This window comes from Brevibacterium sp. NPDC049920 (assembly GCF_040656435.1).
GTDB lineage: Bacteria > Actinomycetota > Actinomycetes > Actinomycetales > Brevibacteriaceae > Brevibacterium > Brevibacterium pityocampae.
Map to the genome: position 1 here is coordinate 114256 of NZ_JBFAMF010000003.1, position 115343 is coordinate 229598.

The 115343-nt window shown below is 70.3% G+C and carries 103 protein-coding genes, 2 tRNA genes and 1 pseudogene (2 of these 106 only partly in view); 83 read left to right on the top strand and 23 right to left on the bottom strand.

Annotated features, from left to right (window positions below):
- On the bottom strand, positions 1-1942 hold the 5' portion of the coding sequence (locus tag AB0I45_RS03755) for an ATP-dependent helicase C-terminal domain-containing protein (protein WP_360316840.1). It extends 740 nt beyond the left edge of the window; the window shows 1942 of its 2682 coding nt (coding positions 1-1942); the start codon lies at positions 1940-1942; its stop codon lies beyond the left edge, outside the window.
- Positions 1943-2014: 72 nt separating this feature from the next.
- Between AB0I45_RS03755 and AB0I45_RS03760 the strand changes: the two genes are divergently transcribed.
- The 4 genes from AB0I45_RS03760 (at position 2015) to AB0I45_RS03775 (ending at position 7262) form a co-directional block, all read left to right on the top strand.
- Positions 2015-2824, top strand: coding sequence for a fumarylacetoacetate hydrolase family protein (locus tag AB0I45_RS03760; RefSeq protein ID WP_137320181.1), 810 nt, complete (start codon positions 2015-2017; stop codon positions 2822-2824).
- 79 nt (positions 2825-2903) lie between these two features.
- A complete protein-coding gene (gene gltX / locus AB0I45_RS03765) occupies positions 2904-4376 on the top strand; it encodes a glutamate--tRNA ligase (RefSeq protein WP_137320180.1) in 1473 nt (490 codons plus the stop codon).
- The gene (locus AB0I45_RS03770; protein WP_247423871.1) at positions 4373-5719 is read left to right on the top strand and encodes an alpha/beta fold hydrolase; all 1347 of its coding nucleotides are present in this window, start codon (positions 4373-4375) and stop codon (positions 5717-5719) included. Before gltX ends, AB0I45_RS03770 begins: the two co-directional genes overlap by 4 nt.
- A 166-nt stretch (positions 5720-5885) precedes the next feature.
- Positions 5886-7262, top strand: coding sequence for an NAD-dependent succinate-semialdehyde dehydrogenase (locus AB0I45_RS03775; RefSeq protein WP_360316845.1), 1377 nt, complete (start codon positions 5886-5888; stop codon positions 7260-7262).
- A 112-nt stretch (positions 7263-7374) separates the two neighbouring features.
- Here the strand turns inward: AB0I45_RS03775 and AB0I45_RS03780 are convergent, their stop codons facing one another.
- Positions 7375-8103 carry an SDR family oxidoreductase gene (locus tag AB0I45_RS03780; RefSeq protein ID WP_345032757.1) on the bottom strand — a complete coding sequence of 243 codons (729 nt, stop codon included), beginning with the start codon at positions 8101-8103 and terminating at the stop codon, positions 7375-7377.
- Positions 8104-8185: 82 nt separating this feature from the next.
- Here AB0I45_RS03780 and AB0I45_RS03785 point away from each other — a divergent pair.
- Together AB0I45_RS03785 and AB0I45_RS03790 are read left to right on the top strand one after the other, a co-directional pair.
- Positions 8186-8257, top strand: a tRNA-Gln gene (locus AB0I45_RS03785).
- A gap of 22 nt (positions 8258-8279) precedes the next feature.
- Positions 8280-8352: transfer RNA gene (locus AB0I45_RS03790), tRNA-Glu, on the top strand.
- Between the two features lie 201 nt (positions 8353-8553).
- Here the strand turns inward: AB0I45_RS03790 and AB0I45_RS03795 are convergent.
- Complete coding sequence (locus AB0I45_RS03795; RefSeq protein WP_345032755.1) at positions 8554-9099, bottom strand: DUF4282 domain-containing protein; 546 nt, start codon at positions 9097-9099, stop codon at positions 8554-8556.
- Positions 9100-9249: 150 nt separating this feature from the next.
- Positions 9250-9969, bottom strand: coding sequence for an IclR family transcriptional regulator (locus tag AB0I45_RS03800; protein ID WP_137320177.1), 720 nt, complete (start codon positions 9967-9969; stop codon positions 9250-9252).
- A 93-nt stretch (positions 9970-10062) separates the two neighbouring features.
- On the opposite strand from AB0I45_RS03800, the gene leuC reads away from it, so the two are divergent.
- The 7 genes from leuC to AB0I45_RS03835 all read left to right on the top strand — a co-directional run bounded on the left by leuC (position 10063) and on the right by AB0I45_RS03835 (position 16990).
- Positions 10063-11466: a 3-isopropylmalate dehydratase large subunit gene (gene leuC, locus AB0I45_RS03805; RefSeq protein ID WP_360316850.1), complete on the top strand. Its 1404-nt coding sequence runs from the start codon at positions 10063-10065 to the stop codon at positions 11464-11466.
- A gap of 27 nt (positions 11467-11493) precedes the next feature.
- Complete coding sequence (gene leuD, locus AB0I45_RS03810) at positions 11494-12093, top strand: 3-isopropylmalate dehydratase small subunit (RefSeq protein WP_137320175.1); 600 nt, start codon at positions 11494-11496, stop codon at positions 12091-12093.
- Positions 12094-12156: 63 nt separating this feature from the next.
- Positions 12157-13476: a UDP-N-acetylglucosamine 1-carboxyvinyltransferase gene (gene murA, locus AB0I45_RS03815; protein ID WP_137320174.1), complete on the top strand. Its 1320-nt coding sequence runs from the start codon at positions 12157-12159 to the stop codon at positions 13474-13476.
- Positions 13473-14282: a lysophospholipid acyltransferase family protein gene (locus AB0I45_RS03820; RefSeq protein WP_137320173.1), complete on the top strand. Its 810-nt coding sequence runs from the start codon at positions 13473-13475 to the stop codon at positions 14280-14282. The genes murA and AB0I45_RS03820 overlap by 4 nt, the downstream gene beginning before the upstream one ends.
- Complete coding sequence (locus AB0I45_RS03825) at positions 14279-15286, top strand: NAD(P)H-dependent glycerol-3-phosphate dehydrogenase (protein ID WP_137320172.1); 1008 nt, start codon at positions 14279-14281, stop codon at positions 15284-15286. Before AB0I45_RS03820 ends, AB0I45_RS03825 begins: the two co-directional genes overlap by 4 nt.
- Before the next feature lie 24 nt (positions 15287-15310).
- A complete protein-coding gene (locus tag AB0I45_RS03830) occupies positions 15311-15850 on the top strand; it encodes a YbhB/YbcL family Raf kinase inhibitor-like protein (protein ID WP_360316856.1) in 540 nt (179 codons plus the stop codon).
- Positions 15851-15859: 9 nt separating this feature from the next.
- Positions 15860-16990 carry a D-alanine--D-alanine ligase family protein gene (locus AB0I45_RS03835; protein ID WP_295689393.1) on the top strand — a complete coding sequence of 377 codons (1131 nt, stop codon included), beginning with the start codon at positions 15860-15862 and terminating at the stop codon, positions 16988-16990.
- 30 nt (positions 16991-17020) lie between these two features.
- On the opposite strand, the gene AB0I45_RS03840 is transcribed toward AB0I45_RS03835, so the two are convergent.
- Entirely contained in the window at positions 17021-17500 is a 480-nt protein-coding gene (locus tag AB0I45_RS03840; protein WP_137320169.1) for a DUF3515 family protein, read from the bottom strand.
- 37 nt (positions 17501-17537) lie between these two features.
- Here AB0I45_RS03840 and thiL point away from each other — a divergent pair, with 37 nt between their 5' ends.
- The 13 genes from thiL to AB0I45_RS03905 all read left to right on the top strand — a co-directional run bounded on the left by thiL (position 17538) and on the right by AB0I45_RS03905 (position 33657).
- Positions 17538-18554 (top strand): thiamine-phosphate kinase, encoded by a 1017-nt coding sequence (gene thiL / locus AB0I45_RS03845; RefSeq protein ID WP_360316861.1) that lies wholly within the window; start codon positions 17538-17540, stop codon positions 18552-18554.
- A complete protein-coding gene (locus tag AB0I45_RS03850) occupies positions 18551-20137 on the top strand; it encodes a DAK2 domain-containing protein (protein WP_360316864.1) in 1587 nt (528 codons plus the stop codon). Before thiL ends, AB0I45_RS03850 begins: the two co-directional genes overlap by 4 nt.
- Before the next feature lie 24 nt (positions 20138-20161).
- A complete protein-coding gene (locus AB0I45_RS03855; protein ID WP_360316867.1) occupies positions 20162-22408 on the top strand; it encodes an ATP-dependent DNA helicase RecG in 2247 nt (748 codons plus the stop codon).
- Positions 22408-22998 carry a 16S rRNA (guanine(966)-N(2))-methyltransferase RsmD gene (rsmD, locus tag AB0I45_RS03860; RefSeq protein WP_295689385.1) on the top strand — a complete coding sequence of 197 codons (591 nt, stop codon included), beginning with the start codon at positions 22408-22410 and terminating at the stop codon, positions 22996-22998. Before AB0I45_RS03855 ends, rsmD begins: the two co-directional genes overlap by 1 nt.
- Before the next feature lie 9 nt (positions 22999-23007).
- Positions 23008-23499, top strand: coding sequence for a pantetheine-phosphate adenylyltransferase (gene coaD, locus AB0I45_RS03865; protein ID WP_137320164.1), 492 nt, complete (start codon positions 23008-23010; stop codon positions 23497-23499).
- Entirely contained in the window at positions 23496-24728 is a 1233-nt protein-coding gene (locus AB0I45_RS03870) for an MFS transporter (protein ID WP_360316872.1), read from the top strand. Before coaD ends, AB0I45_RS03870 begins: the two co-directional genes overlap by 4 nt.
- Positions 24729-24792: 64 nt before the next feature.
- Positions 24793-25326 carry a YceD family protein gene (locus tag AB0I45_RS03875; RefSeq protein WP_360316875.1) on the top strand — a complete coding sequence of 178 codons (534 nt, stop codon included), beginning with the start codon at positions 24793-24795 and terminating at the stop codon, positions 25324-25326.
- Positions 25327-25328: 2 nt separating this feature from the next.
- Positions 25329-25532 (top strand): 50S ribosomal protein L32, encoded by a 204-nt coding sequence (gene rpmF, locus AB0I45_RS03880; protein ID WP_101651830.1) that lies wholly within the window; start codon positions 25329-25331, stop codon positions 25530-25532.
- A 31-nt stretch (positions 25533-25563) separates the two neighbouring features.
- A complete protein-coding gene (rnc, locus tag AB0I45_RS03885) occupies positions 25564-26271 on the top strand; it encodes a ribonuclease III (RefSeq protein WP_345032732.1) in 708 nt (235 codons plus the stop codon).
- A gap of 33 nt (positions 26272-26304) precedes the next feature.
- Entirely contained in the window at positions 26305-27282 is a 978-nt protein-coding gene (gene mutM, locus AB0I45_RS03890) for a bifunctional DNA-formamidopyrimidine glycosylase/DNA-(apurinic or apyrimidinic site) lyase (RefSeq protein ID WP_360316880.1), read from the top strand.
- 467 nt (positions 27283-27749) lie between these two features.
- Entirely contained in the window at positions 27750-30467 is a 2718-nt protein-coding gene (locus tag AB0I45_RS03895; protein ID WP_360317115.1) for a DNA methyltransferase, read from the top strand.
- Entirely contained in the window at positions 30464-32449 is a 1986-nt protein-coding gene (locus AB0I45_RS03900) for a DEAD/DEAH box helicase (RefSeq protein ID WP_360316883.1), read from the top strand. The genes AB0I45_RS03895 and AB0I45_RS03900 overlap by 4 nt, the downstream gene beginning before the upstream one ends.
- Positions 32449-33657: a GIY-YIG nuclease family protein gene (locus AB0I45_RS03905; protein WP_360316886.1), complete on the top strand. Its 1209-nt coding sequence runs from the start codon at positions 32449-32451 to the stop codon at positions 33655-33657. The genes AB0I45_RS03900 and AB0I45_RS03905 overlap by 1 nt, the downstream gene beginning before the upstream one ends.
- A gap of 43 nt (positions 33658-33700) precedes the next feature.
- On the opposite strand, the gene AB0I45_RS03910 is transcribed toward AB0I45_RS03905, so the two are convergent.
- The 4 genes from AB0I45_RS03910 to AB0I45_RS03925 form a co-directional block, all read right to left on the bottom strand.
- Positions 33701-36274: a DEAD/DEAH box helicase gene (locus AB0I45_RS03910; RefSeq protein WP_360316889.1), complete on the bottom strand. Its 2574-nt coding sequence runs from the start codon at positions 36272-36274 to the stop codon at positions 33701-33703.
- The gene (locus tag AB0I45_RS03915) at positions 36271-37209 is read right to left on the bottom strand and encodes a DUF1837 domain-containing protein (protein WP_360316892.1); all 939 of its coding nucleotides are present in this window, start codon (positions 37207-37209) and stop codon (positions 36271-36273) included. Before AB0I45_RS03915 ends, AB0I45_RS03910 begins: the two co-directional genes overlap by 4 nt.
- A gap of 229 nt (positions 37210-37438) precedes the next feature.
- Positions 37439-37663: a helix-turn-helix transcriptional regulator gene (locus tag AB0I45_RS03920; RefSeq protein WP_137320152.1), complete on the bottom strand. Its 225-nt coding sequence runs from the start codon at positions 37661-37663 to the stop codon at positions 37439-37441.
- Positions 37664-37785: 122 nt separating this feature from the next.
- Positions 37786-38067, bottom strand: a complete 282-nt coding sequence (locus AB0I45_RS03925; RefSeq protein ID WP_360316896.1) for a hypothetical protein — start codon at positions 38065-38067, stop codon at positions 37786-37788.
- 186 nt (positions 38068-38253) lie between these two features.
- On the opposite strand from AB0I45_RS03925, the gene AB0I45_RS03930 reads away from it, so the two are divergent.
- The 23 genes and pseudogenes from AB0I45_RS03930 (at position 38254) to AB0I45_RS04040 (ending at position 61078) form a co-directional block, all read left to right on the top strand.
- The gene (locus AB0I45_RS03930; RefSeq protein ID WP_360316899.1) at positions 38254-39729 is read left to right on the top strand and encodes a HEPN domain-containing protein; all 1476 of its coding nucleotides are present in this window, start codon (positions 38254-38256) and stop codon (positions 39727-39729) included.
- Between the two features lie 139 nt (positions 39730-39868).
- Positions 39869-40027, top strand: a pseudogene (locus tag AB0I45_RS03935) (zinc finger domain-containing protein); the annotation flags it as partial.
- Between the two features lie 238 nt (positions 40028-40265).
- Positions 40266-40553: a helix-turn-helix transcriptional regulator gene (locus tag AB0I45_RS03940; protein ID WP_265809928.1), complete on the top strand. Its 288-nt coding sequence runs from the start codon at positions 40266-40268 to the stop codon at positions 40551-40553.
- The gene (locus AB0I45_RS03945) at positions 40550-41791 is read left to right on the top strand and encodes a type II toxin-antitoxin system HipA family toxin (protein ID WP_360316903.1); all 1242 of its coding nucleotides are present in this window, start codon (positions 40550-40552) and stop codon (positions 41789-41791) included. The genes AB0I45_RS03940 and AB0I45_RS03945 overlap by 4 nt, the downstream gene beginning before the upstream one ends.
- Positions 41792-41916: 125 nt before the next feature.
- Positions 41917-45441, top strand: coding sequence for a chromosome segregation protein SMC (smc, locus tag AB0I45_RS03950; protein WP_360316906.1), 3525 nt, complete (start codon positions 41917-41919; stop codon positions 45439-45441).
- Between the two features lie 131 nt (positions 45442-45572).
- Entirely contained in the window at positions 45573-45965 is a 393-nt protein-coding gene (locus tag AB0I45_RS03955; RefSeq protein ID WP_137320146.1) for a hypothetical protein, read from the top strand.
- A gap of 68 nt (positions 45966-46033) precedes the next feature.
- Entirely contained in the window at positions 46034-47236 is a 1203-nt protein-coding gene (gene ftsY / locus AB0I45_RS03960; RefSeq protein WP_360317118.1) for a signal recognition particle-docking protein FtsY, read from the top strand.
- 236 nt (positions 47237-47472) lie between these two features.
- Positions 47473-48783, top strand: coding sequence for an ammonium transporter (locus tag AB0I45_RS03965; protein ID WP_360316910.1), 1311 nt, complete (start codon positions 47473-47475; stop codon positions 48781-48783).
- Positions 48780-49118, top strand: a complete 339-nt coding sequence (locus AB0I45_RS03970) for a P-II family nitrogen regulator (protein WP_137320143.1) — start codon at positions 48780-48782, stop codon at positions 49116-49118. The genes AB0I45_RS03965 and AB0I45_RS03970 overlap by 4 nt, the downstream gene beginning before the upstream one ends.
- A gap of 139 nt (positions 49119-49257) precedes the next feature.
- A complete protein-coding gene (gene ffh / locus AB0I45_RS03975; protein WP_137320142.1) occupies positions 49258-50871 on the top strand; it encodes a signal recognition particle protein in 1614 nt (537 codons plus the stop codon).
- Positions 50872-51024: 153 nt separating this feature from the next.
- Complete coding sequence (gene rpsP / locus AB0I45_RS03980) at positions 51025-51471, top strand: 30S ribosomal protein S16 (protein ID WP_137320141.1); 447 nt, start codon at positions 51025-51027, stop codon at positions 51469-51471.
- A gap of 2 nt (positions 51472-51473) precedes the next feature.
- Complete coding sequence (locus AB0I45_RS03985) at positions 51474-51704, top strand: RNA-binding protein (RefSeq protein WP_137320140.1); 231 nt, start codon at positions 51474-51476, stop codon at positions 51702-51704.
- A gap of 193 nt (positions 51705-51897) precedes the next feature.
- Positions 51898-52392, top strand: a complete 495-nt coding sequence (rimM, locus tag AB0I45_RS03990; protein ID WP_137320139.1) for a ribosome maturation factor RimM — start codon at positions 51898-51900, stop codon at positions 52390-52392.
- Entirely contained in the window at positions 52392-53210 is an 819-nt protein-coding gene (gene trmD / locus AB0I45_RS03995; RefSeq protein WP_360316917.1) for a tRNA (guanosine(37)-N1)-methyltransferase TrmD, read from the top strand. The genes rimM and trmD overlap by 1 nt, the downstream gene beginning before the upstream one ends.
- 224 nt (positions 53211-53434) lie before the next feature.
- On the top strand, positions 53435-53776 hold the full coding sequence (gene rplS / locus AB0I45_RS04000; RefSeq protein ID WP_137320137.1) for a 50S ribosomal protein L19: 342 nt from the start codon (positions 53435-53437) through the stop codon (positions 53774-53776).
- 61 nt (positions 53777-53837) lie between these two features.
- Positions 53838-54485: a signal peptidase I gene (lepB, locus tag AB0I45_RS04005; protein ID WP_295689725.1), complete on the top strand. Its 648-nt coding sequence runs from the start codon at positions 53838-53840 to the stop codon at positions 54483-54485.
- A 100-nt stretch (positions 54486-54585) separates the two neighbouring features.
- The gene (lepB, locus tag AB0I45_RS04010; RefSeq protein WP_360316921.1) at positions 54586-55266 is read left to right on the top strand and encodes a signal peptidase I; all 681 of its coding nucleotides are present in this window, start codon (positions 54586-54588) and stop codon (positions 55264-55266) included.
- The gene (locus AB0I45_RS04015; protein WP_360316924.1) at positions 55263-55985 is read left to right on the top strand and encodes a ribonuclease HII; all 723 of its coding nucleotides are present in this window, start codon (positions 55263-55265) and stop codon (positions 55983-55985) included. The genes lepB (AB0I45_RS04010) and AB0I45_RS04015 overlap by 4 nt, the downstream gene beginning before the upstream one ends.
- Before the next feature lie 25 nt (positions 55986-56010).
- Positions 56011-56328 carry a DUF2469 domain-containing protein gene (locus AB0I45_RS04020; RefSeq protein WP_137320135.1) on the top strand — a complete coding sequence of 106 codons (318 nt, stop codon included), beginning with the start codon at positions 56011-56013 and terminating at the stop codon, positions 56326-56328.
- Positions 56329-56597: 269 nt separating this feature from the next.
- Positions 56598-56948 carry a YraN family protein gene (locus AB0I45_RS04025; protein ID WP_137320134.1) on the top strand — a complete coding sequence of 117 codons (351 nt, stop codon included), beginning with the start codon at positions 56598-56600 and terminating at the stop codon, positions 56946-56948.
- On the top strand, positions 56945-58552 hold the full coding sequence (locus AB0I45_RS04030) for a YifB family Mg chelatase-like AAA ATPase (RefSeq protein WP_360316929.1): 1608 nt from the start codon (positions 56945-56947) through the stop codon (positions 58550-58552). The genes AB0I45_RS04025 and AB0I45_RS04030 overlap by 4 nt, the downstream gene beginning before the upstream one ends.
- Positions 58549-59805, top strand: coding sequence for a DNA-processing protein DprA (locus tag AB0I45_RS04035; RefSeq protein ID WP_137320132.1), 1257 nt, complete (start codon positions 58549-58551; stop codon positions 59803-59805). Before AB0I45_RS04030 ends, AB0I45_RS04035 begins: the two co-directional genes overlap by 4 nt.
- 217 nt (positions 59806-60022) lie before the next feature.
- Entirely contained in the window at positions 60023-61078 is a 1056-nt protein-coding gene (locus tag AB0I45_RS04040; RefSeq protein WP_360316933.1) for a tyrosine recombinase XerC, read from the top strand.
- A 9-nt stretch (positions 61079-61087) separates the two neighbouring features.
- Here the strand turns inward: AB0I45_RS04040 and AB0I45_RS04045 are convergent, their stop codons facing one another.
- Positions 61088-62140, bottom strand: a complete 1053-nt coding sequence (locus AB0I45_RS04045; RefSeq protein ID WP_360316937.1) for a D-alanyl-D-alanine carboxypeptidase family protein — start codon at positions 62138-62140, stop codon at positions 61088-61090.
- A gap of 449 nt (positions 62141-62589) precedes the next feature.
- Between AB0I45_RS04045 and rpsB the strand changes: the two genes are divergently transcribed.
- The 9 genes from rpsB (at position 62590) to AB0I45_RS04090 (ending at position 71434) form a co-directional block, all read left to right on the top strand.
- Positions 62590-63423, top strand: a complete 834-nt coding sequence (rpsB, locus tag AB0I45_RS04050) for a 30S ribosomal protein S2 (protein WP_137320131.1) — start codon at positions 62590-62592, stop codon at positions 63421-63423.
- Positions 63424-63495: 72 nt separating this feature from the next.
- Positions 63496-64323: a translation elongation factor Ts gene (tsf, locus tag AB0I45_RS04055; RefSeq protein WP_137320130.1), complete on the top strand. Its 828-nt coding sequence runs from the start codon at positions 63496-63498 to the stop codon at positions 64321-64323.
- Between the two features lie 234 nt (positions 64324-64557).
- A complete protein-coding gene (pyrH, locus tag AB0I45_RS04060; RefSeq protein ID WP_137320129.1) occupies positions 64558-65316 on the top strand; it encodes a UMP kinase in 759 nt (252 codons plus the stop codon).
- Positions 65317-65458: 142 nt separating this feature from the next.
- On the top strand, positions 65459-66016 hold the full coding sequence (gene frr, locus AB0I45_RS04065; RefSeq protein ID WP_137320128.1) for a ribosome recycling factor: 558 nt from the start codon (positions 65459-65461) through the stop codon (positions 66014-66016).
- A 39-nt stretch (positions 66017-66055) separates the two neighbouring features.
- A complete protein-coding gene (locus AB0I45_RS04070) occupies positions 66056-67489 on the top strand; it encodes a phosphatidate cytidylyltransferase (protein WP_360316943.1) in 1434 nt (477 codons plus the stop codon).
- A 14-nt stretch (positions 67490-67503) separates the two neighbouring features.
- Positions 67504-68889 (top strand): FAD-linked oxidase C-terminal domain-containing protein, encoded by a 1386-nt coding sequence (locus AB0I45_RS04075; protein ID WP_345032690.1) that lies wholly within the window; start codon positions 67504-67506, stop codon positions 68887-68889.
- Between the two features lie 24 nt (positions 68890-68913).
- Positions 68914-70218 (top strand): 23S rRNA (adenine(2503)-C(2))-methyltransferase RlmN, encoded by a 1305-nt coding sequence (gene rlmN / locus AB0I45_RS04080; protein WP_137320127.1) that lies wholly within the window; start codon positions 68914-68916, stop codon positions 70216-70218.
- 24 nt (positions 70219-70242) lie between these two features.
- On the top strand, positions 70243-70800 hold the full coding sequence (locus AB0I45_RS04085) for a DivIVA domain-containing protein (RefSeq protein WP_137320126.1): 558 nt from the start codon (positions 70243-70245) through the stop codon (positions 70798-70800).
- Positions 70790-71434 (top strand): hypothetical protein, encoded by a 645-nt coding sequence (locus AB0I45_RS04090; protein WP_137320125.1) that lies wholly within the window; start codon positions 70790-70792, stop codon positions 71432-71434. Before AB0I45_RS04085 ends, AB0I45_RS04090 begins: the two co-directional genes overlap by 11 nt.
- Here AB0I45_RS04090 and AB0I45_RS04095 read toward each other — a convergent pair.
- The 4 genes from AB0I45_RS04095 to AB0I45_RS04110 form a co-directional block, all read right to left on the bottom strand.
- Entirely contained in the window at positions 71368-72768 is a 1401-nt protein-coding gene (locus AB0I45_RS04095; RefSeq protein ID WP_360316949.1) for an acyl-CoA dehydrogenase family protein, read from the bottom strand. The two genes, AB0I45_RS04090 and AB0I45_RS04095, sit on opposite strands and share 67 nt — an antisense overlap.
- Positions 72769-72916: 148 nt before the next feature.
- Positions 72917-73849, bottom strand: coding sequence for a restriction endonuclease (locus AB0I45_RS04100; protein ID WP_360316952.1), 933 nt, complete (start codon positions 73847-73849; stop codon positions 72917-72919).
- A gap of 43 nt (positions 73850-73892) precedes the next feature.
- A complete protein-coding gene (locus tag AB0I45_RS04105) occupies positions 73893-74408 on the bottom strand; it encodes a DUF664 domain-containing protein (protein WP_247423798.1) in 516 nt (171 codons plus the stop codon).
- Positions 74409-74550: 142 nt separating this feature from the next.
- Entirely contained in the window at positions 74551-75747 is a 1197-nt protein-coding gene (locus AB0I45_RS04110; protein ID WP_360316955.1) for an acyl-CoA dehydrogenase family protein, read from the bottom strand.
- A 108-nt stretch (positions 75748-75855) separates the two neighbouring features.
- Here AB0I45_RS04110 and dxr point away from each other — a divergent pair, with 108 nt between their 5' ends.
- The 4 genes from dxr (at position 75856) to AB0I45_RS04130 (ending at position 80792) form a co-directional block, all read left to right on the top strand.
- Positions 75856-77103: a 1-deoxy-D-xylulose-5-phosphate reductoisomerase gene (gene dxr / locus AB0I45_RS04115; protein ID WP_360316958.1), complete on the top strand. Its 1248-nt coding sequence runs from the start codon at positions 75856-75858 to the stop codon at positions 77101-77103.
- Entirely contained in the window at positions 77100-78602 is a 1503-nt protein-coding gene (locus tag AB0I45_RS04120) for a site-2 protease family protein (protein ID WP_360316961.1), read from the top strand. The genes dxr and AB0I45_RS04120 overlap by 4 nt, the downstream gene beginning before the upstream one ends.
- Positions 78603-78768: 166 nt before the next feature.
- Positions 78769-79917 carry a flavodoxin-dependent (E)-4-hydroxy-3-methylbut-2-enyl-diphosphate synthase gene (gene ispG / locus AB0I45_RS04125; RefSeq protein WP_247423794.1) on the top strand — a complete coding sequence of 383 codons (1149 nt, stop codon included), beginning with the start codon at positions 78769-78771 and terminating at the stop codon, positions 79915-79917.
- Positions 79917-80792, top strand: coding sequence for a GNAT family N-acetyltransferase (locus AB0I45_RS04130; RefSeq protein WP_360316965.1), 876 nt, complete (start codon positions 79917-79919; stop codon positions 80790-80792). The genes ispG and AB0I45_RS04130 overlap by 1 nt, the downstream gene beginning before the upstream one ends.
- 73 nt (positions 80793-80865) lie before the next feature.
- Here the strand turns inward: AB0I45_RS04130 and AB0I45_RS04135 are convergent, their stop codons facing one another.
- Complete coding sequence (locus AB0I45_RS04135) at positions 80866-81303, bottom strand: RNA-binding S4 domain-containing protein (protein WP_360316968.1); 438 nt, start codon at positions 81301-81303, stop codon at positions 80866-80868.
- Between the two features lie 169 nt (positions 81304-81472).
- Between AB0I45_RS04135 and AB0I45_RS04140 the strand changes: the two genes are divergently transcribed.
- Positions 81473-81973, top strand: coding sequence for a DUF1990 family protein (locus tag AB0I45_RS04140; protein ID WP_137320114.1), 501 nt, complete (start codon positions 81473-81475; stop codon positions 81971-81973).
- Positions 81974-82009: 36 nt separating this feature from the next.
- Here AB0I45_RS04140 and AB0I45_RS04145 read toward each other — a convergent pair whose 3' ends face one another.
- Positions 82010-82933, bottom strand: a complete 924-nt coding sequence (locus AB0I45_RS04145) for a carbon-nitrogen hydrolase family protein (RefSeq protein ID WP_137320113.1) — start codon at positions 82931-82933, stop codon at positions 82010-82012.
- A 413-nt stretch (positions 82934-83346) separates the two neighbouring features.
- On the opposite strand from AB0I45_RS04145, the gene AB0I45_RS04150 reads away from it, so the two are divergent.
- Positions 83347-85125 carry an HNH endonuclease signature motif containing protein gene (locus AB0I45_RS04150; RefSeq protein ID WP_360316972.1) on the top strand — a complete coding sequence of 593 codons (1779 nt, stop codon included), beginning with the start codon at positions 83347-83349 and terminating at the stop codon, positions 85123-85125.
- 168 nt (positions 85126-85293) lie between these two features.
- Here AB0I45_RS04150 and AB0I45_RS04155 read toward each other — a convergent pair whose 3' ends face one another.
- Both AB0I45_RS04155 and AB0I45_RS04160 read right to left on the bottom strand, forming a co-directional pair.
- The gene (locus AB0I45_RS04155; protein WP_360316975.1) at positions 85294-86250 is read right to left on the bottom strand and encodes a hydroxymethylglutaryl-CoA lyase; all 957 of its coding nucleotides are present in this window, start codon (positions 86248-86250) and stop codon (positions 85294-85296) included.
- Positions 86247-87557 carry a CoA transferase gene (locus tag AB0I45_RS04160; RefSeq protein ID WP_247423787.1) on the bottom strand — a complete coding sequence of 437 codons (1311 nt, stop codon included), beginning with the start codon at positions 87555-87557 and terminating at the stop codon, positions 86247-86249. Before AB0I45_RS04160 ends, AB0I45_RS04155 begins: the two co-directional genes overlap by 4 nt.
- A gap of 402 nt (positions 87558-87959) precedes the next feature.
- Here AB0I45_RS04160 and AB0I45_RS04165 point away from each other — a divergent pair, with 402 nt between their 5' ends.
- Both AB0I45_RS04165 and AB0I45_RS04170 read left to right on the top strand, forming a co-directional pair.
- A complete protein-coding gene (locus AB0I45_RS04165) occupies positions 87960-89786 on the top strand; it encodes a proline--tRNA ligase (protein ID WP_137320110.1) in 1827 nt (608 codons plus the stop codon).
- Complete coding sequence (locus tag AB0I45_RS04170; RefSeq protein WP_137320109.1) at positions 89783-90574, top strand: TSUP family transporter; 792 nt, start codon at positions 89783-89785, stop codon at positions 90572-90574. Before AB0I45_RS04165 ends, AB0I45_RS04170 begins: the two co-directional genes overlap by 4 nt.
- Before the next feature lie 10 nt (positions 90575-90584).
- On the opposite strand, the gene AB0I45_RS04175 is transcribed toward AB0I45_RS04170, so the two are convergent.
- Positions 90585-91604 (bottom strand): aminoglycoside phosphotransferase family protein, encoded by a 1020-nt coding sequence (locus AB0I45_RS04175; protein ID WP_137320516.1) that lies wholly within the window; start codon positions 91602-91604, stop codon positions 90585-90587.
- Positions 91604-92677, bottom strand: a complete 1074-nt coding sequence (locus AB0I45_RS04180; RefSeq protein ID WP_137320108.1) for a hypothetical protein — start codon at positions 92675-92677, stop codon at positions 91604-91606. Before AB0I45_RS04180 ends, AB0I45_RS04175 begins: the two co-directional genes overlap by 1 nt.
- 66 nt (positions 92678-92743) lie before the next feature.
- Here AB0I45_RS04180 and AB0I45_RS04185 point away from each other — a divergent pair, with 66 nt between their 5' ends.
- The 15 genes from AB0I45_RS04185 (at position 92744) to AB0I45_RS04255 (ending at position 108338) form a co-directional block, all read left to right on the top strand.
- Entirely contained in the window at positions 92744-93208 is a 465-nt protein-coding gene (locus tag AB0I45_RS04185; protein WP_247423779.1) for a ribosome assembly cofactor RimP, read from the top strand.
- A gap of 130 nt (positions 93209-93338) precedes the next feature.
- Positions 93339-94301, top strand: a complete 963-nt coding sequence (gene nusA, locus AB0I45_RS04190; RefSeq protein ID WP_137320106.1) for a transcription termination factor NusA — start codon at positions 93339-93341, stop codon at positions 94299-94301.
- A gap of 91 nt (positions 94302-94392) precedes the next feature.
- Positions 94393-94668: a YlxR family protein gene (locus tag AB0I45_RS04195; RefSeq protein WP_276087799.1), complete on the top strand. Its 276-nt coding sequence runs from the start codon at positions 94393-94395 to the stop codon at positions 94666-94668.
- A gap of 105 nt (positions 94669-94773) precedes the next feature.
- A complete protein-coding gene (infB, locus tag AB0I45_RS04200; protein WP_360316982.1) occupies positions 94774-97572 on the top strand; it encodes a translation initiation factor IF-2 in 2799 nt (932 codons plus the stop codon).
- A gap of 74 nt (positions 97573-97646) precedes the next feature.
- Positions 97647-98102, top strand: coding sequence for a 30S ribosome-binding factor RbfA (gene rbfA, locus AB0I45_RS04205; RefSeq protein ID WP_137320104.1), 456 nt, complete (start codon positions 97647-97649; stop codon positions 98100-98102).
- Positions 98103-98383: 281 nt separating this feature from the next.
- Positions 98384-99280 carry a ligand-binding protein SH3 gene (locus AB0I45_RS04210; protein WP_360316986.1) on the top strand — a complete coding sequence of 299 codons (897 nt, stop codon included), beginning with the start codon at positions 98384-98386 and terminating at the stop codon, positions 99278-99280.
- 119 nt (positions 99281-99399) lie between these two features.
- A complete protein-coding gene (gene truB, locus AB0I45_RS04215; RefSeq protein WP_137320102.1) occupies positions 99400-100332 on the top strand; it encodes a tRNA pseudouridine(55) synthase TruB in 933 nt (310 codons plus the stop codon).
- A 208-nt stretch (positions 100333-100540) separates the two neighbouring features.
- Positions 100541-101479, top strand: a complete 939-nt coding sequence (locus AB0I45_RS04220; protein WP_137320101.1) for a bifunctional riboflavin kinase/FAD synthetase — start codon at positions 100541-100543, stop codon at positions 101477-101479.
- 86 nt (positions 101480-101565) lie between these two features.
- Positions 101566-101835 (top strand): 30S ribosomal protein S15, encoded by a 270-nt coding sequence (rpsO, locus tag AB0I45_RS04225; RefSeq protein ID WP_137320100.1) that lies wholly within the window; start codon positions 101566-101568, stop codon positions 101833-101835.
- A gap of 340 nt (positions 101836-102175) precedes the next feature.
- Positions 102176-104407, top strand: coding sequence for a polyribonucleotide nucleotidyltransferase (locus AB0I45_RS04230; protein ID WP_247423767.1), 2232 nt, complete (start codon positions 102176-102178; stop codon positions 104405-104407).
- 9 nt (positions 104408-104416) lie between these two features.
- Positions 104417-105706: a pitrilysin family protein gene (locus AB0I45_RS04235; RefSeq protein WP_247423766.1), complete on the top strand. Its 1290-nt coding sequence runs from the start codon at positions 104417-104419 to the stop codon at positions 105704-105706.
- A 196-nt stretch (positions 105707-105902) separates the two neighbouring features.
- Positions 105903-106532, top strand: a complete 630-nt coding sequence (locus AB0I45_RS04240; protein WP_137320097.1) for a superoxide dismutase — start codon at positions 105903-105905, stop codon at positions 106530-106532.
- 96 nt (positions 106533-106628) lie between these two features.
- Positions 106629-107120 (top strand): flavodoxin domain-containing protein, encoded by a 492-nt coding sequence (locus AB0I45_RS04245; protein WP_247423765.1) that lies wholly within the window; start codon positions 106629-106631, stop codon positions 107118-107120.
- 25 nt (positions 107121-107145) lie between these two features.
- Entirely contained in the window at positions 107146-107895 is a 750-nt protein-coding gene (gene dapB / locus AB0I45_RS04250) for a 4-hydroxy-tetrahydrodipicolinate reductase (RefSeq protein WP_247423764.1), read from the top strand.
- Complete coding sequence (locus AB0I45_RS04255) at positions 107895-108338, top strand: hypothetical protein (protein ID WP_360316994.1); 444 nt, start codon at positions 107895-107897, stop codon at positions 108336-108338. Before dapB ends, AB0I45_RS04255 begins: the two co-directional genes overlap by 1 nt.
- 7 nt (positions 108339-108345) lie before the next feature.
- Here the strand turns inward: AB0I45_RS04255 and AB0I45_RS04260 are convergent, their stop codons facing one another.
- The 3 genes from AB0I45_RS04260 to AB0I45_RS04270 all read right to left on the bottom strand — a co-directional run bounded on the left by AB0I45_RS04260 (position 108346) and on the right by AB0I45_RS04270 (position 112762).
- Complete coding sequence (locus AB0I45_RS04260) at positions 108346-109899, bottom strand: AMP-binding protein (RefSeq protein ID WP_360316997.1); 1554 nt, start codon at positions 109897-109899, stop codon at positions 108346-108348.
- Between the two features lie 53 nt (positions 109900-109952).
- A complete protein-coding gene (locus AB0I45_RS04265) occupies positions 109953-111188 on the bottom strand; it encodes a heparan-alpha-glucosaminide N-acetyltransferase domain-containing protein (protein ID WP_360317000.1) in 1236 nt (411 codons plus the stop codon).
- A 134-nt stretch (positions 111189-111322) separates the two neighbouring features.
- Positions 111323-112762: an AMP-binding protein gene (locus AB0I45_RS04270; RefSeq protein WP_360317003.1), complete on the bottom strand. Its 1440-nt coding sequence runs from the start codon at positions 112760-112762 to the stop codon at positions 111323-111325.
- Between the two features lie 147 nt (positions 112763-112909).
- Between AB0I45_RS04270 and dapA the strand changes: the two genes are divergently transcribed.
- Together dapA and AB0I45_RS04280 are read left to right on the top strand one after the other, a co-directional pair.
- On the top strand, positions 112910-113830 hold the full coding sequence (gene dapA / locus AB0I45_RS04275; protein ID WP_295688442.1) for a 4-hydroxy-tetrahydrodipicolinate synthase: 921 nt from the start codon (positions 112910-112912) through the stop codon (positions 113828-113830).
- Positions 113827-115343 carry the 5' portion of a ribonuclease J gene (locus AB0I45_RS04280; protein ID WP_295688444.1) on the top strand. 169 nt of this gene lie beyond the right edge of the window, so only the first 1517 of its 1686 coding nucleotides appear in the window; it begins with the start codon at positions 113827-113829; the stop codon falls past the right edge of the window. The genes dapA and AB0I45_RS04280 overlap by 4 nt, the downstream gene beginning before the upstream one ends.

A 115343-nucleotide genomic window follows, 5' to 3' on the forward strand; every position in this document is an offset into this window, starting at 1 on the left:
ACTCGGCGATCTCCCGGGTGATCGGCACCGCGGCCCGGATGAGCGCACGCTCACCGGCGAGTCCGACCTCGGCGACGGCGAGCCACGCGCTGCCGGTGAGCCGCGAGTCGCGGGGGAGCACCGCCCCCGTGCCCGAGGCGAAGAGGTACTCCCCGGGGGCATCGGACCGCTCCCGGGCGATCCGGTCCGGGCGGGCGAGCGCGGCGACGAGGCCGACGGCCGTGTCCGGGGACAGGTTCTCGACGAGCCCGGGCGGAATGTCGACCGCGAACCCGCCGCCGGCCCCCGCAGCCGGGTCTGCACCCGTCGCGTCCTCGGCGCCTCCGGGCGGACCGCACCGCGCCATCCGCTCGAACCGGTCGACCTCGGTGGACCAGGCGCGGTCGCGATCACGGCGCAGCGATCGGAGCAGAGCCGGCAGGTCACCGCCCGGAGCCCGCAGCTCGAGACCGAGGGCGGCGACGACCTCGGCAGCCCGGCGTGCTCCGGCGATCTGCGACCCGGTGAGGAGGCCGCGGGCGAGCCGGGGATCGGCCGGGATCCGAGCGAGCCGGCGCCCCGCCGCGGTCGCCCGCCTGGAGTCGTCGAGCGCACCGAGCCCGATGAGGGTCTCCTCGGCCGCCGCCCGCGCCCGGTCCGGCAGCGGGTCGGGCAGTCGCAGCCCGTCCCCGCCCGGTGCGCCCCAGCAGGCGAGGTCGAGCATGGCGGAGGTGAGATCGGCGGTGCGGACCTCCGGCGGGGTGTCCGCCGGCAGGCCGGCCCACTCGGATTCCGCCATGCACCGGATGACCCGGCCCGGGCCCTCGCGGGCGGCGCGGCCGGCGCGCTGGGTGCCCGCGGCCTTCGACTCCCGCACGGTGACGAGCCCGCTCATCCCGCGCACGGTGTCGAGGCGCGGCTGCCGGGACAGCCCGGCGTCGACGACGGTGCGCACCCCGGGCACGGTGAGGGAGGACTCGGCGACTGCGGTCGCGACGATGACGCGCGGGCCGCGCCCGGTCTCCCCAGACCCGGCCCCACCCGGGGCGCGCTCATTCGAACGGTCCGCTGCGGCGGGGGACAGGATGCGGTCCTGCTCGGCCGGCGGGGTGCCGCCGGACAGCGCGAGCACCTCGGAACCGGCGGGGAGCGCGCTCCGGAGCAGCCCGATGACGCGGTCGATCTCGCGCAGGCCCGGGAGGAACACGAGGACGTCCCCGGAGTCGGGTTCGGCGGCCGCCGCGGCGGTCTGCCGGGCGACGTGGGCGAGGAAGTCCGGATGGACGCCGCGCGCATCGAGGGGCCGCCGGGCCGCTGGGGCCCACCGGACCTCGAGCGGGTGGATGCCGGCAGCAGCGGTGAGCACCGGGGCCGAAGCGGCGGGGGCGCCGGGGGTGCCGTCGTCCTCGCCGAGGAGCTCGGCCCAGCGCCCGGCTTCGAGGGTGGCGGACATGACGACGAGGGAGAGGTCCTCGCGGAGCTCGACGAGCTCGCGGAGCATCCCGAAGGCGAGGTCGGTGTCGAGGTGCCGCTCGTGGATCTCGTCGAGCACCACCGCCGCGGCGCCGGCGAGCTCGGGATCGGCGAGCAGACGGCGCACGAGCACGCCGGAGGTGACGAACTCGACGCGCGTGCGCCGGGAGACCGACCGGTCCCCGCGGACCGTGTAGCCGACCTCCTCGCCGAGGCGCGTGCCGGTGAGCGAGGCGAGGCGCCGGGCGGCGGAGCGCGCGGCCATGCGCCGCGGCTGGGCGACGACGACCCGGCCGGCACCCGCCTCGGCCTCGGCGGCATCTGCGAGCGCGGTGGCGAGGGCCGGCGGCACGAGCGTCGTCTTGCCGGTGCCCGGCGGGGCCTCGATCACCGCGCGCACCGGACCGGCCGCGGCGAGTTCGGCGAGCCGGGGCAGGACGGCGGCCGCCGGGAGGCCGGCGGACAGGGCATCGAGGTCGAAGAGCGGCACGGAACCATCCTCGCACCCACCGCGGACACGGCCGATCCGCCCCGTGTCCGTCCCCCTGCGTAGACTGACCCCATGCGCATCGCACGATTCATCCATGAGGACGCACCCGCCTACGGAGTCGTCGAGGGCGACCTGCCCGAGGTCGACTCCGACGGAACGCTCGACACCTCGGGCCTGCAGATCGCGGTCCTCGACTCGGACCCCTTCTTCAGCCCCGCCCAGTCGACCGGCACCCGGCTGGCCTACGACGACGTCCGGCTGCTCGCCCCGATCATCCCGCGCTCCAAGGTCATCGGCGTGGGCCGCAACTTCGCCGACCACGCCAAGGAGCTCGGCAACGAGGTGCCGGTGTCGCCGCTGACCTTCTTCAAGCCGAACACCGCCGTGGCGGGCCCCGGCGACCCGATCCGGCTGCCGGCGATCAGCGAGCACGTGTCCTACGAGGCCGAGCTCGCCGTGGTGATCTCCCGTGTCGCCAAGCGGGTCCCGGCGGAGAAGGCCTACGACCACGTGCTCGGCTACACCGCCGGCAACGACGTCACCCTGCGTGACATCCAGAAGACGGACAAGCAGTGGTCCAGGGCCAAGGGCTTCGACACCTCCGCGCCGCTCGGTCCGTGGATCGAGACCGACATGGACCCCGAAGGCGTGCGCATCCGCTCCTGGGTCGACGGCGAGCTCAAACAGGACGGGAACACGAACGACTACATCTTCGACATCCCCACCCTCATCGAGCACCTGAGCGAGACGATCACCCTGCTGCCCGGCGACGTCATCCTCACCGGCACACCTGCCGGCGTCGGGGAGATCGTCGCCGGCAACCGCGTCGACATCGCGATCGACGGCCTCGGCCTGCTCTCCAACCCCGTCATGGACGCCTGAACCCGGCGCCCCGCCCGGCACCCGCACCCACCCGGTGCGCGCCGCCCCCACCGCACCTGTCGATCGAAAAGGAACCCCATTGAGCGTCAGAGTCCGCTTCTGCCCATCGCCCACCGGCACCCCGCACGTCGGGATGGTGCGCACCGCCCTGTTCAACTGGGCCTACGCCCGGCACACCGGCGGCACCTTCGTGTTCCGCATCGAGGACACCGACGCCGCCCGCGATTCCGAGGAGAGCTTCGGCCAGGTTCTCGAGGCGATGCGCTGGCTCGGCCTCGACTGGGACGAGGGCATCGACGTCGGCGGGCCGCACGGCCCCTACCGGCAGTCGCAGCGCGGTGACATCTACGCAGACGTCATCGAGAAGCTCACCGCCGGCGGTCACCTCTACGAGTCCTTCTCCACGAACGAGGAGGTCGAGGCGCGCCATCGGGCCGCCGGGCGCGACTCCAAGCTCGGGTACGACGGCTTCGACCGCGACCTCACCGAGGAGCAGAAGGCCGCCTTCCGTGCCGAGGGCCGCGAGCCGGTGCTCCGCGTGCGGATGCCGGACGAGGACATCACCTGGACCGACCTCGTGCGCGGGGAGATCACCTTCAAGGCCGGCACCGTGCCGGACTTCGTCGTCGTGCGCGCCAACGGGCAGCCGCTCTACACCCTCGTCAACCCCGTGGACGACGCCCTCATGGGCATCACCCACGTGCTCCGCGGCGAGGACCTCCTGTCCTCCACCCCGCGCCAGCTCGTCCTGTTCGAGGCGCTCAAGGCGATCGGCATCGCGGAGCAGACGCCTGAGTACGGCCACCTGCCCTACGTCATGGGCCAGGGCAACAAGAAGCTGTCGAAGCGCGACCCGGAGTCGAACCTCTTCCTCCACCGCGACAACGGATTCATCCGCGAGGGGCTCATCAACTACCTCGCGCTGCTCGGCTGGTCGATCGGCCCGGACCGCGACGTGTTCTCCGTCGAGGAGTTCGTCTCCGCCTTCGACATCCACGACGTCAACCCGAACCCCGCGCGCTTCGACGTCAAGAAGGCCACCGCGATCAACGCCGACCACATCCGGCTCCTCGACGAGGCCGACTTCACCGCGCGCCTCATCCCCTACCTGCAGGACGCCGGCGTGCTCTCCGGCGAGCCGGACGCACGCGAACGCGAGATCCTCGCCGCCGCGGCCCCGCTCGTCCAGACCCGCATGAATCTGCTCGGCGAGGCCCCGGACCTGCTGCGGTTCCTCTTCGTGTCCGACGCCGAGCTCGAACTCACCGAGGACGGGCTCAAAACGCTCAAGGACACCGCGCCGCAGGTGCTCGCCGCGTCCCTCGAGGTGCTCGAGCCGCTCGACGACTGGACGACCGCGGCGATCCAGGACGCGCTCACCGCGAAGCTCGTCGACGAGCTCGGGATCAAGCCCCGGCTGGCGTTCGGGCCGCTGCGCGTCGCCGTGTCCGGTCGCCGCGTGTCCCCGCCGCTGTTCGAGTCGATGGAGATCCTCGGCAAGGACTCCTCGCTCACCCGCCTGCGGGCGCTCGCCGCGCACCTCGCGCAGTGACCCAGGCGGCAGGCGGCGGCGCGCCGGACGGGCATCGGATCCGCACCGCGCGGCTGCCGGGCCTCGAGCTCGAGGAGCACACGGTCAGTGTGCCCCACGACCACGCCGGTTCCACCCCGGGCACGCTCGAGGTGTTCGCCCGGGTTGTCGGCCGGCCCGGCTCCGCCGAGCCCGGGGCGCAGAAGCCCTATCTCCTCTACCTCCAGGGCGGTCCCGGGGCCGAGGCGTTCCGTCCCACCCGCACCGACCCGGCCTGGCTGCCGCGTGCACTCGAGGACTACCGCGTCGTCCTCCTCGACCAGCGCGGCACCGGGCGCTCGACCCCGGTCGGGATCGTCGACGGGCGGGTCACCGGCGTGCCCGCGGAGCTCGCCGCGCCGCCGCAGACCGACCGCGCGGCCCAGGCGCTCGCCGACCACCTCGCCCACTACCGGGCCGATGCGATCGTCGAGGATGCGGAGATCCTGCGCCGTGCGCTCGGCGCCCCGCAGTGGAGCGTGCTCGGCCAGTCCTTCGGCGGGTTCTGCACGCTGCGCTACCTGTCCGCCCACCCGGACGGCGTCGCCGAGGCGTTCTTCACCGGCGGACTGCCCGCCGTCGGCGCCCCGGGCGCACCGCAGCCCGCACCGGCGGACGTCTATGCTCGGACCTGGGCGACCATGAGCGCGAGATCCCAGGCCTTCACCCAGCGCTACCCGCACGCCGGCGAACGACTCGCGGCACTCGCCGCCCGCGCCGCAGGCGCCGGCATCAGCCTGCCGGACGGCACGCTCGCCGGGCCTGCCCACGTGCGCTCGCTCGGGCACCTGCTCGGCGCCTCGGGCGGGGTCGAGCGGCTCCTCGCGCTCCTCGACCACGACATCGACACCGCAGCCTTCCGCGCCGACCTGCTCGCCGCGCTCCCGTTCGGCGCTCGCAATCCCCTCTACGCCGTGCTCCACGAGAGCTGCTGGGCCAGCGGCCATCGCACCGACTGGGCAGCGGCCCGGACGATGCCCGCATCAGCCGCCGCGGAGCCCACCCTGCTCTCCGGGGAGCACATCCTGCCGGAGCACTTCACCACCGGGCCGCTGCAGGCGTGGCAGTCCACCGCGCACGCACTCGCCGCCCGGGACTGGCCGGAGCTGTGGGACCCGGCCGCACTCGCCCGCACCTCGGTCCCGGCGGCGGCCGCCGTCTACTTCGACGACGCCTACGTGCCGCGCGAGCTCTCGCTCGCCACCGCAGAGCTCGTGCCCGGGCTGCGCACCTGGGTGACGAACGAGTACGAGCACAACGGGCTGCGCGCCTCGGGCCCGGCGGTGCTCGACCGGCTCATCCGGATGGTCCGCGACGAGGTGTGAGACGCCGTGCGCGGTGGGGATGAGATTGTCACGCCGAGCACATGCGCCGTTCAGTCCCGCGTCGTACGGTGGGAGCAGAACCACTGCACGCGGCGGAGGCTCCGCCGCGGACACCGATCGGGGAGCTCCCGGAGTCGGGAGTCTCCCCAATGAAGGGGAGAATGGAATGAGCACCGGATACCGCGTGGAGAATCCCGCCACCGGCGATGTCGTCGAGACCTTCGACACCGCCACCGACGCCCAGCTCGAGGACGTGCTGAGCACCGCAGACGCCGCACAGCGGGAATGGGCGCAGCGCCCGATCGCCGAGCGCGCCCAGATCGTCAGCAAGGTCGCCGCACTGTTCGACGAGCGCAAGGACGAGCTCGGCCGGATCATCGGCGAGGAGATGGGCAAGCGCCTCACCGAGGGCGTCGAGGAGGCCGAGTACTGCAACGAGATCTTCCAGTACTTCGCCGACAACGGGGAGAAGTTCTCCCAGGAGACCACCCTCGACGTCGACCGCGCCTCCGCGGTGCTCGAGCGGCTGCCCGTGGGCGTCCTGCTCGGTATCATGCCGTGGAACTTCCCGTACTACCAGGTGGCGCGCTTCGCCGCACCGAACCTCATGCTCGGCAACGCCATCCTCCTCAAGCACGCGGAGATCTGCCCGCGGTCGGCGGCTGCGATCCAGCAGATCATGGACGACGCCGGGGTGCCTGCCGGTGTGTACACGAACATCTACGCCAGCCACGACCAGATCGCCGCGCTCATCGGCGACCGGAGGGTGGCCGGAGTGTCGCTCACCGGGTCCGAGCGGGCAGGCGCGGTCGTCGGTGCGCTCGCGGGCCAGCACCTCAAGAAGGCCGTGCTCGAGCTCGGCGGCTCCGACCCGTACATCGTGCTCGACACCGACGACGTCAAGGCCGCCGCGGAGACCGCGTGGGGTCTGCGGATGTACAACACCGGTCAGGCCTGCGACTCCAACAAGCGGCTGATCGTCATGGACGACATCTACGACGAGTTCGTCGCCGAGCTCGAGAAGCTCGCGCAGGCCGCGAGCCCGGGCGATTTCACCGCCGAGGACGCCACGGTCTACCAGCCGCTGTCGTCCCGCGGGGCCGCTGAGCGCCTCGCCGAGCAGCTGTCCCGGGCCAAGGACTCCGGCGCGCAGATCCGCGTGGGCGGCGAGCTGTCGGACTCCGGCGCCTACGTCTCCCCGGCCGTCGTCACCGACATCCCGCGCGGCTCGGACGTGTACTACGAGGAGTTGTTCGGCCCCGTCGCCACGGTCTACAAGGTGACGAGCGACGAGGAGGCGCTCGAGCTCGCGAACGACTCGCAGTTCGGGCTCGGCGGCACCGTGTTCAGCCGTGATCCCGAGCGGGCCAAGAAGGTCGGCGCCGGCCTCGAGGTCGGTATGGCCAAGGTCAACACGACCGCGGCCGAGGGCGCCAACGTGCCCTTCGGCGGGGTCAAGCGCTCCGGGTTCGGCCGTGAGCTCGGGCCCGTGGGCATGGACGAGTTCGTCAACAAGCGCCTCTACTGGGTCGGCGAGGAGTGAGTCGACCGAGCTGAGGAGCTGCGCACGGCGCGGTCGGGGGCGCCCCGGCCGCGCCGTCGGCGTCCACGGGCGCGGTCATCCACCTCCCGTGCCGCTCAGCGGGCCGCGACCGTCACAGGGCTCGGATCATCCCGCCGTCGACGGGGATGACGCTGCCGGTGACATAGGCGGCGGCGGGGGAGAGGAGGAACGCGGCGACCCGGCCGAACTCCTCGGGCGTGCCCAGGCGGCGCAGCGGGATGTGGTCTGTGGGCACCTCGGCGCTGCCCACCCGCGGGGTGCGGATGATTCCGGGGGCCACGCCGACCACCCGGATGTCGCGCGGTCCGAGCTCGTCGGACAGCGTCTTGACCATCATGCCCAGGCCCGGGCGCAGGCCGTTGGAGATCGCGATGTCGGGCACCGGGGTCCACACCGATGACGACAGCACCATGCCGATCGCGGACCCGGGCCCGAGGTGCTCCCCGGCATACCGGGCCAGGCGCAGTGTGCCGAGCAGCACCGAATCGAGAGCAGCGCGCCAGTCGTCCTCCGTGGTCTCGAAGAAGCGGCCCTTCTTCGGGCCGCCGACGGAGATCATGAGTCCGTGCACGGGGGAGCCGGGGAAGGCCTCGGCCGCGGTGCGGAAGAGGGTCGCGGGGGCCTCGGGCGAGGCGTTGTCGAGTGCGATTCCGTGACTTCCGTCACCGAGTTCGGCGACCGCGGCGTCGACCTTCTCCTGGCTGCGGGAGGACACGAGGACGTGCGCACCCTCGGAAATCAAGGCCTGGGCGGTCGCCAGGCCCAGTCCGGAGGTGCCGCCGGTGACGATGTACGCGGAGTTCGCGAGTGAGAGATCCATGCTCTCAGTTTTGCACGGGGGTGCCGAGGTGTGTAGAGTAATCTCTCGTTGCCGATGAGATCGCAAGGCGGTCGAATCGCAGTGGGATATGGTGTAATTGGCAGCACGAGTGATTCTGGTTCACTTAGTCTAGGTTCGAGTCCTGGTATCCCAGCGCTCCGAACTCGGAGTATCAGGCCCCCGTCGTCTAGTGGCCTAGGACGCCGCCCTCTCAAGGCGGAAACGGCAGTTCGAACCTGCTCGGGGGTACACACGGAAGGCCCGGAGGATCATGAGATCCTCCGGGCCTTCGTCATCCCCGAAACATCAGAATGCGAAGGTTCCTGAGAGCCGATCCGCGATTCTTCGCAAGGTCAGCGGGCCCCAGCGGTGGAGCAGATGCGTTCCGGAGCCCCATTCCTGTCCGGCGGGTGTGTCCGGCGAGACGAGCGCGCCCCTCCGCCGGATCCCTCACCTGCGATGCGCGAGCTTCGTCGTGTTCTGCGCGGTCCGGATCGTCGCGGCGAAGAACTCGATGATGATCCTCGACAGGAGGATCTGCACGACCATGGGGATCCAGCCGAGGAAGATCGTGATGAGGACCGGCGCCGGATTGAACGAGCTGCCCCCGGACCAGATGTCGTAGCCCATTGCGAAGCCCATCATGATCGAGGCGATGATCGCCGACACCCAGGTGAGGACCGCGATCACCATTGCGATGACGTAGATCACCGAGGCGAACCGGATGGTGATGAAATGCTCGAACTTGAGGTCGAACAGCGCGCGGAGGAAGCCCGGATCCGAGGTGCCGTCGGACGTGTGCGCCGCAGTGTCGGCATGCGGTGCTCCGCCGGGGTCCCCGTACGGAGCGGCGCCGTTCTGCCCGGAGCCGAGCGACGCGGAGCCGGTGGGCACCGGGCCGGTGTGGAATGCAGGGTCCGAGGGCGCAGGCGGGTAGTACCCGGGGCCGGAGCCCGTCGGCGGCTGATCGTGCGGAGGCGGAGGCGGGTAGGTCATGCCGGGGTCCTTCGTGATGGAGGTCTTCTCCCAACGGAGCTGACTTCCACAGTACGACGTCGACCCGTGCGCCGACAGACCCGGAGCCGCCGGTGAGACTGCAGTATCCGGCGGATCCGCTCTCAGGAACCTTCGGAAATTGCTCTTTCGTCAGGCGCGGTTGAGGGCGTCGGTGAGGGCCTTCGCGGCCTCGAGCACCGCCTGCGCATGGAGCCGGCCGGGCTGGCGGGTGAGGCGATCGACGGGACCGGAGATCGACACCGCGGCGACGACGAGGTTGCTCGGCCCGCGCACGGGTGCGGACACCGAGGCCACGCCCCGCTCGCGCTCGGCGATGCTCTGCGCCCAGCCGCGGCGGCGCACGCCGGACAGGATCGTCGCGGAGAACCGCGCCCCGCGCAGCCCGGTGTGGAGGCGGTCCGGCTCCTCCCATGCGAGGAGCACCTGGGCGGCGGACCCGGCGCGCATGCTCAGCGTCGCCCCGATCGGCACCGAATCGCGCAGACCGACCGGACGCTCGGCAGCGGCGACGCACAGGCGCAGGTCGCCCTGGCGGCGGAACAGCTGAGCGCTCTCCCCGGTGCGGTCGCGGAGTTGGTTGAGCACCGGTCCGGCGGCGGCGAGCAGGCGGTCCTCGCCGGCGGCCGACGACAGCTCCGACAGCCGGGGTCCGAGGGTGAACCGGCCCTGCATGTCACGGCCGACGAAGCGATGGAACTCGAGGGCCACCGCGAGGCGGTGGGCGGTCGGTCGGGCGAGCCCGGTGAGGGTGACGAGCTCGGCCAAGGAGGCCGGTCCCGCCTCGAGCGCGGAGAGGACGAGCGCGGTCTTGTCGATGACACCCACGCCGCTGCCGTTCTGTGTGGTCATGCGCAGTATTCTGCCGTCTCATAGATCGAGATGCAAGTCCGCCATGCAGAACGCGCGTCTAGGATCCATAGGACTCATTCGAAGGAGGCAGTCATGGGCAGGACTCTGGCCGAGAAGGTCTGGGGCGACCACGTGGTCAAGGCCGGCGCGGATGGCGCACCCGATCTCATCTACATCGATCTGCACCTCGTCCACGAGGTCACGAGCCCGCAGGCCTTCGAGGGCCTCCGGCTGGCCGGGCGCCCGGTGCGGCGTCCCGACCTCACGATCGCCACCGAGGACCACAACACCCCGACGGTCGACATCGACAAGCCGATCGCCGACCTCACCTCCCGCACCCAGATCGAGACCCTGCGGAAGAACGCGGAGGAGTTCGGCATCCGGCTCCACTCGCTCGGCGACGCCGAGCAGGGCATCGTCCACGTCGTGGGACCGCAGCTGGGCCTGACCCAGCCGGGCATGACCGTGGTGTGCGGCGACTCCCACACCTCCACCCACGGCGCGTTCGGTGCGATCGCGATGGGCATCGGCACCTCCGAGGTCGAGCACGTGCTCGCCACCCAGACGCTCAGCCTCAAGCCCTTCAGGACGATGTCGATCACCGTGAACGGGGAGCTCCCGCAAGGGTCGACCTCGAAGGACATCATCCTCGCGATCATCGCGAAGATCGGCACCGGCGGCGGCCAGGGCTACGTGCTCGAGTACCGCGGCGAGGCCATCGAGAAGCTCTCGATGGAGGCCCGCATGACGATCTGCAACATGTCGATCGAGGCGGGTGCCCGCGCCGGCCTGATCGCCCCCGACCAGACGACCTTCGACTACCTCCGGGGCCGCCCCCACGCGCCGCAGGGCGCGGACTGGGACGCCGCCGTCGAGTACTGGAAGACGCTGCGCACCGACGACGACGCGCAGTTCGACGCCGAGGTGGTCCTCGAGGCCGCCGACATCGAGCCCTACGTCACCTGGGGCACCAATCCCGGCCAGGGCCTGCCGCTGAGCGGGTCGGTGCCGGACCCGGAGTCGATCGGCGACGAGAACGAGAAGTCGGCGGCGCAGAACGCGCTCGCCTACATGGGGCTCACCCCCGGGACCCCGCTGCGGGACATCGCGGTCGACACCGTGTTCCTCGGCTCGTGCACGAACAGCCGCATCGAAGACCTCCGCGGCGCGGCCGAGGTGATCCGCGGACGAACGAAGAACCCCGAGGTCCGCATGATGGTGGTCCCCGGCTCCGCTCGGGTGCGCCTCCAGGCCGAGGCGGAGGGCCTCGACCAGGTCTTCAAGGACTTCGGCGCCGAGTGGCGGTTCGCCGGCTGCTCGATGTGCCTGGGCATGAACCCCGACCAGCTGTCGGAGGGGGAGCGCTGCGCCTCGACCTCGAACCGCAACTTCGAGGGCCGCCAGGGCAAGGGCGGACGCACGCACCTCGTCAGCCCGCTCGTCGCCGCCGCGACCGCCGTGCGCGGCACCCTGTCCTCGCCCGCCGACCTCGACTGAAGCGCCACGTACCGAAAGGGGCCACCCATGGAGAAATTCACCTCCCACACCGGCGTCGGCGTGCCGTTGCGCCGCTCGAACGTCGACACCGACCAGATCATCCCCGCCGTCTACCTCAAGCGCGTCACCCGCACCGGCTTCGAGGACGCCCTGTTCGCCCGCTGGCGCAAGCAGGACGACTTCGTCCTCAACCACGAGCCCTACCGCAACGGCTCGGTGCTCGTCGCGGGCGCGGACTTCGGCACCGGCTCCTCGCGCGAGCACGCGGTCTGGGCGCTCAAGGACTACGGCTTCGCCGCGGTCCTGTCCTCCCGCTTCGCCGACATCTTCCGCGGCAACTCCGGCAAGGGCGGACTCGTCGCCGCCCAGCTCGAGCAGGAGGACATCGAGCTCATCTGGAAGATCCTCGAGAACCAGCCCGGCGCCGAGGTGACCGTCGACCTCGAGGCCCGCACGGTCACCTGCGACACCCTCACCGTGCCGTTCCAGATCGACGACTACACCCGCTGGCGGCTCCTCGAGGGGCTCGACGACATCGGTCTGACCCTCCAGCACGAGGCCGACATCACCGCCTTCGAGGCCGAGCGCCCCGCCTTCAAGCCCGCCACGCTCCCGGCCCGCACCTGAGCCGTGCGGCCCCGCGCGTCGGCTAGCATGCTTAGGGTCACTGCAGCACGCGCGAGGAGGAACATGCTCGAGGTCCACGGAGGCACGCCGCTGGCGGGTCGCGTCCGCGTCCGCGGGGCGAAGAACCTCGTCTCCAAGGCGATGGTCGCCTCGCTGCTCGGCGACACTCCCTCGGTGCTCCGCGGCGTCCCGCGGATCCGCGATGTCGAGGTCGTCACCGGGCTGCTGGACGTCCACGGGGTGAGCGTGAGCGCCGGCCCGGACTCCGGCCTCCCCGACGGCGAGCTCACCTTCGACCCGGCCGGGGCATCCCAGGGCTCGATCGTCGACATCGACGCCCACGCCGGCGCCTCGCGCATCCCGATCCTGTTCTGCGGCCCGCTGCTCCACCGCCTCGGACAGGCCTTCATCCCCGACCTCGGCGGCTGCCGGATCGGCGACCGGCCGATCGACTTCCACCTCGACGTGCTCCGGCAGTTCGGCGCCACCGTCGACAAGACCCCGGGCGGCATCCGCCTCACCGCCGCCCAGCGGCTCCGCGGCACCAAGGTCGAGCTGCCGTACCCGTCCGTCGGCGCGACCGAGCAGGTGCTCCTCACCGCGGTGCGCGCCGAGGGCATCACCGAGCTCAAGAACGCCGCGATCGAACCCGAGATCATGGACCTCGTCGCGGTCCTGCAGAAGATGGGCGCGATCATCTCGGTCGACACCGACCGGGTGGTCCGGATCGAGGGCGTCGAGTCGATGACCGGCTATACCCACCGCGCCCTGCCCGACCGCATCGAGGCGGCGTCCTGGGCATCGGCGGCCCTCGCCACCGGCGGCGACATCGTCGTCGAGGGTGCGCACCAGCAGGACATGATCACCTTCCTCAACGTGTTCCGCAAGATCGGCGGCGCCTTCGAGGTGCTCGAGGACGGCATCCGATTCAGCCACCCCGGCGGACCGCTCAACTCGATCGTCCTCGAGACCGACGTCCACCCCGGCTTCATGACCGACTGGCAGCAGCCGCTCGTCGTCGCCCTCACCCAGGCCACCGGGCTCTCGATCATCCACGAGACCGTGTACGAGAACCGGTTCGGATTCACCGATGCGCTCGGCCGGATGGGCGCGACGATCCAGCTCTACCGCGAGTGCCTGGGCGGCACCCCGTGCCGGTTCGGCCGCCGCAACTTCCGCCACTCCGCCGTGATCTCCGGGCCCACCCCGCTGCGCGGCGCGGACATCGAGGTGCCCGACCTGCGCGGCGGGTTCTCCCACCTCATCGCCGCCCTCGCCGCCGAGGGCACCTCACGGGTGCGCGGCATCGAGCTCATCAACCGCGGCTACGAGGACTTCCTCGACAAGCTCGACGGACTGGGGGCCCGGGTGAGCGCCGGATGAGCGCCCCGGAGAGGACCGACCCTGCGACCCCGGAGCCCCGCGTGCCCAAGACCGCCAAGAAGTTCCACGCCCCGAAGTACCACGTCGAGTTCGACGACCCGGCGCTGCGGAGCCAGTACCGGTCCGCTCCCTTCATCGCCGGCCCCGTGGGCCTCCTCTACCCGCTGTTCGGGCGGATCGAGGTCCTCGGCCTCGACCGGATCCCCGAGGGTCCGGCGATCATCGTGCCCTACCACGCGAGCTACCTCGACCCGATCGCGATCGGGCTGACCCTGTGGCGCAACGGCTACCTGCCGCACTACCTCGCGAAGTCCGGGCTGTTCACCGGCATCGTGGGGGCGGTGCTCAAGCGGATCGGACAGATCCCGGTGCTCCGCGGCTCCGCCCGGGCCGGCGACTCCCTCCAGTACGCGCGCGCCGCGCTCGAGGCCGGGGAGAAGGTCGTCATCTACCCGCAGGGCACCCTGACCAAGGACCCCGAGCTGTGGCCGGAGCCCTCGAAGACCGGGGCGGCCCGGCTCGCCCTGCAGACCCGCGCCCCGGTGATCCCGCTCGCGCACTGGGGCCTGCAGAAGCCGATGCCGGTGGGTTCGAAGATCCCGAAGCCGAGCCCCGGCTCGGTGTGCACGGTGCTGTTCGGCGATCCGATCGCCTATGAGGATCTCGCCTACGACCACGACGGCATCCGCGCGCTCACCGACCGCATCACCTCCCACATCGCCGCCGGCGTGGCCCGGCTGCGCGGGGAGGAGCTGCCCGAGCGGTTCCGCGCCGCGCTCACCGAGGACCCGGAGGCCGGCCGATGAGCCGCATCGCCGTGCTCGGCGCCGGATCCTGGGGCACGACCTTCGCCGGCGTGATCGCCGACGCCGGGAACGACGTCACCCTGTGGGCGCGCCGGCCCGAGGTCGCCGAGGAGATCACCGCCCACCACACCAACCGCGCCTACCTGGGCGAGCTCGTGCTCAACGAGCGGATCACCGCGACCGCGGACCCGGCGGCAGCGCTCACCGGCGCCGAGGTCGTCGTGCTCGCGGTGCCCGCCCAGTCCCTGCGGGAGAACCTCGCCGCCTGGACCCCGCTGCTCGCACCCGATGCGATCCTCGTCAGCCTGATGAAGGGCATCGAGGTCGACACCGGGAAGCGGATGAGCGAGGTCATCGCCGATGTCTCCGGGATGCCGGGGGAGCGGATCGCGATCGTGTCCGGTCCCAACCTCGCCAAGGAGATCGCCGCCCGGCAGCCCACCGCCACCGTCGTCGCCTCGCACAGCGCGCAGACCGCGGAGCGGATCGCCGCGCTCACCGCGAACCCCTACTTCCGGCCCTACACGAACACCGACGTCACCGGCGTCGAGCTCGGCGGGGCGATCAAGAACGTCATCGCGCTCGCCGTGGGGATGTGCGACGGGCAGGGGCTCGGCGACAACTCCAAGGCCTCGGTGATCACCCGCGGTCTCGCAGAGACCTCGCGGCTGGCCCTCGACATGGGTGCCGAGCTCCACACCCTGTCCGGCCTCGCCGGGCTCGGCGACCTCGTCGCGACCTGCGCCTCGCCGCTGTCGCGCAACCGCTCGTTCGGCCGGCTGCTCGGGGAGGGTCTCACCCTCGAGGAGGCCGCTGCCCGCACCCGGCAGACCGCCGAGGGCGTGAAGTCCGCCGCCGCAGTGCTCGAGCTCGGCCGCTCCCGCGGCGTCGAGCTGCCGATCACCCAGGCCGTCGTCGCGGTGCTCGGCGGGCGCCTGCGTGTTGACGAACTCGCCGGATTGCTATTGGCTCGGAAGAGGAAGACCGAAGGACCGACGCACTAGCCGACCGATACCCGAGGAGTCGCCATGACCGAATTCCACAACTCGCCGTTCGCCAACCTCAACGAGGTCCCGCGCTTCGAGCTCACCAGCGAGGACATCACCGAAGGCGGCGAGCTCGCCGCGGCGCAGCGCTCCGGGATCATGGGCGTGCCCGGCGGCGAGGACGTCTCCCCGCAGCTGTCCTGGTCCGGGTTCCCTGCGGAGACCAAGGCCTTCGCGGTGACCTGCTACGACCCCGAGGCGCCCACCGGCTCCGGCTTCTGGCACTGGGTCGTCGCCGACCTCCCCGCCGACGTCACCGCGCTCCCGACGAACGTCGGCGACCCCGACGCCGGGCTCCTGCCCGAGGCCGCGGTCACCATGCGCAACGACGCCGGGGAGCCCCGCTTCGTCGGCGCCGCCCCGCCGGAGGGCCACGGCCCGCACCGCTACTTCTTCATCGTCCACGCGCTGTCCGAGCCGCTCGGCCTCGACGACTCGGCGTCCCCGGCCTTCGTCGGCTTCAACCTGTTCTTCAAGTCCATCGGGCGCGCCTGGATCGAAACCACTTTCGAGGCGAAGTAATCTGGGGGGATGACTCCCGCAGACACCCGTCCGCTCGTCGCCGTGCTGTTCGGCGGCCGTTCGCCGGAGCACTCCGTCAGCTGCGTCACGGCTGCCGGGGTGCTCGCGGCGATCGACCCCGCGCAGTACCGGGCGCTGGCGATCGGCATCACCCAGGACGGCACGTGGAGGCTCGTCGAGGACTGGCAGGACATGCACTTCGACGCCGCGGCGATGCCGGAGGTCGCCGACGACGGCACCGCGGTGATCCCGCCGATCGCCGCCACCGGGGCCCCGCTGCTCCACCGGGACGCCGGTGGTGCGATCACCGAGCTCGGCGCGGTCGATGTCTACTTCCCCATGCTCCACGGCCCGTTCGGCGAGGACGGCACGATCCAGGGCTTCCTCGAGCTCTCCGGCACCCCCTACGTGGGTTCGGGCGTCTACGCCTCCGCAGCGAGCATGGACAAGCACTTCATGAAGATCGTGCTCCGCGCCGCCGGCCTCGAGGTGTGCCCGTGGGAGCGGGTGACCGACCGTGAATGGCAGGCCGACCCCGCCGCCGTGACGGAGCGCGTCACCGGCCTCGGCTTCCCCGTCTTCGTCAAGCCCGCGCGCGCCGGCTCGAGCGTCGGCGTGTCCAAGGTCGCCGACGCCCCAGGACTCGCCGCGGCGTTCGTCGAGGCCTTCGCCCACGACCACAAGGTCATCGTCGAGCCCATGGTCACCGGCCGGGAGATCGAGTGCGGGGTGCTCGGCTCGATCCACCGCGAGCCCGCCCGGGCGAGCGAGCTCGGGGAGATCACCGTCGTCGGCGATCACGAGTTCTACGACTTCGAGGCGAAGTACCTCGACGGCGATGCCGTCGTCCTCAGCTGCCCCGCGGACCTCGACAGCGAGGTCGCCGACCGGGTGCGAGCCGCCTCGGTCCGGGCCTTCGAAGCCTTCGACTGCACCGGACTGGCCCGCGTCGACACCTTCGTCACCCCCGCCGGCGAGGTCGTCATCAACGAGATCAACACCCTGCCCGGCATGACGCCGAGCTCGATGTTCCCCCGCATGTGGGAGGCGAGCGGCGTCGACTACCCGAGCGTCGTCGCCGAGCTCATCCGCACCGCGCTCGAGGACGTCCCCGCCGCGGCTCCCGGCATCTCCGCCTGAGCAGCAGCCGCCCGGTCGGGCGGACAGCGCTCAGCTCTCGGGCGCCTCGGGCACCTGCTCGGCGTCCTGGGCGCCCACGCACTCACCGGTCTGCTCGAGCACGGTGACCGCGGGTGACACCGTGGACAGCACCGTCGCCCCGGACACCCGGGTCGGGTCGAGGATCACCTCGACGGCGGGCGTGCGCCCGTAGGTGACGAACGTCCACGACTCCTCGGACTCCTCGGTGGAGATCCAGTCCACTCCGTCGACGGTGACGCAGCGGTCCGTCGTGGGCGCCGGCGGCTCCATCCCGCAGCGCGCGATCGCGAGCGCCGGATCCCCCCAGGCCTCGGTGCCCTGCGCCGAGGTGTCGCGGTCCGGGGTCCCGTCGATCTCATCGGGCATCCGCAGCATGACCTCCGCACAGGCCGGGTCGTGCGCCTGCGGGGCCGGCTCGAGGACGAGGGCCGGGGTGCAGGCCGCGAGCACGGGTGCGAGGACGAGGAGCGGGAGGAGGCGACGGAGCATGCCTCCCAGGGTAGTCCGCTTGGCATACTGGGGGACTATGACCCCTTCTGCCGACTCCGTGAACTCCCTTGCGAGCCCCACCCTCGAAGCGCTCGGGGAGGACGGGGTGCTCGCCCGGATCCTCACGCGGCTGCCTGCCCCGGACCCCGCCCGGGTGCCGGTGGGGCCCGGCGACGACGCCGCGGTGTCCCGGATCGAGGGCCGGCTGGTCACCACCGCGGACATGCTCGTCGAGGGGGAGGACTTCCTGCCCGCCTGGTGCGATCCGGTGCGCCTGGGCGTCAAGGCCGCCGCCCAGAATCTCGCCGACGTCCACGCGATGGGCGCCGCCCCGCACGGGCTCGTCATCTCCCTCGGCGCTCCCGGCACCACCCCGGTGGACGTGCTCACTGGGATCATGGACGGGTTCGCGGCCGAGGCGCGGCGCGCCGGGGCGAGCGTGCTCGGCGGCGACCTGTCCGGCGGCCCCTGCCTCATCGTGTCCGTCACCGCGCTCGGCACGCTGACCGGGCCCGCGGTGCTCCGCTCCGGAGCCCGGCCCGGTGATGCGGTCGTGCTCGCCGGCACCCTCGGCCGGGCGGCCGCCGGCCTCGACCTCCTCCTCGCCGGGTGCGCCCCCGAGGGCGCCCCGGCGGACCTCGCCGCTCTCATCGAGGTGCAGCGTGCCCCGCGCCCGGACTACGCCGCGGCCGCAGCGATCGCCGGGTCCGCGCACGCCCTCATCGACGCCTCCGACGGACTCGCCGGCGATCTCGGCCGGGTCGCCCGCGCCTCGGGGGTGGCCGCCGCGCTCGACCGCGACGCTCTCACCGCGCTCGCCGCGCCCCTGGTCCCGGCGGCCCGCGCGCTCGGGGATCCCGACCCCGCGGCCCGCTCCCTCCACTGGGTGCTCACCGGGGGAGAGGACCACGGGTTCATCGCCACCGTGGATCCGGGGCGCATTCCGGTAGGCTGGACGCGCATCGGCACGTGCCGGGCGGGCGATTCCGGCGTCTCCCTCGACGGGGAGCCGGTCGCCGACACCGCATTCAGGCATTTCACGGGGGACAGGTGAGCACGGAGGAGGACCCGGTCCGACTCAACGGTCGGCTGGCCGCCCGCTGGGCCCGCCGCACCGTCGAGCGGCTGCGCCGCGAGCGCAACGACATCAACGCGCTCAACGTGTTCCCCGTCCCCGACGGCGACACCGGGTCGAACCTCTACCACACCGTGCGCAGCGCCTACCGCGCGGTGGAGAGCCTGTCCGGCTCCGTCACCCTCCCCGAGGTCATCGGCGCGATGGCCACCGGCGCGCTGCGCGGGGCGCGGGGCAACTCCGGCCTCATCCTGTCCGTCGCGCTGCGCGGCGTCGCCGACGCCCTCGAAGGCGTCACCGTGCTCGACGCGCCCGCCTTCGCCGCGGCCCTCGAGCTCGCTGCCCTCCGCGCCCGGGAGGCCGTCGCCGACCCCGTCGACGGCACCATGCTCACCGTGCTCGAGGCGATGGCCGCCGAAGCCCGCACGCGTGCCGAGGCCGGGGACACCCTCATCGCACAGATCGAGGCGGTCCGCGCCCGCTCCCGCGCCGCCCTGCGGGAGACCACCGGGCAGCTCGATGTGCTGTTCGAGGCGAACATCGTCGACGCCGGGTCCACCGGCATCGTCGAGCTGTTCGACCTCCTCTACCTCACCGTCACCGGGCGCGCCCCGACCTCCGAGCGCGGAATCGCCCACGACGCATCCGCAGGCGTCGCCCTCCCGGTCCTCACCGGCGGCGGCCACGGCGACGGCGAGGACGCCCTCGAGCTCGTGTTCCACCTCGCGGAGGAGAAGGACCGCACGCGCCCGGTCAAGCGGCTGCTCGCCAAGGCGCGCGGCACCTCCGTCGTCGTGTCGTGGCCGATGGTCCACGTCCACGTCCCCGACGAGGAGCACGCGCTCGCGGTGCTCACCGCCTGCGACGCCTACGGGGTGTCGGACCTGCGCGTCGAGGACCTGTCGGTGACCGGGGGGAGCGACACCCGGACCACGGTGATCGCTTTCGCCGGCGGAGTCGGGCTGCTGTTCGCCTGCGGGCTGCAGGACGCGCTGGTCCTCGACTCCGACCACCCCGCCGTCCACGAGCGCCTCGCCGAGCTCATCGCCGACGCCTCCTCCCCGGTCGTCGTCGTGCCCGACAGCGCCGCCGCGCTCAAGCGCGTGCAGGCCGCCCACGGCGCGGCCGAGGACGTGAGCATCGTGCGCTCCCGCTCGGTCGCCGCGGTGCTCTCCGCGCTCGCCGTCCACGATGCGGCCGAGGACCCGCGCGTCATCCACGCCGACATGTCCGAGGCCGCCGCGGCCACCCGGGTGGGGGCGGTGGTGCAGGCCCGCACCGGTTCCGCCGGCCCCCTGATGTTCGAGACCGGCGACCTCCTCACCGTCATCGACGGCCGGATCCGTGCTGTCGAGACCGACCCCGTCGAGGCCGTCGTCGCGCTCGCCGAACGACTGCTCGGCGCGGGCGGGGAGCTCCTCACCGTCGTCACCGGCGCCCGGCTGCCGGACACGGTGGGTGCTGCGCTGTCCGCGCACCTCGCGCACGCCCATCCGGAGATCTCCGTCGAGACCGTCCACAGCCTGCACCCGCGCGGCTACGCGGTGCTCGGCGTCGAATAGGACCGGGCGGACGGGAGGCACCCCATGAGCACCGACACCCCGCTGGCGAAGCTGATCTCCCGCAAGCGCGACCTCACCGACCTCGCGACCGTCGGCATCACCACCCTCGAGGACGCGCTGCGCCACTTCCCCCGCACCTACGTGGTGCCCGGGGAGGTCACTCCGCTCGATGCGCTCGTGCCCGACACCGTCGCCGTGGTGAGCGCCCGCGTGGTGCGCGTGACCGCCAAGCAGCTCGCGAACCGGAAGTCGCTCACCACCGTCGTGCTCTCCGACGGCCTGTCCGACGTCGAAGCGCCGTTCTTCAACCAGCCGTGGATCGCGAACACGCTCACCACCGGCCGGCACGTGGCGCTCACCGGCAAGGTCACCCTGTACCGCGGGACCGTGCAGATCGCCTCGCCGCGCTGGCTCAACCCGACCGGCACGGAATCGCTCGACGACGAGGACCTGTCCGTGCCGATCCCCGTCTACCGGGCGACGAGCACGATCGCGACGACCCGCATCCAGCGGCTCATCCGCGTCCTCCTCGACACCGCCCCGCCCGAGGCCTTCGCCGACCCGATCGCCGACGAGATCCGCGCCGTCAACGGCCTGCCCGACTACCGCACCGCGCTCGAATGGATGCACCGGCCCGTCGACGAGCACCAGCCGCAGCGCGCCCGACGGCGCTGGAAGTTCGAGGAGGCCTATGCGCTGCAGGCCGAGCTGCTGTCCCGCAAGGCGCTCGCCGCCGACGACCGGGCCATCGCCCTGCCCGGTGCCGATGCCGGCGACGGGGACGTGGACGGGGCACCGCGCTCCGCCGGGCTGCTCGGCACCTTCGACGCGGGCTTGCCCTTCGCCCTCACCGGCTCCCAGCACGCGGTCGGCGACGCGATCGCGACCGACCTCGCCGGGGAGGAGCCGATGAACCGCCTGCTCCACGGCGACGTGGGCTCCGGCAAGACGCTCGTCGCCCTGCGCGCCATGCTCCAGGCCGTCGACTCCGGCGCCCAGGCCGCCCTCCTCGCCCCGACCGAGGTGCTCGCCGCCCAGCACCACCGCTCGCTCCTGCGCTACCTCGGCGGCCTCGCCGAACCCGACGGCCTGTTCGACCCGAGCGGAGCGGCGGGGGACCTCACCACGGTGTGGGCCGGGGCCGGCGGACCGGGCGCGCGCCGGGTGCGCGTCGGGCTGCTCACCGGATCGCTGTCGACCGCCGAGCGCAAGCGGCTCCTCCTCGACCTCGTGTCCGGGAGGATCGACATCCTCGTCGGCACCCATGCCCTGCTGTCGGACACGACGATGTTCTCCCGCCTCGGCCTCGTCGTCGTCGACGAGCAGCACCGGTTCGGTGTGCGGCAGCGGGAGAGCCTGCGGGCCAAGGGCGGCGACCGGATCCCGCACACCCTCGTCATGACCGCGACCCCGATCCCGCGCACCGTCGCGATGACGGTGTTCGGCGACCTCGACGTGTCCGTGCTCTCCGACATGCCCGGCGGGACCCGGGAGATCACCAGCCACGCGGTGTCGCTCGACGCCCACCCCCGCTGGCTCGGCCGGATCCTCGAGATCGTGGGGGAGAGCGGCGCGCGCGGCGAGCAGACCTTCATCGTCGCCTCCCGGATCGAGACCCAGCCGCCGGAGATCGACGCCGAGGGCGAACCCGTGCCCGAGGTGCTCGGCGTCGACGACCTCGTCGCCCGCGTGCAGGATCACCCGGCCGTCGCCGGCCTGCGGGTCGCGAGCCTCCACGGGCGGATGGACGCGGCCCACAAGGACACGGTGATGCGGCGGTTCGCCGCCGGGGAGATCGACGTCCTCGTCGCGACCACCGTCATCGAGGTCGGCATCGACGTGCCCAACGCCCGCACCATGGTCGTCTACGACGCCGATCGGTTCGGCGTCGCCCAGCTCCACCAGCTGCGCGGGCGGGTGGGCCGCGACGGCTCGGCCGCCACCTGCTTCCTCGTCACCCGCCGCGCCGCCGGATCCGAGGCGATGGAGCGGCTCGAGACGGTCGCTGCGACACTCGACGGCTTCGCGCTCGCCGAGTACGACGTCGAGCAGCGCCGCGAGGGCGACGTGCTCGGCCGCGCCCAATCCGGCCGCGGCAGCTCCCTGCGCCACCTGTCGGTGATCCGCGACGTCGAGATCATCGAGCAGGCGCGCGAGGCCGCCCGGCAGATCGTCGCCGCCGACCCGGGCCTGACCGGGCAGCCGGCCCTGCGGGCGGCCATCGACCGGATCCTCGGGGCGGCGGACGAGGACTGGATCGAGGCCGGCTGATGCGGATCATCGCAGGCACCCACCGCGGCCGGCCGCTGAGCGCGCCGCCCGGCGACGGCACCCGGCCGACCTCCGACCGGGTGCGCGAATCGCTGTTCTCCTCCCTCGCCGCGCTGGGCGTGCTCGACGGAGCGCGGGTGCTCGACGTGTTCGCCGGCTCCGGGGCGCTCGGCCTCGAGGCGCTGAGCCGGGGGGCTGCGCGCGCGGTGTTCGTCGAGAAGGCGGCTTCGGTGGCCCGGGTCATCACCGGCAACATCCGCTCCCTCGGGTTCGACGACCGGGCCGAGGTGCTCACCCGGCAGGCGACGACGGCGCTGCGGGAGCGCCCGGCCCGCTCGGCCGATCTCGTGTTCGCCGACCCGCCCTATCCGCTGGGCGAGTCGGACGTCGCCGAGGTGCTCGCGCTCCTCGTGCCCGTCCTCGTCGGGGCGGACTCCCTCGTCGTGCTCGAGCGCTCCTCGCGCTCCCCGGCCCCCGCGCTGCCCGCCGATCTCGAGGTGTACCGCGAGAGGACGATGGGGGAGACCCGACTGTGGCTCCTCCAGCTCACCGAGGACGCCGCCCGGGAGGCCGCAGCGGGTGAGCATTAGGATGGCCGCATGAAGGTAGTCCTGCCCGGGTCCTACGATCCCGTCACCGTCGGCCACATCGACATCGCCGCGCGCGCCTCGGCCCTGTTCGACGAGGTCGTCGTCGCCGTCGTGCACAACCCCTCGAAGACGGGCAACTTCCCGCTGGCCCAGCGCATCGCGCTCATCACCGCCGGGCTCGAGGAGGACGCGCGCACCGCGGCGGCGGAGAACATCGTCATCGACGACGTGCCCGGCGGCCTGCTCGTCGACTACTGCCGGGACATCGGGGCCCGCGCGGTGATCAAGGGCCTGCGCTCGGGCACCGACTTCGCCTACGAACTGCCGATGGCGCTGATGAACCGCCACCTCACCGAGCTCGAGACGATCTTCGTCCCCGGTGACCCGCGCTTCGAGCACGTGTCCTCCTCCCTCATCCGTGAGGTCCATGCACTCGGCGGCGACGTCTCCGGCCTCGTGCCCGCCGCTGTCCTGGAGGCGATGGACGCGAAGCGCGGATGACCGCGAGCGCCGAACGCGCGCACTCCGGGCGGCGCGGACCCGGCTGGTTCACCGCGCTCATCGTCTACACCCTCATCGTCCACGCCGCCTACAACGGGCTGCGCGTGCTCATCTCCTACCGCACCCTCGAGCTCGGCGGTGGGGCGGGGGTGCTCGGCCTCGTCACCGCCACCTACTCGCTCGCCCCGCTGCTCGCCGCGATCCCGATCGGTCGCTGGGTGGACCGCGGCTACGCGATGCCGGTGATGTGGATCGGCACCGTGCTCACGATCCTCCCGGCCGCCGGCGCCGCCTGGTCCCCGGGGGTGGCGGTGCTGCTCGCGGCGAACATGGCGCTCGGCATGGGGCAGGTGCTCACCACCGTGTCCGGGCAGGCACTCATCCCGCAGTCCTTCGCGCAGTCCGACCTCAACCGTCGCTTCGGCACGCTCACCGTCGGGGTCTCCGCCGGGCAGGCGGTCGGCGTGCCGGTGGCCGGCCTCATCGCCGGCACCGGCGGGGCCGACGCCCACGTGCAGCCGGCGATGTGGGCGATGGCCGGGATCGCCGCGCTCGCGGTGCCGGCGATGGTCGGCATCACCCGCCGCCCGGCGGTGCGCCACGTACCCAGGGCGGAGGCGCGCTCGAGCGTCCGCTCGCCGCTCGCCATCCTCGGCACCCGGGGGATGAAGCCGGCGATCTTCGCCTCGATGGCCACGCTCGCCGCCGTCGACATCATGACCGCCTACCTGCCGCTCATCGGCCAGCGCTACGGCCTCGGGGTGCAGGCGGTGGCCGCGCTCCTCACCCTGCGCACGCTCGCCTCGATCGTGTCCCGGCTCTCCATCGGACGGCTCACCCGGCTCGTCCCCTTCACCCGCCTGCTCGCGCTCGCCAGCCTGACCGGCGGGATCGCGCTCCTCCTCATCCCGGTGCAGCCGCGGTTCTGGGTGCTCGCGATCCTCATGGTCGCCGCCGGGTTCGCCTTCGGGCTCACGCAGCCGATGACGATGACCTGGGTGTCGACGCTCGCCGACCCCGCGAACCGGGCCGCGGTGCTCTCGATCCGGCTCGCCGGCAACCGGCTGAGCCAGGTCGTCATCCCCGCCGCGGCGGCCGGCGTCGCGGCGTTCGGACCGACCGGGGCGGTGTTCCTGCTGTCCGGTGCGCTCCTTCTCACCGCCGCCGGATCGACCGCGCTGCGCGGCGATCCGCCGACTGGAAGTTCACCTCGGGAGCGTCTAGACTAGTGTCTCGCGTGTCATCCGCGGGGTCCGATCCCGGCGTGTGCGGCATCGACGATGGAGGTGAGACATGAGGAACCGATCCGAACTCGTGCTCGACCTCCGCAAGCTGGGTCTCATCGACAGACCCGGGGAATGGTCGAGGCTGGACACCACGGTACCGGCTCCCGAGGACCTGCGGATCGAGATGATCGGTGTGCCCGAGGGCTCGCCGATCGAGCTCGCACTGCAGCTCGAGAGCGTCGTCGAGGGGATCTACGTCTCCGGCAGCGTCCGCGCTGCGGCTCAGGGGCAGGATGCCCGGACGCTCGAGGATCTGGAGTTGCCGCTCGATGTGGCGATCACAGAGCTCTTCGTCTACGAGCGCGAGCCCGGGGACGAGGATTCGTACACGGTCGATCGTGACCGGCTCGACCTCGAACCGGCGATTCGGGACGCCGTCGTGATGGCCCTGCCGTTCCGCCCCGTCAAGGACGAGGACGAGGACGAGGACGGCGAGGACTTCCGGTACACGCTGGGCGAGGATCTGCCCGAGAGCGTGCCGGAGACGGACCCCCGCTGGTCGGCACTGAAGAACTTGTTGGACGAGAAGAAAGAGAGCTAGACGTGGCTGTTCCGAAGCGCAAGATGTCGCGCAGCAACACCCGCCACCGTCGTTCGCAGTGGAAGGCCCAGGTTCCGACCCTGGTCAAGACTGTGGAGAACGGTCGCGTTGTGTACTCGCGCCCCCACCAGGCCAAGGTCGTCGAGGACTCCGCCGGCACCCCGCTGTTCCTTGAGTACAAGGGACGCAAGGTCGCCGACATCTGATCACGCCCACCGGCTGATCAGTACGCGATCCGTGGAGTCCCACCCGGACCTGCACCATCTCAACGAGCGTCTCGGAGTCGATATCGACCCCGGGACGCTTCGTCTTGCCCTCACGCATCGGAGCTTCGCGTTCGAGAACGGGGGCATCCCGACGAACGAGCGGCTCGAGTTCCTCGGCGACGCGGTGCTCCAGCTCGTCGCCACCGAATCGCTCTTCCTCGACAACCCCGACCTGCCGGAGGGCCGCCTGGCGAAGATGCGCTCGGCCGTGGTCAACACCCGCGCCCTCGCCGCGATCGGCCGCGGGCTGGGGATCGGGGAGTTCATCTTCCTCGGCAAGGGGGAGGAGCTCACCGGCGGCCGCGACAAGGACTCGATCCTCGCCGACACCGTCGAATCGCTCATCGGGGCGACGTACATCGGCTGTGGGCCCGAGGACGCCTTCGCGCTCGTCCACCGGCTCGTCGACGACATGCTCTGCGACGCAGTGCAGCTCGGCGCCGGCATGGACTACAAGACGACGCTCCAGGAGGCCGCCGCGGACCTCGCGCTCGGGCCGGTGAGCTACGCGCTCGACTCCCGCGGGCCCGACCACGCGCGCGTCTTCACCGCCACCGTGCTGCTCGGCGACACCGAGTGGGGCAGCGGCGAGGGCACCTCGAAGAAGAACGCGGAGGCGCGCGCCGCCGAGGCCGCCGTGCGCACCATCGCGGTGCAGCACCCCGACTACCGCCGCTGATGCGCTCGCCAGCCCCTGCCGCCCGGTCGCCCCGTGCCTGAGCTGCCCGAGGTCGAGAGCGTCGCGAGCGGCCTGCGGACCTGGGCCGCCGGCCGTCGGGTCACCGGGGTGCGGGTCCTCGATCCGCGGATCCTCGGCACCACCTCGAACCGGACCATCGCCGCCGGTGCGGTCGAGGAGTTCACGGAGCTCCTCACCGGGCGGGAGATCGCCGCGGTGGAGCGCCGGGGCAAGTTCCTCTGGCTGCCGTTGGCGCCCGAGCGGGGTCCGTGGCGCCCGGGCCGGGCCGTCGACCCGAGCGGCCCGCCGCTCGCGCTCTCCGTGCACCTCGGGATGAGCGGTCAGTTCCGCGTCCACACGCCGGCCGACCCGCTCCACCGCCACACCCGGGCGGTCCTCGACCTCGCCGGTCCGGGCCCGGCAGAAGCCGACCCCGCAGCTCCTCCCACCGAGCTCCGGTTCCTCGACCAGCGGATCTTCGGACATCTCGGCGTCGAGCCCCTCGTTCCCGACCCGCACCGGCCCGGTGCGCAGCCGGACGGCAGCGCGGGACTCATGCCCGGTTCGGCCGCGCACATCGCGCCCGACCCGCTCGAGCCCGGCTTCGACCTCGAGGCCGTCGCCCGCCGGATCCAGCGGAAGCGGACCGCCCTCAAGGTCGCGCTCCTCGACCAGACGACGGTGAGCGGGATCGGCAACATCTACGCCGACGAGGCGCTGTTCGCCGCCGGCGTCCACCCGCTCGCCCCGGCGGGCTCCACCCGGATCTCGCGTATCCGTGCCGTGCTCGCCGCGGCGGATGCGGTGATGCGGTCCTCGCTCGAGCAGGGCGGTACGAGCTTCGACGCGCTCTACGTCCACGTCAACGGCGAATCCGGTTCTGGACAATATACATTGAACGTCTATGGGCGTTCTGGGCTGCCGTGCAAGCGCTGCGAGACCCCCATCGTGCGGAAGAAATTCACGAACCGCTCGAGCCACTTTTGCCCGTCCTGCCAGCGGAAACGCTGATCGGATGCTCCCTCTGAGCCTGGCGGCTAGCTGGCTCCTCGGCAACGGGGCATAGTCTCGACTCGTCACACATGAATGCACAGTGGGAAGAAACTCTCTTCTTACGTTCAGCCACGCACATACAGCGAGTCGAATCGAGTTATGCTGGCGGCACGTGACCCGATCAAGAGTTCCGGGCGGCGGCTCGCTTGGGAGCGGTCGACCTCGGAAGGAGGGCGCGTGCCGGGCCCAGAGGGTCTGATTGGCCCTCGAGAGCGTGGAGCGAATCGCGCGGACGTCGAAACACCTCAGTAGTGACACGGCGCGCGCACATGGCGGGCCATACGAGCGAGTTGACGCCGTACTGCGTCGGACCCGGGCGATAAGATTGCCGAGCGTGCGGACAGGCTGAGCCACTGCGGATTCGCAGGCAGGACGAGCCCGGGCTCGTACGCGAAGAAATCCAACGTGCAGGACAGGTGAACAACATGGCGAGGCTCAACCTCAAGGTGATCGAGGAACGCGTTTCCCCGCTGGCGGGTCGGGAGTCGTACGACCGTGAGTTCATCTTCAATCTCCTGCTCGCCTATGGGAAGCCGCAGAGCAGCATCACGCGCCTGCGCAACGGCGACCTCAATGTCGCTGCCGATCCGGTGAGTGAGGTCGCGCAGAAGAAGGTCGTCTACTTCAAGGAGACCGACGGCGACGCCCTGGCGGTCCTCGAAGGACTGAAGAAGTCTCCTGACGTGGTCCGCTTCAGCACGCGGTTCGTCATCGTCACGGACTACGTTGAGCTGGTCGCGTACGACACCAAGACCGATGAGACCATCGGGTTCCCCATCCGCGAGATCGACCAGCACTTCACGTTCTTCCTCCCCTGGGCCGGGATGGAGAAGGCGCAGTACGTCGCCGAGGCGCACGCCGATGTGAAGGCCGCTGAGCGCATGGGCAAGCTCTTCGACGAGCTCCTGAACGCGAACCCCGACCTCCTCGAACAGCCGCATGGACGCCACGCCCTGAACCTGTTCTTCACACGCCTGCTGTTCTGCTACTTCGCCGAGGACACCGGCATCTTCGCCGAGAATCAGTTCACGAGCGCGGTCGGGTCCCACACTCTCGACGACGGATCGGACACGGCGGATTTCCTCACCGATCTGTTCACGGCACTCGACACGGCTCAGGCGGAGGACAAGCCCAGCCACCTCGCGGCGTTTCCCTACGTCAACGGCCGGCTCTTCACGATGTCGCCGGACCACGTCGTCCCGAGGTTCACGAAAAAGGCCCGGCAAGAGCTCATCAATGCCGGCAAGCTCATCTGGCGCGAGATCAACCCCGACATCTTCGGCTCGATGTTCCAAGCCATCGTCACCCCCGGCACCCGCAGTGACCTCGGTCAGCACTACACGTCCGTCCCCAACATCCTCAAGACGATCGAGCCGCTGTTCCTCGACGCACTGAAGGATCAGTTCAACGCAGCGCGTGATTCGGTCAAGAAGCTCGAAGCACTCCTCGAACGCATCAGTGCAATCAAGGTCTTCGATCCTGCCTGTGGCTCCGGGAACTTCCTCGTCATCGCGTACAAGGAGCTGCGCAAGCTCGAGCACGCCATCCTCGAACGCCTCGCCGAACTGGATGACAAGCACCGCGTCCTGTTCGCCGAGTCGAAGATCAACATCGAGAACTTCTACGGCATTGAGATCGACGATTTCGCCGTCGAGGTGGCGATCCTGTCCCTGTGGATCGCGAAACACCAGATGAACGCCGAGTTCAAAGACAAATTCGGAGTCTCGATCCCCCTGATTCCGCTCAAGGAGGCGGGGCAGATCAAGCAGGGAAACGCTGCTCGCGTCGACTGGAACGAGGTTTGTCCGAACGATGGCAGCGAGATTTATCTAATCGGCAATCCGCCATACGCGGGGGCGAAGACTCAATCCAAGGAGCAGAAGGAAGACTATACATATGTATTTGGTGGTCGCCCATACTCGAAGAACCTTGACTACATTGCCCTATGGTTCATCAAGGGCTCCGACTACATCGAGGGAAAACGCTCGCAACTCGCGTTCGTAACCACTAATTCTGTCGCTCAGGGCGAACATGTATGGCTAATGTTTCCGACGATCTTCGACAAGGATATCGAGATCGGATTCGCGTACACATCATTTAAATGGGAGAATAACGCGAAACGTAACGCCGGCGTAACGGTTGCTGTGATCGGATTGCGTAATCGGTCGAACGCGCCGAAGTATATTTATACTGACGATATCCAGATCGCGGCCCGGAACATTAATGGCTACCTTGCTGACGGTGCGGACGTCGTTATGGAGCGCCGCAAGCGACCGCTCGGCGCGGTTCGGCCCGATATGGTCTTCGGCTCGATGCCACGAGATGGTGGAGGGCTCATTCTTTCGCCAGACGAGCGCGCACAAATGATTGCTCATGATCCGCGCATTGAACAGTTCATTAAGCGCTACATGGGATCCTCAGAATCAATTAACGACGGCGAGCGCTACTGTCTCTGGATCCGCGACCAGGATGCATCGAAGGCGAAAGAGATTTCTTCCATCGCTGACCGACTATCAAGGGTGTCGGAAGCGCGCGCAATAAGCAAAGCTAGCAGTACAGCTGCATTCGCGACACAGCCTCACCGTTTCGTGCAAATTAGCTATAAGCCGACTGACTCCATCATTATGCCTAGCGTTTCATCAGCGCGTCGAGAGTACATCCCGATTGGCTACTTGGGTCCGGATACGGTGATCTCGAACGCCGCGTTTGCGGTGTACGACGCTGAACCTTGGCTGTTCAGTCTTCTCACTTCGAAAATTCACATGGTCTGGACTGCTGCCGTCGGCGGGCAGCTCAAGACGGATTTCCGCTACTCGAACACGATTGTCTACAACAACTTCCCAGTGCCGCCGCTATCGGACGCGGTGAAGGAGAAGCTCACTGAGGCGGCGCTCCGCGTGCTTGATGTGCGGGAGTACCACTGTGAGAAGACGCTCGCTGAGCTCTACGACCCGGACAAGATGCCTGACGACCTGCGGGAGGCTCACGCTGAGGTCGATGCGCTGGTCGACTCGATTTACTCCAAGAAGCCGTACGAGTCCGACGAGCAGCGTCTCTCTGACCTGTTCGCGATGTACGAGCGTATGACCGCCGAGGAAGCTGCGAAGGCTCGGGCGAAGAAGTCTCGAAAGGCAGCCAAGTGAACGCGCATAAGAAGCCCATCAACATCGTCAACGTCACCTATGCCCAGACGGAGGCGTCCGTGAACACCGATGCCCTGGGCATGCGCGAGATGCAGCAGCGGGTGTTCGCCAAGCGCGACGCCCAGCATCTGCTGGTTAAGGCACCGCCGGCCTCCGGTAAGTCGCGTGCGCTCATGTTCGTGGGCCTGGACAAGCTCTACAACCAGGGCCGCAGGAAGGTCATTGTCGCCGTGCCGGAGCGCTCGATCGGGGCATCGTTCGCCTCGACGAACCTCACGAAGTTCGGCTTCTTCGTGGATTGGGAGATCAAGCCGGAGCACAACCTCTGCGACGCCGGATCCTCGGCGGGCAAGGTCGACGCGTTCATCAAGTTCCTCGAAGGGCCTGACGCGACCCTTGTATGCACCCACGCCACGCTGCGCTTCGCGTTCGAAAAACTCGCTCCCGACGCCTTTGACGGCACGGTCCTCGCGATCGACGAGTTCCATCACGTCTCTGCCGACACGGAGTCCAGCCGCCTCGGGGCGCTCCTGCGCGACGTGATGAACGGATGCGACGTGCACATCGTCGCGATGACGGGCTCGTACTTCCGCGGCGACTCGGTTCCTGTGCTCACTGCCGAGGACGAGGCGAAGTTCACGCCGGTCACCTTCAACTACTACGACCAGCTCAACGGCTACGAGCACCTGCGCTCTCTGGGCATCGGGCACCACTTCTACCAAGGGCGGTACACCGACGCGATTGGCGAGGTCCTCGACCTCGACAGAAAGACCATCGTGCACATCCCGAGTGTGAACTCCGGCGAGTCGACGAAGGACAAGCTGGAGGAGGTCGGGCGCATCATCGACGTCATCGGCCAGGTCGAGTCGACGGATCCGGACACCGGCATCATCAGCGTGCGCCGCCAGGACACCGGGACCATCGTGCGCGTGGCGGACCTCGTCGACGACACGGATCAGAAGAAGCGTGGGGACACCCTCCACTTCCTGTCCCACACGGCGTCGAAGGACCGCGACGCCGTCGACATCATCATTGCTCTGGGCATGGCCAAGGAAGGCTTCGACTGGCCCTTCGCCGAGCACGCATTGACCGTCGGTTACCGGGCCTCGCTTACCGAGGTCATCCAGATCATCGGACGCGTGACCCGCGACAGCCCTGGGAAGTCCCACGCTCAGTTCACGAACCTCATCGCTGAGCCCGACGCGACCCAGGGCGAGGTGAAGGTCTCAGTGAACAACATGCTCAAGGCGATCACAGCCTCCCTGCTCATGGAGCAGGTCCTCGCGCAGAACTTCACGTTCAAGACGAAGAAGTTCGACGCGGACGACTCGAAGACTCCCGGCGAGCTCAAGATCAAGGGGTTCAAGGAGCCGTCGACCGATCGTGTGAAGCAGATCGTCGAGACTGATCTGAACGATCTGAAGGCGACGATCCTGCAGGACGACACGTTCGCCAGAGCTGCTGCTGGCTCCGTGGACGCTGAGACGACGAACCAGGTGCTGATCCCGAAGATCATCCGCGAGAAGTACCCGGACCTCACCGAGGCCCAGGTCGAGGAGGTTCGCCAGCAGGTCGTCGTCGACTCGGTGATCAAGAACGGTGAGGTGCGCGAGGTCGGCGACAAGAGGTTCATCAAGATGGCCGAGAAGTTCGTCAACATCGATGAGCTACACATCAACCTCATCGACTCGGTGAACCCGTTCCAGCGCGCATTCGAGGTCATGTCCAAGTCGGTCACGCCGTCAGTGCTGCGGATCATCCAGGACTCGATCGCTGCGACGCGAATCGAGTTCAGCGAGGAAGAAGCCGTCGCGCTCTTCCCGAAGATCCAGAACTGGGTCAAGGTCAATGGTGGGAGTCGCCCTGACCCCCGTGCAGATGACCCGACCGAGAAGCGTTACGCGGAAGCGCTGCTCTTTTTGCAGCGCCTCAAGCAGCAACGCATCGCACAGATGAAAGCCGCCGACGCAGGGGAGGGCTGATGACTACTAACGACAACTCAACGCCACCATCCTCGGGCAAGTCGGTTGTAGAGGATGCGTTTCTTCGACTCCTCGATTCGGATGTGGACGGATTGCTCGATGCGCCGCAGAAGCCGAAGAAGGTCACTTCTTCGGACCGTCTGGAAAGGGCGTTTCTCGAGATCGTCGAGTTCCGACGCGAGCACGGGCGGGTGCCGAGCTCGACGACGCGCGAGATTGCCGAGCGGAAGCTCGGGGCGCGCCTCGACGGTATCCTCGCGAACGACGAGAAGATCGAAGCACTCAAACACCTCGACGAGTTTGGGCTGCTCGATGCGCCCGAACCTCCGGGTTCGTTGGATGATCTCCTTGACGGCGACGCCATCGACGACCTGCTCGGCGATGACAGCGGCGTCCTCGATGTCTCGGATCTCCCCGCCATGCGCAAGCCCGAGTCCCCTGATTCGGTCGCGAAGCGTGTTAAGGCCGACGACTTCGAACAGTTCGAGCACCTGTTCAAGGCCAAGCACGCTGAGCTCGCCGAGGGCACGCTCCAGCTCGCCACGTTCACCGGGCTCCACATGATCCGCGAAGGTGCGTTCTTTGTCCTCGGCGGCGTGCTGTGCTTCGTCGCTGAGGTCGGTGAGGACGTCGACCTCGTCGTTGGCGGAAAGCCGAAGCAGAAGCAGCGCCTGCGCGTCGTCTTCGAGAACGGCACCGAGTCGAGGATGTACAAGCAGAGTCTGATGACGCGGCTGTACGAGCAGCAGGGACAGGTGCTCGCACGGACTGGCGTTGACGCGAGCGAGGTGCTCGACGCGGACGTCGAGAGCGGGCACATCTACGTGCTTCAGTCGCTGAGCGACGACCCTGCGATTTCAGGCCTTCCCGACCTGCACAAGATCGGCTTCTCAACGACGAGCGTCGAGCAGCGCATCAAGAACGCCGAGTCGTCGCCGACGTACCTGATGGCACCCGTGCGCGTCGTCGCGGACTACCGCCTCTACAACGTGAAGCCGTCAGCACTCGAGCACCTGCTGCATCGTGTCTTCGCGGCCGTGCGTCTCGACCTGACCCAGATCGACCGCAAGGGCCGGGACTACGACCCCTCGGAGTGGTTCGTCGTGCCTCGCGACGCGATCAATCGGGCAGTCGCCATGATCGTCTCCGGAGAGATCGTGGACTACTTCTACGACCCCGTGAGCCAGCAACTGGTTCCGCGCTCATGACAGCGCGTGACAACCACCCGAGGGAATGTACTGACTAGCCCAGTCAGTCTTCGGTCTTCCACGTAGTAGCGGCGCGCCGTGTCGCATCCGAGAGGACGTCTCTGATCTCGCGCTGGAGGAGCACTGGAACGCCGAGACCATCAAGGTTCTGGGCCGATAGCCATTCCAGCGCCTCACTTCGTGACCAGTCGTCGACTCCGATGAATTCAGACAGGGCAACGGTTGCTGTCCTGGATAGGCCGAGCGACATGAGCACGACTTCGCTTGTGCGGGCGACACCGAGTTCGAGCATCATCGCGTAATCAGGTCGAGCAGTGGGTTCCAGCCCGAGATCGGAGGAGTGGGCCTCAAGTAGATCGGCGTAGCAAGCAAGGTACTTGGGAGCATGGAACCGCGCGATCGATTCGATGTCCCGCATGACTTCGCGGATCGCCGTCGCCGGGGTAGTCGCCTTGCTGGAGGCGAGCCGCTGGTCGACCAGTTGTGCCAGCGGTATGCCATTCATCCAGTTGACGATGAGATTGGCGAGTTGCCACTTGCGGAGATCCTCGCCTGTCCGGGGCTTGCCGAAGACGTTCGTCATCGTCGTACCAATCCGTACGAGCGCCTCTTGGAATCGCTCTCGCGCGTCAGGCTCTTCGGGGAGTGGTAGCTCGAGGTCGGTCGGTGTCTTGCCAGACTTGCGGAAACTCTCGAGCAACCTTTCCATCGATACTGGCGCGATTCCGGTGTGCCGAGTCACGATCTCGACGGGGACCCTCAGAGCGGTCGATGCTCGTTCGATTGCGGAACTGATCTCGCTACGTTCTGAGTCGAGCGGGATGCGGGCGAGAAGCGCTTGCAGGGGTTCGCCAGCGAGGTACCGCAAAAACAAGTACGCGAAGAGGCTCTCGGCGGTGCTGTCGTCGTGTACCTGATCGACAGAGCGCACGAAGGCTAGCAGAGCCGACGCATCGTCCAGACCAGTGTTTACCGCTCTGGTGATCGGTGACCGTTTGCGAGCTCGCGGTAGATTGGGCCAGAGTTCTTCATTGTCGGTATCTATGCACACGACGTTGCCCTGGAACTCTTTACCCCAGCGTCCGGCGCGCCCGGCCAAGTTCCAGAAGTCGCTTTCACGGAGCGGTTTGCCGCTGCCCTTCTGGGGATTGCGCATGAAGATCGTCCGGCAGGGGAGGTTCACCCCCTCCAATAGAGTCGACGTGCAGACGAGGTAGTGGATCTTGCCTTCCCCGAACAGGCGCTCGATCTCCGTACGCACCACCAGTGGCATGTTCCCGTAGTGGAAGGCGACACGACGTTCAAGGACATCGGCGAGCAGGTACTTGCTGTGCACTGCAGTCTTGATCAAGTCGCGCAAATCGTTTATCTCTGTGTCAGCTTCGCCAGGGGTCGGGAGCTGCTCAAAGACGGCCTTGGCGACTTTCTCAGCATCGCTCGGGCGGTTGACGTAGATGACGTTTCCCGGGGTGTCACCAGCTAGCGCATGAGCCACTAATGCGACGCGCAACGGTACGCTCGTAGCGCGTTGTGCAAGCACGAGCTCGCCGACTCTGTGGCTATTGCCGTCAGACACCAGGGAAATTGTCCGGCGCTGAGGCTTTCGTTTGATGTTCTCGACCCAGATGAGGTTCTGGTTGACGGTGACCGTCTCGGAGACGAAAGAGTCGGAATGCCGTTCGGGCGGTGCATTTTCAATCAGCAGTTCCGGGTTTGAACTCAGGGGGCTTGCGAACAGCACTCGCGCCCCGGGGCTTCGCCGGATGGTGCGCTCGATTGCGTGCTGGAGGAGGACTCCCCGTGCGTCACCGGCGAGCGATTGTGCTTCATCGACGAAGAGCAGATCTACGCCGAGTGACGGAAAGAGCTCCAGCACCAGGTGGAGCCTCTCCTGCGTGAGAACCAGGACAGTCCGAGATGAATCCGCGAGGTCGGGGTCCCACGGCATGGTGAAGACGCCCACGTCCGGCGGCACTTCGCGCCGCAGATCGCGGGAGACTTCCTCGATGAGAGCTCGCGTCGGCACGAGATAGATGAGCGTGAACGGTCCCGCCTGGCGCGTAACCTCGAGGAAGTGCTCTCTGATGATGCGCGACTTCCCAGCGGAGGTCGGGGCGGACACGCTCAGCCAGTCGTTCGTCTCAACCGCTTCCCAGAACCTCCCTTGGAACGGGTTGACCGGCAGTACTCGGCCGTCCGAGAGACGGACGGAGTGGTCGATTCGGCTCCGGACGACCTCCATCCGGAGCGCACCTGGCAGACGTTGCCACGCATCGTCCGTCAGCCTGTCGCGAGATTCCGCTAGCTCGACGGCCATGTGGTTGCCGGTGCGTTCGAGAAGTGCTGCAGCCGCAGTCTTGTGAGCGGCCTCGGCGTCGGAAGAAAGCATGCAGGCCGTGGCGATTCGGAGCACGGCGGACTGGGCGCGCTCGGATTGCGCCGATGTGATCGCGCTGGCATAGAGCAGGGCGAACCCCCAGTCAATCGATGGAGCGTCGGAATCCCACTCCACCGTTACGAATTCCGAACGGACCATCAGCAGGCGAGCGGCTTCGAGTGAGTCTCTGAACTTGTGGGAGCCGAAGACAATCTCCTCGAGAGTCGTGCCGGGGGTCACTTCGCCCCCATCCGCTTCAGGACCCGAGAGCGCAGTTCTGCGACATCGGGCATCGGGATGCAGAATAGGTCGATGCTAACGCCGACGATCTCGAACTCCTTAAGTCGGTTTCCGATCGTCCGATGCCACCGGCTGACTGCCTTCGAAACCGCCTGTTGTTGGGGCTCGTCGAGGACCGCGACGTTCGGATAGTTGTCGTGGTCGAAACCAACCAGGCAGACGCCGTTCCATCGGACCTTCAGAGTCTTCGGGTTCGTCTCGTCGAAGTACTGAAACAGATGGGCTGCCAGCTCTCTCTGGGTGACGTTCAGATGATCGCGTACAAGCATCAGGTCCTGCTTTCGGCGTGAGTCTCCATCGGATCGCAGGTAGGGGGAAATGCTCTCGAAACAGTCCCGGAACGCCTCTGTGCTCGACTGATAGAGCTTCGATTCGCCCCAGTAGATGTCTAGAACCCCATCATCGGCGAAGCTCGCGTGGATGCCGTCGGAACCATGGACGTGCACCTCGGTGTTTGTCTTGAGAGCCATCTTCGAGATCAACTGTGGTCGTTGCAGGACCCGCTCCATGAGAAGGAACAAGAGGAGTTCGCCACCTTCTCCCGAGCTCTCCGACTTCACGAACAGACTGCGTGCCTGCTCTTCCAAGCTCACGATGGCCGCGGTCGACCGAGAATCCATGTACTCTGCGACCGCTTTTTCAATCTTCGAGCGAGGAATACAGAAGTCCAGGGCTGCATTCGCCATCGCCCCTGCGAGCTGCTCCACAGCAGGAGTTCCGTTGGCATCGTGCGCTAGAAAGTGCGTCCTCACGAGAGTCGACGTCTCCGGGACTGTGACGGCATCTTCGAAGGCCGGCAGGAAGCTGATCAGTGAGTCGCCTGTGCCGCGAGCCAGCTCAATAAACTGCTCGACGACTGCTGCTTCGTCAACCATCACGCACCTCAATCGCGCACCATGTCCGCCCGCGACCCGGGAGGCGCGCCTACAGCATATCGATGGACGAATGCTCGCGGCGCAGTCCGTCCACTCCCGCGCATCGTTTATCGTTGTACAGCCCCGCCGTCGAGCTGTTCTATTCGTTCCCTCGGCTTCGTCGGAGCAGTCGCGTCAGGGAAGTCGGTTCACACGTATTCGCGAGATCGCGCCACTTCGGGGGTGCTAGCTAGTTGACCGTCGCGAGGAGCTCCGCGGGGGAGACATCGAGCCCGTGGGCGAGCTTGACGATGATGTCGAGCGTTGGGTTGCGGCGGCCGCGCTCCAGGCCGCTTATGTAGGTGCGGTCCAGACTGACGTGGTGAGCGAAGGCCTCCTGGGAGGCCCACCCTCGCTCCTGGCGGAGTTCGCGGAGATGCTCGCCGAATGCGATGCGGTGCGCGGACTCCCTCATATCTCAACGCTTTCGCTACGATGACCATGAGTCCACGGACTATGATTCACATCCGATGGTCCGGGGGTGATCGCGTTCGCGTCAGGATCCGGGCAATGCGAAGGAGCGAGTAGGGCATGGGGTCAGAAGACGAGTGGATCGACATCGCTGCGGCGGCAGGGCGCGAGTCGTGCAGCCCGCAGGCCATTCGCCGGCGGATCAAGGCTGGGGTTCTGACGGCGCGCGTAGAAGGGTCCACGGCTCGCGATGGGCGGCACGTGGTTAAGGCTTGGGTCCGGGTCGCTGAGCTCGACGAGGTGTTCGGTCACGCGGCTCGGGAGGAGCATGTTCGAAGGATCCGAGCCACTGCGCAGCCGCTGACACGCGACCAGAAGATCGCTCTGCGTAAGGTGCTTCTCGATCATCTTGCAGAGAAGGAGGCGAAGCGGAGGAGACGTCAGGTCAGAGGGGTGCCTGCAGGGGGATCTCCGTGATGTCTCACCAGGCGGGCTGAGCAGTCGGCACTGCTAGAATCGAAGGCGTACGCCCCGGTGACTATTCGGACCTCCTGGCCCGGACTCCCGGGGCATCAGTCGTGTAGGGGGACGCATATGCCGACCGAGCCGCTGCATCTGGTCGATTCCCACGAGTGGTCTGGGCTGTGGTGGTTGCCCGATGCGCCGGATGAGCGTGTCCCGGGCGTGCTGCGATACGACCGCGACGGCGGTGCGGAGCTGACGTTGATCGGCACCTTCGAGGACCGGATCATGACGTCGCCCCGACCGGACGTCGTGCAGATATATGAGGGCACACGGTCGTGGGACGTCATCCACGGCGTCGCTGAGAAGAGGGAGATCACCCTCCTTGGGTGCATCCCGACGAGCACGAACCGATCCTTCGGCGCGCGGGTGAAGAGCCCCGACAAGCAGGTGGTTTCGGCTCAATCCGCGCTGATCGGCGTCCACGCTGCGAACGCGGAAGCTGCACTGTTCGAAGGACTTCAGGTCTCCGTCGAGGATGTCGGTCGTTGGGCGGCAGACGGGGTCTTCTCGTCGTCGATCGGTGGGCCAGGCGGGACGCGGTTCGATGGCAGCGGCTCTATCTGTGCGAAGCCGCTGGAGTCGACGTCGGTCCTGGTCGATGGCACCGAGTACTCACTCGAGCATCTTCGCAATCCTCCGTACGTCGACGAGCTTCGCGGGAGGACGACCGCGCGGATCCGTGACACGGTCTTCCTGCAGGTTGCTCCGCCGGAGGCATGCTCCTTCGAGGAAGCGCTCGCGTCGGCGAAGTCTCTGCAGGACCTGATCTCGCTCGCGACCCATCGTGCTGCCGGGGTGATCTGGCTGCGGCTGAAGCTGACGGGAGACGGGCTGGGGGCCGAACGGCATCCGATGGAGCGTTATGTCGAGGTGCTCTACTCGCCCGCCGCCGTGGGGGAGCGGGATGCAAAGGCCATCGAGCACCACAGAGTGTTCTTCACCTGCAGCGACATCCCGTTCCAGGAGATCGTCCCGCGATGGTGCGCGGTGCGTGATCGCCTCCGGGCCTCGACGGACCTGATCTTGGCGCTGCGGTACGCGCCAGCGCAGTACGTCGAGAGCCGTCTTCTCATGGCGGTCGGCGCTGCCGAAGCCCTCCATCGGGCGTTCGGAATCGAAGAGCGCCCGATGCCGAATGCTGAGTTCAAGAAGATGCGCGAGGCGATGCTTGAGGTCGCTCCGGAGGATCAGCGGGAGCGGCTCAAGTCCGCGATCCACAACGACATGACTCTCCGCGACCGGCTGGGGGCTCTTGTCAATCGGCCTGACCAGGAGGCGGTGTCCGTGCTCGTTCCTGATGTTGAACGATGGGCCAGCAGGACGGTAAAGGCCCGCAACGACCTGGCTCACGAGGGACGCGCCCCGAGGCACGAGTTCGAGGAGCTCGTCGCCGTCGTCGAGGTCACGACGGGCGTGGTGATCCTGAATCTCCTGCACGAGATCGGGCTGCCCGCGGACCGTCAGCGAGCGATCGTGAGGGAGCATCCACAACTCCGGATGATCGCGCGTTGGGCGAGGGCGGAGCTCGTGACGCCCGAAGTATGAGCTCGTCGAAGGCGAGGAGCAGTACCTTCGATCGCTTCACTGACGGTGTAGCCAGCCCCACGTAAGGGAGTCGAGTCCCCATCGAGTCACCACTGGAATCACGACTCGACTGGCCATTGGTGAGCGTCATAAACGAGTCGAATGGGGGTACTTCGCGCGCAGCCTCCAGGTCTACGGCCGCACCGGGCAGCCCTGCCCGCGCTGCGGCACCCCGATCACCCGGCTCACCGTCGGCGGCCGCTCGTCGCACGTGTGCCCCGCATGCCAGCGGCCGCCGCGTCGGGCCTGGACAGGCTGAGTCCACCGTTCGGGTGCGGCGCACTGACGAGTCCGGTGAGTCGGCCACCAGCAGGGTCGTCCACGCGTCATCCAGCACTCGTCGTGCGCTGGGCGCGCCTCTCACCAGGGATCCGTGCAGTCCCGTCCACCACTGCCGCCGGCGCGGACACCTCGATGCGCGCCATTAGAATGCCGAGGATACTCGTCACAGTGTCATGATGTGCGTGCTATTCTCGTCATTGACAGGAGGTGGCCGAATGCCTGGGTATCGGATCGACCGCGAGCTCGCGGAGTTCGGTGAGCACGTGCGCGGTTGGCGAATGGTGCTGGGGCTCACCGCTCAGCAGGTGGCGGAGCGCGCCGGCATCACCCGGGATACCCTGCGCAGGGTCGAGTCCGGGGACGCAGGTGTGGGCTTCGGCAACGTCGCACAGGTGCTGCGCGCCCTCGGGGTCCTTGAGAAGGCCGTCGATGCGGTCGACCCGCTCGAGAGCGATATCGGCAGGCTTCGCGCCGGCAAGCTCGCGAGGAAGCGTGCGCGATGACCACCGTCGAGATCTTCGTCGATCGGGCCGGGGAGCCCGCACTGGTGGGCCAGGCGCACTTCAGCAGACGGCGCGGCCGGATCTCCACCACGTTCCTCTACGACCCGGGCTATCTGGCGGGGGGCGGCAGCAGCATCGACCCGGCCCTGCCGGTGACGGCGGGCGCGCAGCACCAGTCCGGGCTGGTGCGAGCCTTCGCGGACAGTGCTCCCGACCGCTGGGGCCGGAACCTCATCGAGAAGGCGGAGCGCGTCCGGGCCCGTGAGGCACACCGAGCGCCGCGCCGACTCGATGACCTCGACTTCCTCCTGGGTGTCAGCGACGACACGCGCCAGGGAGCCCTGCGGTATCGGCTCGCAGGCAGCACGGAGTTCCTCGGCGAGCCGTCTCACGTGCCGCAGCTGGTCTCGCTCCCGGAGCTGCTACGCGCCTCCGACGAGCTCACCTCGGACGAGGACCCCGCTGCCGCAGTGAAGCAGCTGCTCGACACGGGGACGACCGGGCTGGGCGGGGCCCGCCCCAAGGCCTCGGTGCGCCTCGAGGACGGCGCACTGGCGATCGCCAAGTTCCCGCACGGCAGCGACCAGTGGGACGTCATGGCCTGGGAGGCGACGGCCTTGGATCTGCTGGACGCCGCGGGGATCAGAACACCCGATCGACGGCTCACCCGAGTAGGAGAGCGCAGCGTGCTCCTCCTGAGACGGTTCGACCGCACGCCCCGTGGGCACCGCGTCGGCTACATCAGTGCGATTACGGCGCTCGCCGCATCCGACGGCGACCACCGCGACTATGGCGAGATCGCCGGATCCATGAGGGATCTCTCGCGTTCCCTCTCGACAGACCACCACGAGCTCTTCGATCGCGCAGTCGCCGGCGTCGCCCTGGGAAACACCGACGATCACCTGCGCAACCACGGGTTCCTCGCCGACCGAGGATTCTGGACGCTCAGCCCCGCGTTCGACGTCAACCCGAGCCCTGACCCATGGCGAACGCGCGCCACCTCGATCATGGGCGCCGATGCGCTTCCCGATGAAGCCGAGGCCCTGCTCGCACTGGCGCAGGAGTGCAGCCTGACGGTCGATCAGGCGCGTGAGCGGATCCGTGCCGTCTCCGCGGCACTGGCGGCATGGAGAGAGGCTGCGCGTTCGAACGGGATCCGGGAACGCGAGATCACAGAGATGGCTGAATCGATCGAGACCCGCTTGGGCGCTGTGGCTGCCGCCGCAGGCACGACATGATGTCAGGAGAGCCGCCGCTGTGCCCGTTGACGAGTGGGAGCGTCCGACCGTCGGCGGCCGGTCGAGCCACATCTGCCCCGCACACCCGCGGCCCCCGCACCGGCGCCGGATAGGCTGAGTCCACCATGTACCTCAAGTCCCTGTCCCTGCGCGGCTTCAAGTCCTTCGCGTCCGCCACGCGCATCGACCTCGAGCCCGGGATCACCTGCGTCGTCGGCCCGAACGGCTCGGGCAAGTCCAACGTCGTCGACGCGCTCGCCTGGGTGATGGGGGAACAGGGGGCGAAGAACCTGCGCGGCGGCAAGATGGACGACGTGATCTTCGCCGGGACCTCGCAGCGTCAGGCACTCGGCCGCGCCGAGGTCAGCCTGACGATCGACAACACCGACGGGGCGATCCCGATCGAGTACACCGAGGTGACGATCTCCCGCACGCTGTTCCGCACCGGCGGCAGCGAGTACGCCGTCAACGGCGCCCCGGCCCGCCTGCTCGACATCCAGGAGCTCCTCAACGACTCCGGGCTCGGCAAGGAGATGCACGTCATCGTCGGGCAGGGCCGCCTCGACCAGATCCTTCACGCCGACCCGCTCGAGCGGCGCGGATTCATCGAGGAGGCCGCCGGCGTCCTCAAGCACCGCCGCCGCAAGGACAAGGCCCTGCGCAAGCTCACCGGCCTGCAGACCAACCTCGACCGGCTCTCCGATCTGCGCACCGAGCTCGCCCGCCAGCTCGGACCGCTCGGGCGGCAGGCGAAGGCCGCCAAGCGCGCCGCCGTCGTCCAGGCGACCCTGCGCGACACCGCCGCCCGCCTGCTCGCCGACGACATCGTCCAGGCCCAGGCGCGGCTCGCCTCCGCCGCCGGACCGGAGAGCGCCCCGGAGCGCACCGCCGCCCTCGAGGCCGAGCTCGCCGGGCTCGACACCCGGATCGCGGAGCTCGAGGCGGAGATCACCGGGCACGAATCCGGCACCGAGGAGATCCGCCGCCGGCTCCGCACCGCAGGCACCCTGGCCGCCCGTGCGGGCGCACTCGCCGAGCGCGCCGGGGACCGCGTCCACTACCTCGAGCAGGCCCCGCCGGAGCGCACCGGTGAGACCCCGGCCGCGCTGCGCGAGCGCGCCGCGCGCTATGCCACCGAGCTCGCGGAGGCGCGCGGCGAGGTCGAAGGCCGTACCCGCACCCTGACCGCGCTCAGCGAGCGCCGCGAGGAGACCCAGGCCCGGCTCACCGAGGCCGAAACCGCCCTCACCGCGCAGCGCGCCCGGATCTCCGCCCAGCTGCGCTCCCGGGCCGACCTGCAGAGCTCCCGCGAGGTCGCCCACAAGACGCTCACCGACGCGCAGACCGGGTTGACCGCCCTCGACACCACGGAGACCGACCTCACCGAGAGGCTCACCACCGCCCGCACCCGGCTCACCGCAGCGCAGGCCGCGGCGGAGGCCTCCGAATCCGGGGAGAGCGAGCTCGATGCCGCCCATGAATCCGCGCTCGCCGAACAGACGGCGCTCGAGGAGCGCACCGCGGCCGTGCGCGCCGAGCTCCGTGAGGTCGACACCGAGCTCGGCCAGGCCGAGGCCCGCGCCGAGGCACTGCGGATCGGCACCCGGCTCGCCGCCGCGACCGCGGACATCCTCGCCGCCGGCATCCCCGGCGTGCGCGCGGCCGTCGGCGAGCTCCTCACCATCGAGGCCGGGTACGAGACCGCGGTCACCGCCGTCCTCGACCACGCGGCCGAGGCGATCCTCGCCGACGACCCGCAGGCCGCCCTCGCCGTGCTCGAACACGTCGGCCCCGACACCCTCGTCGACGTCGTCATCGCCGACCCCGCCCCGGCCCGCTCCGCGCCCGAGGCCTCCCCGGCCGCCGCCTCGGCCGCGGGGTCACGCCCGCTGCGCGGACTCGTCACCACCCCGGACCCCGGCCTCGCCGCCCTCCTCGACACCGCACTCGCCGGTGTCACGACCGCCCCGGACCTCACCGCCGCCGTCGCCGCCCTGCGCGCGGACCCGCAGACCGTGTCCGTGACCCCGGCCGGTGAGGTCGTCAGCGCCCGCGGCATCCGCCGGGCCGGCTCCGCGGAGGCCGCCCGGATCGCCACCCGCGCCGCGCTCGCGGAGACCGAGGAGCTCATGGCCGGGCTGCGGTCCCGCCGGGAGGAGCTCGCCGCCGCGCTCGCCGCCCTCGCCCCGGAGCAGGAACGGGCCCGGGCCGCCGTCGAGGCCGCGCTCGGCGCCCTCCACGAATCCGACGCCCGCATCGTCACCGCCGGCGAGGAGCTGTCCCGTGCCGCCGCCGCCCTCGACGCGCTCGACACCCGGCTGAGCGAGCTCGCCGCCTCCCGCGAGCGCCTCGGCGCGGAGGCCGAAACCGCCCGCACCGCGCTCGATGCCGCCGACGCCGCGCTCGCGGAGAACTCCGAGACCGTCGACGCCGAACCCGACACCGAGGAGCGCGACGCCCTCGCCGCGACCGCCCGCCGGCTCGGCGAGGAGGTCATGGAGGCCCGCATCGCGCTGCGCTCGATCGAGGACCGGGCCGGCTTCCTCACCGACCGGGTCGCCGCGCTGCGCCGCCAGGCCGAGACCGAGGAGGCCGCCCGGGAGCAGGCCGCGCGCGCCGCCGCCCGCCGCCGCGCCCAGGCCGACAGCGTCGCCGAGCTCGCCCGCGTCGCCGCGGCCCTCGCCACCCACCTCAGCGCACTCGAATCCGGGGCCGAGGAGGAGCTCGCCGCCTCCCGCGCCCACCGCGGCGGGCTCGAATCCGCGCTCGCCGAGGCGCGCACCCGCCGCACGGAGCGGGCCGACGACCTCGCCGCGCTCACCCGGGCCGAGCACGAGGCCCAGCTCACCCGGGAGCGTCACGTCATCCACCTCGACGAGCTCACCCGCCGCGCCCAGGCGGAGATCGGCCTGTCCGCCGACCACCTCGTCGAGCAGTTCGGTCCCCACCTGCCGGTGCCCGGACCGGCGGAGGAGGATGCGCCGGAGCCGTTCGTCCGCGCCGCGGTGGAGAAGGCCCACGCCGCCGCGGAGCGGACGCTCAAGTCGATCGGCGCGGTCAACCCGCTCGCGCTCGAGGAGTATGCCGCGCTCACCGAGCGCCACGACTTCCTCGAGAAGCAGATCACCGACATCGAGACGAGCCGCCGCGACCTCATGGGACTCGTGCGCGAGGTCGACGACCACGTCAAAGAGGTGTTCGCCGCCGCCTTCGCGGACACCCAGCGGGAGTTCGCCGACATCTTCACCCGCCTGTTCCCCGGGGGCGAGGGCTCGCTCACCCTCACCGACCCCGAGGACATGCTCGCCACCGGCGTCGAGGTCCACGCCCGCCCGGCCGGCAAGAAGGTCAAGCGGCTCTCCCTGCTGTCCGGCGGGGAGCGCTCGCTCGTCGCGGTCGCGATGCTCGTCGCGATCTTCAAAGCCCGGCCCAGCCCGTTCTACGTCATGGACGAGGTCGAGGCCGCCCTCGACGACGTCAACCTGTCCCGCCTCCTCACCGTGTTCCGCGAGCTGCGCGAGTCCTCGCAGCTCATCGTCATCACCCACCAGAAGCGGACGATGGAGATCGCCGACGCCCTCTACGGCGTGACGATGTCCGGCGACGGCATCTCCCGTGTGATCTCCCAGCGAATTCACCAGACGAGCTGACGCGTGCCCGTCCGGCGGCACCGGCACGGGCGGATACACTGGTCGGAGTCCTCGTGGGAGACCGCCCACGACCCGACCCAGCGAAGGAGCGACCGGCCGATGTCCTCACCTACCGCCACGCGGGGCACCCGATGGATGTAGGCGCCGGGATCGTCATCCTCATCGGGCTCGGTGTCTCGTTCGGCATCGGGCTCGTCATCGTCCTCCTCGTCGCCCTGCCCGGCCTGCGCGCCGAGGGTCGGATCAAGCCCTCGGGCCGTCAGCGCTTCCGCCTGCCCTCGGAATGGACCGGCTTCGACGACGACGTCCACGGCTTCTTCGGCCACGACGGCGACACCTCCCACCTCGCGACCCGCGAGCAGGCGGCCGTCACCGCGATGCAGGAGCACTCCTACGCCCTGCGCCCGCAGCCCCGCCGCCACGCCTCGCCGCCCTGGCTGACGTTCCGACCCCGGACCCGGCACTGGAAGGTGCCGGAGACCGGCACCGGCTTCCGCACCGCCATCGTCCTCCTCTTCGGCTGACCCGCCGGCCGGCTGCCGCAGCCCGCCGGCCCGGACCCGCCACCCCACAGCAACCCACTTAGGAGCTGATCGTGGATCCCATCAGTCTCATCGCCCTCCTCGGCGCCCTCGTCCTCGTGTTCGTCGTCTCCGGCATCGCCCTCTACGGTCCGCCGAAGACCCGCCGCCGTCGCGACCTGCCGCCGACGGCTCCGGACCTCACCACCGACCCGCACCGCGGTCCGGGCACCGACACTCTCGAGGCGCCGCCGGCCACCGCCCCCGAGGTCGAGGGCGAGGTCGTCGTCGAGACCGTGCCCGAGGTCCCCGCCCGGGAGCTCGAGACCCCCACCGAGCCGCGCACCCGGCTGGCGAAGCTCCGCGCGCGGCTGGCGAAGTCGAACTCCTCCCTCGGCCGCGGCCTGCTCTCCCTGCTCTCCCGCGACACCCTCGACGAGTCGACCTGGGAGGAGATCGAGGACACGCTGATCATGGCCGACCTCGGCGTCGACCCGGCCACCGAGCTCGTCGACCGGCTGCGCGAGCGGGTGCGCGTGCTCGGCACGCGCGACCCGCAGACCGTCCGCGACCTCCTGCGCGAGGAGCTCATCGCCGTCGTCGACCCGACGATGGACCGCAGCCTGCAGGTCGAGCGCGCCGACAGCGACCCCGCCGTCGTCCTCGTCGTCGGCGTCAACGGCGCCGGCAAGACGACGACCGTCGGCAAGATCGCCCGCGTGCTCGTCGCCGAGGACCGCTCGGTGCTGCTCGGTGCCGCCGACACCTTCCGCGCCGCCGCCGCCGAACAGCTCACCACCTGGGGTGAGCGCGTGGGCGTCGAGACCGTGCGCGGTCTCGAGGGCGCCGACCCGGCCTCCGTGGCCTACACCGCGGTCGAGCGCGGGATGCAGGAGGGCACCGACGTCGTCCTCATCGACACCGCCGGGCGCCTGCAGAACAAGAAGGGGCTCATGGACGAGCTCCGCAAGGTCAAGCGCGTCGCCGCCCGTCCCCTGTCGCCGGAGCACGATTCCCTCGACGAGGTGCTCCTCGTCCTCGACGCGACCACCGGGCAGAACGGCATGCAGCAGGCGAAGGTGTTCTCCGAGGCCGTGAACATCACCGGCATCGTGCTCACCAAGCTCGACGGCACCGCGAAGGGCGGCATCGTCGTCGCCGTGCAGCGTGCGCTCGGCGTGCCGGTCAAGCTCATCGGGCTCGGCGAGGGCGCCGACGACCTCGCGCCCTTCGACGCCGCCGGCTTCGTCGACGCCCTGCTCGCCGAGCAGTGACCTGAAACCGGTCGCGATCAGGCGGCCGGCCCCTGCCGCCGGGTCGTGGATGGGACCCGAAACACGGTCGTAACGCCGCCGCCGCACCCGTAACGCAGCCGAAACCTGGGACGTTCCGTCTCGAAACACCGGGATTCGAGAATGTTCACCAGCGGAGCCACAGATCTCCGCGGAACGGGCAGCCCGACCTCGAGGTCGGCCACCCGTCCTGAACATCTCACGGCTGGAACGAAACCATGGAAATCACTGCAGTGGACGTATGGGTGATGGTGAGCGCCGCACTCGTGCTGCTCATGACGCCCGGCGTCGCCTTCCTGTACGGCGGCATGACCCGCGCCAAGTCCGTCCTCAACATGCTCATGATGAGCTTCGCATCGATGGCCGTCGTCGGCGTGGTGTGGGTCCTCTGGGGCTTCTCGATGAGCGGATCGACCGGAGTCGCGCAGCTGTTCGGCAACCCGTTCGAGGCCTTCGGCCTCAGCGGTCTCGTCGGCACCACCGACCTCATCGGCGCCGGCTTCGGCGCGACCTTCGCGATCATCACCGTCGCCCTGATCTCCGGCGGCATCGCCGACCGGACGAGATTCTCCGCCTGGATGGTCTTCGTGCCCGTCTGGGTCACGCTCGTCTACTGCCCGATGGCCTTCATGGTGTGGGGCGGCGGCCTGCTGTCCGCCGACGGCCTCATCGGCAGCACCTTCGGAGAGGCGATCGACTACGCCGGCGGCACCGTCGTCCACATCAACGCCGGCATCGCCGCCCTCGTCCTCGCCCTCATCATCGGCAAGCGCAAGGGCTTCGGCACCGATCCCTCCCATCGCCCGCACAACATCCCGTTCGTCATGCTCGGCGCCACCCTCCTGTGGTTCGGCTGGTTCGGCTTCAACGGCGGCGCGGCGACCGATCCCGCCGAGGCCGGCCTGATCTGGGTCAACACCATGGCCGCCCCGGCCGCGGCGTTCATCGCCTGGATCCTCGTCGAGTGGATGCGCGACGGCAAGCCCACCAGCCTCGGCGGCGCCTCGGGCATCGTCGCCGGCCTCGTGGCGATCACCCCGGCCTGTGCGAACGTGTCCCCGCTCGGCGCGATCGCGATCGGCATCATCGCCGGCATCTGCTCCGCGCTGGCCGTCGGACTCAAGTACCGCCTCGGCTACGACGACTCGCTCGACGTCGTCGGCGTCCACCTCGTGTCCGGTCTCGTCGGCACCCTGGCCCTGGGCCTCTTCGCGCTGCCGGTCGAGGGCGAGGGCGGCGGCCTGTTCTACGGCGGCGGCCTCGGTCAGCTCGTCGCGCAGACGGTGGCGGCGGTCTTCGCGATCCTCTTCACCGCGATCGTCACCTTCATCATCGGTATGGTGATCCACAAGACCATCGGCATGCGGGCCGCCGAGGAGGACGAGGTCACCGGCATCGACCTCACCGAGCACGCGGAGACGGCCTACGAGTACGGCGGTCTGGGCACCGGCGGCGCCTTCCGACCGCACCCCTCGTCGCCGGCCGCGCACCGCAGGACGACCACCCTCGACGAAAGTGTGAACGCATGAAGCTCATCACCGCCATCGCCCGACCCGACAAGCTCGCGGACATCCGCGACGGCCTGGAGGAGTTCGGAGTCCAGGGTCTGACCGTCTCCGAGGCCAGCGGCTACGGACGGCAGAAGGGCCACAAGCAGTTCTACCGAGGTGCCGCGTACACGCAGGACCTCGTCCCCAAGCTGCGGATCGAGGTGCTCGCCTCGGCGGAGGACGCGCCGCGGATCTGCGATGTGCTCCTCGCCCGGGCCACGACCGGACAGCCCGGCGACGGCAAGATCTGGATCACCGCGGTCGACCAGATCATCCGGGTCTCCGACCGGAGCGAGGGAGAGGCTGCCCTGTAGTCCCAGCCGGCTGCATGGCAGAGAAGTCCCGGGGCGGGTGCCGATCACGGCTCCCGCCCCGGGATCATTCATGCACCGGGACTTGGTACCCTGGGAGGTCGAACTGCTCGGCCTCCCTCGACGAAAGCTGCGAAACCTCGTGTTCAACTCCCTCTCCGATCGGCTGACGACGACCTTCAAGAACCTGCGCGGCAAGGGCAGGCTCTCCGAAGCCGACGTCGACGCCACGATCCGGGAAATCCGGCGTGCGCTGCTCGACGCCGACGTCGCGCTGCCGGTGGTGCGCACGTTCACCGGGAAGGTCCGCGAGCGGGCGCTGTCCTCGGAGGTGTCGCAGGCGCTCAACCCCGGCCAGCAGGTCGTCAAGATCGTCAACGACGAGCTCGTCGGGATCCTCGGCGGGCAGACCCGTCGCCTGCAGTTCGCCAAGCGCCCGCCGACCGTGATCATGCTCGCCGGACTCCAGGGCGCGGGCAAGACGACGCTCGCCGGCAAGCTCGCCCACTGGCTCAAGTCCGAGGGCCACCGGCCGATGCTCGTCGCCGCCGACCTCCAGCGGCCCAATGCCGTCAACCAGCTCCAGGTCGTCGGCGAGCGCGCCGGCGCCTTCACCTACGCACCCGAGCCCGGCAACGGCGTCGGCGATCCGGTCAAGGTCGCGACGGACGCGATGGACGTCGCCCGCTCGAAGCTCTACGACGTCGTCATCGTCGACACCGCCGGCCGCCTCGGCATCGACGAGGTGCTCATGCAGCAGGCCGCGGACATCCGCGCCGCCGTGAACCCCGACGAGGTGCTCTTCGTCATCGACGCGATGATCGGCCAGGACGCGGTCACCACCGCCGAGGCCTTCCTCGCCGGCGTCGACTTCACCGGCGTCGTGCTCTCCAAGCTCGACGGCGACTCCCGCGGCGGCGCCGCGCTGTCCGTCGCCCAGGTCACCGGCCGGCCGATCATGTTCGCCTCCACCGGTGAAGGGCTGCGGGACTTCGAGCAGTTCCACCCGGACCGGATGGCCGACCGCATCCTCGACATGGGCGACATCCTCACGCTCATCGAGCAGGCGGAGAAGACCTTCGACCAGAAGGAGACGGAGAAGCTCGCCAAGAAGGTCGAGTCCGGCGAGGACTTCGACCTCGACGACTTCCTCACCCAGATGGCCGCCATCAAGAAGATGGGGTCGCTGAAGAAGATGCTCGGCATGATGCCGGGCATGTCCCAGTACAAGGAGCAGCTCGAGGCGTTCGACGAGCGCGAGATCGACCGCGTCGAGGCGATCGTGCGCTCGATGACCCCGTACGAGCGGGCGAACCCGCGGATCCTCAACGGCTCGCGCCGCCAGCGCATCGCCAAGGGCTCCGGCACCACCGTGACCCAGGTCAATCAGCTCATGGAGCGGTTCGTGCAGGCGCAGAAGATGATGCGCCAGATGCGCAAGGGCGGCGGCGGCCGCGGCGGCCAGATGCCGGGCATGCCCCAGATGCCGGGGATGCCGCAGATGCCCGGCGGTGGTGGACCCGGCGGCGGCTCGCGGAACAAGAAGAAGGGCAAGAAGAAGCCCGCCGGCAAGTCGGGCAACCCGGCCAAGCGCGCCGAGCAGGCGCGTCTCGCCGAGCAGCGGAAGCAGGGTCAGGCGCCCGATCCCGCGGGCTCCGCGTTCGGCGGCATCGACCTCGGCGGCGACGAGGAGCTCGACCTCAGCAAGCTGCCCAAGGGCTTCGGCGGCATGTTCGGCTCAGGTGGCAGCAAGTAGCACTTTCTGGCACAATGGTCCCTTGTACTCGACCGGCCGGGGACCCTCTCAACCTCGGGCCGGTTCAGTCCACGCGATCATGCCCGCACCGTCCTGCCCCACGGACCCGCGAGCGGACCGCGACACCTATCTTCCAAAGGAGACACCACTACAGTGGCAGTCAAGATTCGCCTCACCCGCCTGGGCAAGGTCCATGCACCCTTCTACCGCGTCGTCGTCGCCGACTCGCGGACCCGCCGCGATGGCAAGACCATCGAGGACATCGGCAAGTACCACCCGCTCGAGGAGCCCTCGCTCGTCGAGATCGACTCCGAGCGCGCGCTCTACTGGCTGTCCGTCGGCGCCCAGCCGACCGACCAGGTCCGCGCCCTGCTCAAGCTCACCGGCGACTGGCAGAAGTTCACCGGTGAGGGCGAGGCCGTCAGCACCGTGAAGCCGCAGCAGGAGAAGGCGGCCTTCGAGGCCCCGGCCACCGGCTCGGTCATCAAGGAGGCGACGACGCCCAAGGGCGGCGACAAGGCCGAGGAGCCCGCAGCCGAGGCCCCCGCCGAGGAGCCCGCGGCCGCTGAGTCGACCGACGAGGAGAAGGCGGAAGCCTGATCATGCTCGCCAACGCTCTCGAACACCTGGTCCGCGGCATCGTCGACAACCCCGAGGACGTCTCGGTGCGCAGTCGCAGCGGACACCGCGGCACCTCGCTCGAGGTGCGCGTGCACCCCGACGACCTCGGTCGGGTGATCGGCCGGTCCGGTCGCACCGCGAAGGCGCTGCGGACCGTGATCGGAGCACTCGCCGGGCGCGAGAGCGTCCGCGTCGACCTCGTCGAGGCCTGACGCCCGCCGCGCACCCGGCCCCCCGCGACATTGCGATTTCCCAAGGTTTCTGTGAACAGAACCTTGGGATTTCGCATTCTCGGCACAGTTCCGCCGGATCCCGCGCACCGCCCCGGCGGGATCCGGTACCCGCGCACCGCCGCGCGGACCTGCGAGCAGTCCCTCGAACAGCCCCTCGAACCAGGAGTGAAGCGTGAGCACAGTCGTCGCCCGTCTGGGCAAGCCGCACGGCATCCGCGGTGAGTTCACCGTGGAGGTCCGCACCGATGCCCCCGAGGAGCGCTTCGTCCCCGGTGCGGTGTTCTCCACCGAGCCCGATATCGGCGCGCTCACGCTGTCCCGCGCGCGCTGGCACCGCGACCGGCTCCTGCTGACCTTCGAGGAGATCGCCGACCGCACCCGTGCCGAAGAGGTCCGCAACACCCTGATCTCCGTCGCGGAGACCCTCGAGGACGACGACGCCTGGTACATCGACGACCTCGTGGGCGCTCAGGCGTTCGTCGGGGACGTCCGGATCGGCACCGTCTCCGCAGTCACCCCGGGCGCGGCCCAGGACCTCCTCCACATCACGCTGGCCTCCGGCGCCGAGGTGCTCGTCCCCTTCGTCGAACAGATCGTGCCCGAGGTCGACCTCGAGGCCGGTCGCATCGTCCTCGACCCGCCGCCCGGACTCATCGAGGACGCCTGATGCGCCTCGACGTCGTCTCGATCTTCCCCGAGTACCTCGCGCCGCTGCGGCTCTCGCTCATCGGCCGGGCGGTGGAGAAGGGGCTCATCGACCTCGGTGTCCACGACCTGCGCGACTGGACCCACGATCGGCACCGCACCGTCGACGACACCCCGTACGGCGGGGGAGCGGGCATGGTGATGAAGCCCGAGCCCTGGGCCGAGGCGCTCACCGCGCTCCTCGCCGAACCGGCCGCAGCCGGTACCGATGCGACCGGTGCGGAACCGTCCGCACCTGCCGAGCGCCCGGTGCTCATCGTCCCGAGCCCCGCCGGCACCCCCTTCACCCAGTCCGCGGCCGCCGAGCTCGCCGGCCGGGAGCACCTCGTGTTCGCGTGCGGCCGCTACGAGGGCATCGACCAGCGCGTCGTCGACTGGGCCCGTGACCGCGCCGAGGTCCGCCTGTACTCGATCGGCGATTACGTGCTCAACGGCGGCGAGGTCGCAGCTCTCGTCATGACCGAGGCGATCGCCCGCCTCATCCCCGGCATCATCGGGAACCCGGAGTCGCTCACGGAGGAGTCCCACGAGGACGGCCTCCTCGAGTACCCCGTCTACACGAAGCCCGCCGACTGGCGCGGGCACCCGGTGCCGGAGATCCTGCTCAGCGGCAACCACGCCGCGATCGCACGCTGGCGGCGGGACGAGCGCCTGCGCCGCACCGCCGCCGTCCGCCCCGACCTCCTTGCCGGGCTCGACCCGGACACCCTCGACGCCCGCGACCGGGCGGTGCTCGCCGAGGCCACCGACCACGCGGCACCCGCGCACGGCCCCGGGTGACCGCCTCGATCTCCGGATTGGCGCCTCGGCCCCGGTCCGACTAGACTAAACTCTTGCGTTTGCTGGCACCGTCCTGCCTCGGGGGGAGCGATGCCGCCAGGAGCGTCCGCGCCGCCGTGACACGGCAGCCGCGCTCCGGCAGACGACCTCATCTCATCCGGCCACCAGCCGGTCCGAGCAATGTCGTGCCGACCCGGGGCGCGCACACAGGAGAATGACGAATCATGCAGAAGCTTGATGCACTCAACGCCCAGTCGTTGAAGCCCGACGTCCCGGAGTTCCGCGCCGGCGACACCCTCAACGTCCACGTCCGCGTGGTCGAGGGCAACCGCACCCGTACCCAGGTCTTCAAGGGCATCGTCATCCGTCGCCACGGCGGCGGCATCGGCGAGACCTTCACCGTCCGCAAGATCAGCTTCGGCGTCGGCGTGGAGCGCACCTTCCCGGTGCACTCCCCGATCATCGAGAAGATCGAGGTCCTCACCCGCGGCGACGTCCGCCGGGCGAAGCTCTACTACCTCCGCAAGCTCCGCGGCAAGGCCGCTCGCATCCGCGAGAAGCGCTGAGCGCAGCCACGTTCCGGACGCCCGCAGGGCACCGGGCCGCCGAGGTGATCGGCGTGCGGCGATGACCGAACAGTCGAGGACAGGCGCGGCCCCGGAAGGGCCGCGCCTTCTTCGTGCCCGCAGGGCGCTGCGCGCCCTCGGCATCGTCCTCGTGTGCGCGCTGCTCGCCGCCGGACTCATCCGCGCCGTCGGCGTCCAGAGCTTCGGCATCCCCTCGGCGTCGATGGAGCCCACCCTGCCCGTCGGCGGGACCGTGACCGTGTGGCGCCCGGACGCGCTGGCCGACTCCGTCGACCGCGGCGACGTCGTCGTGTTCGACGGTCGCGGGTCCTTCATCGCGAGCGCCCCGCCGAGCGGCGCCGAGCAGCTCGGCTCCTGGTTCGGGGTCGGCCCGCGGGACGTCTACTACGTCAAGCGGATCCTCGCCGTCGGCGGCGACACCCTCGAGTGCTGCGACGCCGAAGGCCGCCTGCTCCTCAACGGGGAGCCGCTCGAGGAGCCGTACGTGCCTCACGGGATGCGCGCCTCGGACACCGACTTCGCCATCGAGGTGCCGGCCGGGCGGGTGTGGATGATGGGGGACAACCGCGCGGACTCGACCGACTCCCGCGCGCTGCTCGGCCGTCCCGGTGGCGGGATGATCCCCGTCGACCGGATCCTCGGCACGGTGATCGGCCACGGTTCCGCGGTCGATTCCGTGATCGGCTGAGGATCGTGTCCGGCCCGGTCCTGCTGTCGGCCCGGAGCCCCGAACGGGTTCAGTGGGCGGCTGGGAATCACGGCCGGGGCCGGGGGATAGACTGCCAGGCGTGACCCAGGACAGTGCACCGCCCCGCCGACCGAGTCGGATCCCGGCCCTCCTCAAGGAGGCCGCGATCATCATCATCGTGGCGCTCGTCATCTCCACCGTCGTGCGCACCTGGGTCATGCGCTCCTTCTACATTCCCTCGGCCTCGATGGAGGACACCCTCCAGGTCGACGACCGGATCCTCGTCAACCAGCTGCCCTGGCCCGGCGCCGACCGCGGCACGATCATCGTCTTCGACGATCCCGGCGGCTGGCTCGACACCTCGGTGACCCAGCAGTACACGCCCAACCCCGTCCTCGAGTTCCTCGGTCTCGTACCGGCCGACGCCGGCACCCAGCTCATCAAGCGGGTCATCGGGGTCGGCGGCGACACCGTGGAGTGCTGCGACGACCAGGGCCGGCTCATGGTCAACGGCGAACCGATCGACGAACCGTACCTCGCCGAGGGCGCCACACCCTCCGACATCCCGTTCGAGGTCACCGTGCCGGACGGCCACTACTGGGTGATGGGCGACAACCGCTCGAACTCACTCGATTCCCGCTTCAACACCGATTCCGCCGGTGGACCGTTCGTGCCCGAGGACGCCGTGGTCGGCACGGTGTTCTTCATCAACTGGCCGGCCGACCGGATCCGCCCGATGGGCACCCCGGACGAGGTGTTCGCCGGGGTCCCCGCCCCGTGACCGCCGGCACCGGGCGCGCCACGGCACCGGCCCGCCGGGCGGCGCGGAAGCCGTTCGCCGGGCTCATCGACCTCAGCCTCGAGCGCGAGCTGTTCGCCTCCGGGGTGCGCACGCTCATCGGGATGGACGAGGTGGGGCGCGGCTGCCTCGCCGGTCCGGTCGGGGTGGGTGCCGTCCACTTCGACCTCGCCGCCCTCACCGCCGCCGAGGTGCCCGCCGGCATCCACGACTCCAAGCAGCTCTCCATCCCCGCCCGGGCGCGGATCGCCGAGGTGGTCGCCGTCTGGCAGCCGCACCGCGCCGTGGCGTACGCGAGCCCGGCGGAGATCGACGCGCTGGGTCTGAGCTCGGCGCTGTGCCTTGCCGGCCGGCGGGCGCTCACCGGGCTGCCGGATGCCGACCTCGTGCTCCTCGACGGGTCCTTCGACTGGCTCTCCCTGCCGCTGACCTTCGACGCGCTCGAGCACTACGGGGATGCGGCCGAGGTCGTCGTGCCGCCGGTGCGCACGGTGGTCAAGGGGGACGGGACGCACGTGACGATCGCGGCGGCGAGCGTGCTCGCGAAGGTCGGCCGCGACGGGCTCATGGCCGAGCTCGCCGAACAGTTCCCCGCCTACGGCTGGGAGCGCAACGCCGGCTACCCCGCTCCGGTGCACAGGGCCGCGATCGCCGAGCACGGAGCGACGGTGCACCACCGACGGTCCTTCCGCCTGGGGTGAGGGCGGTCTGTTCTAGGATGGGCGCATGAGTGCCGAGGACCTGGAAGACTACGAAGCCGAACTGGAACTCCAGCTCTACCGGGAGTACCGGGACGTGGTGGGACTGTTCACCTACGTGGTGGAGACCGAGCGGCGCTTCTATCTGGCGAACTCCGTCGATCTCAAGGCGCACCACGATTCCGGGGATGTGTACTTCGAGCTCACCCTCCGCGACGCCTGGGTGTGGGACACCTACCGCACCGCCCGCTTCGTCAAGCAGGTGCACGTGCTGTCCTTCAAGGACGTCAACATCGAGGAGATCGCCAAGTCCGATCTCGAACCGCCGTCCTCCCTGCCGCGCTGAGCGGAGACGTGTGACCGCTGACCCGTGATCGCCTGCTCGTGACCACTGGCCGGAGGCCCGTGACCGCCGGACGATGATCGCGCGCCCCTGAGTGCAAGCCCCAGATCGCGGGGGCGCGCACTTCGGGTCACAGGCCCACCCCACCTCTGGTCCACAGATGCATCCGCGGACGCCCACGCATGCGGTCGCCGGCTGTGGAGACGTGCGCCGCCGTCCACAGGGGGAACCGAGCCGCTGACCCCGCCGCCCCAGCCTGGTTCGGTGGGCGCATGGACACGATGACATTGGGCCGCCGCGGCGAAGCGTGCGCGAAGGAATACCTCATCGAGCACGGCTGGGAGATCCTCGCGCTCAACTGGCGCTGCCGGCACGGGGAGATCGACATCGTCGCCCGGGAGGCGGACACCGTCGTCTTCGTCGAGGTCAAGACCCGCGCGAACGCCCGCGCCGGGCACCCGCTCGAGGCGATCACCTATCGCAAGCTCTCCACGCTGCGCGGGCTCGCCCTGCGCTGGCTCGCGGCGCAGGAGGAGTGGATCCCCGCGTTCCGCCTCGACGTCATCGGCATCCTGTGGAACAACGGGCTGCCGGACATCACCCACGTCAGGGCCGCACAATGAGCGCCCCGCCCCCGCCCGTCGATCTCGACACCGCACGATCCCGGAAGCGCGGCCGCAGTACCGCATCCGCGTCGCGGAGCTTCGGGCGCACCACGGCCGTCGCGCTCCACGGCATCTCCGGGACCCCGGTGTCGATCGAGGCGAGCGTCAACGACGGCCTGCCGGGGATCGACATCGTCGGACTGCCCGACGCCTCGGTGACGGAATCGCGCAAGCGGATCCGCGCCGCGATCTCCAACCTCGGCATCACCCTGACCTCCCGCCGGGTCACGGTCAACCTCTCGCCCGGCGGGGTGAAGAAGGTCGGCACCGCATTCGACCTCGGCATCGCCGTGGCGATCCTCGAGGCGGAGGGCAAGATCCCCGCCGACCGCGCCCGCGGCATCGTCCACATCGGCGAGCTCGGCCTCGACGGCCGGATCCACCCCGTGCGCGGGGTGCTCCCGAGTGTGCTCGCCGGACTGCGCGCCGGGGCCACCTGGTTCGTCGTCCCGGCGGCGAACGCGGAGGAGGCCGGTCTCGTCGACGGCGCCGAGGTGCGGGGTGCGGCGAACCTCGCCGACGTGGTGACCATGCTCGGCGGGGAGATCGACGACCCCGGGCTCCCGGCGATCGAACTGCCGGAGGCCGCCGCGCTGCCGCCGCCGGACGTCCACGATCTCGCAGAGGTGCAGGGCCAGGACGATGCCCGCTTCGCGCTCGAGGTCGCCGCCGCCGGCGGACACCATCTGCTCATGACCGGGACTCCCGGTGCCGGCAAGACTCTCCTCGCCGGTTGCCTGCCGGGTCTCCTGCCGCCGCTCGACGTCGACGAGGCGTGCGAGGTCGTGGCGCTGCGCTCGCTCGACGGCACTCTCGACCCGGCCGCGGGCCTCGACCGGACCCCGCCCTTCGAAGCACCCCACCACCGGACTAGCGCCTCGGCCATGGTGGGCGGTTCCCGGCCCGGCAGCATCGGTGTGTTCTCCCGCGCCCACCGGGGAGTCCTCTTCATGGACGAGGCGCCGGAGTTCCGCCGCGACGTGCTCGAAGCGCTGCGGCAGCCGCTCGAGAACGGGCGCTGCGACATCCACCGCGCCTGGGGCTCGGTGGTGCTGCCCTCGCGGTTCCAGCTCGTGCTGGCCTCGAACCCCTGCCCGTGCGGGGCCGGGGTCGGCGGCTCCACCCGCTGCCGGTGCACCCCGCTCGACCGGCGCCGCTACCGGGGCCGGCTGTCCGGACCGCTGCTCGACCGGATCGACATCCAGCTCGAGATGCTCCCGCTCGTCGCCGCCGACCTCCACGCCACGTCCCCGCGCGAGGACACCGCGACAGTCGCCGCACGGGTGGCCCGCGCCCGTGAGATCCAGGCGCACCGCTACGCCGGACTGCCGTGGTCGCTCAACGCCCAGGCACCGGGCGCGTGGCTGCGGGAGACTTTCGACTTCCGGCGCACGGAGACCGCGCCGCTCGACACCGCGCTCGAACGCGGCGGGATCACCATGCGCGGCTACGACCGGGTGGTGCGCATCGCGACGACACTGGCCGACCTCGCCGGGCGCACCCGTCCGCAGGGCGACGACCTGCTCTCCGCTCTCGTCCTGCGCATCCGGGAGACCTCGTGAGCATCGAGCCGGCCCCCGTGGAGCACACGGACATCGCGGACCCCGTCGCAGCGGCCGACATCCTGCGGATCTCCGAACCGGGGGACCGTCTGCTCCGCGCGGCCGTGCTCCATACCGGGGCGGAAGCGCTGCGCGGCCTCCTCGACGGCCCCCGGACGGAGCTCCACCGCACGCTGCGCGAGGCCGCGGCCAAGGCCGGGCTCACGGCGCGGGACGACGACATCGGGAAAGCCATCGACCGGTGGATGCTCCGGGTGCCCCACCTCGACGGCGCCCGCGATCTGCGGATCATGCGCACGCTCGACGCCCGCCTCGTCCAGGCCGGCGACCCCGAGTGGCCGTCCGGGCTCCGGGAGCTCGGGCTCGACGAACCGGTGGGCCTGTGGGTGCGCGGGAGCGGTGACCTGGCCGCGCTGTGCGCCGGATCGATCGCACTCGTCGGATCGCGCGCCGCGGATTCCTACGGCCTCCACCTCGCCCGGTCCCTCGCCTACGACCTCGTCGCGGCCGGGCACAGCGTGATCTCCGGCGGCGCCTACGGCATCGACGCCGCCGCGCACGACGGCGCACTCCGCGCGATCGACGGCCCCGGTGCCGCCACCGTCGCATTCATGGCCGGGGGAGTGGATCGCTACTATCCCCGCGGCAACGCCGAACTCCTGGGAGCGGTCGCACGGGCGGGCGCCGTGGTCTCCGAGGCCGCGCCCGGCAGCACCGCGATGCGCCACCGCTTCCTCATGCGCAATCGCCTCATCGCCGCGACCGCGGCTGCCACCGTCGTCGTGCAGGCGGGCTGGCGCTCCGGTGCGCTCAACACCGCGAATCGGGCGGCCGAACTCCTGCGACCTGTGGGGGCGGTGCCGGGTCCGGTCACCGCCCACGACTCCGCCGGCTGCCACCGATTGATCCGAGAGGGAGCCGCAGTGCTCGTCACCTCCTCAGAGGAGGTGCGCGAACTCGTCGAGCCGCTGAGCAGCGCTGCGAATCCGGCCGTTGCTGCGGCAGGGGACGATCGGGGCGGGCGAGGCGAGACCTCCCCGGAGCAGGGACGGCTGCAGATCACCGATGCGCTCAGCGAGGAGCAGGCTCGGGTCTACAGTGCGCTGCCCCAGCGCAGGGGCGCGGAGGCCGCGGCGCTCGCCGCCCGCACCGGCCTCGACACGGCATCGGCGATGGCCGCGCTCGCCGCGCTCGAGCTCGCCGGCCTCGCCGAGCGCCGCGACCACGGGTGGGTGAAGCTGCGGCACCCGTGATCCGCCCCGCCACACCCGTGACCCGGACTTCAACTCGCAGACCCCGGGCGCTCACCCGGACATCAGCGCATCGGACCCGGACCCCGGGGAGTCGTACGGCGACCCCGGGGAGACGCACGGAGCTCCGGAGTGACACGGAGCTTCGGAGTCACATGGCGCTCCGGAGTCGGGTGCTCGGCTCCCGGGAGCTGTGCTCGTGGTGATCTACAGTGAAAGCATGTCGGCTTCCCACCCGCACGCCCCTCCGTTGACAGCGGACCAGCTGTCGCCGGAGTACGCGGATGCGCTCGAGGCGTTCGTCGAGGACCTCCGCATCCAGCGCAACGCCTCCGTGCACACGGTGCGCAACTACTCCGCCGACGTGCGCTCCCTCATGACCTTCCTCACCGAGGCCGACGGTCACGCACTCGCACTCACCGACATCGAGCTCGGGAACCTGCGACAGTGGCTCATGGACCAGTCGCGTCGCGGCGCGGAACCGGGGACCATCGCCCGGCGGATCGCCGCCATCCGCTCGTTCTGCGCCTTCTGCACCCGCACCGGGCGCATGGAGCGCAACCCGGCGGCCCGCCTGGCCAGCCCCCGCAAGGGATCCCGGCTGCCGGCCGTGCTCCAGCAGTCGCAGACCGCCGCCGTCATGGATCGCGCGGCCCGAGCCGGCGCCGACACCGATCCCACCCGCCCCGATCCCGACCCAGCCGACGCCACCGCCCCGCCCTCACTTCGGGACCGCGCAATCGCTCTCCGCGACGCGGCGATCCTCGAGGTCCTCTACGCCACCGGGGTGCGGGTGTCCGAGCTCGCCGCGATGGACGTCTCCGACCTCGACCCGGAGCGCCGCCTCATCACCGTGCTCGGCAAGGGGGGCAAGGAGCGCCGCGTGCCCTACGGCCTGCCGGCGGCGCAGGCTCTCGAGGCCTGGATCGCCAGCGGGCGGCCCGAACTCTCTGCCCCCGCCCCCGCCTCCGCCTCCAAAGGCTCGGCTGATCGCCGCAGCCAGGCCCTTTTCCTCGGGGTCCGTGGCGGGCGGATCAACGTGCGCCAAGTGCGCGAGATCGTCCACCGGGCGACCGCCGCCGTCGACGGGGTCGCCGAGCTCTCCCCGCACGGCCTGCGCCATTCCGCCGCGACGCACATGGTGGAGAACGGTGCCGACCTCCGCCAGGTGCAGGAGTACCTCGGTCACTCGACCCTGAGCTCGACCCAGATCTACACCCACGTCTCCCTCGGCCGGCTCTCCGAGAGCTACTACCGGGCACACCCCCGCGCCTGAGGCGCCCGCTCACCCGGACCGGAACTCCCAGTGCCAGGCCTCGGGCAGCGAACCGCCGCTGCGCGCCCACGCCGGGTGGATCCACCCGAACCGGGGACCGTTCGACCGCATCCACTCGTGCTGCACCGTGCCGAAGGAGTTGATGCCGCCGCCGAGGTCCACGGCGAGCCCCCAGCCGTGGTTCGACCTCCCGGGGGTCGCGGCCATCCGGCCCTTGCGGCGCTTGAGGACGACCTGCGTCTCGTAGTCCCGGTAGGAATCCGTCACCGAGATCCCGCGACCGAACTCCTCACGGTAGGCCGCATCGAGCGCATCGAAGGCCTTCGCCGCATCGCAGCGCAGCCGGTGACCGGGTGCGGAGGCGAGCGGACACGTCGCGACCGCCGGGATCCGGCCGTTCTCGTGACCGCCCCACTGGCCGGCCCCGCTCGCCCCGTCGTCACCGGCCGGCACCGCGGGGAGCTCGGAGGGGGCTTCGGCCTCGGGCAGGAGGACCGTCGAATCCGCGGCGAAGAACGACGCCGGATTGAGGTAGTCCTTCTCCGCATCCGCCCGCCACACGCCCACGTGGACGCATCCGGTCTCGCAGTGCGCAGGCTCCGCCACCGTGCCCACCGGCTGACCGGCGAACACCTCGTCCCCGGCCGAGAGCTCCGAGCCCACGGGCTCGAAGGACACGACGTAGCCCGCGACCTCGAGGCTGAGCACCGGCCGGCCCGCGACCGTCCCGGCGAACCGCACGGTCCCGGCATCCGGCGCTCGGATCGCCTCGCCGGGCAGCGCACCGACATCGATCCCGCGGTGCCCGGACTCCCAGTTCTGCGCCGGCTTGTCGAACGGCCGGGTGACGGTGTAGCCGGGCACCGGGGTGAACCAGTCCGAGGGGTGATCCGCCGCCCGGGCGTCGAGGGGGAGCGCGGTGACGAGCAGCAGCGCGACGAGCGCCGCGCCCAGCGAGCGGAGGGCACGGTTCCGGTGGAGCATGCGAGCCGGGCGCACGATGCCGGCCGGGCGGAGAATGCGAGCGGGGTCGAGGGGAGGGGAGACGAGCGGATCGGCCATGGCCCCACCCTCGGCGCCCACTGCGGCTCCCGCCAGAGCGCCGCCACACCTGTGGACGAGACGGCGTCCGTCCCCAGCGGGCACCCGCACCCGATGGCGCACCGTCCACAGCCGCTTCCCGCAGCACCCGCCCCAGACCCTCCACCCGCGGGTTTGGCACCTTTCGCCGCCCGACGTAGAATGGCGCCAGCGGGAGTGTGACCACTTCCGACTACGCGTATCCAATGAACCGACGAGTGCCACCGGTGCGAATCCACAGCCGCGAGCAGCGCAGAAGCGCTCGCGCGGTGCCGTGCGATTCGTGGGCACTCGGCCGCGGATACCAGGAATCAACCGAATCGTCGCAGCCGGCAGTGCCGCGCGCTGGGAACAGCGTCGGACACCGCCGGGGGACCGCGACCTGAAGCGTGCCGGCCCGATGGCCTGCACCATGAAAGGAGGGCGTCGGCATGGCCGTCGTCACCATTCGCCAGCTGCTCGACAGCGGCGTCCACTTCGGACACCAGACCCGCCGTTGGAACCCGAAGATGAAGCGCTTCATCTTCACCGAGCGCAACGGCATCTACATCATCGACCTCCAGCAGACCCTGGGCTACATCGACTCGGCCTTCGAGTTCGTCAAGGAGACCGTGGCCCACGGCGGCTCGATCCTCTTCGTCGGCACCAAGAAGCAGGCGCAGGAGGCCATCCAGGAGCAGTCCAAGCGCGTCGGACAGCCCTTCGTCAACCAGCGCTGGCTGGGCGGCATGCTCACGAACTTCCAGACGATCTCCGGGCGGCTGCGTCGCCTCAAGGAGCTCGAGGAGATCGACTTCGACGATGTCGCCGGCTCCGGCCACACGAAGAAGGAGCTCCTCATCCTCCGTCGTGAGAAGGACAAGCTCGAGCGCACCCTCGGCGGTATCCGCGACATGTCGCGCACCCCGTCCGCCGTGTGGATCGTCGACACCAAGAAGGAGCACCTCGCCGTCGACGAGGCGAAGAAGCTCGGGATCCCGATCATCGGCATCCTCGACACCAACTGCGACCCCGACGAGGTCGACTTCCCGATCCCGGGCAACGACGACTCGATCCGCTCGGTCGGACTCCTCACCCGCGTCATCGCCGATGCCGTGGCCGAGGGCCTGATCAAGCGCCACTCGTCCGGCGACGAGGGCGGCGAGAAGAACGTCTCCGCCGTCGAGGTCGAGCCGATGCCGGAGTGGGAGCGCGAGCTCCTCGAGGGCAAGGGCACCGACGAGGCCGCAGCCGAGGCACCCGCCGCCTCGACCACCGAGGCCTGATCCGTACCCCTCCCGGCCCGCACCACCGTGCGGGCCGGGACACCACACGTCGCGTGACGTAAAGGAGATCCCATGGCAAACTACACCGCTGCTGACATCAAGGCGCTGCGTGAGAAGACCGGCGCCGGCATGATGGACGTCAAGAAGGCTCTCGAGGAGGCACAGGGCGACCAGGCCAAGGCCATCGAGATCCTGCGCGTCAAGGGCCTCAAGGGCGCCACCAAGCGCGAGGGCCGCTCGACCTCCGACGGACTCGTCGCCACCCGCGTCGAGGACGGCGTCGGCACCATGATCGAGTTCAACTCGGAGACCGACTTCGTCGCCAAGTCCGACAAGTTCGTCCAGCTCGCCGACGAGGTCCTCGACCTCGCGGTGAAGAACGGCGCCGAGTCCGCCGAGGCGCTGCTCGCCGCCGAGGTCGACGGCAAGTCCGTCGAGCAGTTCATCACCGAGGGCGGAGCCGCGCTCGGCGAGAAGGTGGCCCTGCGCCGCGTCGGCCGCATCACCGGCGCGCACGTCGAGTCCTACCTCCACCGCACGAACAAGGACCTGCCCCCGCAGGTCGGCGTGCTCCTCGCCTACGAGGGCGACAACGCCGAGGTCGCGCACGACGTCGCCGTGCACATCGCCGCGATGTCGCCGAAGTACTTCTCCCGCGAGGACGTCCCGGCGGAGCTCGTGGAGAAGGAGCGCGAGATCGCGCTCGAGACCGCGAAGAACGAGGGCAAGCCCGAGCAGGCGCTGCCGAAGATCGTCGAGGGTCGCGTGGGCGGCTTCTTCAAGGAGAACTGCCTCCTCGACCAGGGCTTCGCCAAGGAGCCCAAGAAGTCGGTGGCCTCGGTGCTCGAGGAGGCCGGCGTCGCGGCGACCGGTTTCCTGCGCTTCCGCGTGGGCAGCTGACACACCGCACCACCGAAACACCGCACCACCGCGGACCGTCGCAGCACACGCTGAGCGCCGATCCGCCGCCGCAGGGCGGGGCCTCGTGCCCCGCCCTGCGCGCGTCTGCGGGTGCCCCGGTTGCCGCCCGTTGCGAACCGGTGGGTAGCGCTAGACTGGTCCACGGCTCCCATGCCCACCCGCGCGCCGGCACCCCGGCGGGCGGCAGACGTTCCGCTCAGCAGGAAGGCAGCCATGTCGGACTCCCACGTGCACACCTCGTCCCGCCAGGACAACCCCACCCGGACCCACCGCCGGCGGGTGCTCCTCAAGCTCTCCGGCGAGGTGTTCGGCGGCGGTGAGGTGGGCGTCAACCCCGACGTGGTGTCGGCCGTGGCGCGGGAGATCGCCGGAGCCGTGCCCGAGGTCGAGGTGAGCATCGTCGTCGGCGGCGGCAACTTCTTCCGCGGCGCGGAGCTCTCGCAGCGCGGCATGGACCGCACCCGCGCCGACTACATGGGCATGCTCGGCACCATGATGAACTGCCTGGCGCTCCAGGACTTCCTCGAGCAGGCCGGGGTCGACACGCGCGTGCAGTCGGCGATCCCGATGACCCAGGTCGCGGAGACCTACATCCCGCGCCGCGCGATGCGCCACATGGAGAAGGACCGGGTCGTGATCTTCGGTGCCGGTGCCGGGCTGCCGTTCTTCTCCACCGACACGGTCGCCGCCCAGCGTGCGCTCGAGATCCGCGCCGACGCGGTGCTCATCGCCAAGAACGGCGTCGACGGCGTCTACACCGCCGACCCCAAGGTCGACCCGACGGCGGAGAAGATCGATCGCATCACCTACCAGGACGCGCTCACCCGCGGGCTCAAGGTCGTCGACGCGACCGCGTTCTCCCTGTGCATGGACAACAGGCTCCCGATGGTGGTGTTCGGCATGGAGGGCGACCACAACCTGCGCCGCGCGATCGCCGGTGAGCGGATCGGCACGATCGTCACCGGCGACTGAGCGTCCCCGGCCCCTCGCCGCCCGCACGCGCACCCGACCCGGCCCGCACCTCGGCCCGGCGCTGTGCGCCGTGTCCGTGCGGCGCGCCTAGAATGGCACTACGAGACCAGCACCATCCCCCGACCCACCGAAAGGGCACGCAGTGATCAAGGAAACCCTGACCGAAGCCCGGCAGAAGATGGACAAGGCCATCGAGGTCACCAAGGACGACTTCGGCAATGTGCGCACCGGCCGGGCGAACCCCGCGCTGTTCGCGAGCATCCTCGTCGACTACTACGGTTCCCCGACGCCTCTCCAGCAGCTCGCCTCCTTCCAGGTGCCCGAGGCGCGCACCCTGCTCATCACCCCTTACGACCGCGGGGCGCTCGGTGATATCGAGACCGCGCTGCGCAAGTCGGACATCGGCGCGAACCCGGCCAACGACGGCAACATCATCCGCGTCGTCCTCCCGGAGCTCACCGAGGAGCGCCGGCGCGAGTACGTCAAGGTCGTCAAGGGCGATGCGGAGGACGGCAAGGTGTCCATCCGCAACATCCGCCGCAAGGCGAAGGAGACCCTGGAGAAGATCCAGAAGGACGGCGAGGCGGGCGAGGACGAGGTGCGCAGCGCCATCCAGGAGCTCGAGGACCTGACGAAGAAGAAGGTCGAGGAGATCGACTCGCTCCTCGCCGCCAAGGAGGCCGAGCTCCTCGAGGTCTGATCGTCCGGTGAGACGCACGACCAGGGCGGAGCGCCCGTCATGACCGAGGACCAGCAGGGCACCGGGGGCCAGCAGGGCCGAGCACCGGCAGGGGAGGCATCCCCTGCCGGTTCCGGCACGCCCGCCGCGGGTGCCGCTCCCGCCGCGAGCCCGGACCCGGCGCCGTTCCCACGGCGCCGCGACCTGCGCCTCGGCCGCGCGGCGCCCCCCGCACCGACCGGGCCCACGCCGACCGCCGAGGAGGCGCCCGGAAGCACCGCCCACCCCGTTCCGGGGGTGCAGACCGTTCCCGAGGCGCCCGCCGCCGGGGCCTCGGCTCGCACCGACTCGCCGCGTCGGCAGGCCGCGGAGCGCCGCCGGGTGGAGGCCGAGGCCGAGCGCGTGTCCGGCCCGATCCCGATCGTCACCCCCGCGATGGTCGGGGCAGGCGCCGCCGCGCGCGGGGAGACCGCCTCGGGAGCGGCCGGGGTGCCTGCCGTCCGCACCGGGTCCACGGCCCACCCGCCCGGCGCCGATTCATCGGATGCAGCGTCCACCGGCCCCGGGTCCACCGATCCGGATCCTGGCGCACCGGCCGCCGACCTCCCCGAATCCGCCTACGGGCACGGCTTCGTCACCCCCATCGCCGCGCCCGAGGCACCGCCGGCCGGCAAGGACTACGGCCGGGCCGGGCGCAACCTGCCGGCCGCGATCGGCGTCGGCGTGCTGCTCGGCGGCGGTGTGTTCGCCTCCCTGCTGTTCTACCCGCCCTCCTTCCTCATCATCGCCCTCGCCGGCATCCTCGCCGCGATGTGGGAGCTCGCCAACGCGCTCTCCCGCTCGGGCTCCGTGGTGGCACGGGTGCCCACGATCACCGCTGCCAGCTGCATGCTGCTCGCGACCTACCTCGGAGGCCGGGAGGCGCTCTGGGTGACCTTCACCGTGGGCGCCGGCGCGATCCTCCTCTTCACCCTGTTCGAACGTCGCCCCAACCCGGTCAAGGACGTGTGCCTCAGCCTCTTCGCGCTGACCTACGTCGGGCTCATGGCGGCGTTCGTCGTCCACATGCTCACCTTCGAGCAGGGCAATCTCCTCGTCATCTGCTTCCTCTCCCTCGTCGTCGCCTCCGACGTCGGGGGGTATGCCTTCGGCGTGCTCTGGGGCAAGCACCCGATCGCCCCGCGGATCTCGCCCAAGAAGTCGTGGGAGGGCTATGCGGGCTCGGCGATCATCGCGACGGCCGTCGGCATGTGCATGGCCGGGTTCGTGTTCGATGCCCCGCTGTGGACCGGCGCGGTGCTCGGCTTCGTCATCCCCGCCTTCGCCACCCTCGGCGACTTCTCCGAGTCGATGATCAAGCGCGACCTCGACCTCAAGGACATGGGCACCCTGCTGCCCGGCCACGGCGGCGTCATGGACCGGCTCGACTCGATCCTGCCCACCGCGCCCATCGCGCTCATCCTGTTCAGCTTCCTGCCCGGCTACATCACCTGAAAAGAGCACCGTTCGTGTCCCTCATCGATTCGCTGTCCCGCGCCGTCCCGGACGACATCATCATCACCGACCCCGATGTCATGGACCGGTACCTCCACGACGACGCCGAATGGGCGCCCTACGAGCAGGCGGTCGCCGTGATCCGCCCGCGGGACACCGCACAGGTCGCCGCAGCGGTGAACTGGTGCATCGAGAACCGGGTGGCCGTGGTGCCGCGCGGCTCGGGCACCGGCCTGTCCGGGGGAGCGAACGCGCTCGCCGGCTGCCTGGTGATCTCGCTCGACGCGATGGACCGCGTGCTCGCGGTCGACCCGGTCGAGCGCACCGCGCGGGTGCAGCCCGGCGTCATCAACAACGACCTGCGCGCCCGGGTCGCGGAGGACGGCCTGTGGTATCCGCCGGACCCGGCCTCGGCCCCGTGGTCGTCGATCGGCGGCAACGTCGCGACGAACGCCGGCGGCCTGTGCTGTGTGAAGTACGGGGTGACGAGCGAGTACGTGCTCAGCCTCGAGGTCGTCACCGGCACCGGGAAGATCGTGCGGGTGGGCAAGCGGACCGCCAAGGACGTCGCCGGCTACGACCTGCGCGCGCTCCTCGCCGGCTCCGAGGGCACGCTCGGCATCATCACCGAGGTCACCGTCAGGCTCCTCCCGCTGCCGCCGGCGGCCACTGCGATCGTCGGCTACTTCGACAGCCTCGTCGAAGCCGGGCAGGGCGTCGCCAACGTCACTGCCGCCGGCGTCATCCCGTCGGCCCTCGAACTCGTCGACTCCTACTGTCTCAAGGCCGTCGACGACTGGAAGAACATGGGGCTGTCCGCCGAGGCCGAGGTCATCCTCCTCGCATCGACCGACGTGCCGGGGGCGGCCGGGGAGGCCGAGGCCGCCGCGATCGTCGCCGCCTTCGAATCCGCCGGGGCGACCTTCGCCGCGGTGAGCGAGAACGCTGAGGAGGCCGAGGCGTTCTTCGCCGCCCGCCGTCTGGCCTACCCGGCGCTCGAACGGCTGGGCCCGGTGCTCACCGAGGACATCTGCGTGGCCCGCTCGAAGGTGCCCGAGGTGCTCCGCCGGATCCAGGGGATCGGGGAGGCCCACGACACCGTGCTCGCGCAGATCGCCCACGCCGGGGACGGCAACCTCCACCCGCTCCTCGTCACCCCGGCCGGGGACGAGGATGCCAAGCGGCGCGCGCAGGCGGCGTTCGAGGACATCATCGCGGTTGCCCTCGAGGCCGGCGGCACGGTGAGCGGCGAGCACGGGATCGGGCTTCTCAAGGCCGATGGGCTCGCCTCCCAGCTCTCCGCCGAGGTCATCGACATGCACGTCGCGGTCAAGCGGGCGCTCGACCCGCACGGCATCATGAATCCCGGTAAGGTGTTCGCCGTCCCGGGTGAGGAGTGAGGCTCGTGCGATACTGGAGGGCACATGACTGAGAACCCGCCCCGCAGACAGGTCCGCCCCGTCGTCGAGAACCCAGACGGGACGACCTCGCGCACGCCCACCCGCGACGGCCGGCCGCTGCTGAACTTCCGGTCCCCGCGCGTCACCCAGCCCCCGCAGCACCTCGCGGACATGACGATGGACGAGCGGATCACCGTGGTCAAGGAGATGGGACTGCCCGGCTTCCGCGCCAAGCAGCTCTCCACCCACTACTTCGTCCACCACACCACGGACCCCGAGGCGATGACCGACCTGCCCAAGGACCGCCGGGCCGAGCTCGTCGAACGCTTCTTCCCTCCGCTGCTCACCGAGGTCCACCGGCTGCGGACCAAGAACGGCGACACGATCAAGTTCCTGTGGCGGCTGTTCGACGGTGCGCTCGTCGAGTCCGTGCTCATGCGCTACCGCAACCGGATCACCCTGTGCGTGTCCTCGCAGTGCGGCTGCGGCATGAACTGCCCGTTCTGCGCCACCGGCCAGCAGGGGCTCACCCGCAACATGTCGAGCGCGGAGATCGTCGAACAGGTCATCCGCGCCAATCAGGTCATCGCAGCCGGTGAGCTCGCCGACACCTCCGGCGAGGACTCCGACATGCTCGGCAACCCGGCCGCCGCCGTCGGCTCCGAGGCCGACGAGGAGCAGGGTCGGGAGCCGACGTGCGCCTCGGGCGCGGAGAACGGGCCCGGCAGGGCGGAGCGGGTGACGAACATCGTCTTCATGGGGATGGGCGAGCCGCTCGCCAACTACAAGCGCGTCATGGGTGCGGTGCGCCGGTTCGTCGAGCCCGCCCCGGCCGGCCTGGGGATGGGTGCCAGGCGCATCACGATCTCCACGGTGGGACTCGTGCCGGGCATCAACAAACTCGCCGCGGAGGAGATCCCGGTGACCTTCGCGCTCAGCCTCCACGCTCCGGACGACGGACTGCGCGACGAGATGATCCCGGTGAACACCCGGTGGAAGGCCGACGAGGCGATCGACGCGGCCTACAACTACTACCGCACCACCGGGCGTCGGGTGAGCATCGAGTACGCGCTCATCAAGGACATGAACGACCACGCCTGGCGGGCCGAGCTGCTGGCGAAGAAGCTCAACGCGCGCGGACGGGGCTGGGTGCACGTCAACCCGATCCCGCTCAACCCGACCCCCGGCTCGGTGTGGACGGCCTCCGAGCCGGCCGTCGCCGCCGAGTTCGTACGACGCCTGCAGGACGCCGGCGTGCCGACGACCATCCGGGACACGCGCGGCAAGGACATCGACGGGGCGTGCGGGCAGCTGGCCGCAGCGCAGTGAGCATGGACTGAGGAGAGGACCACGGTGGACACGAACTTCCCCAGGATGTCGGGGTGGAAGAACGGCTACGACCCGGTGCAGGTCGACAGCTTCTTCAAGCGCGCCCGCGAATCCTTCGAACGCGAATCGCCGCAGCCCGGCGATCTCGATGCGCGTGCGGTGCGCACCGTGGGATTCGACCTCACCCGCAAGGGCTACCACGTGGGCGTCGTCGACGCCGCCCTCGACCGGCTCGAGGACGCCTTCGCCAAGCGGGCGCGCGACCGGCTGGTCGAGCGCTCCGGCCAAGACTCCTGGGTGCAGGAGCTCACCCGCGCCGCCGCCTCCCTGCGCGGCCGCCTCACCCGCCCGGCAGGGGAGCGCTTCAATCACCCGGAGAAGGGCATCATCGGCTACGACATCGCCGAGGTCGACGAGCTCTGCGACCGCATCAACGGCTACTTCACGCAGGGGCAGGCGATGAGCGTGGACGAGGTGCGGCGCGTGCTGTTCCGGGTGCGCAAGGGCGAGCGGGCCTACGACGAGGACCAGGTCGACGCGTTCATCGACCGTGTCGTCGAGGTCATGTCCAGTGTCGACTGAGATCCACTGGTTCCGCCGGCCCGGCGCGATCGCGCCCGATCACCCGGGCACCCTCAACCCGGTCTACGAACTGCTCGACCACCCCATCGTGCTCGGCCGCGCCGACGACCCCTTCCTCGCCCCCGAGCACGACGCGGAGGGGTTCTTCACCCATGAGGTGGCCCTCGACCGGGTCGCCAAGCTCGCCGGGATCCTGCGCCTGCTCGGCGTCGGACCGGATGCGCCCGTGCGGATCGCCGCCGAGGTGCCCGAGCCGGCCGCCGTGCTCGCCCGCCTCGCCGTGATCCGGGTGGGTGGGCGACTCACCGAGGACGCCTCCGCACCGGTCGACGTCGAGCTCCGCGCCGGCCGGAGCGCACCGGTGCGCGACGTCCACCGGGCCTTCGACAAGCCGGTCCGCCGGCTGCCGAGCGGCTTCGAGGGAGTCGCCGTCGCCGCTCGCGGTGAGGACGGCGCACTCGCCGCGCCCGTCGACCTCGACCCGGTGATGCGCGATGCCCGGATCGAACCGGCGGCGGCCGCCGAACTCCCGGCCGACCTCGTCGTCATCGCCCGTGAGGACGGGGCTCAGGTGCCGGCGCTTGCCGTCGCGGAGTCCCCGGCCTCTGTGCTCACTGTGCCGATCGCGAACTGATATTCCGGCGCCGTGCCGTTGACGGTGTGGTCCCCGACGAGTCGGGCCTTGTAGACCCACGGGTTGTGGGAGCCGACCGTGCGCGCATTGCGCCAGTGGCGGTCGAGCCCGGCCGCCTCCCGCACCGCGGAGGACCCGAGCGCGTCGAACACCCTGCCGGCCGCCTCCGGCACCAGCCGGGTGAGGGCGACCTGGGCCTGGGAGACGGCGAGTGTCGCCGCGTGGTTCGCCGCGGTGTCCGCGTCGGAGCTCTGCTCGGTGTCGGTTTCCGAGGCTGTCTCGGGGACTCCGGAGAGGGCGGTGTCGTGTGCGCGCTGGACGGCTTCGGCCGCGCTCGCGACCACCGCGCGGGCGGTGAAGGCTGCGGCCTCGGCCTCGCCGATGATCTGGAGGATCTGCGGGTCGTCGCGCACCCGGTCAGCATTCCCGTGGCTGTAGGAGCGCTCGCGCGCGGCGACGGCGCAGGCGGCATCTCGGGCGACCGCCGTCGCGATCCCGGCCTGGGTGGCGAGGAGCACGAGCTGGTAGAGCGCGGACTGGTAGCGGAAGCGGTCGGAGAAGGGGATGACATCGCGCGGATCGAGGCGGGCTGCAGTGAAGCGGGTGGTGCCGGTGCCGGTGAGACGCTGGCCGAACCCGTCCCAGTCGTCGCTCACCTCGACCCCGGGCTGGTCGAGCGGGATGAGCGCGACGTGGCGCACACCGGCGTCATCGGCGACGGTGGTGTCCGCGTAGTCGGCGTAGATCGAGCCAGTGGAGTAGAACTTCTCCCCGGTGACCTCGGCGACCTCATCGCGGGTGCGGATGCGGGTGCGCAGGGTGCCGCGCTCGACGTCCCCGATCTCCGTCCACGCGTTGCCGATCACCGCACCCGCAGTGATCCGGGGGAGCCAGCGGTCGCGGAACCCGGTGTGCGGGGTGACGAGCAGGTCCTCGACGAAGGCGATGTGCCCGCGCCAGATCTGGGCGCAGTTCGAATCCGCGGTGGCGAGGTCGACGAGCAGCGCGGCGAGCTGCGGGATCGAGGCGCCGAAGCCGCCGACATCGTGCGGCAGCCGGAGCCGGCCGAACCCCGCCTCGGCGAGCGCGCGGATCTCCGCGCGCGGCAGCGTGCGCGTCCGCTCGCGCTCGAGCGCACCGGCGGCGATCTGCTCGAACACCGGGGCGAAGCGTGCGCGCAGCTCTGTGGTCGTCGCTGTGGGAGGAACGGCCTGGGGACCGTCGCTCAGCGGGGAACGGTCAGCAGTCGGGGAGCCGGTGGTAGGGATACCAGGGGCATGCGGGGCAGTGGAGCGTGATTCGGGGGAGCGGACTGTGGTGGTCGAGGCGGTCATGATGACGGGATCCTTTCGCAGCGGTTGCCGCCACGTTAGGATCCCGTGCGCCCGGACCGCCGGCCCGCCGTCATCCGCCGACCCGGGCCGACGCGCCCATTCACATCACGTCATCCGCTGACACGCGTCATCGGGGCCAGATGATCCCTTATTCGAAGAAGTCCTCGTCGACCTCGACCACGTGGTAGGTCTGAGTGGTCTGCACTCCCACCCGATACGCGACCATGAGCGAGACCAGCCGTGTCCCATCGATGAGCACGATCCGAGTGGGAATCTGCTCCGCATAATCCAATGCCTGACGTGTGAAAGTGCTCGTGGTGAGGAAGATCCCGCGATTCGCACCCAGACCATGCAGTGCCCCGATGAATGCCTGGATCGCTTCGCGCCCGACCGAGTTGTGCGCCGCATAGCGCTTCGCTTGGACATAGATCCGTTCCAGGCCCAGCGCATCCTGATCGATGACGCCGTCGACCCCGCCGTCGCCTGTTCCGCCGATGCGTTTCCCCCGCTGCTCGGCGCCGCCGTAACCCATCGCGAGGAGCAGCCGGACGACGGCGTCCTCGAAGAAGGAGGGATCACTGTCCCGAAGGCGCGTCAACAGATCGTCGGCGACCTCCTCCGTGATGCGTGCTATCCCCGACTCGATCTGTTCGATCGGCGAGATCTCGGATTCGGTGGCTGCGTCTGCAATGATGCCGGCAGATTCGCCGTGCTGCGGCTGAGTGTGAGGCCAGTACTCCTTGAAGAGCCGGTTCGCATCTCCGAAATCCGGTTCGGCGTCGGGGTTCTCGCGCAACCACTTCAGTCCGTCGGGAGTGATGCGGTACTTCGCCCGTTCCGGGCGTTCGACCCATCCCGCTTTGAAGAGGCTGGTCAGAGCCCAGCCGACACGGTTGTCTGCGCGACCATCACCGACTGCGATGCGTTCTGCCCGAGCACTTTCGGAGAGTTCTGCGGAGTCGAGAACACGTGCGACGAGATCGCGTCGACGAACGATCGACCCGTCGGACAGGACCTGCAAGACGTGCGGGATGAACCTCGGCCAGATCGGGACCTCGGACTGTTCGGGCAGCTCGGTCATTGTTCTCGTGTCGGCCTTCCAGCTCGATCGTGCGGTGACTTCATCACGGCCGCTCGGCGTCCCAGCCGAGGGCACCGCGGATGAAGGCCGCCTGGCCGGTGTGCTGGGCGGCGTCGTCGATGATCGACACGATGCGCACTCCGCGGGTGACCGGTGGGTCGTAGGAGTCGTCGATGACCTCGGCGAGGTCGTCCGCCGTGAGCGTGCGGAGGTAGGCGACGGCCGCCTCGCGCACGGCATCGAGGTAGCCGAGCAGCTCCTCCGGCCCGTCGGCGCGGAACGCCGCCACCTGCTCCGGGGAGTCCCCGAAGCCGAAGTCCTCGGCCCCGCGGTCGAACCGCTTCGCCCAGCCCGCGGCGGTCCACACCTGCTCGCGGCCGGCGAGGTGGGCGATCTGCAGGTCCTGCTCGCGCGCGATGTGCCACACGAGCCATGCGATCGAGTTGCTGTTCTCGGTGAGTCGGGCATGCAGGGTGTCGGTGTCGATCCCCTCGAGGATCCCCCGGCACCCGGTGACGGCGCGGTCGTAGGCGTCGATGAGCAGTGCGCTGATGTCCACAGTGATCTCCTTCGTGGAACGGGTGGTGGGGACCGGACCGGGGCGCCGACCCGGAGGTCGACGCCCCGGTCGGGTGCGGTGCGAGTGCTGGTCCGCAGGTGCGGATCAGCGCTGGGCGGGTGCGCGCGGTGCGAGCCGCGGATCAGTTCGCGAAGGCGTTGATCCCGGTCATCGCGCGACCCAGCGTGAGCTGGTGGACCTCGTGCGTACCCTCGTAGGTGAGGACGGTCTCGAGGTTGATCGCGTGGCGCAGCGGCGGGTACTCGCTCGTGATGCCCGAGCCGCCGAACAGCGCGCGGAGGTCGCGGCAGATGTTCATCGCGGTGTCCACGGTGACCATCTTGCCGAGGCTGATCTGCTCCGGGCGCACGCCGACGGTGTCCTTGAGCTCGCCGATGTGCTTGGCGAGCAGAGTGATCTGCGAGTACTGGCCGAGCGCCTTCGCGAGCTTCTGCTGGGTGATCTGGAACGAGGACAGCGGGCGCTCGAACTGGATGCGGGTGCCGGTGTACTCGATCGCGGACTGGAGGGCGTCGCGGGCGGCGCCGGTGACGCCGAACACGATCCCGAACCGCGCCTCGGACAGGCAGGACAGCGGACCGCGCAGGCCCTTGGCCTTCGGCAGCATCGCGGATTCCGGCAGGCGCACGTTGTCGAGCACGATCTCACCGGTGATCGAGGCGCGCAGCGAGAGCTTGCGCTGGATCTTGGGCACCTCGACGCCGGGGGTGTTCGTCGGGATGACGAACCCGCGGACGATGTTCCTGCCCTTGTCGTCGAGCTCCTCGGTCTTCGCCCACACGACCATGACGTCGGACACCGGGGAGTTGGTGATCCACATCTTGGCGCCGTTGAGCACCCAGTCGCTGCCGTCCTTCTTCGCCGTGGTCTTCATGCCGGCCGGATCGGAGCCGACGTCGGGCTCGGTGAGGCCGAAACAGCCGATCGCCTTGCCGGCGGCCATCTGCGGCAGCCACTCGTTCTTCTGGTCCTCGGAGCCCCAGTGGTGGATGGCGAACATCGCGAGCGAGCCCTGCACGCTCACGAGCGAGCGCAGACCGGAGTCGATCGCCTCGAGCTCGCGGCACGCCAGCCCGTACTGGGTGGCGGTGGTGCCGGCGCAGCCGTAGCCCTCGAGGTGCATGCCGAGCACACCGAGCTCGCCCAGGCCCTCGGCGAGCTCGCGGGCCGGGATGGTCCCCTCGAGGTAGTAGTCGCCGATCTTGTCGCGCACGTTCTCGTCGAGCCACTTGCGGAGGACACCGGCGAACTCGCGATCCTCCTTGGAGAAGACGGAATCGATGCCGAGGATCTGATCGGGGGTCTGCACTGTGCTCATCACGGGGTCCTTCTGTTCGACGATCGGGGCGGAACACGCTCGGCGCACGACATGCATGACGCGGGGACTTCACTGTCCTCTAAGGATTCAGTGACATCATCGGTCAGCGTGAGCGTTCGTACTATCAGTGTAATCGGGACCACAGGGTCCGTGGGCACCCAGGCCATCGACGTCGTCACCGCGAACCCGGACCGGTTCGCGGTGAGCGCGCTGGCCGCCGGGTCGAACCGCGCGCTCCTCGTCGAGCAGGCGGTGCGCCTCGGTGCGCGCCGGATCGGACTCGCCGACCCCGGGGACGCCGGCGAGACGACGATCCGGGACATGCTCGCCCACGAGGCCGCCCGCCAGGGCCTGCCCGACCGGGTCGAAGCGATCGAGCTCGGGCCCGAGGCGAGCGAGCGGATCGCCGCCGCGGACGCCGACGTCGTGCTCAACGCCGTCACCGGTGCCGTGGGGCTGCGCAGCACGCTCGCCGCACTCGAGGCCGGCACGGACGTCGCGCTCGCGAACAAGGAGTCGCTCATCGTCGGCGGCCCGGTCGTGCTCGACGCCGCCGCCCGCTCCGGGGCCCGGCTCATCCCGGTCGACAGCGAGCACTCCGCGATCGCCCAGGCCCTGCGCGCCGGCCGGGCCGGCGAGGTCGAGCGCCTCGTCATCACCGCCTCGGGCGGGCCGTTCCGCGGTATGAGCCCCACCGAGCTCGAATCCGTCACCCCCGCCCAGGCGCTCGTCCACCCGACGTGGAACATGGGCACCGTCATCACCACGAACTCTGCGACGCTCGTCAACAAGGGCCTCGAGGTCATCGAGGCCCACCTGCTGTTCGGCATCGACTACGACCGGATCGACGTCGTCGTCCACCCGCAGTCCCAGATCCACTCGATGGTCGAGTACATCGACGGCTCGACGCTCGCCCAGGTGTCGCCGCCGGACATGCGCCTGCCCATCGCCTACGCGCTCGGCACCGGCACCGACGGCACGACCCGCCGCGTCCCGGGCGCGACCGCGCCCAACGACTGGACGACGCCCACCTCCTGGACCTTCGAACCCGTCGACTCCGCCGCGTTCCCGGCCCTCGACCTCGCCTACCGCGCCGGCCGCCTCGGGCACACCGCCCCGGCGGTGTACAACGCCGCGAACGAGGTGCTCGTCGAGGCCTTCCATGCCGGCCGGGTGACGTTCCCGCAGATCTCGGCCGGGATCGCCGCCGCGCTCGACGCGCTCACCGGGGACGCGCCCGCGGCCGCCGGCGTGCTCACCGTGGACTCCGTGCTCGCCGCCGACTCCCGCGCCCGGGATCACGCCCGGGACTGGATCGCCCAGGCCGGGGCCGAGCAGGAGCGGGCCGTCCGATGACACCGCTGCTCTACGCCCTCGGTGTCGTCCTCTTCATCGTCGGGATCAGCCTCTCGATCGCGCTCCACGAGCTCGGCCACCTCATCCCCGCCAAGCGGTTCGGGGTCAAGGTCACCCACTACATGGTCGGCTTCGGCCCCACCCTGTTCTCGCGCCGGCGCGGGGAGACCGAGTACGGGATCAAGGCGTTCCCGCTCGGCGGCTTCATCGCGATGCCCGGCATGTACCCGCCGCTCGAGGCGACGAGCGCCCGCGCCGAGCAGCTGGGCGCGGCCGACGACGCCGAGGAGATCGTCACCGCCGACGCCCGCCTCAGGGCGAGCGCCGAGGGCTCCGCGGAGACCGGGGCAGGCGCCTCAGCGCATCCCGGCTCCGTGCTCACCGCGGGGGACCCGCCGCGCCGGGAGCGCCGGCGCCGCGGTCGGCTGTTCGAGCGGAGCATGGCCGACGCCCGCGAGTTCTCCAACCAGGAGATCGGACCCGGCGAGGAGCGTCGCACCTTCTACGCGCTGTCCGTCCCCAAGCGCCTCGTCGTGATGTTCGGCGGCCCGGCGGTCAACCTCGTCCTCGGCATCCTCATCATGGCGGTCGTGATGCTGGGGTTCGGCGTCGTCCAGCCGACGACCACGGTGGCGACCGTCGTCGAGTGCGCTGTGCCCGCCTCGGAGGCGGCGAAGCGCCCCGCCGAGGAGCGCAGCACCTGCCGCGAGGGCGATCCGCTCACCCCGGCCTGGGAGGTCGGCATCGAGCCCGGCGACGTGATCGTCGCGATCGACGGGGAGGCCACGCAGTCGTGGGAGGAGCTGTCCGCGGCGGTCCGCGCCTCCGCAGGGGACACCGTGCCGGTCCGCGTCATGCGCGACGGCCACCAGTCCGACATCGAGGTGCCGATCATCGCCACCGAGCGCCCCGTCCTCGACGAATCCGGCGCCCCGGTCGTCGACGAGGCCGGCACCCCGGCCACGGAGACCACCGGCTTCCTCGGCGTGAGCCCGACACAGGAGCGCCGCCCGATGGCGCTCGCCGAGTTCCCCGGTGAGATGGCCGGCATGATCGGCCAGACCTTCACCGCGCTCTTCACCCTGCCGGAGAAGCTCGTCGAGATCGGCGGGGTAGCCTTCAGCGATGCCGAGCGCGACCCGGAGGGGCCGATCGGCATGGTCGGGGTGGGCCGCGTGGCCGGTGAGATCGTGAGCACCGAGCAGCTCGAGGTCGTCGAGAAGGCGCAGGTCGGGCTGTCGCTCCTGGGCTCCCTCAACCTCTTCCTCTTCGCGTTCAACATGGTGCCGCTGCTCCCGCTCGACGGCGGACACATCGCCGTCGCGCTCTACGAAGGGGCCCGGCGCCGGATCAACCTCGCACGCGGACGGGGGATCATCGGCCCCTTCGACACCGCCCGCCTGCTGCCGCTGACCTATGTCGTCGTCGGGGTGCTCCTGTGCATGACCGCGCTGCTCCTCTACGTCGACATCGTCAAACCGGTCATCCTGTTCGGCTAGCTGCTCCTCCGCGGCGTCATCGGGTGCGGTCGGGAGCGGGCGCCGTCTCCTGTTCTGTGATCTGCGCGACCTCCGCCGTTCAGGTTCCCTGCAATCGCGGGGGCTACGATGGAAGCAGTGTCATGCGCCCAGGTTCGGGCGCACTGCAGCCGTCGAAGGGAAACTCGTGACCTCGGTCAACCTCGGAATGCCCGCCGCTCCGCCCCCGGTGCTCGCACCTCGCCGGCAGACCCGCCAGATCAAGGTCGGCTCGGTGGGCGTGGGGTCCGAATCCCCGGTGAGCGTCCAGTCGATGACGACGACGAAGACCACCGACATCAACGCCACCCTCCAGCAGATCGCGGAGCTCACCGCGGCCGGCTGCGACATCGTGCGCGTCGCCTGCCCGAGCGCGGACGACGCCGAGGCCCTGCCGGCGATCGCGGCGAAGAGCCAGATCCCGGTCATCGCCGACATCCACTTCCAGCCCAAGTACGTGTACGCCGCGATCGACGCCGGCTGCGCGGCGGTCCGCGTCAACCCGGGCAACATCCGCAAGTTCGACGATCAGGTCAAGGAGATCTCCCGGGCCGCCGCGGATGCGGGCGTGTCGATCCGGATCGGCGTCAACGCCGGCTCCCTCGACAAGCGGATCATGGAGAAGTATGGCAAGGCCACGCCGGAGGCGCTCGTCGAGTCGGCGGTGTGGGAGGCCTCCCTGTTCGAGGAGCACGACTTCCACGACTTCAAGATCTCCGTGAAGCACAACGACCCGGTCGTCATGGTGCGCGCCTACGAGCTGCTCGCCGAGGCCGGCGACTGGCCGCTGCACCTCGGCGTGACCGAGGCCGGGCCCGCGTTCCAGGGCACGATCAAGTCCGCCACCGCGTTCGGCGCGCTGCTGAGCCAGGGGATCGGCGACACCATCCGCGTCTCCCTGTCCGCGCCGCCCGTCGAGGAGATCAAGGTCGGCAACCAGATCCTCGAATCCCTCAACCTGCGCCCGCGGAAGCTCGAGATCGTGTCGTGCCCCTCGTGCGGCCGCGCCCAGGTCGACGTCTACACGCTCGCCGACAAGGTCACCGCCGGTCTCGAGGGCATGGAGGTGCCGCTCCGGGTGGCAGTCATGGGATGCGTGGTCAACGGGCCCGGTGAGGCGCGCGAAGCCGACCTCGGCGTGGCCAGCGGCAACGGCAAGGGGCAGATCTTCGTCAAGGGCGAGGTCATCAAGACCGTGCCGGAGTCCGAGATCGTCGAGACCCTCATCGAAGAGGCCATGCGCATCGCCGAGGAGATGGAGGCTCCGTCGGGTCCGGCCGAGGTGGTCGTCGGCTGATGCGGCTGGCCCGGCTCGGCCACGAGCACACCGACTGGTTGAGCAGGCTCACCGAGGCCGACCCCGCCCAGCACGTGTTCCTCGCCAGTCTGCTCGAGCTCACCCGCAGCGCGCAGGTGTCGTCCCCGTCCGGGACCCTGTACGGGGTGTTCGACGGGGACGAGCCGGTCGCCGCCTACTGGATCGGCGGCAGCATCATCTCGCTCGGCGCGACCCCGCGCACCAACGCGCTCGTCGCCGACATGCTCAACTCGCGCGGCCGCTTCGCCTGTTCGATCATCGGCGACCACCGGCCGGTCATCGACCTCCACCGGCGCCTGCGCTGGGGCCCGGCCCGCAGCGTGCGCGCCGACCAGCCGTTCATGGTCGCCGACCGGCAGCCCCGCGTGGCACCCGCCGCCGAGGTGCGGGTCGGGGACCTCGAGGACGTCAGCGAGGCCTACGCGGCGGCCGTTGAGATGTTCACCGAGGAGGTCGGGTTCTCCCCGGTGGAGAACGGGTCCGCGGGGTACCTGAGCAAGGTCCGCTCGAACCTCGCCAGCGGCTCCACCCTGCTCTACACCGCCGAGCGCGGGCCGGACGGCGAGCCGCTGCCCCGCTGGCCGGCGCAGAACTCCGCGCGGCAGGTCGTGTTCAAGGCCGATATCGGCATCCGCTCGGACACGGCGGTGCAGATCCAAGGGGTGTGGGTGCACCCGGCGGTCCGCGGCCGCGGGCTCGCCGCGCCCGGCATGGTCGCCGTCACGGACCACGTCCGGCGCACCGTGGCGCCCGTCGTCAGCCTCTACGTCAACGCCTTCAACGCCCCGGCGCTGCGCACCTACGCCGCCGCCGGCTACTCCCAGCGCGGCCGGTTCGCCACGATCATCTACTGACTCCCAGAGTGCAATTCACGAAGGTTCCTGGGAACGATTCCGCGAACCATCGCAATCTCACGCGACAACAGCGTCAGTCCTCCCGCGGGTCGAAGCGGAACTCACCGGGCGCCTCGGCGCCGGACCGGTCCCGTCCGCGCAGGGCCTCGAGCGCGCGCCGGTCCTTCTTCGTCGGCCGCCCGGTGCCCTTGTCGCGTCGCGGCACCCATCCGCGCAGGGTCGGATCCGGCGGGGGCGTGAGGTCCTCGTAGCACTGCTGGGCGATCGGCGCACCGCCGCGCGTGTCGAGGAGGGCGGTGATGCGGAGGATCTTCTCGAATCCGGTTCGACGCACCCGGACCTCCTGACCGATCCGCACCTTCTGCGAGGCCTTGACCCGCTGGCCGTCGAGCTGCACGTGCCCGCCCCGGCACGCCGTGGTCGCCGCCGACCGGGTCCGGAACATCCGCACGGCCCACAGCCAGACGTCGATGCGCTGGGATTCGCTGGAGTCGAAACGGGGTTCGGGCATGGGTCGAGTCTACGGTTCTCCGCAGAGCCGAGGACAGCTCGGAGCGGCATGGGGCGGCCCGGCCGGCCGTCCCCGCGCCGGCAGTGATGCGGATGCCTGGCAGCCCACCGGCTGCCCGCGGCAGACTCGGAAGGGGCGGATGCGTCCGCGGAGTTGAGAGACTGGGTGCATGACTCCACCACCGGTGAGCCTCACCGCACCCGCCCTCATCGACTGGACACCGCCGCGAGGCCTGCGCGCCCACGAGTCCACCTCGGTCATCGGGCGCGGCCAGGCGATGTGGGACCGTGCGAGCACCGAGGTCCTCCGCTGGACCGTGAAGACGCGCAGCGGGTTCCGGGTGGCGCCCGCCGCCGAGGCGGTCGTCGGCGCACGCCCGACGGTCACCGCCGGCCTGCTCGGGATCACGGTCGTCGAACCGGTCGAGGTGGTCGAGGTCGTCCGCGCGGCGGATCGGGTGGGCTTCGCCTACCGCACCCGCCCCGGCCATCCGCTCGACGGCGAGGAGGCGTTCATCGTCCACCGGGCCGGACCCGAGGTGCGGCTGACGATCCGCTCCCTCACCCGGCCCGCCCCGGCCGGGTTCTGGCGGCCGCTGTACCCGGCACTGCTCGTCGCCCAGCAGGTGGTGCGCCGCCGCTACCGCGCCGCCCTGCGCCGGCCGGGCTGACCGGGACGATCCGGCTCGCGGGGGGCGCGGCCCCGCTCAGCCGGTGAACTCGACGCCGGGCCGGGGTCGGGTGTCGACGGTGAGTTCGAAGACGTCGGGCCGGGAGTAGTGCCCGACCGGGTCGAAGTCGTAGGTGGTGCGGGAGCGGGCGGTGACGTCGACCTCGGCGGTGAGGATCGTCTCCTCGTCGTAGACGGGGCCGGCGAGCAGTTCGCCGGTGGGGCCGTAGATCGCCGAGCCGCCGCGGATCAGCCAGCCGGCCTCGTTCGGCTCGAGCACGCTCGCGTAGTCGTCCCCGAAGTCCTCCGCGCGGATCGCCTGGCACGCGGAGAGGACGAAGCAGCGGCCCTCCATCGCGATGTGGGCCATGGTGTGCTGCCAGGTGTCGCGATCGTCGACCGTCGGAGCGCAGTAGATCTCGACGCCCTGGGCGTACATCGCCTGCCGGAGCAGCGGCATGTAGTTCTCCCAGCAGATCACCGCGCCGGTCCTGCCGGCGGGGGAGTCGACGACCGGCAGGGTCGACCCGTCGCCGAATCCCCAGATCAGGCGCTCGGACCCGGTGGGCATGAGCTTGCGGTGGTGGCCGCCGATGCCGTGCTCGGCGTCGATGTGGACGGCGGTGCAGTAGAGCGTCTGGCCGAGGCGCTCGATGATCCCCAGCACCGTGAACACTCCCGTGCGGCGGGCGGCCTCCGCGATCTCCTCGAGCTCCGGGCCGTCGAGGGCGACGGCGTTGTCGAAGTACCGCTGGTACTCGTCCCGGCCGGCATCGGTGCGCCGGCCCACCGGGGCGCCGAAGGTCAGACCCTTCGGATAGGTCCCGAGAGTGGCTTCCGGGAACACCGCGAGCTCCGCCCCGGCCCGTGCTGCATCGTCGATCAGACTGCAGATCTTCGCCGTGGTGGCGGCGCTGTCGAAGGGGATGGAACCGGTCTGGACGACGGCGACTCGGGTCATGGTGACTCCTCGGATGGTGTGGTGTCGAGTGCGGTGGGTGACCGGCGAGTGCCGGTGTCCTCCTGCCATCGTGCCATCACCGGCGCGGTCACCGGCACCGGGCCCGGAGGGGAGGAGGCCGAGGCGCACCCCGGGTTCGTCCACAATCGATGAAGCACAGGAAAGAAAACTCATATTATTTTCGAACAGGCTGTGGATAACGTGACTCTGCGACTCATTTGAGCCGTTCCGTGTCCGTGCCTCCCGATAGCGTGGAATCACAGAAGCACCACCCGCTGGACCCCGATCACGGGGTATCGAGTTCGACCGGACCGGTCGGAGAGGGTGGAGCAGACGGCACCGGTTCGCAGCTGCAGGACCGCTGGGCGAGGACCGGTGCGGCCGAGGCACGGAGAGAGGAGGCGAGCAGCCCGATGACCGCGACGAGAACCGTCCCCGCAGGCGCACGAGCGCCGGACGGAGTCCGGGCGCTGCTGCGTCTGCAGGACTCGCTGCCCGCCTACGATCGGCTCATGCTCGCGCGGATGCGCCTCATCGCGGACACCGTCGTCGAGGAGTGCCTCGACCTCGAGCCCGAACCGGCGCCCGAACTCGCCGCGGAGCCCATGTCCACGTCGAAATGGGTCCTCGCGCGGATGACAGGGGAGCACCTCACCTGCCTCGCCGCCGTGCTCGATTCCACGATCACGCGAGCTTACTCGACGGCCCGTGACGCGCTCATCATCGGCTTCAGCCTCCATCGCACCCGTGCGCTCGTGGAGACCGGGACCATGTGCTTCGACCGGCTGCAGTACGCGGCGCGGCGCGCGCATCGCCTGGGGGATGCCGCGCTCGCCGAGCTCGACGCCGGGATCGCGGAGCTGCGACCCGATCTGTCGTGGAAGTCGTACTGCCGGGCGGTCAACGATCTCATCCGCCTGCTCACCGACGATGACGACCGCGACGAGGACGTGCACACCCGCCGGCGCGTCGAGTTCTGGCGCAGCGATCCCTCCGAGGGGAAGCTCCTGCTGACCGGCCCGCTCGAACCGCTCTACGCCCTGCACCGGCGGCTCGAGGCCACCGCCCGGGCGATCGCGCGGGCGCAGACCGGCACCTTCGGCGAGCAACTCCCGCCGGGAGCGGTGATCGTCGACGACCGCACGGTGCCGCAACTGATGTTCGACCTCATGAGCACGCTCGCGCCCGGCACCGAGGTCGAGGTCCTCAACCCCGTCGACTTCGCTCGTGTGGACCCCGCCACCGACCCCGCCGACGCCTGCGACCTCGTCGATGCACTCATCCGAACCGCAGGCGGTGCGGCTGACGCCTGCGACGCTGCACCACCGGCCGATCCGGATCCGGCCTCGGGACCGGGCAGTCCGCCCGCTGACCCGAGCCGTGTCGTCATCACCTGCCCGACGAACCAGGAATGGCTGCGCCGACAGGCGACCGTCGTCGTCACGGTCCCATTCCTCAGCCTCACCGGACACGCCGAGCTGCCCGGCCACTGGTCGGACGGCGGGCCTGTTCCGGTGGAGATGGCCCAGCGGTTCGCGTCCCGGAGCTCGTCGTTCTACCGGATCCTCACCGACCCTGTCTCCGGCGCCGTCTGCGACGAAGCCGCTCGCTCCTACGTGATCCCCAAGGGCATCCGGATGACGATGAACGAGAAATGGATCTGGTGCACCGCGCCCGGATGCGCCCGGCAGGCCGAGACCTGCGACGCCGACCACGCGATCCCGTTCGATCATGCGGATCCGGCGGCCGGCGGCCGCACCGACCTGGAGAATCTCCACCCTCTGTGCAGGGCGCACCACCTGATGAAGACCGAGGGCACGCTCACGCTCCGCACCGGCCCGGGAGGGATGAGACGGTGGGAGTTCCCCCACGGCATCACCGCCGAGGTCCGCTCGGCCGAGCGCATCATCGACCGGGCTGCGGCCCGCGAGATGCTCCGCGTCCTCGGACTGCCGGACCCGAGCGGCCGCGCCGGACCGGTGAGCCCTGACGACCGCGCGGGACCGATGGATCCCGATGACCGCGCCGGACCGGGTGATCGCCGATTCTGCTCCGAACCTGATCGCTCGCCCGACCCTCCTGCTGATCGCGGCCGTCCGCGGCCCGCTGGGCCGCCCGATCCGTGGACCTGTCGCAGCGGCGCTGACGATGCGCTGTGGACCCATGCGGACGACGACCCGCCGCCGTTCTGAGAGGTGCGATCGGTCGCCGAGCCGCCGATGGGGTCGGATCCCGCGAACTGCGGTCGGCCAGGTGCAGGTGGGGCTATAGCATCACCTGGTCACGCTCGCCCGGTCGCGCGCGGGGTCACGGAATGCCGATCGACAGGTGATCGAGATCAGCCGGTCACACTCGCCTGGTCAGGACCCGCTGATCACCCACGGGAAGGCACGCGCGGTCGAGCGGGCGCCCTGTGCCGCCTTCGAGGCGTTGCGCTCGCCGAGGCGTGCGGTGAGGTCCTCACCGAGCTCGACGATCCGAGCGAACCGCTCCGTGGTGAGCCAGTCGGGCTTCGTCGCGAACAGGATGTCCTCGCTCGAGGTGTTCCCCGAGGCCCCCGGCGCGAACGGGCAGCCGCCCAGACCGCCGAGCGCACCGTCGACCGAGGTCGCGCCCGCCGTGATCGCCGCCAGTGTGTTCGCCACGCCCAGCCCCCAGGTGTCGTGGCCGTGGAAGACGACGCCGGCATGCGGCCGCAGCCGTGCGGCCCCCGCCACGAGAAGCGCCACCTGAGCCGGATCGGCCTGCCCCAGGGTGTCGGCGATGACGGTCTCGCTGCACCGGGCCGCGCGCGGATCAGCCACGAGCGCGAGTGTGCGCCGCGGATCGACCGGCCCGTCGAAGGGGCAGGTGAACGACGTCGCCAGGCACAGCTGGAGCTCCGCACCCGCCTCGGCGGCGATGTCGAGAGCGCGGGGGAGCGCGGCCATCGAGTCCTCGGTCGAGCGTCCGATGTTCGCCCGGTTGTGCGCATCGGACACCGACAGGCAGTACTGCAGGCGGGTCACGCCGGCCGCGACCGCGCGCTCGACGTGGCGCGGTGTCGCCACCCACAGCCAGCAGCTGCGCAGCTCCTCCGGCGTGAGCGCGGCGACGACCTCGAGCGTGTTCGCCATCGGCGGCACGAGGTCCGGCCGGGCGAGCGAGCCGATCTCGAGCTCCGGCACGCCGAGCGCGAGCAGCTCCCGGATGAGGTCGACCTTGACCTCGGTCTCGAGGAGCCCACCGGTAAGCTGCAGGCCGTCGCGCAGCGTGACATCGCGCAGCCGCGCGGTCGGGCGCGCACCGGGACGGGTGCTGGTGGTGTCCTCGGTCATGGTCGTCCTCCCTCTGCTCCTGATGCTCTCCGTGCTCCGTCGACCTCACTGCCGGCCGCGCTGTCGGCCCCACCGCCACCGAGGATCTCCGCGATCGTCCCGGAATCGACCCCGGCGGCCTCGAGCACCTCGCGTGTGTGCTCCCCGAGGTCGGGCCCGAGGTGGTCGATCTCCACCGAGGTCCCGCCGATCACCGGGGTGATCCCGGGGAACGCCACATCGGGCAGCACCCCGTCGCCGATGTCGACGTCGAAGCGCTGGATCATGTTCCGCGCCCGGTACTGCTCGTCAGCGAGGATGTCCTCGGCGGTGTAGATCGGCCCGGCCGGCACGCCGGCGGCATCGAGTGCGGCGAGCGCGTCGTCCACGGTGCGCTCCGCCGTCCAGGCTCCGATCGCAGCGTCGAGCTCGTCCCGGCGCGCCCAGCGCTGCGCGTTCGAGGCCAGCCCCGGGTCGGCGGCGAGGTCGGGCCGGCCGATGACCTCCATGTAGCGGCGGAAGATCCCGTCGCCGTTGCCGGCGATGACGATCGACTTCCCCTCCGCGCACACATAGGCGTTCGACGGCGCGATCCCCTCGGTGCGCCCGCCGGTGCGGGTGCGCAGCCGTCCGAACGCGGAGTAGTCGGGCACGAGCGATTCCATGACGGAGAACATCGCCTCGTTGAGAGCGACGTCGACCGTGCGCGGTGCATCCGGCTCATCGGACTTCGCGTTCGCCTGTGCCCGCCGGCGCTCGCGGTCGAACAGCATCATGCACGCGCCGAACGCCGCCTGCATGCCGGCGATCGAATCCCCGATCGACACCCCGACCCGCGTCGGCGGCCGGTCGGGATCGCCCACGAGCTCGCGGAAGCCGCCGTACGCCTCGGCGACGGCGGCGAACCCGGGCCGGGCGGACAGCGGGCCGGTCTGACCGAACGCGGAGATCCGCACGAGCACGAGCTCGTCGTTGAGCTCGTCGAGCACCTCGGGACCCAGACCCCACTTCTCGAGGGTGCCCGGCCGGAAGTTCTCGAGCAGGATGTCGGATTCCGCGACGAGCGCCTTGACCGCGGCGAGCCCGGCGGGGGAGCGGAGGTCGAGCGCGACCGACTTCTTGTTGCGATTGATCGTGCGATAGAGCAGCGAGGTCGTGCCCTGCTGGAGACGCCAGTTGCGCAGCTCGTCGCCGGTGCCCGGCCGCTCGACCTTGACGACCTCGGCGCCGAAGTCGGCGAGCATCCGCCCGGCTGTGGGAGCGGCGATGTAGTTCCCCAGCTCGAGCACCCGCACTCCGGCGAGCGGCAGACGTGGATGATCGGTCATGGATCCTCCCGGGACCAGCAGTGCCGACGCCTCTTCCTCGAGGAGCGCCGACGATGACGATGAGACGGTACCGGCAGTGTGGCACAGGCGCCGTCGCGGCACCGGGGCGTCTCAATCAGCGAGGCACCCGCACGAGCCCGACCCCGTGCTCCGCAGGCCCCGACCCGGTGCTCCTCAGACCCTGGGCCGGTGCTCCGCAGGCCCCGACCCGGTGCTTCACACGCCCCGACCCGGTGCTCCGCAGGTGCCGCGCGGGCCAAGGTCCCGCGCCCGCGCCGGCCCGGCCCGAGGACTCCGTTGCAGGCCCTGCCGCACGCGCCCGCGGTGGTACAGTCCCAGGAGATCGTCGAAGCCGGTCACCCCTGCCGAACCGGTCGCCCCTGACCTAGAGGAGAGTCCTTCATGCCCCTGCGGATGTCATCGCTGTTCGTGCGCACCCTCAAGGAGGACCCGGTCGACGCCGAGGTCGCCAGCCACAAGCTGCTGCACCGCGCCGGGTACATCCGCCGCGCCGCCCCGGGCATCTACACCTGGCTGCCGCTCGGCCTCACCGTGCTGCGCCGGGTCGAGGAGATCGTCCGCGAGGAGATGAACGCCGCCGGCTCCCAGGAGGTCCACTTCCCCGCGCTGCTGCCTGCCGAGCCCTACAAGACGACCGGGCGCTGGGTGGACTACGGCGACGACATGTTCCGCCTCCAGGACCGGCGCCAGAACGACTACATCCTCGCCCCCACCCACGAAGAGGTCTTCACCCTCCTCGTCAAGGACCTGTACTCCTCGTACAAGGACCTGCCGCTGTCGATCTACCAGATCCAGACGAAGTACCGCGACGAGGCGCGCCCGCGGGCCGGAGTGCTGCGCGGCCGCGAGTTCATCATGAAGGACGCCTACTCCTTCGACATCGACGACGCCGGGCTGGCCGCCTCCTACGAGAACATGCGGCAGGCCTACATCCGGATCTTCGACCGGCTGGGGCTCGAGTACATCACCGTCAAGGCGACCGCCGGGGCGATGGGCGGGTCCGAGACCGAGGAGTTCCTCCACCCGTCCGAGGTCGGTGAGGACACTTTCGTCCGCTCGCCCGGCGGCTACACCGCCAACGTCGAGGCCGTCACCACCCCCACGCCCGAGCCCCTCGACTGCGCGCACGTGCCCGCCGCGCACGTCGAGGACACCCCCGACACCCCGACGATCGCCACCCTCGTCGCCGCCGCGAACGAGCACCACCCGCGCGAGGACCGCGAGTGGACCGCCGCGGACACCCTGAAGAACGTCGTCGTCGCGATCACCCACCCCGACGGCGAGCGCGAGATCGTCGTCATCGGGCTGCCCGGCGACCGCGAGGTCGACCTCGACCGCGCCGCCGGCTCCGGAGCGCTCGGTGCCGGAGAGATCGCCGTCGAGCCCGCCACCGAGGCCGACCTCGCCGCCCACCCGGGCCTCGTGCGCGGGTACATCGGCCCCGGCACCAGCATCGACGCGCCCGTGCTCGGACTCGAGGGGTCGACCGGCATCAAGTACCTGCTCGACCCGCGGGTGGCGCAGGGCTCGCGCTGGATCACCGGCTCCAACGAGCACGGCCGCCACGTCTTCGACCTCGTCCACGGCCGCGACTTCACCGCCGACGGCACCGTCGAGGCCGCCGAGGTGCGCGCCGGCGACCCGGCCCCCGACGGCTCCGGCCCCCTCGAGCTCGCCCGCGGCGTGGAGATCGGGCAGATCTTCCAGCTCGGCCGCCGCTACGCCGAGGCGCTCGACCTCACGGTGCTCGACGAGAACGGCAAGCGCACCGTCGTCACCATGGGCTCCTACGGCATCGGCGTGACCCGGGTGATGGCGTGCATCGCCGAGGGCAACCACGACGAGCGCGGACTCATCTGGCCCCAGCACCTCGCCCCCGCCGACGTCCACATCGTCGCCACCGGCAAGGGCGAGGAGATCCTCGCGAAGGCCGAGGAGATCACCGCCGCACTCGAGGCCGAGGGCGTGCGCGTGCTCATCGACGACCGGCCCAAGACCTCGCCGGGTGTGAAGTTCGGCGACGCCGAGCTGCTCGGCGTGCCCACCGTGCTCGTCGTCGGCCGCGGTCTGGCCGACGGCACCGTCGAGCTGCGCGACCGCCGCACCGGCGACAGCCGGGACCTGGCCGTCGCCGAGGCGGTCACGGAGATCGTGCGCTTCATCGACGAGCAGTACGCGGCCGTGGGCGCGCACCGGACGGGGCGGTGACCGAAGCCGCCGTCTCCCTCCCCGTCATCCTGCTGGCGCTGTTCGCCGCGGGTCTCCTGGCGGGGTGGGTCGACGCGGTGGTCGGCGGCGGCGGGCTGATCCAGCTGCCCGTCCTCCTGCTCGTCCCCGGTGTCTCCCCGCTCGCCGCGGTCGGGACGAACAAGGTCGGCTCGATCGCCGGCACCGCGGTGTCGGCCGCGACCTACATGCGGCGCATCCCGCCGGACCTGTCCGCGGTCGTGCCCGCCGCACTGTGCGCGTTCCTCGGTGCGGTGGGCGGGGCGATGCTCGCCGCCTCGGTCCCGGAGGACCTGTTCACCCCGATCATCCTCGCAGCCCTCGTGCTCGTGGCGATCTTCACCCTCCTCAAGCCGAGCCTCGGTGCGGAGGCCGTGCTCCGGTACTCCGACCGCAGTCGCCGGTACCACGCCTACTCGTGGCTCATCGGCGGCATCGTCGGCGTCTACGACGGGATGCTCGGCCCCGGCACCGGCTCGTTCCTCGTCATCGCCTTCGTCTCGATCATCGGTCTGAGCTTCCTCCGCGCCTCGGCCCAGGCGAAGGTCATCAACTTCGCGACGAACGTCGGCGCGCTCGCCTTCTTCATCCCGCAGGGCCACGTCGTCTGGGAGTACGGACTGGCGCTCGCACTCGGCAACATCATCGGCGGCCGGCTCGGCTCCCGCACCGCGCTCGACCGGGGCAGCGGCTTCGTCCGGATCGTGTTCCTCGTCGTGGTCGGAGCGCTCATCCTCAAGCTCGGGTTCGACTTCCTCACCGGCCCCTGAGCCGGGGTCCTCAGCCGAGGCGCTTGAGGGTGTGGGCGTCGATCCCCTGCACCGGCAGACCGCACAGCGCCCGACACACCCACAGCGAGCGCGCGGCGTCGCCGAACGCCTTCCGGTTCCCACCGTAGGCGGAGCGGAGGTACCAGAACATGTTCTCGACCTCGCGCGCCACCGCCGCACCGATCCCGTACGCCGGGTCGATCTCCGCATGGGTGCACAGCCGGCCGGCGAAGGCGTGGAGCCAGCGCGCCTGATCCTCCGGCGTCGCCCCGGGGAGTTCGAACAGCCGGTTCCACAGCACCGGGGCGACCATGTACGCCGTCGGCCCGCTCAGCGGCTGCGGGTCGATCGCCTTCCACGTTGCCACCCCGTGCTGATCGGGGTTGCCGGCGAGGATGTTGTAGTAGTGGAGGTCGGCGTGGATGAGCCAGGCCTCCTCCGACCGGGCGAGCGTCTCGATCCACGCGCGGGCGGAGTCGAGGACGTAGCGGTCCTGCGGCGTGAACGCGGGGAACTCCGTGACGAGGCCGACGTCGGCGGGGAACTTCTCGAGCCAGCCCGCCGCGATGTCCTGGACGCGCACGAACCCGGGCTGCGCGGGAACCGTGAGGGAGCGGGCGAGCTGCCCCCAGATCGGCGCCACCGACTCCAGCGGCTCCGCGGACAGGTTGACCGTGGTGCGCAGCCGCTCCTGCAGGGTCGCCCGGAAGGAGGAGTCCTCGCTGATCACCCGCACCGCCCCGTGGCCGCCCCAGGCCTGCAGGGCGCGCAGCACCTGCGCGTGCACGAGCGGGTTGTCGGTGTTCGGCCACGCGAAGCGCAGCACCGCCTGGTACCGCTCCTTCGTGAGGACGGGGATGACCAGGCTCTCCGCTCCCGCCCACGGTGCGGTGGGCAGCGGGTCGGGGGTGAGCTTCCAGCGGTCGAGGAGCTCGAACACCATGTGATCGAGCGCGTCGGCCCAGGCCTGGGCCCGCGGCACGCCGATGATCTCCGCGGCGGAGTTGAACAGCACCTCGGGGATCTTCATCACGCGCCCCCGCCTGCCGCCGGCGAGGCCGTGGACGCATCGGTGATCCGGTAGCGCAGGAGCTGCCGCTGCCCGGCCCGGGCACGGGCGTCGGCGGACATCCACAGCTGCGCGGTGCCGAGGTACTCCGCACCCGGGGTCTCGAACAGCCCGAGCGCGGCCGCGGCCACGAGGTCCTCCACGGCGGTGGCCGTGCGCAGCGCCGACTCGGCGTCCACGGGGGCGGGATCGAGCTGCCAGGCGGGCTCGTTGCCGACGGCGGCGAGCCCGGCGGTCTCACGCAGCTCGTTGCCCTGGATCGCGGCATCGTCGAGCCGGGTGATCCGGGCGCGGGCGAACTCCCCGTAGGCGTCCTCGGCATCGTGGAACACCGCGAGGCGCTCGTACCCGTAGGCGGCCTGATAGCAGGCGCGGACGAAGCCCTCGAGCCCGGGCGCCGCCGGCGTGGCGCTCGGATCGCCGTCCGGCTCGGGTCCCCCGTCGTCCGGCTCCGGATCCTCCGCGTCCGCGGAGCCGCTGGGAGCAACGGCCCCGGCTCCGGGGCCGGCGGGGTCGGGGGCGTTCTCCGGCAGTGCGGCCAGGCGCCGGCCGAGCGCCGCGGCACGCTCGGAATCTGCGGGCGCGAGCGCGAGCACGGCTCCGACGGCGATGTCGACGAGGGCGGCGAGGCCGCGCCCGCCGGCGGACTCGGCCTGTCCGGCCGGGCCGCCGATCACCTCGGGCAGGCGGTCGAGGACGAGTTCGGTGACCGAGTTCAGACCGTCGGCGAACCTGTAGGACTCCGGGGTGGGGGAGGAGGTGGGGGTGACGAGCTCGCTCGGCGGGGCCCACTCGGGCCCGGCCGCGGCCCGCAGGGCATCGAGGTCGGCGGGATCCCCGCCGCCGGTGGGCGCCTCGGTCGCGGCGAGCATCCGGGCCACGTCGTTGCGCAGGGCGTCGAGGGCGGCGGGGGTCGGTACGTCCGGCGGCACATCGAGTCGCAGGGAGCAGGCGGTGAGGCCGCCGAGTGCGCCGAGGAACCCCAGACCCAGCACGGCACGACGGCTGCGCGGGAGTCCGGGGAGGAGGTGCATGGGCCCAATCGTAGCGTGAACTACCCTGGGGGTTGACGTGCAGCACTGCAGATGAGGAGGCCGGACATGGCGCAGGACCAGCAGACCGTCATCGATCGCATCACCGCCCCGCTCGCGGCCGCCGGACTCGTCGTCGAGGAGGTCAAGGCGGTCGCCGCCGGCCGGCACCGCACCCTGACCGTGATGATCGACCTGCCCGAGGACACCGCGGACCCGGTGTCGCTCGAGCACATCGCGCTCGCCACCCGGATCGTGTCCGAGGAGATCGACGAGCTGCCCCTCTTCAACGACCATCCCTACGACCTCCAGGTCACCTCCCCGGGCGCCTCCCGCCCGCTCAGCGAGGCCCGCCACTTCCGCCGTGTGCGCGGTCGGACCATCGATGTGCGGACGGCCGCCCGCACCCTGCGCGGCGAGCTCGCCGAGGTCGACGACGCCGCCGTCACCGTGCACGAGGAGAAGACGGGGGAGCCCGTCGTCCTCGGGCTCGACGAGATCGAGCACGCCGAGGTCGTCCTCCGCTTCCGCTGAGAGGCCGTCGAGCCGGCTCGACGGCGGTTCAGCCGCTGCGGCCGTTCGACTATGGTGGGGTCTCACACCTGCATACTCGACAAGTGAACAGCCGGGCAGAACCGATGCTGTCGGATCGGAGGACATCATCATGGACATTGACCTCAGCGCCCTGCGACTGATCGAGCGCGAGAAGGAGATCCCCTTCGACACGCTCGTCGAACTCATCGAGCGGGCCCTGCTCAACGCCTACCTCAAGACCGAGGGCTCCTACCCCGATGCCCGCGCCGAGCTCGACACGAAGACCGGCAAGGTCGTCATCTGGGCCGTCGAGTTCGACAACGACGACACCCCGGTGGGGGAGTTCGACGACACCCCCGACGGCTTCGGCCGGATCGCGGCGATGGCCGCCCGGAACATCATCCACCAGCAGCTGCGCGATGTGGAGGACGAGTCCGTGCTCGGCTCCTTCCGCGACCGCGAGGGAGAGATCGTCTCCGGTGTCATCCAGCAGGGCCGCGACGAGCGGATGATCCAGATCGACCTCGGCGAGGTCGAGGCGGTGCTGCCCCCGCACGAGCAGGTGCCGGGCGAGCAGTACTCCCACGGCAACCGCATCCGGGTCTACGTCACCGACGTCCACAAGGGGCTCAAGGGCCCCTCGATCACCGTGTCCCGCTCGCACCCGAACCTCGTGCGCAAGCTGTTCGCCCACGAATCCCCGGAGATCGCCGACGGCACCGTGGAGATCGTGGCGCTGGCCCGCGAGGCCGGCCACCGCACCAAGATGGCGGTGCGGGCCACGGTGCCCGGCGTCAACGCCAAGGGCTCGTGCATCGGCGAGCTCGGATCCCGGGTGCGCTCGGTGATGGCCGAGCTCGGCCAGGAGAAGATCGACATCGTCGACCACAGCGAGGACCCGGCGAAGTTCGTCGCCAACGCGCTGTCGCCGGCCCGGGCCTCCTCGGTCGAGGTGCTCGACCGCGCGCTCAAGGTGGCGCGCGCCACCGTTCCAGCCGACCAGCTCTCGCTCGCGATCGGCAAGGAGGGGCAGAACGCCCGTCTCGCCGCCAAGCTCACCGGCTGGAAGATCGACATCGTCGCCGCCGAGTGACCCGGGAGCGGCTGCAACCGGGCGTCGTGCGGCCCGGCACCGGCGGTGATGTAGACTGGTCGGCGTGCCTCACGCAGTCGATCCCACCCGGATGTGCATTGCGTGCAGACGACGCGGACCGCAGTCCGCCCTCCTGCGCCTCACCGTGCAGCGGGGCGATCCGCCGCAGGCCGTCGTCGACGTCCGTCGCAGGCTCCCCGGACGGGGAGCCTGGATCCACCCCACGGTGAAGTGCTGGCAGGCGGCACGGAAGAAGAATGCATTCGCGCGGGCCTTCCGTGTGGCTCGCATCGAGCCCCCGGAGATCCCGCGCTGGATCCACCATTCGACAGAAGAGCGGGTACACCAGATGGAAACCAACCAGTGAGTGCTCAGAAATGACACCCCACACTGACGGTCGTGAGCAGTGAGATGACTGCTACCCGGTAATGAGGTTCCTCCCTGTCCGGGAAGGAACCCGGACAGGAGAAAAGTGGCAAAGCCCCGTGTCCATGAGCTCGCCAAGGAGCTCGGCACAACAAGCAAGGACGTCCTGGAGAAGCTGCAGAACATGGGCGAATTCGTCCGTTCCGCATCCTCCACCGTCGAAGCACCGGTCGTCCGCAAGCTCAAGGAGACCTACGGCGACCAGGCCGGCCGCGCCTCTGCGGAGAAGAAGACCGCAGAGCAGAAGCCGGCCGGCCAGAAGTCCGCGGCGCAGAAGCCCGGCGCCCAGAAGCCGGGAGCGAAGTCCGGCCCGAAGCCCGGAGCCCCGGGCGCCAAGCCCGCACCCGCCGCTCCCGCGGCCGAGGCGAAGCCGGCCGAGTCGAAGCCTGCACCGGCGGCGACCCCCGGCCCCGCCGCCCCGGCCCCGAGCCCGGCGGCGCAGGCCGCGCCGAAGCCCGGCGCACCCGCTCCGAAGCCGGCGGCCAAGGAGACCCCGAAGCCCGGTGGTCCGGCCCCCAAGCCCCGCGGCGGCGCCCGTCCCGGCAACAATCCCTTCGCGCCCTCGCAGGGGATGCCCAAACCCGGCGGCAAGCGCGGCGGCGCCCGCCCCGGCAACAATCCCTTCGCGCCCTCGCAGGGGATGCCCAAGCCTGGTGCCAAGCCCGGCCCCAAGCCCTCGGTCGAGGGTGCGCCCCGTCCGGGCGGCCCGAAGCCCGGTGCCAAGCCCGGCCCGCGTCCGGGTGCTCCGCGCCCCAACCCGGGCCTGCTGAAGAACTCCGCCCTCGCCAAGCCCGCCCCGTCGCGCGGCGGCGGTCGGGGCGGACCCGGCGGACCCGGCGGCGGACCCGGTGGTCCTCCGCGCGCCGGCGGCCGTCCCGGCGGCCCGCGCGGCTCCGGCCGGGGTCGCGGCGGCACGCAGGGTGCGTTCGGCCGCGGCGGCGGTCGCGCTCGCGGACGGAAGTCCAAGCGCGCCAAGCGCCAGGAGCTCGAGCAGATGCAGGCTCCGTCGGTCGGCGGCGTCTCGGTCCCGCGCGGCGACGGCACCACCCCGCTGCGCCTGCGTCGCGGCTCCTCGCTCGCCGATTTCGCGGAGAAGATCAACACCGATCCCACGAATCTCGTGACGGTGCTGTTCCACCTCGGTGAGATGGCGACGATCACCCAGTCCCTCGACGAGGACACCTTCCAGGTGCTCGGCGAGGAGCTCGGCTACAAGGTGCAGATCGTGTCCCCGGAGGACGAGGACCGCGAGCTGCTCGAGAGCTTCGACATCGACCTCGAGGCCGAGGAGGAGGCCGAGGACGCCGAGGACAAGCAGCCGCGTCCGCCGGTCGTCACCGTCATGGGTCACGTCGACCACGGCAAGACCAAGCTGCTCGACGCGATCCGGTCGGCCAACGTCGCCTCGAAGGAGGCCGGTGGCATCACCCAGCACATCGGCGCCTACCAGGTGGCCGTGGAGCACGACGACGAGGAGCGTCGCATCACCTTCCTCGACACCCCGGGCCACGAGGCGTTCACCGCCATGCGTGCCCGCGGTGCGAAGGCCACCGACGTCGCGATCCTCGTGGTCGCGGCCGACGACGGCGTGATGCCGCAGACCATCGAGGCCCTCAACCACGCCCAGGCGGCCGACGTGCCGATCGTGGTCGCGGTGAACAAGGTCGACAAGGACGGGGCGAATCCGGCCAAGGTCATGCAGCAGCTCACCGAGTACAACCTCGTCTCGGAGGAGTACGGCGGCGACACGATGTTCGTACCGATCTCGGCGCTCAAGGGCACCGGCATCGAGGACCTGCTCGAGGCCGTCCTGCTCACCACCGACGCCGCCCTCGATCTCAAGGCCAACCCGGACAAGTCCGCGCGCGGCATCGCGATCGAGGCGAAGCTCGACAAGGGCCGCGGTGCGGTCGCGAGCGTGCTCATCGAGTCCGGCACCCTGCGTCAGGGCGATGCGATCGTCTGCGGCACGGCCTTCGGCCGCGTCCGCGCGATGTTCGACGAGAACGGCGAGCAGCTCGACGAGGCGGGCCCGTCCCGTCCCGTGCAGGTGCTCGGCCTCTCCAGCGTGCCGCGCGCCGGTGACACCTTCCTGTCCACCGACGACGACCGCACGGCCCGGCAGATCGCGGAGAAGCGCGATGCCATCGAGCGCAACGCCGCTCAGGCCCGCGGCCGCAAGCGGATCAGCCTCGAGGACTTCGCCAAGGCGCTCGAAGAGGGCAAGGTCGACATGCTCAACCTCATCCTCAAGGGCGACGTGTCCGGTGCCGTCGAGGCGCTCGAGGACTCGCTGCTCAAGATCGACGTCGGCGACGAGGTCGACCTCCGGATCATCCACCGCGGCGTCGGTGCGATCACGGAGAACGACATCAACCTCGCCACCGTCGACAACGCGATCGTCATCGGCTTCAACGTGCGTCCCGAGGCCAAGGCCCGCGACGCCGCCGAGCGCGAGGGCGTCGACGTCCGCTACTACTCGGTGATCTACGACGCGATCGACGACATCGAGAACTCGCTCAAGGGCATGCTCAAGCCCACGTTCGAGGAGGTGCACACCGGTTCGGCGGAGATCCGCGAGATCTTCCGCTCGTCGAAGTTCGGCAATATCGCCGGCTGCATCGTGCGCGACGGCATCATCAAGCGCAACGCCACCGCCCGGGTCACCCGGGACGGCGTGGTCGTCGGGGACAACCTGTCCATCGAGTCGCTGCGGCGGTTCAAGGACGATGCGACCGAGGTCCGCGAGGGCTACGAGTGCGGTATCGGCCTGGGCAAGTTCAACGACATCCGCGACGGAGATCTCATCGAGACCTTCGAGATGCAGGAGAAGCCGCGCGACTGACCTCGCGCCCGCTCCGACCGATCCGCGCACGGGCTGCACCGCAGCCCGTGCGCGGCTCCGATGAAAGGACCATCATGGCCGATCCCACACGCGCCAGGAAGATCGCCGACCGGATCCAGGTGATCGTCGCCCGCACGCTCGAGAAGCGGGTCAAGGACCCGCGCCTCGGGTTCGTCACCGTCACCGATGTGCGGGTGACCGGTGACCTGCAGCACGCGACGGTGTTCTACACCGTCTACGGCGACGACGAGCAGCTGGCGTCGACGCAGGCGGCGCTGAACTCCGCGAAGGGGCTGCTCCGGTCCGAGGTCGGCAAGGGTCTGCAGATCCGGCTCACCCCGACGCTGGAGTTCGTCGCCGACCAGGTGCCGGCTGCGGCCGCGGAGCTCGACGAGCTGCTCGCCAAGGCCGCCGCGCACGACGCCGAGGTGGCCCGGCTCGCCGCACAGGCGAAGCCTGCCGGTGACGCCGACCCGTACCGCAGGCCCAAGGCCGAGGACGACGAGGGCGAGCAGACCGCAGGGTCCTGATCACAGGCCGCGGCCGGCTCCGCACGCCGCTCCGGTCCCGTCCCCCGATCCCGCACCGGATCGGGGGACGCGTGCGTTCCGCCTCGTCAGCCGGGGTGCGATCGATGTCACGGAAACGAGGTGTCGTTATCGTTTTGTCATCACCGGAATCCCGGCTACACTCGGTTGAGATCACGGAACGATTACAACTTTGTTAAGGGACAGTCGAATTGGGTAAGCACTCTGATCCGAAGCCCTCCTGGGGCGCGAACGCACGGACTCTCGTCCGTGACATCTCCGCCATGGGACGCAAGTCTTCGGGGCGTCACAGCGCCGAACCGAACACCGCGACCGGAGTTCTCAAGACGGTCAAGCGTCGGCCGATGGTCGCCGCGATCGCGCTGCCGGCCGCCGCGACCACCGCGATCGTCGCCTCCTCCTTCGCCTTCGCGCCGGACGAGAACGCCGGCGTCGTCAAGGCCGAGAACCAGGCCACCGCCCCGCCCGCCGAGGCGCCCGAGGAGACCCCCGCGGTCGACGAGGCCGCCGAGCAGGAGCACTGGGACAAGGCCGCCGAGGAGTACTTCGAGTCCCTCAAGGACGACCCGAACTACACGTCGGAAGCGAAGACCGAGGCGAAGCTCCCCACCCCGGAGCCCGAGCCGACCCCCTCGGAGTCGAAGTCGAAGTCGAAGGAGCGCACGGAGTCGAGCTCGCGCTCGAGCGACCGCTCCGGTGAGACCGCCTCGGGCTCCTCGAAGGAGTCCTCCGACGAGTCGTCGTCCGGCTCCTCGAAGGAGTCCTCCGACGAGTCGTCGTCCGGCTCCTCGTCCGAGGGCGTGTCGAACTCGCCGTGCTCGGTGTCGTCCTCGATCGAGTCCGGCCTCACCGCCAATGCGAAGAAGGGCTACCGTGCGGTCTGCGCGGCCTTCCCGGAGGTCAAGTCCTACGGCGGCCGCCGCAACGACCCGGGCTCGGACCACCACTCCGGCAACGCCGTCGACGTGATGATCACCGGCTCGACCGGCGACCGCATCACCGAGTACCTCATCGCGAACAAGTCCGAGCTCAACATCAAGTACGTGATCCGGGAGCAGAAGATCTTTGCCTCCTACACCGGCTGGAAGGGGCGCCCGATGTCGGATCGCGGCTCCGTCACGGCCAATCACTACGACCACGTGCACATCTCCTTCCAGTGATGTCCTCCGGCCCCCACCCGGGCCGGACCCGCACGGCGGCGGAACCGCTGCGCTGATACCCTCGGCGCAGCGGTTCTCCCATTCACGGCGGGCGCGATCTCCCCAGCGACAGGACGGTCATGGACCCGAACACCGGCATGCTCATCATCGACAAGCCCCAGGGCATCACCAGCCACGGGGTGGTCTCGCGGGTGCGCAAGTGGTTCGGCACGCGCAAGGTCGGGCACGCCGGCACGCTCGACCCCATGGCCACTGGGGTGCTCGTGCTCGGGCTCGGGCGCGGGACCAAGCTGCTGACGTACATCGTCGGGGCGGACAAGACCTACACCGCGACGATACGGCTCGGATCCTCGACGCCGACCGACGACGCCGACTCCGCCCCGGACGTCTTCGCCGACCCCGCGGACCTCGCCCGGGTGACCGAGGAGCGGATCCGCGCCGGGGCGGCCGCGCTCACCGGGGACATCGAGCAGGTGCCGAGCGCGGTGTCCGCGATCAAGGTCGACGGCGTGCGCTCCTACGCCCGGGTGCGCGCCGGCGAGCAGGTCGAGCTGCGGGCGCGCCCGGTCACGGTGTCCGCGTTCGCCGTCGGCGCGATCCGTCCGGGGGAGGACGAAGCGGGCCGCGGGCACGTCGACGTCGACGTCGAGGTGACCTGCTCCTCGGGCACGTACATCCGGGCGCTCGCCCGTGACCTCGGGCGCGACCTCGGCGTCCACGGCCACCTCGTCGCACTGCGCCGCACCCGGGTGGGTGCGTTCGACCTGTCCGGGGCGGTCGAGCTGCCTCAGGACCCCGCGTCGGCTCCGTCGCCCGCCCTCATGCCGCTCGCCGAGGCGGCCGCGCGCGTGCTGCCGGTGATCGACCTGGACCGGGAGACGGCGACCGCGCTCATGCAGGGGAAGTTCGTCGACCTCGACACGGCACCCGCGGCATCGGGCGGGCACTGGGCCGGGATCGCCGGTGGTGAGCTCATCGCGGTCCTCGAGCGGCGCGAGGGTCGCTTCAAGTCCGCCACCGGCATCACGGTGCCGGGTCGCGCCGACGGCTGAGACCCGGGCCGCGGCCGGCCGCGCATGAATGAGCCCGATGTCGCATGAGGTCGGATTCGGATCGTTGCTCAGCACGACGAGCGTCTGTCGAGTCTGCATCGGGTCGTTCGCCTGGCTCCTCATCGCCTCGGGTAGCGGCATCCTGGCGCTAGCGCTGCGGTGGTGATGCGGTAACCTGAACCGGGTATTCGCGCTGGGAAGGACGGACGTGGAAGTTTTCTGGGAGCTCGACCGCATCCCCGCGGGGTTCGGTCCCACGGCAGTGACCCTGGGGAACTTCGACGGGGTGCACCGCGGTCACCGGGCCGTCCTCGGCGATCTCGGCGATCTCGCCCGCCGGCGCTCGCTCAAGTCGATCGCCGTGACTTTCGACCCCCATCCGCAGACCGTGCACCGGCCGGACACCCCGGCTGAGCTCATCGGCGCGCTCACCGACCGTCTCGCCCGGATGTCGGAGACCGGCATCGACGCCGTGCTCGTCCAGCGCTACTCCCTCGACTTCGCCGCCCAGACCCCGGAGGAGTTCGTCCGCGACTACCTCGTCGAGGGGCTCGGCGCGCGCCTCGTCGCCGTCGGACAGGACGTCCGGTTCGGCCGCGACAACGCCGGCAGCATCGACACCCTGCGCACTCTGGCACGCACCTACGGCTTCGAGGTCGTCACCATCGACGATGTCGGCGAGCACGGTCGCTTCTCCTCGACCGAGGTCCGCCGCCTGCTCCGCGAGGGCGACGTCCGGGCGGCCGCGGAGATGCTCGGCAGCCCGCACACCGTGAACGGCACCGTCGTGCACGGCGACGCCCGCGGCCGCGAGATGGGATTCCCCACCGCCAACCTGTCCCCGGACTCCGCCGGGCTCGTCCCGGCCGACGGCGTCTACGCCGGCTGGGCCTTCTTCGACGCGGACCCCGAGCGCTACCCGGCGGCGATCTCGATCGGCACCAACCCGACCTTCGACGGTGCCGAACGGCGGGTCGAGGCCCACATCGTCGACGTCGCGTTCCCCGACCTCGACGTCTACGGATCCGGGATGACGCTCGAGTTCATCGAGCGCATCCGCGGCCAGGTCACCTTTGACGGGATGGACGCCCTCATCGCCCAGATGCACCGGGACATCGACGACGTCCGCGCTGTGCTAGGCTCGTAGACGCCGTTTTTTCACAGCCGGCCGCGGTTCCACAGTGCTCACGACACGAGGTCGGGGCGCCGCGCAACGACCCGGAGGAGACATCCATGGCTCTTGATCCCAAGATCAAGCAGGAGATCATCAAGGAATACGCAATCCACGAAGGCGACACCGGATCCCCCGAGGTCCAGGTCGCCGTGCTCACCCGTCGCATCAAGGATCTGACCGAGCACTTCAAGGAGCACAAGCACGACCACCACTCGCGCCGGGGCCTGCTGCTGCTCGTCGGCCACCGTCGCCGTCTGCTCGGCTACCTGCAGAAGGTCGACATCGAGCGCTACCGCGCGCTCATCGCGCGCCTCGGCCTGCGCCGCTGATCGCATGATCGCAGCGGTCCATCCGGACCGCGCCGAAGCCACAGGACCCGCTGAGATCTCAGCGGGTCCTGTGTCATTCATCCGGGTCCTGCGTGCCCGCTGTCGGGTGCCGGCACAGGCCGGTCGGCTCCGGCGGCCTCACTTGATAGACTGGCACGGTCAGAGCCCGCCGGATCGGCGTCGCCGGTGATCGGTAGTGGCCTCCGCAGCACAGAGAATGCGTGGGCCTCGATCGATGACCGGGCCGAATCACCGGGTGCGCACACGGTGCGCACCGACCGCGGCGGTCCACCCCACGCGCACCGCCGGATCCGGCGTGCGCACGTAGAACGGAGCTCACTTGGGCCTCAATCCAGAATCAGCAGTCGCACACATCGACAACGGGCGCTTCGGCTCCCACACCGTCCGGTTCGAGACCGGGCGCCTCGCCCAGCAGGCCGCCGGCGCCGCCGTCGCCTACCTCGACGACGAGACCATGCTCATGTCGGCCACCACGGCCGGCAAGTCCCCGAAGGAGCACTTCGACTTCTTCCCCCTCACCGTGGACGTCGAGGAGCGGATGTACGCCGCCGGCCGCATCCCCGGCTCGTTCTTCCGCCGTGAGGGACGCCCCTCCACGGACGCGATCCTCACCTGCCGCCTCATCGACCGCCCGCTGCGCCCGTCCTTCGTCAAGGGCCTGCGCAACGAGGTGCAGGTCGTCGTCACCGTGATGTCGATCCACCCCGACCACATCTACGACACCCTGGCGATCAACGCCGCCTCGCTGTCGACGCAGCTCTCCGGGCTGCCCTTCTCCGGCCCGATCGGCGGTGTGCGCGTCGCGCTCATCGAGGACCAGTGGGTCGCGTTCCCCAACTACTCGCAGCTGCAGGACGCCACCTTCGACATGGCGATCGCCGGCCGCGTCGTCGGTGACGACGTCGCGATCATGATGGTCGAGGCCGAGGCCACGGAGCAGTCCTGGGATCTCGTCCAGGGCGGCGCCACCGCGCCGACCGAGGAGATCGTCGCCGACGGCATCGAGGCCGCCAAGCCCTTCATCCGCGAACTCGTCCGCGCCCAGCAGGAGCTCGCCGACAAGGCCGCGAAGCCGACCGTCGAGTTCCCGGTCTTCCGTGAGTACCAGGACGACGTCTACGCCGACGTCGAGAAGCTCGCCTTCGAGCAGCAGACGAAGAACTTCCAGATCGCGGACAAGCAGGAGCGCGAAGCCGCCGGCGACGCCCTCCTCGACACCCTCTTCAGCGAGCTCGGCGAGAAGTACGCCGGCCGCGAGAAGGAGATCGCGGGCGCCCTCAACGCGCTGACCAAGAAGGTCGTGCGGCAGCGGATCCTCACCGAGCAGGTGCGCATCGACGGCCGCGGCCTCAAGGACATCCGGCCGCTCACCGCCGAGGTCGGCGTGCTCCCGCGCGTCCACGGCTCGGCCCTGTTCGAGCGCGGCGAGACCCAGATCCTCGGCGTCACCACGCTCAACATGCTCAAGCTCGAGCAGCAGATCGACTCGCTGTCGCCGGTGACGCGCAAGCGCTACCTCCACCACTACAACTTCCCGCCGTACTCCACCGGCGAGACCGGTCGCGTCGGCAGCCCCAAGCGCCGCGAGATCGGCCACGGCGCGCTCGCCGAGCGCGCCCTCGTCCCGGTGCTGCCCACGCGTGAGGAGTTCCCCTACGCGATCCGCCAGGTGTCCGAGGCGCTCGGCTCCAACGGCTCGACCTCAATGGGCTCCGTCTGCGCCTCGACCCTGTCGATGTTCAACGCCGGTGTGCCGCTGCGGGCCCCCGTGGCCGGCATCGCGATGGGCCTCGTGTCCGACGTCGTCCAGACCGACAGCGGCCCGCAGACGGCCTACGCCGCGCTCACCGACATCCTCGGCGCCGAGGACGCCTTCGGCGACATGGACTTCAAGGTCGCCGGCACCTCGGAGTACATCACCGCGATCCAGCTCGACACCAAGCTCGACGGACTCCCGGCGGCCGTGCTCACCGCTGCGCTCAAGCAGGCGAAGGAGGCCCGCGACGTCATCCTCGAGGTCATCGCCGCGGCGATCGACGGGCCGGCGGAGATGGCGCCGACCGCGCCGCGCATCATCTCGGTGCGCATCCCGGTCGACAAGATCGGCGAGGTCATCGGCCCCAAGGGCAAGATGATCAACCAGATCCAGGAGGACACCGGAGCGGAGATCAGCATCGAGGACGACGGCACCGTGCTCATCGGGGCGACCGACGGTCCGGCCGCCGACGCCGCGCGCTCGGCGATCAACGCGATCGCCAACCCGCAGGTCCCCGAGGTCGGCGAGCGCTACCTCGGCACCGTGGTCAAGTGCATGTCCTTCGGCGCCTTCGTGTCGCTGAGCCCCGGCAAGGACGGCCTGCTCCACATCTCCGAGCTGCGCAAGCTCAACGACGGCAAGCGCGTCGAGGATGTCGAGGACGTCGTGTCCGTGGGTCAGAAGATCCAGGTCGAGATCACCAAGGTCGACGACCGCGGCAAGCTCTCGCTCGTCCCCGTCACCGATGAGGACGACGCCGAGAGCGGCCAGGACGCCGCCGGGGCCGAGGAGTAAGCCGCCGGTTTGATCACCGAACAGCTCCTGGGGGAGGGCAGCAGCGTCTACCGCTCTGTCCTCCCCAGTGGTATCCGCGTCATCTCCGAGACCATGCCGGGTCTCGAGTCCGAGACCGTCGGCATCTGGGTGGACTCCGGCTCCCGCGACGAGGCACCGACCGCCGCCGGGTCGACCCACTTCCTCGAGCACATGCTCTTCAAGGGCACGCCGCAGCGCTCCGCCCGCCGGATCGCCGAGGAGTTCGACCGCACCGGCGGGGAGAGCAACGCGGTGACGGCGAAGGAGTACACCTGCTACTTCTCCCGCTGCCTCGTCGACGACGTCGACCACATCACCGCCCTGCTGTGGGACATGGTGCTCCACTCGACGCTCGACGCCCGCGAGTTCGAGCGCGAGCGCGGGGTCATCCTCGAGGAGCTCGCGATGAGTGCCGACGACCCCGGCGAGGTGCTCTACGACGCCTTCGACGAGTTCGTCTACGCCGGGCACCCGCTCGGCCGGCCGGTCGGGGCGCGCAAGGAGCAGATCCGCGCACTCGACCACCGGACGCTCCTCGACCACTACGCGCACGACTACGTCGGACCGCGGCTCGTGTTCGCCGCCGCCGGCGGCGCCGAGCACTCCGCGGTGGTGGAGATGGTCGCCCGCGCGACGGCCGACCTGCCCGAGCTGTCCTCCGCTCCGGGCGCCGGCCTCCGCCCGGTGCGCACACCTCCGGAGTTCCACGGCGGGGTGCACACCGTCGTCAAGGACACCGAGCAGCAGGGCATCATCCTCGGCATGCCCGGCCTCCCCGAGGCCGACGACGAGCGGTTCACCATGACGGTGCTCTACTCGCTGCTCGGCGGCGGAATGTCCTCGCGCCTGTTCCAGGAGATCCGGGAGGAGCGCGGGCTCGCCTACAGCGTCCACTGCATCGCGAGCACCCACGCCGACTCCGGGCAGTTCGGGATCTACGCGGGCACCTCGCCGGCCTCGGCCCAGCAGGTCATCGACCTGTGCGCGGCGGAGCTCGACCGGCTGGCAACGACTGTGCCCGGCCGCGACGAGGTCGAGGCGATCGTGTCCCAGGTCGCCGGGTCCACCGTGCTCGGCCTCGAGAGCTCGGCGGCCCGGATGAACCGCCTGGCGCGCGCCGAGCTCTACGGCCGGCCGCTGCAGACCCCGTCCGAGCTCATCGACCGGGTGCGGGCGGTGACGCCGGAGCAGGTGACCGCGCTCGCCGAGCGCCTCGCCGCCGGTCCGCGCGCGCTCGTCACCTGCGGACCGGGCACCGCCTTCGAGCTCCCGGGCTGAGCGCCTCCGGACCGGTTCCACGGATCCCCGCGGCGACCGGGATGCCGGGCAGCTCGCCGGAGCCGTTCGGAATACTGCCAGGTGGGAACGCGTTGTGAGGCATAGGACCCTTCGATAGGGTCGAAGTGCATGGCGGCACACTGCCGCGCCGGGACGACCACGTCGGCCCGGACACGTCCGAATGAGGAGGAAACACATGGTTGAGCAGTACACGCTCCCGGAGCTGCCCTACGACTACGCCGCTCTCGAGCCGCACATCTCGGCGAAGATCATGGAGCTCCATCACGACAAGCACCATGCCACCTACGTCAAGGGTGCGAACACCGCCCTCGAGCAGATGGCGGAGGCCCGCGAGAAGGGTGATTTCGGGACCATCGGCAAGCTGTCGAAGGACCTGTCGTTCAACCTCGGCGGCCACGTCAACCACTCGATCTTCTGGAACAACATGTCCCCGGACGGCGGCGACAAGCCCACCGGTGAGCTCGCCGCGGCGATCGACGACCAGCTCGGCGGATTCGACGCCTTCCAGGGCCAGTTCACCGGTGTCGCGACCTCGATCCAGGGCTCCGGCTGGGCCATCCTCGGCTGGGACACCCTGGGTCAGCGCCTCACCATCGAGCAGCTCTATGATCAGCAGGGCAACGTCCAGGTGGGCTACATCCCGCTGCTCCAGCTCGACATGTGGGAGCACGCGTTCTACCTCGACTACCAGAACGTCAAGCCCGACTACGTCAAGGCGTGGTGGAACATCGTCAACTGGGAGGACGTGCAGGCCCGCTTCGAGCGCGCACGCACCCAGACCCCGGGGCTGCTGCTCGGCAAGTGATGAGCACCCCGCACCGCACCTGAACCCTGCGGTCCGACTGCGGACCCGGTCCTCGACCGGGTCCGCAGTCGTCTGCAGGGGCATCGGAGGAACGCCATGCCCTGGCACATCGTCCACAGCTCGAAGCACGGGACCGCCCGATCCTATGCGGAGAACCTCGCCGCGGACCTCGGGACCGGGGCGCACCCGCTCGCGGACCCTGCCCCCGCCGGAGCGCCGGTGATCCTGGTCGCGCCGATCTACGCCGGCCGCATCCACGGCCTCGCGGAGCTGCGTCGGCGCTCCGGGGAGCCGGCGGCAGCGGTGCTCGTCGGGCTCATGCCCATCGACTCCTCCCGGCGGGCCGAGGTGGCCCGCACCCACCTCGGCGACACTCCCGTGTTCCAGGTCCCCGGCCGCATCCGGTGGGCCGAGCTCGGCCTGCGGGAGCGGGTGATGATGCACACGCTCGGGGCGATCACCCGCCTGCGGCGCCGACGCACCGCGACCGACGAGCAGTTCCTCGCCCTCCTCGGCACCGACTCCGGGGCCGTCGACCCGGCGGCGCTCGACCCGGTGCGGGCGTGGGCGGAGCGGGCGCGGCGGTAGGATGGGTCGCCGGGAGGATCAACATATGAGTGAGATCAGGGTCGCCGTCATCGGCGCACAGGGACGCATGGGTTCGCATGCGGTGGCAGCGATCGAGGAGGCCGAGGGGCTCGCCCTCGTCGCCGCGCTCGGCAGCGCTGACGGCCTCGACGCCGTGCTCGACGCGCAGGCCGACGTCGCCGTCGAGCTCACCGTGCCGCGAGCCACCGAGGACAACGTGCGCTTCCTCGTCGAGCACGGCATCGACACCGTCGTCGGCACCACCGGCTGGGACGCCGAGCGCCTCTCCCGGCTCGAATCGCTGCTCGCCGAGCACCCCGGCACCGCGGTGCTCATCGCCCCGAACTTCTCGATCGGCGCGGTGCTCGCGATGCACTTCGCCGAGCTCGCCGCGAAGTACTTCGACTCCGCCGAGGTCGTCGAGATCCACCACCCGCGCAAGCTCGACGCGCCGTCGGGCACCGCGGTGCACACTGCGCAGCGGATCGCCGCCGCCCGAAGCGCGGCCGGTCTCCCGGCGGTGCCCGATGCCACCGAATCCGACCCCCACGGGGCGCGCGGCGCCGTCATCGACGGCATCCACGTCCACGCGGTCCGCCAGCTGGGGATGAATGCGAGCGAGGAGATCCACTTCGGCGCGGACGGCGAGGCGCTCACCCTCCGCACCGACACCTTCTCGACCTCGGCCTTCATGCCCGGCATCATCACCGCGATCCGCGAGATCGGCGGCCGCGAAGGGCTCGCCGTCGGGCTCGAGAACTACCTCACCCTCTGATGTCGAAGGCCAAGATCGGCGCCCTCGTCGTCGCCGCGCTGCTCGCGGTCTACCTCGTCTTCACCGTGCAGCGCGGCTGGATCATGCTCACCGAGGACGACCCGATCGCGAAGATCCTCGGGATCGCACTGTTCGCGCTGCCGGTGGTCGGGGCCTGGGCCCTCATCGCCGAGCTCCTGTTCGGCTCGCGCATGCAGCGCCTCGGCTCGATCCTCGAGGACGAGGGCGGCCTGCCCGAGGACACCCTGCCGCGCACCCCGGGCGGCCGGATCGTCCGCGAGGCCGCCGACGCCGAGTTCGCCAAGTACCGGGACGAGGTCGAGGCCGCCCCGGAGGAATGGCGGCGCTGGTTCCGCCTGTCGTGCGCCTACGACGCGGCCGGGGACCGGCGACGCGCCCGCAGCACCATGCGTCGGGCGATCGCGGTCGAGCGCGGCCGCTGAGCGCCGCTCACTGCACCCGATCGCGGAGCACGGTCTTCTGGATCTTCCCGATCCCGGAGCGGGGGAAGGCGTCGAGGATGCGGATGTCCTTGGGGTGTTTGTAGCTGGCGAGGCGGTCGGTGAGGTAGTCGCGGACGGATGCGAGTGTGGGTGGGTCGTCGGGGTTTTTGGGGACGATGCAGGCGATGGGGACTTCTCCCCATGTCTCGTCGGGTCTGCCGACGATGCTGATCTCGGAGATCTGGGGGTGCCAGGTGAGTGCGTTCTCGATCTCGGCGCAGTAGATGTTCTCGCCGCCGGAGATGATCATGTCCTTGAGGCGGTCGACGACGTAGATGAATCCGTCGGCGTCGCGGCGGACGAGGTCGCCGGAGTGGAACCAGCCGCCGTGGAAGGCTTCGGCGGTGGCTGTCTCGTTGTTCCAGTAGCGGTCCATGACGCAGGGTCCGCGGTAGACGATCTCGCCGACCTCGTCGACGCCGACGTCGTTCATCTGAGGGTCGACCACCCGGATCGCAGTGTCGTCGGTGGGCTTGCCCACGGACCCGATCCGGACGAGCGAATCCTCGAACTCGAGACCCACCCCGTAGCCCGTCGTCTCGGTCTGGCCGAAGGCGGCCTTGACCTCGGCGCCGGGCAGGGCGCCCTTCATCCGCTCGAGGAGCTTCTCGCTCGCCGGGGCCCCGCCCCAGTTCGCGTGCGTGAGCGCCAGCCCCTCGCCGCCGCTGCGCTCGATCTCCTCGCACAGGAGCTGCCACTGCTGCGGGACCATGAACGTCGCGGTGACCGCGAACCGCTTCATCGTCGCCAGCGTCTCCGCCGGGTCGAACCCGGCGCTCGGGATGACGAGAGCGGTCCCGCCGCCGGCGAGCGCACCGTGGCAGCCGAGGAAGGCACCGATGTGGAACAGGGGAGGGGCGAGCATGACGACCCCCTGCCCGCTCTTGATGCCCCAGCGGTTCGCGACCTGGGCGGAGCAGGCGAAGATGTTCCCGTGGGAGAGCACGGCGCCCTTCGGATTGCCCGTGGTGCCCGAGGTGTGCATGATCGCGAAGTCGTCGCCGGACGCGGGAGAGACGAGCTCCGCATCGGCGAGCTCGACCCGCTCGGCGGTCTCGAGCAGGTCGACCGCATCGCAGTCGATGACCTCCGGGCTCGCCGTGGCCGCGGCGACGGCGCCGGCGGCGAGCTCCGCGAGCGACTCCTCGGTGAACAGGAGGTCCGGGGTGACGTTGTCGAGGATGAACGCGACCTCGCCGGAGGACAGGCGGAAGTTGATCGGCACGATGATCGCGCCGATCGCCGAGGCGGCCTGCACGAGGACGAGGAACTCCGGTCGGTTCGTCAGGAGGACCGCGACCCGGTCGCCGCGACCCACGCCGCGTTCGCGCAGGTCCTGGGCGGTGCGGCGGATCTGCGAGGCGAACACCGCCCAGCTCGTGTCCCGGCCGCGGAAGCTCACCGCGATCTCATCGGGCACCTCGTGGGCGTGGCGGAGGATCTTCGCGACCACCGATGCGGAGCGGCTGAAGGACAGGGCGGCCAGGTCTGCAGATGTCATCGTCGACGTCTCCTCATTCAGGATGACCGAGCGTTCGGTCGGTGCTCCTGAATCTAGTGGACGGCGATGTCCCTGTCATCCGTGCGCGCCGGAACGGGGCCGAGGATCGCACGCTGCACGGCCCGCACCGCGCTCGACAGCGGCCATTCGAGGGGCCCGCGCGGTGATGCGAGTCCGCGCCAGGCGAGGGCGAACAGCATCGCGATCCCCACATGGACGAACAGCTCGGTCAGGCCGCCCATCGGTGCGAGCCGGCTGATCTCGAGGAACACGATGTGGCCGGTGTAGACCGTCAACGGCATCGAGCCGGGGGCGCTGAACGGGGCGAGCAGCCAGGAGCGCTGCCCCAGTGCGATCGCGGCGAGCGCGCACAGGCCGAGCACCGCGACGGCGACCCCGGAGGTGTGGAACAGGTCGAAGGGGGTGGCCGAGTGAGGACCGGCGATCGCCAGCCACCACCAGGTGTCGGTGGGCGTCACCCCGTAGGAGCCGGCCTGCAGGGCGTACTCGAGGGAGCCCGGCTCGGGGTCCGGGACCGGGCCGACGGACGCCTCGAGCACGGCCCGTCCGCCGGCGGTGAGGAGGAGGGAGGAGACGGCCTTCGCGAGCAGCGCGGTGCCGAGCCCGATGATCACGGCGGTGCCCGCAGTGCGCACCGAGCGCCAGTCGAGCCGGGCGAGGAACATCCCGAGCAGCAGGTAGCCCATCCACGGCAGCACCGGGTAGTAGCCGGTGAGGAGCAGATCGGTGAAGAGGTACTGCGGGGTGAGGAGGTCCCCGGGAGTCGGCACGATGTAGGAGGTCTCGAGCTCGAGGCCGCGGCGCAGCGCCATGCTCAGCACGGGTGCGAGCGCCATCCACAGCGGTGCGAGCAGGCCGAGCGCGAGCGCGGGCAGACGGAGGAAGAGCGGGGCGAGGGCGAACATCACACCGTAGAACACGAGGATGACGGCGATGCTCGAGGTCACCATGCCGAGCAGCAGGCCGACGATCGAGATGAGGAGCCCGCGCAGCATGAGGCCGGCCGCGGCGGCGGCCCACGGGCGGGCACCCGGCCGGGCGAGGACGCGCTGCGTGCTCAGCACCACGGAGAATCCGGCCAGGACGGCGAACAGCGCCGAGGACCGGCCGGCGAACCACACCGCGGGGGTGAATGCGCCCTCGGCGGACACGAAGGTGAGGACGTGGGTGACCATCATGCCGAACAGCGCCAGCCCGCGGGCGGTGTCGATGCCGAGGTTCCGTCCGGCCGGTGCCAGGCGGCGGGCCACTGTCGAGGCGTCGGGCACACGGGCTCCTGCGGGTGAGACGGAGGTGCGGATGGTGATGATTGTGCCACAGCGCGCACCGGCCGCAGCCCTGCCGTGCGGTGCGGATGCGGGAACCCGCGAGGCGCTCGGCAGGGTGGTGTCGGACGGGGGACTCAGCCCCCGGCGACGGTGTCGCGGAGCACGGTCTTCTGGATCTTGCCCATCCCGGAGCGGGGGAAGGTGTCGAGGATGCGGATGTCCTTGGGGTGTTTGTAGCTGGCGAGGCGGTCGGTGAGGTAGTCGCGGATGGATGCGAGTGTGGGTGGGTCGTCGGGGTTCTTGGGGACGATGCAGGCGATGGGGACTTCTCCCCATGTCTCGTCGGGTCTGCCGACGATGCTGATCTCGGAGATCTGGGGGTGCCAGGTGAGTGCGTTCTCGATCTCGGCGCAGTAGATGTTCTCGCCGCCGGAGATGATCATGTCCTTGAGGCGGTCGACGACGTAGATGAATCCGTCGACGCCGACGTCGTTCATCTGAGGGTCGACGATCCTGATGGAGGTCTCCGCGGTCGGCTTCCCGACTGACCCGATCTTCCGCAACGAATCCTCGAAGCGCAGGCTGACCGCCGTTCCGGTGGTCTCCGTCTGCCCGAACACCGCGGTGATCGCCGCGTCAGGCATGCACTCGGCCATCCGCAGCAGGAGCTTCTCGCTCGCCGGGGCCCCGCCCCAGTTCGCATGGGTGATCGCCAGTCCCTCGCCGCCGGAGCGCTCGATCTCCTCGCACAGGAGCTGCCACTGCTGCGGGACCATGAAGGCCGCGCTCACCGCGCTGCGCTTCATGGTCGTGAGCGTGGCCGCGGGGTCGAAGCCCGCGCTCGGGATGACGAGGGCCGTCGCGCCGCGGGCGAGTGCGCTGAGGAAGGACATGAAGGAGCCGATGTGGAACAGGGGAGGGGCGAGCATGATGACCCCGCCACCGGGCTCCACGCCCCAGCGCGCGGAGTTCTGGATCGCGGAGGAGAACACGGTGAGGCAGCTGAGCACGGCGCCCTTGGGGTTCCCGGTGGTGCCCGAGGTGTGGAGGATGACGAAGTCATCCGTGCCGGCGGGTACGAACAGGTCCTCGACCGGGAGCCGGTCTGCACTCGTCGCTGCCGTGCGGAACTCCTCGGACCCGCACTCGAGCACCACCGGTGCGGAGTCGGTGGTGGCGGGGGCATCGCGGGCCTGCTCCGCGGTCGCCGGCTCGGTGACGAGGAGCTGGGGGTCGGTGCTGTCGACGATGCAGGCGATCTCCCCGGCGCTGAGCCGGAAGTTGATCGGCACGATGATCGCGCCGAGCGCCGCTGCGGCCGCCGCGGTGAGGAGGAACTCGGGACGGTTGGTCGTGAGGACCGCCACCCGGTCGCCGGTGCGGATGCCGCGCCGGCGGAAGTCGACGGCGAGCGCGAGCACCGAGTCCGCGCACTCCCGCCAGCTCGTCTCCTCGTCGCGATAGCGGATGGCGACGGCATCGGGGATCTCGTGCGCGTGGCGCAGCAGCTTGCCGACCAGCGACGGCGATCGGCTGAGTGCGAGCGCCGCTGCTTCGACGGTGACGGTGGTCACGGGGATGCTCCTCGGGTCGGCGTCGTTTGAACGCGACTGAACGTTCGCAAGGCTGAATCTAGCCGAGGTTGTGAGCGATGTTACGGGAGCCGCCGTCGCGGCCGCGTCCGCCGCCCGACCGTGGACCCCAGCCGCTAGACTGGGCGCATGGCATTGATCAGTGATTCCGACGCGGCCGTGGCGCGCGAGGCGTTCGGTGCCGTCGGCACCGCGATGATCACCCCCTTCGACGCCGCCGGCGGCATCGACTACGCCGCCGTGGAAGCCACCGCGGAGCACCTCGTGGACCTCGGCAACGACCAGCTCGTCGTGTCCGGCACCACCGGGGAATCCCCGACCACGACGGATCGGGAGAAGAGACGCCTCCTCGAGACCGTGGTCGGCGCCGTCGGCGATCGCGCCCGGATCCTCGCCGGCGTCGGCACCAACATCACTGCGCACTCCGTCGAGCTCGCCCAGCAGGCGGCCGCCGCCGGCGCGCACGGGCTGCTCGTCGTCACCCCCTACTACTCGAAGCCGCCGCAGGCCGCGATCGCTGAGCACATGCGCACCGTCGCCGACGCCACCGAGCTGCCGGTCATGCTCTACGACATCCCGGGCCGCTCCGGGGTGCCGATCGACACCGAGACCCTGCTCCGGCTCGCCGAGCACCCGCGGATCCTCGCGGTCAAGGACGCCAAGGGCGACCTCGTCGCCTCGCAGCGCGTGATGACCGAGAGCTCCCTCGTCTACTACTCCGGCGAGGACGCGCTCAACCTCCCCCTCATGGCGTTCGGCGCCGTGGGCATCGTCTCCGTGGTCGGCCACGTCAGCGCCGACAAGTTCGCTTCCATGGTGGCCGCCGTCGGGGACAACGACCTCGACTCCGCCCGCCGCATCGCCGGGGAGCTCGCGCCCCTCGTCGACGCCATCATGAATCACCTCCCCGGAGTGGTGGCCGTCAAGGCCGCCCTCGAGCTCCAGGGAGTGATTCCCACCCGCGCCACTCGCATGCCGCTGCTCCCCGCAGCAGACGAGCAGGTCGAGTCCCTGCGCGCTCAACTGATAAGGAGCGGTTACCTCCAGTGACCACATTTCTCGCAGAGCCCGGTGAACCGCCCGTCGTCGATCCGGAGGCGCTGCGCATAGTCGCCCTCGGCGGCCTCGGCGAGGTCGGCCGCAACATGACCGTGTTCGAGTACCGCGGCAAGATCCTCATCGTCGACTGCGGCGTCCTCTTCCCCGAGGAGGAGCAGCCCGGCATCGACCTCATCCTGCCGGACTTCAGCTACCTCGACGACCGGATGGACGACATCGTCGGCCTCGTCCTCACCCACGGCCACGAGGACCACATCGGTGCGGTGCCCTACCTCCTCAAGCGCCGCGCCGACATCCCGATCCTCGGCTCCGTGCTCACGCTCGCGCTCATCGAGGCGAAGCTCAAGGAGCACCGGATCAAGGCGACCACCCGCGTGGTCAAGGAGGACGACACCGACCAGCTCGGCCCGTTCGACCTCGAGTTCGTCGCCGTCAACCACTCGATCCCCGACGCGCTCGCCGTGTGCATCCGGACCGGCGCCGGAACCGTGCTCCACACCGGCGACTTCAAGATGGATCAGCTGCCGCTCGACCGCCGGATCACCGACCTGCGCGCCTTCGCCCGACTGGGCGAGGAGGGCATCGACCTGTTCCTCACCGATTCGACGAACGCGGACGTGCCCGGCTTCACCTCGCCGGAGAAGAACATCGGCCCGGTCCTCGAGACCCTGTTCGGCACCGCGGAGCGGCGCATCATCGTCGCCTCCTTCGCTTCGCACGTCCACCGCGTCCAGCAGGTGCTCGAGGCGGCGAACGCCCACGGCCGCAAGGTCGCTCTCGTCGGCCGCTCGATGGTCCGCAACATGAAGATCGCCCAGGACCTCGGCTACCTCCACGTGCCCCACGGCGTGCTCATCGACCTCAAGGACGTCGACAAGCTGCCCGACGACCAGGTCGTGCTCATGTGCACCGGCTCGCAGGGCGAGCCGATGGCCGCCCTGTCCCGGATGGCCGCCGGCAGCCACCGGATCCAGGTGGGGGAGGGCGACACCGTCATCCTCGCCTCCTCGCTCATCCCGGGCAACGAGAACGCCGTGTTCCGCGTCATCAACGGGCTCATGAAGCTCGGGGCGAACGTCATCCACAAGGGCAACGCCAAGGTCCACGTGTCCGGGCACGCCTCGGCCGGCGAGCTCCTCTACTGCTACAACATCGTCAAGCCGCGCGGCGTCATGCCGGTCCACGGCGAATGGCGCCACATGCTCGCCAACGCGCAGCTCGCAATGGACACCGGGGTGCCCGAGGATCACGTCGTGCTCGCCGACGACGGCTGGGTCGTCGACCTCAAGGACGGGCGCGCCGAGGTCGTCGGCGCCGTGGACTGCGAATACGTGTTCGTCGACGGCTCCTCGGTGGGCGAGGTGACCGAGGCGGACCTCCGCGACCGGCGCACGCTCGCCGACGAGGGCTTCGTGTCCGTATTCATGACCGTCGACTCCAAGCGCGGGGAGATCCTCGCCGGCCCGATCGTGCACACGCGCGGCGTCGCGGAGAGCGACGCGGT

Coding starts and splice junctions, on each gene's coding strand:
- AB0I45_RS03760 (WP_137320181.1), top strand. CDS start 2,015: ATGCGCATCGCACGATTCATCCATGAGGACGCACCCGCCTACGGAGTC.
- AB0I45_RS03775 (WP_360316845.1), top strand. CDS start 5,886: ATGAGCACCGGATACCGCGTGGAGAATCCCGCCACCGGCGATGTCGTC.
- AB0I45_RS03780 (WP_345032757.1), bottom strand. CDS start 8,103: ATGGATCTCTCACTCGCGAACTCCGCGTACATCGTCACCGGCGGCACC.
- AB0I45_RS03795 (WP_345032755.1), bottom strand. CDS start 9,099: ATGACCTACCCGCCTCCGCCTCCGCACGATCAGCCGCCGACGGGCTCC.
- AB0I45_RS03800 (WP_137320177.1), bottom strand. CDS start 9,969: ATGACCACACAGAACGGCAGCGGCGTGGGTGTCATCGACAAGACCGCG.
- leuC (WP_360316850.1), top strand. CDS start 10,063: ATGGGCAGGACTCTGGCCGAGAAGGTCTGGGGCGACCACGTGGTCAAG.
- leuD (WP_137320175.1), top strand. CDS start 11,494: ATGGAGAAATTCACCTCCCACACCGGCGTCGGCGTGCCGTTGCGCCGC.
- murA (WP_137320174.1), top strand. CDS start 12,157: ATGCTCGAGGTCCACGGAGGCACGCCGCTGGCGGGTCGCGTCCGCGTC.
- AB0I45_RS03820 (WP_137320173.1), top strand. CDS start 13,473: ATGAGCGCCCCGGAGAGGACCGACCCTGCGACCCCGGAGCCCCGCGTG.
- AB0I45_RS03825 (WP_137320172.1), top strand. CDS start 14,279: ATGAGCCGCATCGCCGTGCTCGGCGCCGGATCCTGGGGCACGACCTTC.
- AB0I45_RS03830 (WP_360316856.1), top strand. CDS start 15,311: ATGACCGAATTCCACAACTCGCCGTTCGCCAACCTCAACGAGGTCCCG.
- AB0I45_RS03835 (WP_295689393.1), top strand. CDS start 15,860: ATGACTCCCGCAGACACCCGTCCGCTCGTCGCCGTGCTGTTCGGCGGC.
- AB0I45_RS03840 (WP_137320169.1), bottom strand. CDS start 17,500: ATGCTCCGTCGCCTCCTCCCGCTCCTCGTCCTCGCACCCGTGCTCGCG.
- thiL (WP_360316861.1), top strand. CDS start 17,538: ATGACCCCTTCTGCCGACTCCGTGAACTCCCTTGCGAGCCCCACCCTC.
- AB0I45_RS03855 (WP_360316867.1), top strand. CDS start 20,162: ATGAGCACCGACACCCCGCTGGCGAAGCTGATCTCCCGCAAGCGCGAC.
- rsmD (WP_295689385.1), top strand. CDS start 22,408: ATGCGGATCATCGCAGGCACCCACCGCGGCCGGCCGCTGAGCGCGCCG.
- coaD (WP_137320164.1), top strand. CDS start 23,008: ATGAAGGTAGTCCTGCCCGGGTCCTACGATCCCGTCACCGTCGGCCAC.
- AB0I45_RS03870 (WP_360316872.1), top strand. CDS start 23,496: ATGACCGCGAGCGCCGAACGCGCGCACTCCGGGCGGCGCGGACCCGGC.
- AB0I45_RS03875 (WP_360316875.1), top strand. CDS start 24,793: ATGAGGAACCGATCCGAACTCGTGCTCGACCTCCGCAAGCTGGGTCTC.
- AB0I45_RS03895 (WP_360317115.1), top strand. CDS start 27,750: ATGGCGAGGCTCAACCTCAAGGTGATCGAGGAACGCGTTTCCCCGCTG.
- AB0I45_RS03905 (WP_360316886.1), top strand. CDS start 32,449: ATGACTACTAACGACAACTCAACGCCACCATCCTCGGGCAAGTCGGTT.
- AB0I45_RS03915 (WP_360316892.1), bottom strand. CDS start 37,209: ATGGTTGACGAAGCAGCAGTCGTCGAGCAGTTTATTGAGCTGGCTCGC.
- AB0I45_RS03920 (WP_137320152.1), bottom strand. CDS start 37,663: ATGAGGGAGTCCGCGCACCGCATCGCATTCGGCGAGCATCTCCGCGAA.
- AB0I45_RS03925 (WP_360316896.1), bottom strand. CDS start 38,067: ATGATCGAGAAGCACCTTACGCAGAGCGATCTTCTGGTCGCGTGTCAG.
- AB0I45_RS03930 (WP_360316899.1), top strand. CDS start 38,254: ATGCCGACCGAGCCGCTGCATCTGGTCGATTCCCACGAGTGGTCTGGG.
- AB0I45_RS03940 (WP_265809928.1), top strand. CDS start 40,266: ATGCCTGGGTATCGGATCGACCGCGAGCTCGCGGAGTTCGGTGAGCAC.
- AB0I45_RS03945 (WP_360316903.1), top strand. CDS start 40,550: ATGACCACCGTCGAGATCTTCGTCGATCGGGCCGGGGAGCCCGCACTG.
- smc (WP_360316906.1), top strand. CDS start 41,917: ATGTACCTCAAGTCCCTGTCCCTGCGCGGCTTCAAGTCCTTCGCGTCC.
- AB0I45_RS03955 (WP_137320146.1), top strand. CDS start 45,573: ATGGATGTAGGCGCCGGGATCGTCATCCTCATCGGGCTCGGTGTCTCG.
- AB0I45_RS03965 (WP_360316910.1), top strand. CDS start 47,473: ATGGAAATCACTGCAGTGGACGTATGGGTGATGGTGAGCGCCGCACTC.
- AB0I45_RS03970 (WP_137320143.1), top strand. CDS start 48,780: ATGAAGCTCATCACCGCCATCGCCCGACCCGACAAGCTCGCGGACATC.
- AB0I45_RS03985 (WP_137320140.1), top strand. CDS start 51,474: ATGCTCGCCAACGCTCTCGAACACCTGGTCCGCGGCATCGTCGACAAC.
- trmD (WP_360316917.1), top strand. CDS start 52,392: ATGCGCCTCGACGTCGTCTCGATCTTCCCCGAGTACCTCGCGCCGCTG.
- rplS (WP_137320137.1), top strand. CDS start 53,435: ATGCAGAAGCTTGATGCACTCAACGCCCAGTCGTTGAAGCCCGACGTC.
- lepB (WP_295689725.1), top strand. CDS start 53,838: ATGACCGAACAGTCGAGGACAGGCGCGGCCCCGGAAGGGCCGCGCCTT.
- AB0I45_RS04020 (WP_137320135.1), top strand. CDS start 56,011: ATGAGTGCCGAGGACCTGGAAGACTACGAAGCCGAACTGGAACTCCAG.
- AB0I45_RS04025 (WP_137320134.1), top strand. CDS start 56,598: ATGGACACGATGACATTGGGCCGCCGCGGCGAAGCGTGCGCGAAGGAA.
- AB0I45_RS04030 (WP_360316929.1), top strand. CDS start 56,945: ATGAGCGCCCCGCCCCCGCCCGTCGATCTCGACACCGCACGATCCCGG.
- AB0I45_RS04040 (WP_360316933.1), top strand. CDS start 60,023: ATGTCGGCTTCCCACCCGCACGCCCCTCCGTTGACAGCGGACCAGCTG.
- AB0I45_RS04045 (WP_360316937.1), bottom strand. CDS start 62,140: ATGGCCGATCCGCTCGTCTCCCCTCCCCTCGACCCCGCTCGCATTCTC.
- rpsB (WP_137320131.1), top strand. CDS start 62,590: ATGGCCGTCGTCACCATTCGCCAGCTGCTCGACAGCGGCGTCCACTTC.
- tsf (WP_137320130.1), top strand. CDS start 63,496: ATGGCAAACTACACCGCTGCTGACATCAAGGCGCTGCGTGAGAAGACC.
- pyrH (WP_137320129.1), top strand. CDS start 64,558: ATGTCGGACTCCCACGTGCACACCTCGTCCCGCCAGGACAACCCCACC.
- AB0I45_RS04070 (WP_360316943.1), top strand. CDS start 66,056: ATGACCGAGGACCAGCAGGGCACCGGGGGCCAGCAGGGCCGAGCACCG.
- rlmN (WP_137320127.1), top strand. CDS start 68,914: ATGACTGAGAACCCGCCCCGCAGACAGGTCCGCCCCGTCGTCGAGAAC.
- AB0I45_RS04095 (WP_360316949.1), bottom strand. CDS start 72,768: ATGACCGCCTCGACCACCACAGTCCGCTCCCCCGAATCACGCTCCACT.
- AB0I45_RS04100 (WP_360316952.1), bottom strand. CDS start 73,849: ATGACCGAGCTGCCCGAACAGTCCGAGGTCCCGATCTGGCCGAGGTTC.
- AB0I45_RS04110 (WP_360316955.1), bottom strand. CDS start 75,747: ATGAGCACAGTGCAGACCCCCGATCAGATCCTCGGCATCGATTCCGTC.
- AB0I45_RS04120 (WP_360316961.1), top strand. CDS start 77,100: ATGACACCGCTGCTCTACGCCCTCGGTGTCGTCCTCTTCATCGTCGGG.
- AB0I45_RS04130 (WP_360316965.1), top strand. CDS start 79,917: ATGCGGCTGGCCCGGCTCGGCCACGAGCACACCGACTGGTTGAGCAGG.
- AB0I45_RS04135 (WP_360316968.1), bottom strand. CDS start 81,303: ATGCCCGAACCCCGTTTCGACTCCAGCGAATCCCAGCGCATCGACGTC.
- AB0I45_RS04140 (WP_137320114.1), top strand. CDS start 81,473: ATGACTCCACCACCGGTGAGCCTCACCGCACCCGCCCTCATCGACTGG.
- AB0I45_RS04145 (WP_137320113.1), bottom strand. CDS start 82,933: ATGACCCGAGTCGCCGTCGTCCAGACCGGTTCCATCCCCTTCGACAGC.
- AB0I45_RS04150 (WP_360316972.1), top strand. CDS start 83,347: ATGACCGCGACGAGAACCGTCCCCGCAGGCGCACGAGCGCCGGACGGA.
- AB0I45_RS04155 (WP_360316975.1), bottom strand. CDS start 86,250: ATGACCGAGGACACCACCAGCACCCGTCCCGGTGCGCGCCCGACCGCG.
- AB0I45_RS04160 (WP_247423787.1), bottom strand. CDS start 87,557: ATGACCGATCATCCACGTCTGCCGCTCGCCGGAGTGCGGGTGCTCGAG.
- AB0I45_RS04165 (WP_137320110.1), top strand. CDS start 87,960: ATGCCCCTGCGGATGTCATCGCTGTTCGTGCGCACCCTCAAGGAGGAC.
- AB0I45_RS04175 (WP_137320516.1), bottom strand. CDS start 91,604: ATGAAGATCCCCGAGGTGCTGTTCAACTCCGCCGCGGAGATCATCGGC.
- AB0I45_RS04180 (WP_137320108.1), bottom strand. CDS start 92,677: ATGCACCTCCTCCCCGGACTCCCGCGCAGCCGTCGTGCCGTGCTGGGT.
- AB0I45_RS04185 (WP_247423779.1), top strand. CDS start 92,744: ATGGCGCAGGACCAGCAGACCGTCATCGATCGCATCACCGCCCCGCTC.
- nusA (WP_137320106.1), top strand. CDS start 93,339: ATGGACATTGACCTCAGCGCCCTGCGACTGATCGAGCGCGAGAAGGAG.
- AB0I45_RS04195 (WP_276087799.1), top strand. CDS start 94,393: ATGTGCATTGCGTGCAGACGACGCGGACCGCAGTCCGCCCTCCTGCGC.
- rbfA (WP_137320104.1), top strand. CDS start 97,647: ATGGCCGATCCCACACGCGCCAGGAAGATCGCCGACCGGATCCAGGTG.
- AB0I45_RS04210 (WP_360316986.1), top strand. CDS start 98,384: ATGGGACGCAAGTCTTCGGGGCGTCACAGCGCCGAACCGAACACCGCG.
- truB (WP_137320102.1), top strand. CDS start 99,400: ATGGACCCGAACACCGGCATGCTCATCATCGACAAGCCCCAGGGCATC.
- rpsO (WP_137320100.1), top strand. CDS start 101,566: ATGGCTCTTGATCCCAAGATCAAGCAGGAGATCATCAAGGAATACGCA.
- AB0I45_RS04240 (WP_137320097.1), top strand. CDS start 105,903: ATGGTTGAGCAGTACACGCTCCCGGAGCTGCCCTACGACTACGCCGCT.
- AB0I45_RS04245 (WP_247423765.1), top strand. CDS start 106,629: ATGCCCTGGCACATCGTCCACAGCTCGAAGCACGGGACCGCCCGATCC.
- dapB (WP_247423764.1), top strand. CDS start 107,146: ATGAGTGAGATCAGGGTCGCCGTCATCGGCGCACAGGGACGCATGGGT.
- AB0I45_RS04255 (WP_360316994.1), top strand. CDS start 107,895: ATGTCGAAGGCCAAGATCGGCGCCCTCGTCGTCGCCGCGCTGCTCGCG.
- AB0I45_RS04260 (WP_360316997.1), bottom strand. CDS start 109,899: ATGACATCTGCAGACCTGGCCGCCCTGTCCTTCAGCCGCTCCGCATCG.
- dapA (WP_295688442.1), top strand. CDS start 112,910: ATGGCATTGATCAGTGATTCCGACGCGGCCGTGGCGCGCGAGGCGTTC.